At 59.6% G+C, this 115,343-nt stretch carries 106 protein-coding genes and 2 tRNA genes (2 of these 108 running past the window's edge); 56 read left to right on the top strand and 52 right to left on the bottom strand.

All coding sequences use genetic code 11. The features are described 5' to 3' along the window. From VOI22_RS12570 to VOI22_RS12660, 19 genes are all read left to right on the top strand, one after another. Positions 1-372 carry the 3' portion of a peptidoglycan-binding domain-containing protein gene (locus tag VOI22_RS12570; RefSeq protein ID WP_323796812.1) on the top strand. Its footprint begins 330 nt before the window's first position, so only the last 372 of its 702 coding nucleotides appear in the window; its start codon lies off the left edge, out of view; it ends in the stop codon at positions 370-372. A gap of 23 nt (positions 373-395) precedes the next feature. Further along, positions 396-1,601, top strand: a complete 1,206-nt coding sequence (locus VOI22_RS12575; RefSeq protein ID WP_323796813.1) for a DUF4055 domain-containing protein — start codon at positions 396-398, stop codon at positions 1,599-1,601. A gap of 115 nt (positions 1,602-1,716) precedes the next feature. Further along, entirely contained in the window at positions 1,717-2,520 is an 804-nt protein-coding gene (locus VOI22_RS12580) for a protein phosphatase CheZ (RefSeq protein ID WP_323796814.1), read from the top strand. A gap of 88 nt (positions 2,521-2,608) precedes the next feature. Further along, entirely contained in the window at positions 2,609-3,238 is a 630-nt protein-coding gene (locus tag VOI22_RS12585; protein ID WP_323796815.1) for a hypothetical protein, read from the top strand. Positions 3,239-3,365: 127 nt separating this feature from the next. Then, positions 3,366-4,517 (top strand): P22 phage major capsid protein family protein, encoded by a 1,152-nt coding sequence (locus VOI22_RS12590; RefSeq protein ID WP_323796816.1) that lies wholly within the window; start codon positions 3,366-3,368, stop codon positions 4,515-4,517. Between the two features lie 120 nt (positions 4,518-4,637). Beyond that, positions 4,638-4,913, top strand: a complete 276-nt coding sequence (locus tag VOI22_RS12595) for a hypothetical protein (protein WP_323796817.1) — start codon at positions 4,638-4,640, stop codon at positions 4,911-4,913. After that, positions 4,910-5,380, top strand: coding sequence for a DnaT-like ssDNA-binding protein (locus VOI22_RS12600; RefSeq protein WP_323796818.1), 471 nt, complete (start codon positions 4,910-4,912; stop codon positions 5,378-5,380). Before VOI22_RS12595 ends, VOI22_RS12600 begins: the two co-directional genes overlap by 4 nt. Beyond that, a complete protein-coding gene (locus VOI22_RS12605; RefSeq protein ID WP_323796819.1) occupies positions 5,377-5,739 on the top strand; it encodes a hypothetical protein in 363 nt (120 codons plus the stop codon). The genes VOI22_RS12600 and VOI22_RS12605 overlap by 4 nt, the downstream gene beginning before the upstream one ends. Positions 5,740-5,750: 11 nt before the next feature. Further along, positions 5,751-6,143 (top strand): phage tail terminator-like protein, encoded by a 393-nt coding sequence (locus VOI22_RS12610; protein ID WP_323796820.1) that lies wholly within the window; start codon positions 5,751-5,753, stop codon positions 6,141-6,143. Between the two features lie 44 nt (positions 6,144-6,187). Next, positions 6,188-7,357 (top strand): phage tail tube protein, encoded by a 1,170-nt coding sequence (locus VOI22_RS12615; protein ID WP_323796821.1) that lies wholly within the window; start codon positions 6,188-6,190, stop codon positions 7,355-7,357. A gap of 48 nt (positions 7,358-7,405) precedes the next feature. Next, positions 7,406-7,864 (top strand): hypothetical protein, encoded by a 459-nt coding sequence (locus VOI22_RS12620; RefSeq protein ID WP_323796822.1) that lies wholly within the window; start codon positions 7,406-7,408, stop codon positions 7,862-7,864. Positions 7,865-7,941: 77 nt separating this feature from the next. Continuing rightward, positions 7,942-8,160 carry a hypothetical protein gene (locus VOI22_RS12625; RefSeq protein ID WP_323796823.1) on the top strand — a complete coding sequence of 73 codons (219 nt, stop codon included), beginning with the start codon at positions 7,942-7,944 and terminating at the stop codon, positions 8,158-8,160. A 6-nt stretch (positions 8,161-8,166) separates the two neighbouring features. Next, the gene (locus VOI22_RS12630) at positions 8,167-11,148 is read left to right on the top strand and encodes a hypothetical protein (RefSeq protein ID WP_323796824.1); all 2,982 of its coding nucleotides are present in this window, start codon (positions 8,167-8,169) and stop codon (positions 11,146-11,148) included. Between the two features lie 10 nt (positions 11,149-11,158). Further along, the gene (locus VOI22_RS12635; protein WP_323796825.1) at positions 11,159-12,667 is read left to right on the top strand and encodes a hypothetical protein; all 1,509 of its coding nucleotides are present in this window, start codon (positions 11,159-11,161) and stop codon (positions 12,665-12,667) included. A gap of 6 nt (positions 12,668-12,673) precedes the next feature. Beyond that, a complete protein-coding gene (locus VOI22_RS12640; protein WP_323796826.1) occupies positions 12,674-13,525 on the top strand; it encodes a hypothetical protein in 852 nt (283 codons plus the stop codon). Further along, complete coding sequence (locus tag VOI22_RS12645; RefSeq protein ID WP_323796827.1) at positions 13,525-14,559, top strand: hypothetical protein; 1,035 nt, start codon at positions 13,525-13,527, stop codon at positions 14,557-14,559. The genes VOI22_RS12640 and VOI22_RS12645 overlap by 1 nt, the downstream gene beginning before the upstream one ends. Positions 14,560-14,608: 49 nt before the next feature. After that, positions 14,609-14,857, top strand: a complete 249-nt coding sequence (locus VOI22_RS12650) for a hypothetical protein (RefSeq protein WP_323796828.1) — start codon at positions 14,609-14,611, stop codon at positions 14,855-14,857. Continuing rightward, entirely contained in the window at positions 14,857-15,033 is a 177-nt protein-coding gene (locus VOI22_RS12655) for a hypothetical protein (RefSeq protein ID WP_323796829.1), read from the top strand. The genes VOI22_RS12650 and VOI22_RS12655 overlap by 1 nt, the downstream gene beginning before the upstream one ends. 20 nt (positions 15,034-15,053) lie before the next feature. Next, positions 15,054-15,290, top strand: a complete 237-nt coding sequence (locus tag VOI22_RS12660; RefSeq protein ID WP_323796830.1) for a hypothetical protein — start codon at positions 15,054-15,056, stop codon at positions 15,288-15,290. A 30-nt stretch (positions 15,291-15,320) separates the two neighbouring features. On the opposite strand, the gene VOI22_RS12665 is transcribed toward VOI22_RS12660, so the two are convergent. Together VOI22_RS12665 and ahcY are read right to left on the bottom strand one after the other, a co-directional pair. Further along, the gene (locus VOI22_RS12665; RefSeq protein ID WP_323796831.1) at positions 15,321-16,124 is read right to left on the bottom strand and encodes a DUF3108 domain-containing protein; all 804 of its coding nucleotides are present in this window, start codon (positions 16,122-16,124) and stop codon (positions 15,321-15,323) included. Positions 16,125-16,214: 90 nt separating this feature from the next. Then, a complete protein-coding gene (gene ahcY / locus VOI22_RS12670; RefSeq protein WP_323796832.1) occupies positions 16,215-17,516 on the bottom strand; it encodes an adenosylhomocysteinase in 1,302 nt (433 codons plus the stop codon). A gap of 174 nt (positions 17,517-17,690) precedes the next feature. On the opposite strand from ahcY, the gene VOI22_RS12675 reads away from it, so the two are divergent. Beyond that, positions 17,691-18,872, top strand: coding sequence for a pyridoxal phosphate-dependent aminotransferase (locus VOI22_RS12675; protein WP_323796833.1), 1,182 nt, complete (start codon positions 17,691-17,693; stop codon positions 18,870-18,872). 6 nt (positions 18,873-18,878) lie between these two features. Here the strand turns inward: VOI22_RS12675 and VOI22_RS12680 are convergent, their stop codons facing one another. The 10 genes from VOI22_RS12680 to VOI22_RS12725 form a co-directional block, all read right to left on the bottom strand. After that, positions 18,879-19,349 carry a GNAT family N-acetyltransferase gene (locus VOI22_RS12680; RefSeq protein ID WP_323796834.1) on the bottom strand — a complete coding sequence of 157 codons (471 nt, stop codon included), beginning with the start codon at positions 19,347-19,349 and terminating at the stop codon, positions 18,879-18,881. After that, complete coding sequence (locus VOI22_RS12685; RefSeq protein WP_323796835.1) at positions 19,346-20,527, bottom strand: aminotransferase; 1,182 nt, start codon at positions 20,525-20,527, stop codon at positions 19,346-19,348. Before VOI22_RS12685 ends, VOI22_RS12680 begins: the two co-directional genes overlap by 4 nt. Positions 20,528-20,566: 39 nt before the next feature. Beyond that, positions 20,567-22,339, bottom strand: coding sequence for a phosphoenolpyruvate--protein phosphotransferase (gene ptsP, locus VOI22_RS12690; protein ID WP_323796836.1), 1,773 nt, complete (start codon positions 22,337-22,339; stop codon positions 20,567-20,569). Positions 22,340-22,352: 13 nt separating this feature from the next. Continuing rightward, positions 22,353-22,646 (bottom strand): HPr family phosphocarrier protein, encoded by a 294-nt coding sequence (locus VOI22_RS12695; protein WP_323796837.1) that lies wholly within the window; start codon positions 22,644-22,646, stop codon positions 22,353-22,355. Positions 22,647-22,650: 4 nt separating this feature from the next. Next, a complete protein-coding gene (locus tag VOI22_RS12700; protein WP_028467603.1) occupies positions 22,651-23,076 on the bottom strand; it encodes a PTS sugar transporter subunit IIA in 426 nt (141 codons plus the stop codon). Positions 23,077-23,142: 66 nt separating this feature from the next. Continuing rightward, complete coding sequence (rapZ, locus tag VOI22_RS12705) at positions 23,143-24,042, bottom strand: RNase adapter RapZ (protein WP_323796838.1); 900 nt, start codon at positions 24,040-24,042, stop codon at positions 23,143-23,145. Between the two features lie 38 nt (positions 24,043-24,080). After that, positions 24,081-24,500: an HPr kinase/phosphorylase gene (locus VOI22_RS12710; protein ID WP_028467601.1), complete on the bottom strand. Its 420-nt coding sequence runs from the start codon at positions 24,498-24,500 to the stop codon at positions 24,081-24,083. 26 nt (positions 24,501-24,526) lie between these two features. Then, positions 24,527-26,206 (bottom strand): stimulus-sensing domain-containing protein, encoded by a 1,680-nt coding sequence (locus VOI22_RS12715; RefSeq protein WP_323796839.1) that lies wholly within the window; start codon positions 26,204-26,206, stop codon positions 24,527-24,529. Positions 26,207-26,262: 56 nt separating this feature from the next. Further along, positions 26,263-26,982: a response regulator transcription factor gene (locus tag VOI22_RS12720; protein ID WP_028467599.1), complete on the bottom strand. Its 720-nt coding sequence runs from the start codon at positions 26,980-26,982 to the stop codon at positions 26,263-26,265. A 192-nt stretch (positions 26,983-27,174) separates the two neighbouring features. After that, on the bottom strand, positions 27,175-27,864 hold the full coding sequence (locus VOI22_RS12725) for a hypothetical protein (protein ID WP_323796840.1): 690 nt from the start codon (positions 27,862-27,864) through the stop codon (positions 27,175-27,177). 202 nt (positions 27,865-28,066) lie between these two features. On the opposite strand from VOI22_RS12725, the gene VOI22_RS12730 reads away from it, so the two are divergent. Next, entirely contained in the window at positions 28,067-28,804 is a 738-nt protein-coding gene (locus VOI22_RS12730; protein ID WP_323796841.1) for a HugZ family protein, read from the top strand. A 151-nt stretch (positions 28,805-28,955) separates the two neighbouring features. Next, positions 28,956-30,560 (top strand): phosphoenolpyruvate carboxykinase, encoded by a 1,605-nt coding sequence (locus VOI22_RS12735; protein ID WP_323796842.1) that lies wholly within the window; start codon positions 28,956-28,958, stop codon positions 30,558-30,560. Positions 30,561-30,743: 183 nt separating this feature from the next. Here the strand turns inward: VOI22_RS12735 and VOI22_RS12740 are convergent, their stop codons facing one another. Continuing rightward, positions 30,744-31,160: a hypothetical protein gene (locus VOI22_RS12740; protein WP_323796843.1), complete on the bottom strand. Its 417-nt coding sequence runs from the start codon at positions 31,158-31,160 to the stop codon at positions 30,744-30,746. Positions 31,161-31,492: 332 nt separating this feature from the next. Between VOI22_RS12740 and VOI22_RS12745 the strand changes: the two genes are divergently transcribed. Beyond that, positions 31,493-31,867 carry an STAS/SEC14 domain-containing protein gene (locus VOI22_RS12745; protein WP_323796844.1) on the top strand — a complete coding sequence of 125 codons (375 nt, stop codon included), beginning with the start codon at positions 31,493-31,495 and terminating at the stop codon, positions 31,865-31,867. Between the two features lie 58 nt (positions 31,868-31,925). On the opposite strand, the gene VOI22_RS12750 is transcribed toward VOI22_RS12745, so the two are convergent. Continuing rightward, positions 31,926-32,447 carry a GNAT family N-acetyltransferase gene (locus tag VOI22_RS12750; RefSeq protein WP_323796845.1) on the bottom strand — a complete coding sequence of 174 codons (522 nt, stop codon included), beginning with the start codon at positions 32,445-32,447 and terminating at the stop codon, positions 31,926-31,928. A gap of 36 nt (positions 32,448-32,483) precedes the next feature. Continuing rightward, positions 32,484-35,330 carry a DNA polymerase I gene (gene polA, locus VOI22_RS12755; RefSeq protein WP_323796846.1) on the bottom strand — a complete coding sequence of 949 codons (2,847 nt, stop codon included), beginning with the start codon at positions 35,328-35,330 and terminating at the stop codon, positions 32,484-32,486. A 196-nt stretch (positions 35,331-35,526) separates the two neighbouring features. On the opposite strand from polA, the gene VOI22_RS12760 reads away from it, so the two are divergent. Further along, positions 35,527-36,132 (top strand): SAM-dependent methyltransferase, encoded by a 606-nt coding sequence (locus tag VOI22_RS12760; protein ID WP_323796847.1) that lies wholly within the window; start codon positions 35,527-35,529, stop codon positions 36,130-36,132. Between the two features lie 20 nt (positions 36,133-36,152). On the opposite strand, the gene VOI22_RS12765 is transcribed toward VOI22_RS12760, so the two are convergent. Continuing rightward, positions 36,153-36,335: a zinc-finger domain-containing protein gene (locus VOI22_RS12765; RefSeq protein WP_323796848.1), complete on the bottom strand. Its 183-nt coding sequence runs from the start codon at positions 36,333-36,335 to the stop codon at positions 36,153-36,155. A gap of 117 nt (positions 36,336-36,452) precedes the next feature. Between VOI22_RS12765 and VOI22_RS12770 the strand changes: the two genes are divergently transcribed. The 11 genes from VOI22_RS12770 to VOI22_RS12820 all read left to right on the top strand — a co-directional run bounded on the left by VOI22_RS12770 (position 36,453) and on the right by VOI22_RS12820 (position 54,988). Continuing rightward, positions 36,453-37,454, top strand: coding sequence for an ABC transporter ATP-binding protein (locus VOI22_RS12770; protein ID WP_323796849.1), 1,002 nt, complete (start codon positions 36,453-36,455; stop codon positions 37,452-37,454). Beyond that, positions 37,444-38,481: an alpha/beta hydrolase gene (locus tag VOI22_RS12775; protein WP_323796850.1), complete on the top strand. Its 1,038-nt coding sequence runs from the start codon at positions 37,444-37,446 to the stop codon at positions 38,479-38,481. The genes VOI22_RS12770 and VOI22_RS12775 overlap by 11 nt, the downstream gene beginning before the upstream one ends. A gap of 91 nt (positions 38,482-38,572) precedes the next feature. Further along, positions 38,573-38,649: transfer RNA gene (locus tag VOI22_RS12780), tRNA-Arg, on the top strand. An 838-nt stretch (positions 38,650-39,487) separates the two neighbouring features. Beyond that, a complete protein-coding gene (locus tag VOI22_RS12785) occupies positions 39,488-40,075 on the top strand; it encodes a hypothetical protein (RefSeq protein WP_323796851.1) in 588 nt (195 codons plus the stop codon). After that, positions 40,059-40,733 carry a hypothetical protein gene (locus tag VOI22_RS12790; RefSeq protein ID WP_323796852.1) on the top strand — a complete coding sequence of 225 codons (675 nt, stop codon included), beginning with the start codon at positions 40,059-40,061 and terminating at the stop codon, positions 40,731-40,733. The genes VOI22_RS12785 and VOI22_RS12790 overlap by 17 nt, the downstream gene beginning before the upstream one ends. 206 nt (positions 40,734-40,939) lie before the next feature. Further along, positions 40,940-43,345 (top strand): type I restriction-modification system subunit M, encoded by a 2,406-nt coding sequence (locus VOI22_RS12795; protein WP_323796853.1) that lies wholly within the window; start codon positions 40,940-40,942, stop codon positions 43,343-43,345. Continuing rightward, positions 43,342-44,490, top strand: coding sequence for a restriction endonuclease subunit S (locus VOI22_RS12800; protein WP_323796854.1), 1,149 nt, complete (start codon positions 43,342-43,344; stop codon positions 44,488-44,490). Before VOI22_RS12795 ends, VOI22_RS12800 begins: the two co-directional genes overlap by 4 nt. Next, positions 44,487-47,540: an HsdR family type I site-specific deoxyribonuclease gene (locus VOI22_RS12805; RefSeq protein WP_323796855.1), complete on the top strand. Its 3,054-nt coding sequence runs from the start codon at positions 44,487-44,489 to the stop codon at positions 47,538-47,540. The genes VOI22_RS12800 and VOI22_RS12805 overlap by 4 nt, the downstream gene beginning before the upstream one ends. After that, entirely contained in the window at positions 47,540-48,256 is a 717-nt protein-coding gene (locus VOI22_RS12810) for a SprT family zinc-dependent metalloprotease (protein WP_323796856.1), read from the top strand. The genes VOI22_RS12805 and VOI22_RS12810 overlap by 1 nt, the downstream gene beginning before the upstream one ends. Before the next feature lie 334 nt (positions 48,257-48,590). Continuing rightward, positions 48,591-53,261, top strand: coding sequence for a protein NO VEIN domain-containing protein (locus VOI22_RS12815; protein WP_323796857.1), 4,671 nt, complete (start codon positions 48,591-48,593; stop codon positions 53,259-53,261). Positions 53,262-53,269: 8 nt separating this feature from the next. Then, positions 53,270-54,988, top strand: a complete 1,719-nt coding sequence (locus tag VOI22_RS12820; RefSeq protein ID WP_323796858.1) for an NERD domain-containing protein — start codon at positions 53,270-53,272, stop codon at positions 54,986-54,988. Positions 54,989-55,222: 234 nt separating this feature from the next. Here VOI22_RS12820 and VOI22_RS12825 read toward each other — a convergent pair whose 3' ends face one another. The 4 genes from VOI22_RS12825 to VOI22_RS12840 all read right to left on the bottom strand — a co-directional run bounded on the left by VOI22_RS12825 (position 55,223) and on the right by VOI22_RS12840 (position 58,081). After that, positions 55,223-56,506 carry a DnaB-like helicase C-terminal domain-containing protein gene (locus VOI22_RS12825; protein ID WP_323796859.1) on the bottom strand — a complete coding sequence of 428 codons (1,284 nt, stop codon included), beginning with the start codon at positions 56,504-56,506 and terminating at the stop codon, positions 55,223-55,225. Further along, positions 56,506-57,012, bottom strand: a complete 507-nt coding sequence (locus VOI22_RS12830) for a helix-turn-helix domain-containing protein (protein ID WP_323796860.1) — start codon at positions 57,010-57,012, stop codon at positions 56,506-56,508. The genes VOI22_RS12825 and VOI22_RS12830 overlap by 1 nt, the downstream gene beginning before the upstream one ends. Before the next feature lie 209 nt (positions 57,013-57,221). Next, positions 57,222-57,437: a hypothetical protein gene (locus VOI22_RS12835; RefSeq protein WP_323796861.1), complete on the bottom strand. Its 216-nt coding sequence runs from the start codon at positions 57,435-57,437 to the stop codon at positions 57,222-57,224. Positions 57,438-57,907: 470 nt separating this feature from the next. Next, positions 57,908-58,081 carry a hypothetical protein gene (locus VOI22_RS12840; RefSeq protein ID WP_323796862.1) on the bottom strand — a complete coding sequence of 58 codons (174 nt, stop codon included), beginning with the start codon at positions 58,079-58,081 and terminating at the stop codon, positions 57,908-57,910. A 139-nt stretch (positions 58,082-58,220) separates the two neighbouring features. Between VOI22_RS12840 and VOI22_RS12845 the strand changes: the two genes are divergently transcribed. Next, positions 58,221-58,724 carry a hypothetical protein gene (locus tag VOI22_RS12845; protein WP_323796863.1) on the top strand — a complete coding sequence of 168 codons (504 nt, stop codon included), beginning with the start codon at positions 58,221-58,223 and terminating at the stop codon, positions 58,722-58,724. A 45-nt stretch (positions 58,725-58,769) separates the two neighbouring features. Here VOI22_RS12845 and VOI22_RS12850 read toward each other — a convergent pair whose 3' ends face one another. Both VOI22_RS12850 and VOI22_RS12855 read right to left on the bottom strand, forming a co-directional pair. Further along, positions 58,770-59,651: a hypothetical protein gene (locus tag VOI22_RS12850; protein ID WP_323796864.1), complete on the bottom strand. Its 882-nt coding sequence runs from the start codon at positions 59,649-59,651 to the stop codon at positions 58,770-58,772. Continuing rightward, complete coding sequence (locus VOI22_RS12855; RefSeq protein ID WP_323796865.1) at positions 59,652-60,962, bottom strand: tyrosine-type recombinase/integrase; 1,311 nt, start codon at positions 60,960-60,962, stop codon at positions 59,652-59,654. It lies immediately after the preceding gene. A 127-nt stretch (positions 60,963-61,089) separates the two neighbouring features. Here VOI22_RS12855 and VOI22_RS12860 point away from each other — a divergent pair. Next, a tRNA-Ser gene (locus VOI22_RS12860) sits at positions 61,090-61,174 on the top strand. Positions 61,175-61,340: 166 nt separating this feature from the next. Then, positions 61,341-62,969 (top strand): FMN-binding glutamate synthase family protein, encoded by a 1,629-nt coding sequence (locus VOI22_RS12865; RefSeq protein WP_323796866.1) that lies wholly within the window; start codon positions 61,341-61,343, stop codon positions 62,967-62,969. Between the two features lie 39 nt (positions 62,970-63,008). Here the strand turns inward: VOI22_RS12865 and VOI22_RS12870 are convergent, their stop codons facing one another. Continuing rightward, entirely contained in the window at positions 63,009-63,416 is a 408-nt protein-coding gene (locus VOI22_RS12870) for a DCC1-like thiol-disulfide oxidoreductase family protein (RefSeq protein ID WP_323796867.1), read from the bottom strand. Positions 63,417-63,727: 311 nt separating this feature from the next. Here VOI22_RS12870 and dctP point away from each other — a divergent pair, with 311 nt between their 5' ends. From dctP to VOI22_RS12885, 3 genes are all read left to right on the top strand, one after another. Continuing rightward, positions 63,728-64,726 (top strand): TRAP transporter substrate-binding protein DctP, encoded by a 999-nt coding sequence (gene dctP, locus VOI22_RS12875; protein ID WP_323796868.1) that lies wholly within the window; start codon positions 63,728-63,730, stop codon positions 64,724-64,726. Positions 64,727-64,804: 78 nt separating this feature from the next. Beyond that, entirely contained in the window at positions 64,805-65,314 is a 510-nt protein-coding gene (locus tag VOI22_RS12880; protein ID WP_323796869.1) for a TRAP transporter small permease, read from the top strand. Continuing rightward, entirely contained in the window at positions 65,314-66,591 is a 1,278-nt protein-coding gene (locus VOI22_RS12885) for a TRAP transporter large permease (RefSeq protein ID WP_028467587.1), read from the top strand. The genes VOI22_RS12880 and VOI22_RS12885 overlap by 1 nt, the downstream gene beginning before the upstream one ends. Positions 66,592-66,667: 76 nt before the next feature. On the opposite strand, the gene VOI22_RS12890 is transcribed toward VOI22_RS12885, so the two are convergent. The 7 genes from VOI22_RS12890 to VOI22_RS12920 form a co-directional block, all read right to left on the bottom strand. After that, positions 66,668-67,213, bottom strand: a complete 546-nt coding sequence (locus VOI22_RS12890) for a PAS domain-containing protein (protein ID WP_323796870.1) — start codon at positions 67,211-67,213, stop codon at positions 66,668-66,670. A gap of 94 nt (positions 67,214-67,307) precedes the next feature. Beyond that, complete coding sequence (locus VOI22_RS12895) at positions 67,308-67,706, bottom strand: hypothetical protein (RefSeq protein WP_323796871.1); 399 nt, start codon at positions 67,704-67,706, stop codon at positions 67,308-67,310. Positions 67,707-67,882: 176 nt separating this feature from the next. After that, a complete protein-coding gene (locus tag VOI22_RS12900; RefSeq protein ID WP_323796872.1) occupies positions 67,883-70,444 on the bottom strand; it encodes a PAS domain-containing protein in 2,562 nt (853 codons plus the stop codon). A 105-nt stretch (positions 70,445-70,549) separates the two neighbouring features. Next, positions 70,550-71,437, bottom strand: a complete 888-nt coding sequence (locus VOI22_RS12905) for a glycosyltransferase family 2 protein (RefSeq protein WP_323796873.1) — start codon at positions 71,435-71,437, stop codon at positions 70,550-70,552. Between the two features lie 36 nt (positions 71,438-71,473). Beyond that, positions 71,474-72,538 carry a 2OG-Fe(II) oxygenase gene (locus tag VOI22_RS12910; protein ID WP_323796874.1) on the bottom strand — a complete coding sequence of 355 codons (1,065 nt, stop codon included), beginning with the start codon at positions 72,536-72,538 and terminating at the stop codon, positions 71,474-71,476. Positions 72,539-72,684: 146 nt separating this feature from the next. Then, entirely contained in the window at positions 72,685-75,255 is a 2,571-nt protein-coding gene (locus VOI22_RS12915) for a PAS domain-containing protein (RefSeq protein ID WP_323796875.1), read from the bottom strand. Positions 75,256-75,596: 341 nt separating this feature from the next. Further along, positions 75,597-76,199 carry a superoxide dismutase gene (locus VOI22_RS12920; protein ID WP_193173324.1) on the bottom strand — a complete coding sequence of 201 codons (603 nt, stop codon included), beginning with the start codon at positions 76,197-76,199 and terminating at the stop codon, positions 75,597-75,599. 196 nt (positions 76,200-76,395) lie between these two features. Here VOI22_RS12920 and VOI22_RS12925 point away from each other — a divergent pair, with 196 nt between their 5' ends. The 4 genes from VOI22_RS12925 (at position 76,396) to VOI22_RS12940 (ending at position 84,678) form a co-directional block, all read left to right on the top strand. Beyond that, on the top strand, positions 76,396-77,187 hold the full coding sequence (locus VOI22_RS12925; RefSeq protein WP_323796876.1) for a phosphodiesterase: 792 nt from the start codon (positions 76,396-76,398) through the stop codon (positions 77,185-77,187). A gap of 149 nt (positions 77,188-77,336) precedes the next feature. Then, a complete protein-coding gene (gene nudC / locus VOI22_RS12930) occupies positions 77,337-78,293 on the top strand; it encodes an NAD(+) diphosphatase (RefSeq protein WP_323796877.1) in 957 nt (318 codons plus the stop codon). 159 nt (positions 78,294-78,452) lie between these two features. Next, positions 78,453-79,571 (top strand): calcium-binding protein, encoded by a 1,119-nt coding sequence (locus VOI22_RS12935; RefSeq protein WP_323796878.1) that lies wholly within the window; start codon positions 78,453-78,455, stop codon positions 79,569-79,571. A gap of 109 nt (positions 79,572-79,680) precedes the next feature. Beyond that, positions 79,681-84,678: a sulfotransferase gene (locus tag VOI22_RS12940; protein ID WP_323796879.1), complete on the top strand. Its 4,998-nt coding sequence runs from the start codon at positions 79,681-79,683 to the stop codon at positions 84,676-84,678. A 34-nt stretch (positions 84,679-84,712) separates the two neighbouring features. Here VOI22_RS12940 and VOI22_RS12945 read toward each other — a convergent pair whose 3' ends face one another. Next, entirely contained in the window at positions 84,713-85,042 is a 330-nt protein-coding gene (locus VOI22_RS12945; RefSeq protein ID WP_416366232.1) for a 4a-hydroxytetrahydrobiopterin dehydratase, read from the bottom strand. Positions 85,043-85,083: 41 nt separating this feature from the next. On the opposite strand from VOI22_RS12945, the gene VOI22_RS12950 reads away from it, so the two are divergent. The 3 genes from VOI22_RS12950 to VOI22_RS12960 all read left to right on the top strand — a co-directional run bounded on the left by VOI22_RS12950 (position 85,084) and on the right by VOI22_RS12960 (position 86,514). Continuing rightward, entirely contained in the window at positions 85,084-85,482 is a 399-nt protein-coding gene (locus VOI22_RS12950) for a metallopeptidase family protein (RefSeq protein ID WP_323796881.1), read from the top strand. 114 nt (positions 85,483-85,596) lie between these two features. After that, the gene (locus VOI22_RS12955) at positions 85,597-86,055 is read left to right on the top strand and encodes a group III truncated hemoglobin (protein ID WP_323796882.1); all 459 of its coding nucleotides are present in this window, start codon (positions 85,597-85,599) and stop codon (positions 86,053-86,055) included. Between the two features lie 30 nt (positions 86,056-86,085). Beyond that, positions 86,086-86,514: an Rrf2 family transcriptional regulator gene (locus tag VOI22_RS12960; protein WP_323796883.1), complete on the top strand. Its 429-nt coding sequence runs from the start codon at positions 86,086-86,088 to the stop codon at positions 86,512-86,514. Positions 86,515-86,523: 9 nt separating this feature from the next. Here VOI22_RS12960 and VOI22_RS12965 read toward each other — a convergent pair whose 3' ends face one another. The 11 genes from VOI22_RS12965 to VOI22_RS13015 all read right to left on the bottom strand — a co-directional run bounded on the left by VOI22_RS12965 (position 86,524) and on the right by VOI22_RS13015 (position 100,245). After that, positions 86,524-87,882 (bottom strand): S8 family serine peptidase, encoded by a 1,359-nt coding sequence (locus VOI22_RS12965; protein WP_323796884.1) that lies wholly within the window; start codon positions 87,880-87,882, stop codon positions 86,524-86,526. 76 nt (positions 87,883-87,958) lie between these two features. After that, on the bottom strand, positions 87,959-88,606 hold the full coding sequence (locus VOI22_RS12970; RefSeq protein WP_323796885.1) for a GNAT family N-acetyltransferase: 648 nt from the start codon (positions 88,604-88,606) through the stop codon (positions 87,959-87,961). Between the two features lie 10 nt (positions 88,607-88,616). Continuing rightward, positions 88,617-90,473, bottom strand: coding sequence for a DNA mismatch repair endonuclease MutL (mutL, locus tag VOI22_RS12975; protein WP_323797023.1), 1,857 nt, complete (start codon positions 90,471-90,473; stop codon positions 88,617-88,619). 38 nt (positions 90,474-90,511) lie between these two features. Then, a complete protein-coding gene (locus tag VOI22_RS12980) occupies positions 90,512-91,840 on the bottom strand; it encodes a glucose-6-phosphate isomerase (RefSeq protein WP_323796886.1) in 1,329 nt (442 codons plus the stop codon). A 109-nt stretch (positions 91,841-91,949) separates the two neighbouring features. Further along, positions 91,950-93,308, bottom strand: coding sequence for a pitrilysin family protein (locus VOI22_RS12985; RefSeq protein ID WP_323796887.1), 1,359 nt, complete (start codon positions 93,306-93,308; stop codon positions 91,950-91,952). A gap of 7 nt (positions 93,309-93,315) precedes the next feature. Next, positions 93,316-94,668, bottom strand: coding sequence for a pitrilysin family protein (locus VOI22_RS12990; RefSeq protein WP_323796888.1), 1,353 nt, complete (start codon positions 94,666-94,668; stop codon positions 93,316-93,318). 183 nt (positions 94,669-94,851) lie between these two features. After that, the gene (locus VOI22_RS12995; protein WP_323796889.1) at positions 94,852-95,442 is read right to left on the bottom strand and encodes a DUF3035 domain-containing protein; all 591 of its coding nucleotides are present in this window, start codon (positions 95,440-95,442) and stop codon (positions 94,852-94,854) included. Positions 95,443-95,473: 31 nt separating this feature from the next. Continuing rightward, entirely contained in the window at positions 95,474-95,992 is a 519-nt protein-coding gene (lspA, locus tag VOI22_RS13000) for a signal peptidase II (RefSeq protein WP_323796890.1), read from the bottom strand. A 4-nt stretch (positions 95,993-95,996) separates the two neighbouring features. After that, positions 95,997-98,804 carry an isoleucine--tRNA ligase gene (gene ileS / locus VOI22_RS13005; RefSeq protein ID WP_323796891.1) on the bottom strand — a complete coding sequence of 936 codons (2,808 nt, stop codon included), beginning with the start codon at positions 98,802-98,804 and terminating at the stop codon, positions 95,997-95,999. A 40-nt stretch (positions 98,805-98,844) separates the two neighbouring features. Further along, positions 98,845-99,777, bottom strand: a complete 933-nt coding sequence (locus tag VOI22_RS13010) for a bifunctional riboflavin kinase/FAD synthetase (protein WP_323796892.1) — start codon at positions 99,775-99,777, stop codon at positions 98,845-98,847. A 12-nt stretch (positions 99,778-99,789) separates the two neighbouring features. Continuing rightward, positions 99,790-100,245, bottom strand: a complete 456-nt coding sequence (locus tag VOI22_RS13015) for a MaoC family dehydratase (RefSeq protein ID WP_323796893.1) — start codon at positions 100,243-100,245, stop codon at positions 99,790-99,792. 108 nt (positions 100,246-100,353) lie between these two features. Between VOI22_RS13015 and VOI22_RS13020 the strand changes: the two genes are divergently transcribed. Continuing rightward, complete coding sequence (locus VOI22_RS13020; protein WP_323796894.1) at positions 100,354-101,127, top strand: 2-keto-4-pentenoate hydratase; 774 nt, start codon at positions 100,354-100,356, stop codon at positions 101,125-101,127. Between the two features lie 15 nt (positions 101,128-101,142). Here VOI22_RS13020 and VOI22_RS13025 read toward each other — a convergent pair whose 3' ends face one another. Further along, a complete protein-coding gene (locus VOI22_RS13025) occupies positions 101,143-101,697 on the bottom strand; it encodes a hypothetical protein (protein ID WP_323796895.1) in 555 nt (184 codons plus the stop codon). Positions 101,698-101,778: 81 nt separating this feature from the next. Beyond that, positions 101,779-103,191, bottom strand: a complete 1,413-nt coding sequence (locus tag VOI22_RS13030) for an amidase (RefSeq protein WP_323796896.1) — start codon at positions 103,189-103,191, stop codon at positions 101,779-101,781. 212 nt (positions 103,192-103,403) lie between these two features. Between VOI22_RS13030 and VOI22_RS13035 the strand changes: the two genes are divergently transcribed. The 4 genes from VOI22_RS13035 (at position 103,404) to VOI22_RS13050 (ending at position 106,335) form a co-directional block, all read left to right on the top strand. Further along, a complete protein-coding gene (locus VOI22_RS13035) occupies positions 103,404-104,414 on the top strand; it encodes an Ldh family oxidoreductase (protein WP_323796897.1) in 1,011 nt (336 codons plus the stop codon). A 27-nt stretch (positions 104,415-104,441) separates the two neighbouring features. Beyond that, positions 104,442-104,933, top strand: coding sequence for a GNAT family N-acetyltransferase (locus tag VOI22_RS13040; RefSeq protein WP_323796898.1), 492 nt, complete (start codon positions 104,442-104,444; stop codon positions 104,931-104,933). A gap of 82 nt (positions 104,934-105,015) precedes the next feature. After that, on the top strand, positions 105,016-105,852 hold the full coding sequence (locus tag VOI22_RS13045) for a mechanosensitive ion channel family protein (RefSeq protein WP_323796899.1): 837 nt from the start codon (positions 105,016-105,018) through the stop codon (positions 105,850-105,852). A 96-nt stretch (positions 105,853-105,948) separates the two neighbouring features. Next, the gene (locus VOI22_RS13050; protein ID WP_323796900.1) at positions 105,949-106,335 is read left to right on the top strand and encodes a hypothetical protein; all 387 of its coding nucleotides are present in this window, start codon (positions 105,949-105,951) and stop codon (positions 106,333-106,335) included. Positions 106,336-106,381: 46 nt separating this feature from the next. On the opposite strand, the gene VOI22_RS13055 is transcribed toward VOI22_RS13050, so the two are convergent. The 4 genes from VOI22_RS13055 to VOI22_RS13070 form a co-directional block, all read right to left on the bottom strand. Further along, complete coding sequence (locus VOI22_RS13055; protein ID WP_323796901.1) at positions 106,382-107,029, bottom strand: hypothetical protein; 648 nt, start codon at positions 107,027-107,029, stop codon at positions 106,382-106,384. Between the two features lie 200 nt (positions 107,030-107,229). Continuing rightward, positions 107,230-107,607 (bottom strand): hypothetical protein, encoded by a 378-nt coding sequence (locus VOI22_RS13060; RefSeq protein ID WP_323796902.1) that lies wholly within the window; start codon positions 107,605-107,607, stop codon positions 107,230-107,232. 67 nt (positions 107,608-107,674) lie between these two features. Further along, entirely contained in the window at positions 107,675-108,160 is a 486-nt protein-coding gene (locus VOI22_RS13065) for a hypothetical protein (protein ID WP_323796903.1), read from the bottom strand. Between the two features lie 22 nt (positions 108,161-108,182). Continuing rightward, positions 108,183-108,668, bottom strand: a complete 486-nt coding sequence (locus VOI22_RS13070; RefSeq protein WP_028467560.1) for a response regulator — start codon at positions 108,666-108,668, stop codon at positions 108,183-108,185. A gap of 354 nt (positions 108,669-109,022) precedes the next feature. On the opposite strand from VOI22_RS13070, the gene VOI22_RS13075 reads away from it, so the two are divergent. Then, positions 109,023-109,709, top strand: coding sequence for a gamma-glutamylcyclotransferase (locus VOI22_RS13075; RefSeq protein ID WP_323796904.1), 687 nt, complete (start codon positions 109,023-109,025; stop codon positions 109,707-109,709). Positions 109,710-109,793: 84 nt separating this feature from the next. Continuing rightward, entirely contained in the window at positions 109,794-112,205 is a 2,412-nt protein-coding gene (locus VOI22_RS13080; protein WP_323796905.1) for an ATP-binding protein, read from the top strand. Positions 112,206-112,208: 3 nt separating this feature from the next. On the opposite strand, the gene VOI22_RS13085 is transcribed toward VOI22_RS13080, so the two are convergent. After that, complete coding sequence (locus VOI22_RS13085; RefSeq protein ID WP_323796906.1) at positions 112,209-113,228, bottom strand: lipid II:glycine glycyltransferase FemX; 1,020 nt, start codon at positions 113,226-113,228, stop codon at positions 112,209-112,211. A 41-nt stretch (positions 113,229-113,269) separates the two neighbouring features. Between VOI22_RS13085 and VOI22_RS13090 the strand changes: the two genes are divergently transcribed. Further along, positions 113,270-113,479, top strand: a complete 210-nt coding sequence (locus VOI22_RS13090; protein ID WP_323796907.1) for a hypothetical protein — start codon at positions 113,270-113,272, stop codon at positions 113,477-113,479. Here VOI22_RS13090 and ltnD read toward each other — a convergent pair whose 3' ends face one another. From ltnD to VOI22_RS13105, 3 genes are all read right to left on the bottom strand, one after another. Further along, a complete protein-coding gene (gene ltnD / locus VOI22_RS13095) occupies positions 113,480-114,391 on the bottom strand; it encodes an L-threonate dehydrogenase (protein WP_323796908.1) in 912 nt (303 codons plus the stop codon). A gap of 9 nt (positions 114,392-114,400) precedes the next feature. Continuing rightward, positions 114,401-115,150 carry an SDR family NAD(P)-dependent oxidoreductase gene (locus tag VOI22_RS13100; RefSeq protein ID WP_323796909.1) on the bottom strand — a complete coding sequence of 250 codons (750 nt, stop codon included), beginning with the start codon at positions 115,148-115,150 and terminating at the stop codon, positions 114,401-114,403. 94 nt (positions 115,151-115,244) lie between these two features. Continuing rightward, positions 115,245-115,343: the end of an isoprenylcysteine carboxylmethyltransferase family protein gene (locus VOI22_RS13105; RefSeq protein ID WP_323796910.1), read on the bottom strand. It continues 387 nt past the right edge of the window; the window shows 99 of its 486 coding nt (coding positions 388-486); the start codon falls outside the window, past its right edge — the gene reads right to left on this strand; its stop codon occupies positions 115,245-115,247.

Below are 115,343 nucleotides of genomic sequence, written 5' to 3' on the forward strand. Positions count from 1 at the left end.
CCCCGCTGCGGCGAGCAGGTCCTCGGGGTGATGACCACGAAATTGCGCAGCCTGGGCTACCAGGGCAATGCCGTCCTGGGGCGGCGGCTGGCAGCCCTGGCCGAACGGGTTTTCGACAGGCACCGCTTCCTGATCAGGTTTCCGGCACCGGAAGACCGCAGTACCGGAACACAGCGTGTCCGGGTCCATTTTCACGGCCTGAAATGGCTGACCGAACAAGGACGGCTGACGTCCTCGGAGCAGCCGCACAGCCCGGTTCCAGACGCCATCTGGTCCCTCGTCGCAGCGGAAACCCGACCTGTCGGGGGGCTGACGCCGGAACAGCTAAACTATGCCGGCTGCCGGGAACTCTGGCTCAGGCATGACGGATAAGTATACCGCAGAAAGGCCAAAAAATGAGTTCCGACGTCGCAACACCGAATGCCGCCTATCAGGATATGGCCACCGATTGGGAGCTGATCCACGACCTGCTCGGCGGCACCCGCATCATGCGGCAGCGCGGAGAGAAATGGCTGCCCCGGGAGCCCGGAGAGACACGAGAAGCCTATACAATCCGGCTGAACCGGAGCGTGCTGTTCAACGGATTACAGCGCACGATCCAGACCCTGCTCGGAAAACCGTTCCACCGGCCTGCCAGTCTGACCGGCACGCCGCCGGACGCCCTGACGGCGCTGGCGGACAATGTCGATCTGGGCGGCCGCAACCTCACAGTGTTCGCCCGCGATGTGATGCAGGCTGCATTGACCGATGGCCTCACGCATATTCTGGTCGACCATCCCCGGATCGGAGAGGGAGGAAAGGATACCGCCCGGCCCTATCTCGTTCATATACAGGCGCCGGACCTGATCGGCTGGCGCGGCCAGGAGAGCGGCATCGGCAGCGCCCTGACGCGGGTCCGCATTCGGGAGACCGTGAACCGGACATCCGGCACATGGGAAGACAAGACCGAACGCCAGATCCGGGTGCTCTATCCCGGCCACTTTGAAATCTGGCAGCGCGATGCCGACGGTCTCGGCCCGTGGCATCGTGACGATGCCGGGGACAGCAGCCTCGACTGCATCCCGCTTGTCACCATCTATGCCAACCGGGCAGGCTTCATGACGGCGCACCCGCCACTGATGGATCTGGCCTGGCTCAATCTGGCGCACTGGCAATCGGCAAGCGATCAGCGCCACATCCTGCATGTGGCCCGGGTGCCGATCCTGTTCGGGCGCAATCTGACCCTGCCCGAGGACGGCCTGGCGCTTGGGCCCAACCGGATCGTCACCGGCGAAGGAGAAAGCGCGGATCTGCGGTTCGTCGAGCATAGCGGCGCCGCCATCGCCGCCGGCCGGCAGGACCTGATCGATCTGGAGGATCGTATGGCGGTCATGGGTCTCGATCTCATGACCCGGCGCGGCGGGGCCGGATCGACAACGGCGACGGCGCGGGCCATCGACGCGGCGGAAAACACCACATCCCTGCTCGGCCTGATTCATGCCGTCGAGGACGGGTTGACCACCGCATTCGGCTTTATGGCGGACTGGCTCGGCGTTCCAAGGAGCGAGGCGGGACGGGTCGCACTGCATGGCAAGGAATCGTCCGATCTCCCGACCAGTTGATCAGGAAACCCGTTGCAACCCAATGATTGCAGTGGCATTGCCCTGCAATGAAATCGTCTTTACCGATTGATAACCTCATTCGGGTATTACTTGGGCGAGTTAGAGGAGTAGCGCTTTGCCTAGGTATATGAAAACGCCGTACAGCATCGAATCGCGCCGCGCACCCAATGCGGGTGCGAAGAATGGTGCCAAAAGCAATCTCAGCGGCAAAAACGCCAATGGCGCCAGGAATGCTCTGGTTGCCGAGAGTGTCGTCACCGCCGCCGAGGTCGATCTGTCCGAAGTCATGGAGGCGATCCGCGCTCTGGAACGCAAAATCGACGGGCACCCAGCTGAACCGGGAGCCGCCGAAGCAACGGCAGCAGCCGCAGCAGCAGAAAACGTCGGCAAACAGGATCAAAAAATCGAGGAGATCCGGACCGAAATCTCCGAGATCGCCGGCCGTATCCAGGCAACAAAGGTCGAGATTGCCGCCCTGCGCCACCCGTTGTCGAACGAGGACAAGTTCGAGTCCGCGACGGAGGAGCTCAGCGAGATCGTGCGCCAGACCGAGACCGCGACCGACGGGATCATGAACTCCGCCGAGAAAATCGAGGAAGTCATCGCCGACCTCCTGACCGTCACCACAGACGAGTATGCAAATTCGCGCCTTGGCGACATCGCGGATCTGATCACGGGGATATACGAAGCCTGTAACTTCCAGGATCTGACCGGCCAGCGCATCAACAAGGTGATCAAGGTTCTCAATTATATCGAGGAACGGGTCGACGCGATGATGGCGACCTGGGATATCCGCGAATTCCAGACCATGCCGCTGCCGAAGGACATCACCCGCAAGGACGAGGACTTGACCCTGAGCGGCCCGATGGCGGAAGGCCAGGCGATCTCGCAGGACGAAATCGACGCCCTGTTCGACTGACGCTTTTCCTTCCAGGACTTTTCCAAAACGCCCCGCTCAGCGGGGCGTTTTTCGTTTCCGCCTTTATTTTCGTCACTGGAGCACAGCCATGCCCTTGCCCGCCGAAACTGACTCTCTCGACGCCGTCCCGGAAGCGGTTCGCGCCTTCTATGTCGAAACGGACGATGGCCGTTACCGCCTTGATGCCGACGGCGTGGAAGACGTCTCCGGCCTGAAATCCGCGCTGGAAAAGGAACGCGCCGCACGGCGTGAGCTGAAAGCTGAACTCGACCGTCTGGGGAGCGAACAGCGCGCGGGACAGGAAGGCGAAGCGTCCCTGACCCAGGTAAAACTGGAAGCCGCCCTGATCGCCGCCGAGGCCCGTGCCGCAATCCATGCAGAGCACGGTATCGCCGAGTTGCTTCTGCCGGTCATCGTACCCCGGCTGATCCTGGCCGAGAGCGAGGCCGGCATCTCGGTAACGATCCGCGGCGAGGGCGATGCCCCGGCGGAAAACCCGGAAGACGGCACACCGCTCACCCCCCGCGACCTGGTGCGGGAGTTGCAGGCCAGCCCGGTCTATGGTCGGGCCTTCGAGCTGCCCGCTCGCGGCGGCAGCGGCGCCCCCAGCCTTGGCCAGGCAGGCGGCAGCGAGAATGTCATCGCGATGAGCGACCAGAACGCGCTCGACCGCAATATCGCCGCCATCGCCAGCGGCCGGGTGCGGGTCTCCCGCTAACCCAACTAATTCGAATTACCTGATCTGACACAACCGGCGGCTGGGATGGCCGGCGGCGCTTTGTGCTGCGCGCGGGCCGGGCAGCACGGCACGAACACGCCTTTTCACACATCGAGGAGCCTTCGAAATGGCAAATGCCATGACCGAAATCATGCCTAAAATCCTGGCCCGTGGACTGCTGGCCCTGCGCGAGCAGGCAATCATGCCGCGGCTGGTGAACGCGGACTATTCGAACGACGCCGCCCGCAAGGGCGACACGGTGGACGTACCTCTGCCAAGCGCCATCACGGCGAGCGACGTCACTCCGTCGAACGCCGCCCCGCAGCCGGACGACATCACCATCTCCAAGGTCCAGGTGCCTCTCGACAAGTGGAAGAAGGCGGGCTTCTACTTGACGGACAAGGAAGTCATGGAGATCGACCGGAACGAAAACTTCGTGCCGATGCAGATGAGCGAAGCGATCCGGGCGCTGGCCAATGCGGTCAACGCCTCCGTTCATGCCGAGTACAAGGGCGTCTTCGGCCTTGTCGGCGCGGCAGGCGTGACGCCTTTCGGCTCCGACGTGTCCGACGCAACCTCCGCCCGGAAGCTGCTGAACAAGCAGCTCGCCCCGCGCGGCGACCGGCGGGCCGTGCTGGATTTCGATGCCGAGGCCAACGCGCTAGCCTTGGCACCCTTCTCCGACGCGGAGAAAGTCGGCTCCGCCTCGGTGAAGATCGACGGTGAGATCGGCCGCAAGTTCGGGATTGAGTGGTATGCCGATGACGGCGTGCTGACCCATTCCGCCGGCACGGCCAGCGACAGCGGCAGCTTCACCATCACCGCCAATGTGGCGAGCACCGGGGCAACAAGTATCGCCCTGAAATCCGATGTAGGCAGCCCGACCCTGAAAGCAGGCGATATCGTCAGCTTCGCCGGACACGCCCAGAGCTACGCGGTGACAGCGGACGCGGTGCTCGATGGCATCGGCGTCTCCGTTGCGATCAATCCCGCTCTGAAAGCGGACGTCGCCGCCGATGCGGCGGTGACCGTCACGCCGAGCCATGTGGTCAATCTGGCCTTTCACCGGGACGCCTTCGCGCTGGCCATGCGGCCGCTCACCGCCGGCACCCAGGACCTCTCCCTCGGCAACCAGATCCTCTCGATGACCGATGCCGAGACGGGCATCTCGCTGCGGCTCGAAATTTCGCGCCAGTACAAGCAGACCGTCTGGGAATTCGATGTGTTGTGGGGCGTGAAACTGGTGCGCCCGGAACTTGCCGTCCGCATCGCCGGCTAGCGCCTGCACGCGCCGCCTGCACGCCGCCTCCCCTGCCTCCCCTGCCTGGCCCGGGTCTCCGTCCGCCGGAGCCCGGGCCGCATTTTTATTCAGCATCCGCCAGACCGAAGGGGCCGTTCCATGTCCGAGCCTGAAGCCGACTTGTTGCCGACCGTCACGCTGCAGCACCGCTACGGCGAGCAGCGCCTGCTCGCGAACCGGGCGGATTACATCCACGAGAAAGACGGCCGGTTCAGCAACTGGCTGCTGACGAACGATGATCCGGAAGTGCAGCCCCCGCCCTGCCAATCCGCAACCTGCCAGTCCACCCCCGCGCCAGCACTGCCGCCTGCCCCGACCATCCCTTCGGGAACACAGCGGCCCGGCAAACGGCACCGCCGGGGGAGGCGGAAATGAGCCTCGCGGTCGGCGAAGACACCTATCTCGCGGTCGCGGACGCGGATGCCTATTTCGCCGCCCGCAATGCGGCGGGATGGGCGGCAGCGCCGTCGGTCGCCCGGGAGGCGGCATTATTGCAGGCCACCGCCTATATCGACGGTAGCTACGCCTTCCGGGGCCGCATCGCCGATCCGGGTCAGCCGCTGTCCTGGCCTAGGCGGGATGCGGTGGACAGCGAGGGCCGGTCCCTTTCCGGCATTCCGCGCCGCATCGAGCACGCCACCGCCGAGCTGGCGCTGATCGCGCTAGCCGGCGATCTGGCACCGCCACTGGAGCGGGGCGGGAAGGTACTGCGGGAAAAGGTCGGGCCGGTCGAGGTCGACTACATGCCCGACGCCGTGTCCGGCCGTTCCTATCCATTGATCGATCTGCTGCTGAAGCCGCTACTGCGATCAGCCGCCAGCCATGAGGTGATACGCGCATGACCCCGCTCGGCTCATCCCTTTCGGGCGTCGCAGCCCGGCTGATCACCCGCTACGGCGCCCCGATGGTTCTCAGCAAGACCGAGGCCGCCAGTTACGACCCGGCCTCCGGCAGCGTCACCGGGACGCCGTCCGATCATCCATTGCTGGGCATCGTCGAAAGCATCTCGGCGGCCTTTGTCGGCGGGCTGGTGCAGAACGGCGACCTGCTGGTCACCGTCGCCGGGGAGGACCTTTCCGGTACCCGCCCCACACCGGGCGACCTGCTCCGGATCGACGGTACGGCGCACGACGTCGTCAATGTCACCACCATCGCCACCGGCACCGAACCCCTGCTGTTCCGCCTGCTCGTCAGGCGCTGAGGAGATTAGAGATGTCCTTCACCAGTGCCCGGCGCGCGGTCGAGAGCTTTTTCGGCGCCAACTGGCTGCTCACCCCGACCGCCTTCGAGAATGTCGCCTTCACCCCGCCCGGGGACGGACGCTGGGTGAAGCTGATGATCCTGCACGAACAGACGGAACAAGCCGCGCTCGGCAGCCCGGCGCTGCACCGTTACCGGGGCCGCATCCTGATCTACTGCTTCACCCCGCTCGGTGGCGGTGCCCAGCAAGCGAGCATTCTCGCCGATGCCGCCGCCACCCTGTTCGACGGTGCGCTGATCGCCGGTCACGTTCTGCTCCCGCCGGAAATAACCGAGGACGAGGATATCGACGGCTCCTACCGGGCAGCCGTGGCCATCCCGTTCTGGCGCGACGAAATCCACTGAAGTTTCAACCCTGCCCCCCAAACCACACGCCCAAGGAGACCGCCATGGCGGATTCAAGCCGCACGGAACTCGCCTATGCAAAGGAATCGCTCTGGGGAACAACCCCGGCCTCGGCCCTGACAAAGCTCCGCTTCACTGGAGAAAGTCTCGGCTACACGATCGCCACCACCAGCTCGTCCGAAGTTCGGGCCGACCGTCAGGTTCCCGATCTGATCCAGACCGGTGCTTCCGCCTCTGGCGCGGTCAATCTGGAACTCTCTTACGGCGCCTACGACACGCTGATCGAGAGCGCTTTGTTCTCCGTCTGGTCCGCTCCGCTCGCTATCTCTGTCGCGGACGATATCGCGGCGGATGCCAGCGGCAGCGCCTTCACCAGCAGTTCAACGGATTTCGTCGCGGCCGGGATCAAGGCGGGACAATGGGTCCGGGTCGGCGGCTTCGCAGCGAATAGCGGAGAGAATAACGGTCTCTACCAGGTCAGCGCCGTGACCGCGAACACCCTCACCGTGGCATCCGCCCCGGCAAGCGACGAAGCGGCAGCCGGCCTGACCGTCGGCATGGACGGCTCGATGATCCGCAACGGCGTCTCGGAAACCGCGCTGACGCTGGAAAAGGCCTTCACCGATATCGACCAGTACATCGCCTTCACCGGCATGGTCGCCGACACCATGGATCTGCAGATCCAGACTGGCCGGGTATTGACCGGCAGCTTCGGCTTCATGGGCGCTTCCGCCTCGATCGGCAGCGCCACAATCGGCACCGGTTCAGCCGTTCCGGCCATGACGAACCCGGTGCTGAACGCGGTCAACAATATCGGCCAGGTAATGGAGGGCGGCGCGCCACTCGACGGCATCTTCCTGCAATCGCTCTCGATCTCGCTTGCCAACGGACTGCGCGGGATCGGCGCGGTCGGCAGTCTCGGCAATGTCGATATCGGCACCGGCCGGTGCCAGGTGACGGGCCGGGCCAGCTTCTATTTCGCCGATGGTGCGCTGTACGAAAAATACCTGAACGGCACCCCGACCAGCCTGTCTTTCCGGGTCACCGACGCGGACGGCAACGCTTACGTCTTCACCCTGCCGCGCGTCCGGCTGACCCGGGGCAGCATCGCTGCGGGCGGGCCGGACCAGGACGTTATGGCCGACTTCCAGTTCCAGGCCGTGCGCGATCCGGCCACCGGCGCGACCGTCCAGATCGACCGCATCGCCGCCTGATCCCCAACACATCCATTCCCATTCCCCCTAACTCCCGAAGGACATCTCATGGATCTCTCGAAATTCAAGGCCGACCGCACCGCTGAGGATGAAGGCGTCTGGGTCGCACTGGACGGCGACGACAGCGGCGCCCGGGTCAAGCTCGCCCGGATCGGCAACCGGCGTTACCGCGAGGCGATGCAGCGCCGGATGAAGCCTTTCCGCCGGGCCCTGCGTGCAGGCACGCTGGAGGAAGCGACAGCGGAACGGGTCACCGCCGAGGTGTTGGCGGAAACTGTGCTGCTCGACTGGCAGGACCTCGCGCTGGACGGCGAGACGCTGGCTTATTCGCCTGACCGGGCGCGCGAGCTGCTGCTCGACCCGGCATTGCGTGATTTCCGCGATCTCATCGTCGAGATGGCGACCGATATCGAGCTCTACCGGCAGCAAGATCAGGAGCAGGCGGAAAAAAACTCGCCGCCTTCGTCCGTTGGCAAGTCGCCTGGGGAGGGCGGCAGGACTTCCTGACCCTTCTCGCCGAGCAAAGCGGCACATCACCATCGGCCCTTAGCGAGAAACCGGAGCTGTTTCCCGATCTCGAACGAGTGGCCCACGCTTTCGCCCTGCTGACACGCGGGCGGCCGCTGGTCTCCACCCCGTTCGGCACAGCGGAAGGGGCCATCCCGCTGGCCGAGATCGCCGCCTATTGCGGGCTGTTCGGCATCACGGACCCGGACGAGTTCGTGCCCCTGCTCCGCACCATGGACGAGGCCTATCTCCGCACCCGCGCTGAGCAGGACCCTCCACAAAAAAAGAAGGACTGATCCGCCATGCCGATCCGCCGCCTGCCCGAGGACGGTGCCGCCGCCGGAATCTACACCCTGCTGGAGGCCATCGACACCATGCCGCCGGTCCTGTCCCGCGCGGAATCCGCCTTCGACCGCCTTGCCGGCAGCATCACCGGCGCACTCGACCGGGTCGGGGCGGCACTCGACACTCTGGATCGGCTGCGCCCGACAGTGCCGACGCCCGGCACTGAGATCCCCCGGCTTCAGGATGCGGCCTTCACCTCGAATGGCTCGGACCTTCTCGCCCTCGGCGAAGACCGGTTGCATCTGGAAGATCTGATTAAAGAATCCATGGTGGAGCAGTTAACCGCATCAGAGAACGTCGCCTCCGCTCAGGAAGATACAGCCCGGCGCAGCGATGCGGCATGGGGCACACTCTCCGACGATATCGTGGGTGATTTCGACCGGGCCTTTGCCGGTATTTCAGAGAACGGTGCCGAGGCCTTCTCCTCCATCTGGCAAAACATGGCATCCGGCCTCGATCAGAGCCTCTCCGCAATCGACTGGGACGGTATCCTCGGCGACGGCGCGGGAAGTCTGGTATCCGCAGCCTCCAGCATTCTCGGCTCTCTCGGAGGCAGCGGCGGCGGTTTTTCCGGCCTGTTTGAGGCCGGCGGCTCTCTGCTGTCCAGCTTTCTGCCTGGAATGGGAGGCGCGGGTGCGGGCGGCTCCCTCCTGTCCGGCAGTGCAGGCTCGCTTGGCAGCATGGCTTCACTTGGCAGTGCAGGCACGATCGGTGCCATCGCCGCCGTTGCAGCCCTGGGCCTGAACGAGCTTTTCAAGGACAAGGACTATCCCTTCGCCAAGGCCGTGATCGGCATCGAAGGTGGCACACCAACTGCCGAAAGTTCCTTTGAGCTTGATGACGGGCCGCTGGACGAACTGCTGCAATTGCAGGACCGGGTACTGACAGCGCTGGACTCCATGACCGACCGGCTCGGTGTCGCCTTTTCAGGCAACGCCGCCAACTTCCTGCAAATCGGCTATTCCAGCGGCCGGAAATCCAACCTGCCGACCGGCTATTTCGTCGGCGGTCTGGAAACCACCGGCGATTTTGCCACCGGCGCCGACCTCAGCGGCATCGAGGATGAAGAGGAGCTGATCGCCCGCGCTATTGAGCTGTCCTTCGCCAAAGCAGTGCGGGACGGCAATCTGACCGGGCTGTCGGACGATCCCGGGGGGGACTCTCGCAGCCAGAAGACTTTCGAAGCCGGTATCGAAAAACTGCTTGCGGCACCGTTCGAAAGCCTCGAGACATCGCTGCGCCGGATCGATTTCCTCGCCAGCTTCGAGGAGACCGTCGCGCTCTTCAGGGATGGTACCAAAAGTGTCGATGCCTATACCCGCTCTCTGCAGGCCCAACGTGCCGCAATTGAGGCAGTCGGTCGGGCCGCTGCGGGCGATGCGTTCGAGCCTATCCGGTTGTTCATGGAAGATGCGGCCCTGCTGTTCGGCGGCGACGAAGAGCCGGACGCAGCGGCGGATCTCCGCCTTGACCAGGCAGGCAGCGCTGTCCGGGGCATGGCCCGTGATCTGCTCGACACGCTCTCGCTAAATGGCACTGCGGCGCCGCTCGAAGGCTTTGCCTTGCTGTACGAACAGCAGGCCGCCCAGATCACCGCCTTGGTCCCGGCGCTGGAAGCCCTCAATCTGGAACTCGATGCGCTGGGGCTCGAGACCATCGATGTTGCCGCCGAGATCAATGCTGCCAATGACGCACTGAGCTCGGAAGTCCGAACACTTTTCCTGCGGGAACTCGATTCCGGGCTCTCCCCCGAACGAGCGGCCGCGCAACAGGTCCTGGATGAAAGGGACAGCCTGCTGCAGCAGGCCGAACAGCTCGGCTATAGCGAGGACCAGGAGATCCTCGGCAAAATCGAGGCAAACTTCACCGCGCAACTCGATCGGATCGGATTTACGTTCAGCGAAAGCGGAGATCTGGTCCAGACCTTTGCCGATAGTATCGAGGCGGCGACCGCCGGTCTCGACCGGCAGATTTCAGCGCAGGAAAACTCTGTCGGAGAGTTCGTCCGCCTGGCCGAAAACCTTTCCGCCGCCCGGCAGGATTTCGCCCTCGACAGCTCGCTCTCGCCACAATCGCCTCTGGACCGGTTGGCACAGTCGAGGACCGGGTTCGAAGAGCTCGCCGCCGCCTCCGCCGATGGCGATCTGGAGGCGCGGGAGGATCTCGCGGCCAGCGCCCGCACCTATCTCACCCTGGCGCGGGAGGTCCATGCTTCCAGCGAGGCCTATACCGACATCTTCTACCAGGTCGATGCGGTTCTCGCCTCCGCACTGCATGACACAAAAGCCCAGGTTACGGCGGCAGAGCGCCAACTGGATGTCCTGATCGAAATCCGTGACCGCCTTGGCCCGCCAAGCGCCACGGGCGGCGCCCTGGAATTCCGCGCGGATGGCGGCGGGCAATATCTATCGGAAAGTGGCGGCCCGGTCGGAGCCGGGTACGACCTCGGCTACAACCCGGAGCGCGCCGTCGCCATCCTGACGGCGCTGGATGCCGCCGGACTTCCTCTGCCGAGCGGGTTCGGCGAAGGCCAGCTCTCCCGGCTCAGGGCGGACAATCAGGCCGTGAACGCAGTGGTCACCGCCATGGGCTTCGCCACCGGCGGGATCATGACCGCGAACGGCCCGGCCCAGACCGCTCCATACGATGGCGGCATTACCAGCGACGTATCCGTCGCCCTGTTCGGTGAAGGCAGCCAGCCGGAAGCCTATGTACCCCTGCCGGACGGACGCTCCATTCCCGTCACCCTCAGTCTGCCCGCCAACGACGATAGCGGCGGCAACGGCGAGACGCGGGACGCCCTGCGCCTGCAACGGGCGGACAGTCGCGCGCTTGTTCAGGAATTGAGGAGCCTCAACCGCGAGGTCGCCGCGCTTCGGGACGACAACGAACGGCTCAGTCGCGTGCTCGGCCGGGCCTTCTCCCGCCAAACCGCCTGAAGGAGCAAAGATGTCTCTTTATGACGAGCTGATCGCCGATCCTTTTTCGATCCGGCGCTATCTGGCGATCCTGGAGCCGTACGATCCATTGCTGGAAACGACGGTTCCGCTCTACCTGAGCGACCATGGCTTCACCACGGAGCCGGACGAGGTGCCGGGCAACCAGTATTTCGACTCCCGGCTGCTCTCCGCTCTCAGTTTCGAGCGCCATCTCTATCGCAGCGGGCAGTTGGAAGGCCGTTCGGTGCCCGGCTTCGGCACGCTCGACATCAACAATGCGGACGGCGCACTCGATGATTGGCGCAGCTTCGCGTTCGATGGCCGCCGGGTCAGGCTTCTGCTCGGCGGCGACCGGTTCCGCCTCGCCGACTACCGCACCGTGTTCGACGGCACGGCGGAGCGTATCGAGTTTGATGACGACCGGATCCGCCTGCATCTCCGCGACCTGCAGGTGCTGTTCGAGCGCCCCTTGCAACAGACCCTCTATCTGGGCACGGGCGGCAGCGAAGGCGATGCCGGACTGAAGGGCCGACCAAAGCCACTTTGTTACGGGCGCTGCTTCCATGTCCCGGCGGTGCTGTTGGATGCCGCGACCCTGACCTATCAGGTGCATGACGGCCAGATCTCCGGGGTCGACGCGGTATTCGACAGCGGTCTGGCCTTGATCGCCGGGACTGAACCTCCGGCACCGTCGCACTATGCCGTGGACCTCGCCGCCGGCACCTTCCGGCTCGGCAGCGCACCAAACGGTCCGGTTACCGCCCATGTTCATGGCGATGCAACGGGCGGCGCCTATGCGGAAGACGCGGCCAGCCTGATGCTGCGCATTGCCATGCGGGCCTCCGGGCTCACGCTCATCGACTGGAGCGCTTTCGCCGACCTTACCCTCGCCGGCCCTATGGCGACCGGTTTCTTCGCCGGACAGGAAACCGGCATGCTATCCGCTCTCGACAGTCTTGCGGACAGTATCGGCGCCCATTTCGGTTTCGACCGGCAGGGGCAGTTCACCGTCGGCAGGTTGACGGAACCGGCGGAAATCGCGACGGAAAGTTTCGACGACAGCGCCATCGTCAGCCTCGAACGCGAACCGTCCGCCTTGCCCCTCTGGCGCCAGAAACTCGGTTACGCCCGCTACTGGCGCCCGCTTTCGGACGGGGAAAGCGCCGCCGCGCTCGGCGCGGAAGCACGGAGCGATCTGGCCGCGCCCCATCGCTATGCGGACGCATCGGACCCGACGATTCAAGTCCGCCACAAGCTCGCCGGCGATGCCCAGAAGGATGGGCTGCTGGCAACAGAGACGGATGCGGCAACGGAAGCGGCGCGGCGTCTCGCTCTTTTCGGGATTGCGCGGGATCTTTTCAGGGTCCGGGTAAAAACCCGGCCCTACAGCCTCACCCTCGGCAGCACCATCCGGATCACCTATCCGCGCCACGGGCTCGCCGAGGGACGCAATCTGGTCTTGGCCGGTCTGTCCGAAGACAGCGCATTTGACGAAGCCGAACTCACCCTTTGGGGATAGCACCCGATGAGCAACATGCTGATCGTCTACCGGAACTATCTGGACAATGCGGCCCTCGACGGCGGGGACTGGAGCAGCGGTCTGCCGCTGGACAATCTCGCCCATCCCCATCCGAGCCGGGTCGCCCGGTCCACCGACACCGATCCGGCGTCTTCCTGGTTCGAGGTGGATTTCGGCGCCCAGCGTCCCGTCAGTTTCGCCGGTATTCTGAACCACAATCTGAGCCAGCGCGGCACCTGGCGGGTACGGCTGTTCAATACCTCGCTGGAGCAGCCGGAACTCGACACCGGCGCCGTGCCGATCTGGCCCCGTGTGGTTCCGTTCGGCACCGGGCACTGGGGCGAGTTCCAGTGGGGCGGCCATCTCGATACCGAGACGGCGGAGACCTACGGCATCGGATCCTACGCCATCCTGCCGGCGGCGCGGCGCGTACGCTATGTCCGCGTGGATCTCGAGGACCCGGAGAATCCCGCCGGTTATCTGCAGGCGGGACGCGCCCTGCTGGCACCGGCATGGACGCCCAGCGTGAACCTGCAATACGGCTGGAGCATCGAGCAGGTGGATGAAAGCCGGATCGTGAAGTCGCGGGGCGGTCAGGCCTATTTCGACGGTAAACCGAAATACCGCCGCCTGCGCTTTCGGATCGAGCATCTCGATATCGATGAGATGCTGGCCAATGCCTACGAGCTGGAGCGGCTGAAGGGTACCGGCGGGGACATCCTGGCGATGGTCGATCCGGACGATACCGCACACCTGCACCGGCGCACGGTCTATGGCCGGATCGCTGAGACCACCCCGATCGTGAACGATTTCAACGCGCGCTATTCCAAGGAATTCGTCATAGAGGAGCTGTACTGATGACCTGGTCCGTGACCATCGGCGACCGCACTTTCACCGACGCCAATCTGGACGGCAACGCCTACGCCGAAGAAGAGACCGGCTTCCCTGCCATCGTCCGCGCGGTGGCCGAGGAAACCGCCGCCCTGAAAGGCTCGGCCGGGCTTTCCGCCTCCCCGCTCACTCCGGCGACCGGCCCTGTCGCCTTCACCCTTCTCTCCACGCCGCCGCCGGGCTGGAAGGCCGGGCAGGTATTGCGCATAACCAGTGCGGGCGACGCGACGCATTTCATGGTCGGCACGGTCTCAACGCTTGTTGGCACGGCCCTGACCATAGAGGCCAGCTTTGCGCAGGGCGCCACCGAACGGGACGACTGGGTGCTGACCTATCCGCTTTTCACCGCTTTCCTCGAACGCGCCGGCGGGACAATAACGGGAGCCCTGAAAATCGACGGCCATTCCCCGGCCCTGAACGCGCCGCCCGGCCAATACCTCAATCTCCGGATGATGCGGGATGATCTGCCGCATCTGGATTTTGGTCTCGACGACGCTCCCCTGACGGACACCGCTGGCGGCAGCCTGATCTTCCTGCACACATTCGATAACTCCGGCGCCTGGACCGGCCGGCCGCTTGAAATCAACCGGGCAACCGGCGAGATCAAGACAATGGGTCTTAACCTTCAGGGCTACGCGCTGGCTGACGGAAACCTGCGCGGCACCCGGATGAGTATCGAAGACCTTGGAGAAATCGGCGCCGGAACTGTGTACATCGATGCGGCTCGCTGGAATGCCCTTGCCGTGACCCTGACCGGAAATGTCGCCTTCGATTTCGCGGCACTCGGCCTCGGCTTCGAATATACGCGACGGTTCCTCATCACCCAAGGCGGCGCCGGAGGCTTCGCGCCGTCATGGACCCTCGGCGGCAGCGCAGGTGGAGTCAAACGCATCGGCGGAATCCCGAACTATGCAGGTCAGGCGCCGGGCGTTGTGACCCGTGTCACCGCCGAGGCCTGGGGCAACCAGCTCCGGCTCTGGGAGGCGGAAGAGAGTCCGTAATTCCCTAAGCGTCGCCTATTCGATTTTCCCACAAGATGAGGAGTTGCCCATGCATAAGAGACCTTTGCTGGTTGTCTTGAGCCTGCTGGCGGCATTACCGGCATGTGCCGATCCCAATGCCGCCGCGGAGATCGAAATCCGCAGGACCAATGCGCTCGCCGCCATCAGCGCCGTGCGCGACGGATATTGCGCCCTGTCCCCCGCAGTCCGGGCACGGTTGCGGGATGCCGGGGAGATCGATCCCGCGCTGGATAACTGTACCACCCCACCCGAAACCAATCCTCAGGAGACAAAGTGATGAACTTCAACACAACCTGGCTACTCGACCGTCTGGGTGAACGAAGCACCTGGATCGGCCTGACAGGATTTCTCACGGCCACCGGAGTGTCTCTGGAGCCGGAGATCGGCGAGGCGATCGGAGCCCTCGGCATCGCCCTCGCCAGCCTGATCGCCATGCTTACGAGAGACCGCTAGGTCGGTAAAGGGAGTGCCCCATGGACCAGGACGATGCCCGCCGCTTGGTGCGGGCGACGCTGACTGAACTCGGCCTCGACGTAACGTCCCCGGAGCGGGTGATCCAGGCTCAGCACGATTTTGCCTACCTGCGCCATCAGCGAAATCTATCGGAGAAAATCGGCGTCGGTGTCCGGCTGATGGTGCTGACCAGTATCATCAGCGCCGGGCTCGCCACCATCTGGCTTGGTATCCGGCACTCCCTGCTCCTGAAGTAGGCGGGCAGGCTCATACCGTGTGAGGTCTTGCTAGGGTTTCAGCAAGACCCGCTCGGCCAGATCGAGGCGCTCCGACGCTCCGGTGATATGCCCGACGATCATACCGAAAGGCCCTTCCGATTCCAGGCGCACCGGTATCCAGGACCCGCCTTCCGTCAGCCGCGCCACCCAGAGTCTGGTCTCGGCATCTGTCTTGTCCTCGCCGAACCAGGGTTTCTTGTAGCCGCCCGCAAGGGTCTCGTACGCCACCCGGCAAAGCTCCGCCGGTCCGCTGAACGCGCTGTAATCCGTCTTCTCCAGAATATCGGAGCCAGCGTGGGACAGGCGGAAATCCGTTCGGGTGCGGCCGTTGAAAACCCGCAGTTCTTCCTCGCAGGGGTTGGCTTTGCTCGTCAGTGCGAGCGACACAACCGCCGCGTATGGATCAATTGTCCCCAACTGAAGATCTTCCGGTACCGCGTCCCGTTTTTCCGGGTCACGCGGCGGATGCATGACAACAGACGGCGCGAAGCCATCCCGGCTCGTGAGCGTGATCCGGCGAGGCTGGCCGTTGAAAGTTCCGTTGCTGCGATACGTTTCGGGTTTGATGCCGACGCCAGTCAACTGGCCGATGCCTTCGCTGCTTACATCAATCGGGAAGAAAAAATCGAGGATGCCAAGAGAGCGGGCGTTGGTCGTGACCCTGTAGGCCGAGCGGTCGACTGCGATTTTCGAGTCGAACGCGGCGACGGAGAAGCCGCCAAAATAGATCGTATAGGAGAGATCAAGCTCCCGCGCATCAGCTCTGGGGGCCAGCAGAATGCCGCCGATCAGTCCTAAAAAAAGCCACCGCATGCCCCGCCCTCATGTGCGTGTTTGCGTATGGCTTTAAAATAGAAGAGCGCGGCGGCAGATCAAGCGCCGCCGCCGCACCCGTTATATTTTTTAGTAGCGGTAGGTCTCGGACTTGAACGGACCTTCCTGCGTGACGCCGATATAGGAGGCCTGCTCCTTGGAGAGCTGGGAAAGCATGGCGCCGACCTTCTTCAGGTGCAGAGCGGCGACCTTCTCGTCCAGATGCTTCGGCAGGACATAGACCTGCTTTTCGTATTCGCCGGCATTGTTCCAGAGTTCCATCTGGGCCAGCGTCTGGTTGGTGAAGGAGGCGCTCATCACGAAGCTCGGGTGACCGGTGGCGCAACCCAGATTCACCAGGCGGCCTTCGGCCAGCAGGATGATCCGCTTGCCGTCCGGGAATTCGACCTCATCGACCTGCGGCTTCACATTGTGCCAGGTCAGGTTCCGCAGCGGCTCGACCTGAATCTCATTGTCGAAATGGCCGATATTGCAGACGATGGCGCGGTCCTTCATGGCCCGCATGTGGTCCATCGTGAGGATGTCCTTGTTGCCGGTCGCGGTGACGAAGATGTCGCCGCGCGGCGCGGCATCTTCCATCGTGACGACTTCGTAGCCTTCCATCGCCGCCTGCAGGGCGCAGATCGGATCGATCTCGGTGACGAGCACACGGGCACCGCCGTTGCGCAGGCTGGCTGCGGAACCTTTGCCGACATCGCCGTAACCGGCGACGACTGCGACCTTGCCGGACAGCATGACGTCGGTGGCGCGACGGATGCCGTCGGTCAGGCTCTCGCGGCAGCCATAGAGGTTGTCGAACTTGGACTTGGTCACGCTGTCATTTACGTTGATCGCCGGGACCTTGAGCGTGCCAGCCTTCGCCATCTCATAAAGACGATGAACGCCGGTCGTGGTCTCTTCCGAAACGCCGCGGACATCGTCCATCAGCTCCGGATAGTCCTCGTGCATCATGATCGTCAGATCGCCGCCATCATCCAGCAGCATGTTCGGGGTCCATCCGCCCGGCCCCTTGATGGTCTGGCGCAGGCACCACTCGTACTCTTCCTCGGTCTCACCCTTCCAGGCGAAAACCGGGATGCCGGCTGCCGCAATGGCGGCGGCTGCCTGGTCCTGGGTCGAGAAGATGTTGCAGGAGCTCCAGCGGATATCGGCGCCGAGATCGACAAGAGTCTCGATCAGCACTGCGGTCTGGATGGTCATGTGCAGGCAACCGGTGATACGCGCGCCAGCCAGCGGCTTCTTGCCGGCATTTTCCTCGCGCAGTGCCATCAGGCCCGGCATTTCGGTTTCGGCAATCGCAATTTCGCGACGGCCCCATTCGGCGAGGGAAATATCGGCAACTTTGTAGTCGGTGAAAGTGGCGTCGGCCATGCGGCAGCTCCTTGCAGTATTTCTATCCGGCGTCACTGCCGGTACCCGGTCGCACTGGGCTATATCAGTCCGGGAAAATAGGGGCAAGCAGGCAAAGGGCAAGTGCACTTGATTGACAGCGGCATCAGCCGCGCATTATCTGGCCCACCCTTCGCCTGCCGAAAGACTGACCCGATGCCACACCATTCTTCCTATATCGCCGCCATGGGCGGAAGTGACGCCGACGACGCCTGGGCAATTCATACCGAGGCCCGCAAGCGCTACCGGGCCGGTGAGACGGACGTCATCGTGCTGTCGGTCGGCGACCACGACTTCACCACGGACGACCGGATCGTCGAGACAGCGGTCACAGCGCTGCGGGACGGCAAGCATCATTACACGGCAAGCATCGGCTTCCTGCAATTGCGGGAAAAACTCGCCGCCTTTCACAGCGCGCGCATGGGCGAGCAGGTCAAAGCGGAGAATGTCGCAGTCATTCCAGGCGCCCAGTGCGGTGTCTTCACCTCCGGGCTGGTGACTCTCAATCCGGGCGATCACGTCATCGCCTTCGATCCGATGTATGTCACCTATCAAGGTGCGCTGATCGCCCGCGGGGCAACGCTGAGCCAGGTTCCGCTGCACCCCGAGAACAGCTTTGTTCCGGACCCGGCCGACATCCGCGCCGCCCTGCGCCCGGAAACAAAGGCGATGGTGATCAATTCGCCGAATAACCCGACCGGCGCGGTCTGGCCGCGCGAGACCATGGAGGAGATTGCCCGGATCTGCATCGAACACGATCTCTGGCTGATTTCCGATGAGGTCTATTGCTCGATGACCTACGAGCAGCCGCATTTCTGCCCGCGCCTGATCGACGGCATGAAGGATCGCACGCTTTCCGTCTACAGCTTCTCCAAAGGCCATGCGATGACCGGCTGGCGGCTGGGCTGGATCGTCGCCGATCCGGACAGTATCAACGCGGTCGAACAGGTCATGGGTTCCATGCTGTTCGGCTCACCGCCCTTTATCCAGGAAGCGGCCATGACCGCGCTGGACCAAGCCGTCGACACAGTGGACAGGATTCGCGACCTCTACCGGCGCCGCCGCGACCGGGTCTGCGAGGCGCTGGCTGCGGTGCCGAAGGTGAAGGTCCGGAAGCCGGATGCCGGCATGTTCCTCATGCTGGATATCCGCGAGACCGGCATGGACACCACAGATTTCGCCTGGAAGCTGCTGGAGGAACAGAAGCTCGCCCTGCTTCCCGGTGAAGGCTTCGGCAAAATGCTGGCCGGGCACCTGCGGCTCAGCTTCGGCGCCTCGGACGAGACGCTGGATGAAGCGGCGCGGCGTCTGTCTGCGTTTATCCAGAAGCACGGGTGATAATAGCTAGAGCCGTTTTTCCATATCCATCGAGGTCGGCGCGTCAAAACCTGCATGGGTCTGGCGGCCCGTCTCGACGAAGCCCCAGTGCTGGAAATAGTCGATATTCTGCTGCAGGGCGAGGCGGACGCCGAGGGTGATCCGGGCGGCGCCGGTGGCGCGCGCATGGGCCTCGACCGTCTCGATCAGGCGGCGGGCGATGCCACGGCAGCGGACGTCGGGATCGACGGCCAGCCGGTCGAGATAGACGGCGTCGCCTTTTTGCGTGGCAAAGACGGCACCGCTGATCCTGCCGTCATCTTCCGCAAGAAACAGCCGGTTCTTTTCCAGCCGTTTGCGCAGACTATCGACCGTTTCCGTCAGCGCACCGCTTTCCGGCTCCAGCTTTCCCCGGTACTGCGCGAAGGCACGATGAACAAGAGTGACGATCTCGGCGAGATCGTCCCGCGCCGGATCATAGGGCCGGGTTCCGGTCATGCGGCAAGGCTCGCCCGCAGACGTTTCGCCAACTCAGGCATATCCTCGGCTTTGGCGTTGGCGAAAGCCAGGCGCAGAAAGCGCTCCTGACCGGGCCCAAAGAAGCTGCCCGGCAAGCACAGAATATTCTGCTCGTCCGCCAGCTTGCGGGCCACCTGTTTCGCGCTCATGTCTTCGAAGGGATGCCGGACATAGGAGAAATAGGCCCCGGCGGAAACCAGCTCGTAGCCGAGATCGTTCGACCGGAAAGCCGCCTCCAACGCTTCCTTGCGCCCCTTCAGCATATCCCGCTTCTCAGCCACCCACGGCCAGACATGGCGCAGCCCGTAAAGCGCGGCATATTGCGAGATACGCGGCGTGCAGATCTGGATCGTGTCCATGATCTTGGTGACCGCATCGATGGTTTTCGCCCCGGCCATGACGGAGCCTGCACGGTAGCCTGTCAGGCTGAAGGTCTTCGAGAAGCTGTAGAGCTGGATCAGCGTCTCGCCCCATTTCTCGTCCTTGAACAAGTCATGCGGCGGGCCGTTCTCGTCTTCCAGAAAATCCCGGTAGGTCTCGTCCAGGATCAGCGCGATGCCCTTTTCCGCCGCGAGATCGCGGAACTGTGCAATCACCTCAGGCGGGTAAACGGCGCCGGTCGGATTATTTGGCGAGACCAGAACGATGGCCTTGGTCTTGTCTGTCAGCAGCTTGCGGGCCTCTTCCGGATCCGGCACCCCGGCCCGGTCGAAACGGAACGGCAAATGGATCGGATCGATCCCCTGCATTTCCAGCCACATCTGGTGATTGAAGTAATAGGGCACCGGCAGCATCACGGCGTCGCCGGCACGGGCGATGGCCAGGATAGCCATGCAGAAAGCCTGGTTGCAGCCGGCCGAGATCAGCACGTTATCCGGCCCGATCACTCCGCCATAGCGGGTCGCGACGTGGTCCGCCAGTTCCTGACGAAGCTCCACCACGCCGCGGATCATGGAGTATTGAGCAGTCTTGAAATCAGCCGCGCGGGCGGCCACATGATCCGTCAGCTCTTTCGCGGGCGGATAGCTCGGCACGGCCTGCGACAGGTCCAGCAATGGCTTTTCCGCCGGAAAGGTCCGGCCGGCAATCCAGGTCTGGGACTCGGCAATCGGCGGTTCGATTGCGCTGAGCACATCGGCATTCAAGGCAAAACTCATGGGGCTCACCGGAAGGAGCGGGAAGGGAATTGGCGCAGACTAGAGACTGTCGTTGAAATCGTCCAGCAGCGCCGAAATCCGGCCCTCGTCGCCCTGATCCATGATCGCCAGCGCCCGTCGCGTCGCCGCGCCGGTATCGAGCGCGCGCACTCGCTGCTTCACGCGCGGAATGCTGTGCGAGGACATCGACAGCTCCCGAACACCAAGCCCTGTCAGCAGCGGTGTGTAGCGCGGATCGCCCGCGATCTCGCCGCAGATACTGACCGGAATACCGGCACGGTGCCCGGCATCGACGGTGAACTGGATCAGCCGCAACACTGCCGGATGCAAGGGGTTGTAGAGCCCCGCCACCGCATCATCGCTGCGATCGATGGCAAGCGCATAGCTGGTCAGGTCGTTCGTCCCGATGGCGAAATAATCGACCTCCCGCGCCAGACTGTCGGCCATCAGGGCAGCGCACGGCACCTCGATCATCGCACCCAGCGGCGGTACCGGATCGGCGATACGGACGCCCTTACGCTTCAAGCGTTTGACCACGCGTGTCAGAATCCGCCTGGATTGACGGATCTGCTCAGCCGAGGAGATCAGCGGCAGCAGTAGACGGACCGGGCCGTGCGCGCCTGCCCGCAGGATCGCGGCAAGCTGGGTTTCGAACAGTTTCGGCTCCGCAAGGGACAGCCGGACCCCGCGCAGACCGAGCGCGGGGTTGGGCGAAATACCGATCTTGCCGCCGAGCGCAGAGGAAATCTTGTCGCCACCGACATCAAGCGTGCGGATCGTTACCGGAAGCCCGCCCATACCTTCGACAATGCCGCGCAACACGGCATATTGCTCGTCCTCGCTCGGCAGAGTGTCCCGGTTCATGAACAGGAACTCGGTGCGCAACAGTCCAACGCCCTCCGCCCCCGACCTCATCGCCCCCTCGACGTCCCGCGGCAGCTCAAGGTTCGCCAGCAGGGAAATGCGCTCTCCGTCACGGCTTTCCGCCGGCAGAGAGCGCAACCGGTCGAGCTGACGCTCCAGCCGCTTGCGGGCCTCCGCTTTCCGCTCGAACTCCGCCAGGGTCGCATCACTCGGCGCGACGACGACCCGGCCACGCTCGCCATCAACCAGCACCCGTTCGCCGGACCTGACCTTCCCGAGCAATCCCTGCACACCGAGAACCGCCGGCAGCCCCATCGACCGGGCCATGATCGCCGAATGACCCTCCGGGCCGCCCGCCGTCGTCACCAAAGCCGCCACTCTTTTCGGGTCCAGCAGCGCGGTGTCCGCGGGACTGAGCTCGTCCGCGATAATCACCGCGTCTTTCGGCAGGACGGAGAAGGCCTGATAAGGCTTGTCTGCGAGGTTGCGCAAAATCCGTCCCGCCACATCCCGCACATCCGTAATCCGGGCTGCGAGATAGGGGTCCTTCATTGCCGCAAAGGCTTCGCTGATTTCATGCACGACCGACTGAACGGCGGCTTCCGCGTTGATCTTGCGTTTGCGGATCAGCGCCTCGGTGCCCGCCCCCACCCGGCCGGAGCCGAGCATTGCGGCATGCGCGTCGAGCAGCGGGGCTAATTCCTCCGCGACCGATTCCGGCATGTTCGCCGTTTTTTGCCGCAGCTTGCCGACCTGCTTTTGCGCCTTGACCAGAGCAGCGCGAAACCGCTCGGCTTCGGCCTCGACATGCGCGTCTTCCAGTTCGTATTCCGGCAGCTGACCGAGTCCGGTCTCGACGACATGGGCAACGCCAATGGCGATCCCGGCGGAAACGCCGACCCCGTCAATGATCCGTTCCCCGCCTTTTTCGGATACCCGTTTTATCATGGCGGTCAGATCCTCAATCTTCGTCGAATTTGTCGTCCACAAGTTTGGCGATGGCGTCGAGCGCGTCTTTTGCGTCCGCCCCCTCGGCAGCGACATGGATGGAACAGCCCGGCGCGGCAGCCAGCATCATCAGCCCCATTATCGAACGCCCCGAGACGGTCATATCGCCCTTGGTCACGGAAATTTCCGCCGCAAAGGTATCCGCCAGCTTTACGAATTTCGCCGCCGCCCGCGCATGCAGGCCGCGCTGGTTCACGATGGTCAAATCCCGTTCCACTGCGGACGAAGCCGCCGGCCGGTTTCCCATTACGTCATTCACCAGCAAGAACCTGGGATGCGATACGGATATATTTCCGTCCCGCCTCCTGCGCCTCGTTCGCCGCCGCCGCAAGATCCATGCTGTTCCGAACGCTCGCCAGCTTGATCAGCATCGGCAGATTAGCGCCCGCGAGCACTTCCACATGCGCCTTTTCCATGATCGAGATGGCCAGGTTCGACGGCGTACCGCCGAACATGTCGGTCAGCACGATGACCCCCCTGCCCTGATCCACCGCCCCGACACTTTCCAAAATCTCGGCCCGGCGCTGTTCCATATCGTCCTCGGGACCGATACAGACCGTCGCCAGATGCTCTTGTGGTCCAACAACATGTTCCACCGCTGAACGGAACTCATCCGCGAGTTTTCCGTGCGTTACCAATACGATGCCAATCGGCAATTCGGTCGCCTCCGCGTCCATCTGGTTAGCCCCTTGCCTTCAGTGTTCTATGCACTGTTCCGTCCCGCCGACACTTTAACCGGCAGATCATTCCTGCCCGGCGCGATCGACATCGCGGTGCAACAAAGTGACAGCTAGACCGTCCGCCTTCAACTCTCTCGCCAGCTTTTCCGCCACGAATACGGATCGGTGCCGGCCGCCGGTGCATCCCACCGCGATGGTAAGATAACTTTTCCCCTCGGCCTGAAAGCGCGGCATCAGCGGCTTCAGAAACCCTTCAAGACGCTCATAGAAGGCCGGAAAATCAGGATCTTCGGCGATGTAATCCGCGACCTCTCGGTTCCGGCCGTCGAGCGGCCGCAGGCCCTCGTCGTAATGCGGATTCCGGAGGAAACGCACATCGAACACCATGTCCGCCTCGCGCGGCACGCCGCGCCGAAAGCTGAAAGAAGTGACCGTGATCGTAAGTCCACCCTCGCCTGCGATACCAAGCTGCTCGGCAAAGACCCGCTTGAAATCGGCGGTGGAGAGACGGGAGGTATCGATGGTCACATCGGCCTGTTCGCGCAGTGGCGCCAACATCTCAAGCTCGGTACGAATACCGTCCGCCACCGGCCTGTCGACGGCCAGCGGATGGCGGCGGCGGGTTTCGGTGAATCGGCGGATCAACACGTCCGTATCGCAGTCGAGGAAGACCACGGTCAGCGTGATGTCTCTGCGCTGCCGCAAGGCGCCGATCTCAGCGGTCAAACGTTGCGGTGTGAAATCGCGGGTTCGTGTATCGATGCCGACGGCAATCCGGTGATCGCCATCCGGCTCGGCGCGCGGCGCCAGCAATGCCGGCAGCAGCGACAAGGGCAAATTGTCGACCGCCTCGAACTCGGCATCTTCCAACGCTTTCAGGCTCGTCGTCCGGCCGGCACCCGAAAGGCCCGTCACCAGCACAATCCTCAGCGGTTGTCCCGTTGCATCAGCGGATGCCTGCACGTCTATCTCCCCCTCAACGCGCATTTCCGATAGCGTCATTATTTCGCCGGATAATGAGTGAGTGCAAGGCGGACTTTTGCCGGGGCGGATGCCTCGAACGGAGCAAGCGAGAGCAGAGGAACCGTGAGCTCTAGATAGGTACAGGCCCCGGCCTCCGGGAAGCGCTCAACCTGCTCGGGCGGCACCAGGTCGATGACGAGATCGAGTGGCGCCCGCCGCGTATTTGCCACGGGCACGATACCCACACCGCGGACCTCCAGCTGTCCGGCAATCGCATCCGGTGCGCTGGCCACCAGCCGGTCCGATTCCCGGATCAGCCGGGTTTGATCGTCTGACACCAGCATGGCCCCGCCCTCGATCAGACGCAGCGCCAGATCGGACTTTCCGCTACCGCTCGGACCGCGCAGCAGTACCGCGCGGCCGTCGATTGCGACCGTCGTGCCATATACCAGTTCCATTGAACCCCGCCGCGGATCGTCCCGCCTCAGTTCACCACGCGGGGCAACCGTATGACGAACCGCGCGCCAATAACAGAGCCATCAACGCCCGTGCGATTCTCTGCCCAGAGACGCCCGGAGGACGCATCGACAATCTGCCGGGATATGCTGAGCCCGAGACCCGAATGGGTGCCGAACTTCTCGCCCGTCGGTCGCTCCGAATAGAACCGGTCGAAGATAGCGTCGAGCTTGTTCTCGGGAATTCCCGGCCCGTCATCCTCGACCGTGATGATCACCTCGCGGCCATCCACCGGGTCCGCCCCCGCCGTCAGACGTACCGATCCACCTTCCGGCGAAAAGGTAATCGCATTGGCGACCAGATTGCGGATCACCTGCACCAGACGGCTTTCGCTGCCCCGGACGCGAAGGTCCGTCGAGCCGTTCACGGCCGTCTCGACCCGCACTCCCTGGCTATTGTCCGCAGCGTCATAGACTTCGGATAGGATCGCCAGGATCGCCGCCAGATCGACGGTCTCCGCGCCGGAGCGGGACAGCTCCGCATCGAGTCTGGACGCTTCGGAGATATCGCTGATCAGCCGGTCGAGGCGCTGCACATCGTCGAGAATGATCCCCATCAGCTTCTTCTGTTTTTCCGGATCCTGCACACGCGCCGCCGTCTCGACAGCACTGCGTACGGAGGTCAGCGGGTTCTTGATCTCGTGCGCGACATCGGCGGCAAACCGGTCGATGGCATCCATCCGTTGCCAGAGCGCCTCTGTCATTTCCCGCATTGCCCGGGCCAGATCACCGATCTCGTCGTCTCGCCCCTCGAACGCGGGGATCTCGGTCTCTCTGGTACGGTCTTGGCGAATGCGCTCGGCCGCGGCGGCAAGCCGCTGTACCGGCCGGGTGATGGTCCCCGCGAGATAGAGCGACAACAGAATGGTGATGGCGAAGACGAAAGCGAACACGCTCAGAATTTCGAACCGCACGTCCCGCATGGCCTTGTCGACCTCGTGTCCGTCCACACTCAGCATCAAGGCGCCGAGCACCTGCTTGTAGCGGCGAACCGGCACGGCAGAGGTCAGAATCAGACTGCCATCGGGAGCGGTCCGGACGGCCTGCGCCGCGCGTCCCCGCAGAGCATCGATCGCTTCCGGATAATCTCCCGCCCGCTGGGCCGTTGTCTCCTTGTAGCGCGGAAAATCGCCGCGCCTGGGCAGCCAGTTCACCAGCAGATCATAGGCCGTGTCGGCCCAGCGGCCCGGGTCGAAACCGGGTTCTCGGGGCGGCGCCAGCGGCCGGATCTGCACCACACCGCCCGAGCGCCCGAAACTGTTGCTGTCGGCCATCAGATGGCCGTCCGGCGCAAACAGACGCAGGCGGGTGCCGAACTGGTCTGAGGCATGCCGCACCATGCGGCGCACCAGTTCCTTGGACAATTGCGTTGCTTCGGAAAATTCAGGCTCGACGGCAAGCGCGGCGACACCCTTGGCGAAAATGCTGCCCTGGCGCGTCAGGGCCTCCAGTTCGGCCTCGATCAGGCTGTCCTGGTATCGATCCATATAAAGGAGGCCAAAGAGCGGAATCGCCACCGCGAACAAATTGATCGCGAGGATGCGCAGTGTCAGCCCGGAGATTCTGGATCTGCGGCGCGGGCTCTCTCCCGTCGACCGATCCATGACGGAACGGTCCGCGGCCTCCGCCTTCTTGGTACTGTCAGTCATACCTTCCGGGCTGCGTCGTCCGAACACTGCGCGAAGCCCATCCCCCCAGGAAAGGCTCATGCCGGGCCGGCGGCCACCAAGGCCGGGTCTCGGTACCGGTAGCCGACCCCGTACAGCGTTTCGATCTGCTCGAAATCGTCATCCACGCTTTTGAATTTCTTGCGAATGCGCTTGATGTGGCTGTCGATGGTCCGGTCATCCACATAGACCGCATCGCCATAAGCGGCATCCATCAACTGATCCCGGTTCTTGACGTGCCCTGGCCGGGTGGCGAGTGAGCGCAGGATCAGGAACTCGGTCACGGTCAGCGGCACCGGACGACCTTTCCAGGCGCTGAGGTGGCGTGAGCCATCCATCATCAGATCGCCGCGCGCGAGTACGGAATCGCTGGCCGGGTTAGCCTCGTCCTGGGCCAGTTCCTGACGCCGTAGCAGAGCCCGGATACGCTCGATCAGCAAACGCTGGGAGAACGGCTTGGTGATGTAGTCATCGGCGCCCATCTTCAGGCCGAGCATCTCGTCCAGCTCGTCGTCCTTCGAGGTCAGGAAGATCACCGGCAGCGCGCTCTGGCGGCGCAGGCGTGACAACAGCTCCATGCCATCCATACGCGGCATCTTGATATCGAGAATGGCGAGATCCACCGGTCGCTGGGTCAACCCGCGCAGTGCCTCCTCACCGTCCTTGAAGGTGCGCACCTCGAAACCCTCGGCCTCAAGCGCGATGGAAACAGAGGTGAGAATATTCTGGTCGTCATCGACCAGCGCAATCGTATTCATGTCTGCAACCCTTTCCGCCGGAATACGGCGTCCCCGATTTTGCACACTTCTGCTCTCCGGGACCAGCCGGACCGGTGCGTGCGATCTTCTCCAGCTGCTTCAATGATGCCGGATTACGGCAGAGCTGTGACATACTTGCGGCAATATCTCGGCGGCACGCCAATTTAAGCAAATACGCTCTGCTGCCGAGCCTCAATCACCGCAAGTAGCCTGAAATTCGGCTTCCGGCACAGACGACTCACCGGCTGATCTGGCCCGCCGGGCCCATTCGCATCCAAGCGCACGCTCACCGAGCGAAAGATAGGCGGCCGCCATCTGATTTCGGGCGTTATAAACATTGCCATCCATAGCAAGGGCCCTCTCAGCCTGGGTGATCGCCTGACGAGAACGACCCGAGAGGTTCAGGAAACGAGCGTAATCGGACAACGTCCCGGCACTGAGGTCTTTCTTGCTCAGTGCCATTTCGAACAGTTGATCGATTTCCGAAAGTGAGGCCTGCTGCACCACCCGGACCAAAGCGAAACCGTGATAAGCACCCGATTTCTCCGGCATTAATAACCAAGCTTGATTGAAGCGCTTGATCGCAGTGCGAACCTTACCGGAATGGAAATACTTCCAGCCAAGCTTGATACTTGCCGCATAGGCCTGTTCATCCGTGAAGCCCATCTCCAGAACTCTCTTACGGAAGGCATTATCTGCGGCCAGCATGTCAGCAGTCTTTTTGACGCCGCCATACATTGGCCGCTCGTTTGCGGGATTGTAGATATTGGCCGCCTTGCTCTCCGTAGGGGCCTCCCCAGCGAACAACGTCCCGACGCTGCACAAAAACAGCACACCCGTAATCATGAGAATATTTTTCTTAATCAAAAACTTAAACTTCATCCTTCATCAGACACTAAATTACACCGTGCCTCAGTTTGACTGTTTATATGCTCATAGTGACCAGCGCGCCTGGCACATCCGGTTGACCAGAGCCCCTCGTAGCCAAGGGTAATACATCGGAGACTGGACTGAAGACAGCAATTTGATGCAGATATTCCCTCTATGTTTGCAGATTAACGACTATCCTGCGGAGTTACTATTAATGAGCGAAGCAGAAACCCGCGAGCTCTCCCCCGGAGCGCAAATCCGCGCCCTGATGCGCTCTCTCGACCGCGCGACGCTCTCCACCGGAATGGCGGAGAAGGACGGCTGGCCCTATGGCTCTCTCGTCATGGCTGCGGTCGATCAAGACGGCAGCCCGCTGCTGCTGCTGTCCGACCTCGCCGAACACACGACGAACCTGAAAGCCGATCCCCGTGTCTGCCTGCTTTTCGACGGCACCGGCGGCCTTGAAGAGCCGCTGACCGGCGCCCGCGCCTCCGTGCTCGGACGCATCGAGAAGATCGACGACGACCGCATGGCGGAACGCTATCTGCGTCACCATCCGAGCGCCCGCATGTTTGCCGAATTCAAGGATTTCAATTTCTATCGGGTGAGTGTCGAGCGGGCGCATATCGTCGCCGGGTTCGGCAAGATCCACTGGGTCGAGGCGGTGGACATCCTGTCCGAGCGGGCGCCGGAACTGGAAGAAGCGGAAGCCGGGATCGTCGCCCACATGAACGAGGATCATGCCGACGCGAACCAGCTCTATGCCTCTGTCCTGCTTGGCCGCGATGGCGACGGCTGGGAAATGACGGGCTGCGATGCTGAAGGCTGCGATCTGCGATCGGGCGGAGATGTTGCCCGGCTCGATTACGATGCACCGGTCCGCGATGCGGACGAGACTCGCAAGGCTCTCGTCGCTCTGGTGAAGCGCGCGCGGCAGAGTGACGCGGACTAATCGGCACTTTTTCGTGAAAACCGCCGCCCGGGCGGTTGCAATCACTGAAACAGACCCGTAACAATTTCCGACCCAAGCGGAGCGGGACCGCATAGAAGAGTTAAAAATTCCGCGCCGAGTTAGAAGAAGCTAGATCGAGGAAACGAGTCACATGGGCCAGGAACGATCCGCGCAGGATCTGGAGCAGCACGGGCTGTTCAATCTCGGAACCGCTTACTGGAACCTCTCCGAGGCGGAACTGTACGAACATGCAATCCGCAATGACGAGGGCCAGATCGTCCCCGGCGGCGCACTTGCGGTCGAGACAGGCAAGCATACCGGCCGCTCTCCCAAGGACAAATTCATCGTCGACACACCGTCGGTCCATGACCAGATCAACTGGGGCGGGGTGAATCGGCCCTGCACGCCGGAGCTGTTCGACGAAATGCACCGGCGCCTCGCCGGATACATGCAGAGCCGCGACTGCTACGTGCTCGATTGCTATGCCGGCGCCGACGAGGATTACCGCCTGCCGGTGCGCGTGGTGACCGAGACCGCCTGGCACAATCTCTTCGCCAAGAACATGTTCCGGCGCCCCGAGCGCAAGGAGTTGAACGGCTTCGAGCCGCAGTTCACCGTGCTCCAGGCTCCCGGCCTGCAGGCGGCGGGCGAGGCGGACGGGCTGAATTCCGAGACCTTCATCCTGGTCAATTTCGACAAACGCCTCGTCGTCATCGGCGGCAGCTGGTACGCGGGCGAGATCAAGAAGTCGATCTTCGGCATCCTGAATCACCTGCTGCCGGACAGCGGCGTCATGCCGATGCATTGCTCGGCGAATGTTTCGGAGAACGGCGACAGCGCGATCTTCTTTGGCCTCTCCGGCACCGGCAAGACGACGCTGTCCTCCGATGGCACCCGTATCCTGCTCGGCGATGACGAGCATGGCTGGTCCGACAAGGGCATCTTCAATTTCGAGGGCGGCTGCTACGCCAAGGTGATCCGGCTGTCCGAAGAAGCAGAGCCGGAAATCTACGCCGCCTCGCAGCGATTCGGCACGGTGCTGGAAAACGTGGTCTACGACCCGGAAACCCGGGAAATCGACTTCGACGACGGCAGCCTGACCGAGAACAGCCGGTCCTGCTATCCAATCCACTTCATTCCGAACACGGACCTGTCCGGCACGGCCGCCCACCCGAAGCACATCATGATGCTGACAGCGGACGCATTCGGAGTGCTGCCGCCGATCTCGAAGCTGACCCCGGAACAGGCTATGTACCACTTCCTCTCGGGGTACACGGCCCGTGTGGCCGGGACGGAAAAAGGCCTCGGCAACGATCCGCAGGCAACCTTCTCCACCTGCTTCGGCGCCCCTTTCATGCCGCGCCATCCGAGCGTCTATGGTGAGATGCTACGCGAACGGATCGCCCAGCACGGCGCGACCTGCTGGCTGGTCAACACGGGCTGGCAGGGTGGCCGCGCCGGCAGCGGCGCCAACCGCATGGAGATCGCCTTCACCCGCGCCATGGTTCGGGCCGCGCTCGCCGGCAAACTGGATGACGTGCCGGTGAAACAGGAGCCGCATTTCGGCCTCTTCATACCGGAAAGCTGCCCAGGCGTGCCGTCGGACGTGCTCGACCCACGCAACAGCTGGTCCGACAAGGCAGGCTACGACGCCACCGCTTCGGACCTCCGCGCCCGCTTCCAGGAGAACTTCAAGCAGTTCGAGAAATACGTCGAAGCTGCCGTGATCGAAGCCGGGGTCAAGGCCGCCGCGTAAGCGCGACGGTTCACAAAATTATCGAAAGGCCGCCCATTGGGCGGCCTTTTCTATTTTCGTTCTCCACCAAGTCGCATCGCCGGTTGAATGGCAGTTTAAACAGCTGGAACGCGGCCAGCGGCCGCCTGTAGTATTCAATCTGTGTTAGGCTTTGGCTCGCTTCTCATAAGCGAAGCTCTTCAATCACATGGACCGGGAATGACATGGACCGGGGGCATTAGGAACCGGACCGGTATGAAGCTCTAATTCAACGGTTGCGAGGCCCGATCCATTGGTTCGCGCGCCATAACAATAATACTCCCCGTCGAGATGTAACTGCCGTAGCTCGTTGTTTGTCAGGTCAATCAGGCAGGAGGATTGACCTTGTTGAACGTTGAAAAAACCACGGTTGTCCACTCTTACGGTGGCCAGGGAATCAATCGGACCACCGGTGCTGAGTTCCAGCCATGTGTGTTCGTCTCCGATCTGGATGGTCACGCGATCATTAACAGCGCAGCTTGAGCTATAATTGAGAACCACGGCATCAGCTTCCCCACTTACGGCTCCAAGCAGAAAGATGGAAAACAGCGGTGCAGATATCCATTTCAGAATTTGTTTCACGGCGACAAGCCTCCATTTGCAGTTCTTCAGTAGTCACCAAACGCATACGCCGCCTCTTTGTGAAATTTGTCCTACCTGGACCCGCTCATTGCTGGGTCAGTCATAGCGTCGAGATTGAAGCAGGCGAGCCACGCTCCAAGCGGCGCCTGATCGTAAGAACTTCCAGCACTAAGCGGGCTGTTTGACCAAACCGTCATTCCGACGAAAGTCGGAAGCCATAGCGCTGCCGGAGAAATGGATCCCGATTTTCATCGGGATGACGTCCGGGTGGATACCATTCCGCCCCCACCGTCCCCATATGCAGTTCAGACCAGACGGACCGGAGGCCCCTGATGATCAAGATCACGAAAACCGCACCGAACCGGATAGACATGGAATTCGATGGCACCTCCATCGACGAAGACACCATGCGCAGCGCTATCGAAGAGCTGATCGAGAAATCAGAAGGTATCGAGCATGGCCAACTGCTCTACCGCCTGCACCACTTCCCCTGGCCCTCTCTCAGCGCCATCGCAGTGAAACTCGGACATCTGCCGAAGCTCTTCGGCATGCTCGGCAAGTTCGACCGCTGCGCCGTGCTCAGCGACGAAACCTGGCTCCGCAAAGCAGCCGATATCGAAGGCGCACTCATTCCTGGGCTGGAGATGAAGGGGTTCTCACTGGATGAGACGGAAGCGGCGGAAGCGTGGCTGAATACGCCTCTCTAGCGCCAGTTTTAAGCACGGCTGCGCGCCTCTTTTGATGAGATGCCGGGCGTCTCTAACGCTACGAGCCTAAATCTTTCCGGAACACATGCGTTGCAACCTTGTAGCCAAGGATATCGTTGTCGATCCGGCCGGTCTCTTCGTAGCCCATGGCATGGTAAAACACTGCCGCGCGCGCGTTGAAGACATCGGCTTCGACATGCACGTGGTCATGTCCGGCCTTGGCGATGCAGGCCTCGGCATCCTGTAGCAGCGCCAGGCCGATGCCGCGGCGTTGCAGGTCAGGCAGCACCTGCAGGGTTTTCATCTCATTGCCAAGCAGGAAGCAGAAGCCGACCACGCCTTGCTTGCCGTCTTCCGCTTCGGCCACCCGGCAGGTGTGCCAGGCGTTTTCGACAAAGGCCCGGCCGAGATTTTCGTTCCGGTAACGCGCTGGCACGGCGGGCGGCATGAAGGGCATCCAGGTCGCTTCCCAGCAGGCGTCCATGATCTCGACCAGACGGTCCTTGTCCCGCTCCTCCGCCTGACGAACCCGAACGGGGATTGGACTTGCCGTGCGTTTCGGTTTCGCGGCCTCGCTCATGTGCCCTCCGGTATCCAACGTCACTCGACCACAATATTAATGCGCGTCCGACCAGCTGTCGCCCACACCGGCGTCGGCCACCAGCGGGACGGAAAACTCCACCACCGGTTCGGCGGCACCTTCCATCACCTTGCGGACCAGGGCCGTTGTCTCCTCGACTTCCGACTCCGGCACCTCGAACAGCAATTCATCGTGCACCTGCAGCAGCATCGTCGCCTTCAGCCCGGCTTCTTTCATCGCCGGACCGATGCGCACCATCGCCCGCTTGATCACGTCGGCAGCCGAGCCCTGGATCGGCGCGTTGATCGCCGCCCGCTCGGAGAAGGCTCGGCGGGCCGGATTGTTGTCCTTGATGCCCGGGATATGGATACGCCGGCCGAACAGGGTGGTGACATAGCCGTCTTCCCGCGCCGCCGCCTTGGTCTTGTCCATGTAATCGCGGATGCCCGGGAAACGCTCGAAATAGGCGTCGATATACTTCTTCGCCACACCTGGCTCGGTGCCGATCTGACGGGCGAGACCGAAAGCCGAAATGCCGTAGATGATGCCGAAATTGATCGCCTTGGCATTGCGCCGGGTGGTCGGGTCCATGTCCTTTAGCGGCACGCCGAAGACTTCCGACGCCGTCTGGGCGTGAATATCGATGCCATCGCGGAAAGCCTGTTTCAGGCTTTCGATATCCGCGATATCGGCAACCAGCCGCAGCTCGATCTGGGAATAATCCACCGCCAGCAGCTTGTGCCCCGGCTCGGCCACGAAGGCGGTGCGGATCTTCCGGCCCTCTTCCGAGCGGATCGGAATGTTCTGCAGGTTCGGGTCGTTTGAACTCAAACGCCCGGTACTGGCTCCGGTCATGGAGTAGGAGGTGTGGATACGCCCCGTCTCCGGATTGATCGCCTCGACCAGCGCGTCCGTGTAGGTCGATTTCAGCTTGGCAAGCTGGCGCCAGTCGAGCACCCGGGCCGGCAGATCGTGTCCCTGTGCAGCAAGATCGTCCAGGATATCGGCACCGGTCGCATAGGCGCCGGTCTTGCCTTTCTTGCCGCCGGGCAGGCTCATCTTGTCGAACAGGATCTCGCCAAGCTGTTTGGGCGAGCCGATCTTGAACTCCTCCCCCGCCAGCTCGTGGATCTGCACCGCCAGCTCTTCCAGCCGCTTCTCGAAATCCTTCGACATGGCGCGCAGGATCTGCGGATCGACCTTGATGCCCGCCTTCTCCATGCCGACCAGCACCGGGATCAGCGGCCGCTCAAGAGTTTCATAAACCGTCAGCAGGCCCGCTTTCGGCAATTCCGGGCGCAGTTTGCGGTGCAGCCGGATCGTCATGTCCGCATCTTCAGCCGCGTAATCCAGCGCCTTTTCGAGGGAGACTTCGGAGAACGGGATCTGTGCCTTCCCCTTGCCGCAGACATCCGCGAACTTGATGTTGGTATGGCCGAAATGCAGCTCCGACAGGTCGTCCAGACCATGCCCGTGCAACCCGCCTTCAAGCACATAGGACATGCACATGGTGTCGTCCACCGGACCCAGCGCGATGCTTCCATTGGCCTCCCGCGCCAGCACCAGCGCATCGTATTTCGTGTTGTGCAGCACCTTCAGGACCGACGGGTCTTCCAGCAGAGGCTTCAATAGAGCCAACGCCTCATCGCGGGGGATCTGTTTCGGGCCGTCCTCGCCACCATCCGAGCCCCCGAGCAGATTGCCCTGTGCCTCTCCCTCTGTGTGCCCCAACGGAATGTAGCAGGCCTTACCCGGAACAATGCTCATCGAGACGCCGACCAGATCCGCCCGCATAGCGTTGAGCGAGGTCGTTTCGGTATCGACGGCAACAACGCCATCAGCATGGGCAGCCGCTATCCAGCGCTCCAGATCGGCGACCTCCTGCACAAGGTCATAGCTGACATCGCCTACCGGATTGGGAGAGCCGACCGAGCCTTCCGCCGGTGCCGCGCCCGGCGCGGACGAGGCGGCGGCGCCGTCCGCCAGCTCCGACTCGAACCGGGTTATCAGTCGCTTGAATTCCATCTCCTTCAGGAAGGCGAGGACGGTGGCGTCGTCCGGATCTTCCACCGTAAGCCGCTCGAGCGGTTCGATCACTTCTACATCGTCCTTCAGTCGGACGAGATCCCGGGAAATCCGTGCCTGATCCGCGAACTCGATCAGGTTCTGTCGCCGCTTCGGCTGCTTGATCTCCTCCGCCCGCGCCAGCAGCGTGTCGAGATCGCCATATTCATTGATCAGCTGCGCCGCCGTCTTGATGCCGATCCCCGGAACGCCCGGCACATTGTCGACCGAATCACCGGCCAAAGACTGCACGTCGACCACCCGCTCGGGACCAACGCCGAATTTCTCGATCACCTCAGCCCGGCCGATCGCCCGGTTCTTCATCGGATCGAACATGTCGACACCATTATCGACCAGCTGCATCAGATCCTTGTCGGATGAGACGACGGTGACCCGCATGCCCTTTTTCTTCGCCTGCAAGGCATAGGTCGCGATCAGGTCGTCCGCCTCATAGCCTTCCATTTCCAGGCAGGGTACATTGAAGGCCCGAACGGCATCGCGGATCAGCGCAAACTGCGGGCGCAGATCCTCTGGCGGCTCGTCCCGGTTGGCCTTGTATGCGGGATAGATATCGTTCCGGAAGGTCAGCCGTTTTGTATCGAAGATCACCGCCACATGATCCGCCTCAAGATCCTCGACCAGCTTCATCAGCATGTTGGTGAAGCCGAACACCGCGTTAGTCGGCGTACCGTCGGATCGGTTCATTGGTGGCAGGGCATGAAACGCGCGGAAAATATAACCAGAGCCGTCCACCAGATAGAGATGGTTTTCTGTGTCGGAAATGGCACTGGGGATATCGGACGCGGCTATGTCGGTCATCAAGGGATCCAGGGACGAGCTTCGGGAGGCGGCTGCGGAGAGAGTCTAGCGACGGCGGTGCCCATGACAAGCGAATTGGCGGGACTGCGGCAAAGCGATGTAAAGAACGGCGATTGAAAGGCAACGCCAGCGGCTGTATTCATCATTCGTTCCAGAATCAGCAAAGAGACAGCATTCAATCATGGGATCGACTGAATTGAAGACATTGCTTCATGTTGGATGCGGCCGTCAGAGCAAGGAAGCCCTGCCGCCGCTCGATTTCGAGAATGAGTGGCGTGAGGTCAGAGTGGATATCGATCCTGGTGTGAATCCGGATGTAATCGACGATATCCGCACTCTCTCTACCATTCCGGACGGCTCCACCCATTACCTGTTCTCCAAGCACAATCTGGAACATCTCGAGCTCCACGAAGTACCGGGCTGTCTTTCGAATTTTTACCGGGTACTGGACGATACAGGTTTTGCCGTGATCCGGACACCGGACCTGGACGCCATTTGCCGCGCGATCCTGGAACATGGCCCTGAGAAAAAGCTCTATTCCACGAACACCCAAGACGGAATGACGGATATCATGGGGCTCGACATGCTGTTCGGCGCCTCTTGGGAAATTGCGCGCGGCAACAGCTTCATGGCGCACCGCACGGCTTTCACCGCCAAGACGCTCACCGCCAAACTCGAAGCCGCCGGCTTCGAGAAAGTCGCGGCGTCCTCCGCTCGCGGAGAACTACGTTGCTACGCCCTCAAGAAAATCGAAAATAACACTTACTGGAAGGTTACCGGAAAAACCCCGGAAGCGGCATAAAGGCTGCCGCCCTCCATTAGTCAGGCCGCGCTTTCGCCCTGCACCGGCGCGCTGTAGACGAACTCACGCGAACAATAGGGGCAGGTCACCTTGCCCTCGTCGCCGATGGTGAGGAAAACCTTCGGGTGGCCGAGCGCGCCCTTGCCGCCGTCACAGGCAACACGCTTCTCCGAAACAGTGATCACTTCGAACGGTTTTGCCATCTGACTGGTCCTTCTCCGCACCGGTACCTATATTGAGCGTAGCCTCCGTTCCCGGAATGCCGGGAGATAATAGCCGCTCACCGCGTATTTTCAATCGCCTGTATAAGGTCTGCTCCCGTGTCGACACGTTCACAGCCGTCCCAGTCTGCTCCCGAGCTCGCGCTAGAGATCAAAGGCCTTGAAAAGGTCTATGGCAAAGCCGGTGGATCGCGGCAAAAACATGCCCTGAAAGGCATCGACCTTGCCGTCCCGCGCGGCTCGATCTTCGCCTTGCTCGGCCCGAACGGCGCCGGCAAATCGACCATGATCAATATCCTCGCCGGCATGGTGAACAAGACAGCCGGAACGGCGAAAGTCTGGGGCATCGATATCGACGAGGATCCGCGTCAGGCCCGGGCTGCGATCGGCATCGTGCCGCAGGAGCTGAATATCGACGCCTTCTTCAGCCCGCGCGAACTGCTCGACCTCCAGGCCGGGCTGTACGGCGTTCCAAAGGCGGAGCGGCGGACCCAGGAGATTCTCGACCTGGTCGAGCTCGGCGACAAGGCCGATGCCTATACCCGCTCGCTGTCTGGCGGCATGCGGCGGCGTCTGCTGGTTGCCAAGGCAATGGTGCACAACCCGCCGATCCTGGTGCTGGACGAACCCACGGCAGGCGTCGATATCGAGCTTCGCCGCAAGCTCTGGGACAATGTCCGCGAGCTGAACCGGCGTGGCGTCACCATCCTGCTGACCACGCATTATCTGGAAGAGGCCGAAGAGCTCTGCGACCGCATCGCCATCATCAATCACGGTGAGGTCATTGCCTGCGACACCAAGGAAAACCTGATGCAGCGGATCGATGTCAAATCGGTCACGGTCACTGTTGCCGAAACGCTCCCGGAGGACTCCGACAAGCTGCCGCAGCCGCTCCAGCCTTTCTCCGTATCCATCACCGGGCAAAACCAGCTGACGTTTACGTTCCGCAAGAGCGACGGCCCGATTGCCCGCATTCTCGGCGCGCTGGCAGCCGCGAATTTCCACATCCAGGACATCAGCACCGACGAGAGCGACCTCGAAGACATTTTCCTCGCCCTCACCAGCAACGATCCGGAGACTGACCGCTTTCATGCGGCGTAGCGGATCAGGGGCGGCGTGGCGCGCCGTTTTCGCCGTCATTCTTTTCGCGCTCGGCGGCTGTGCGCCCGGCATCGCCCCTCGACTTGAAGCTCACCAACCGGCCGCTGTCCTTGACGATGCGTTCGTCATGCAGGATGGAGCGGAACTGCCCTACCAGCGCTGGGCACCGGAAGAAGCACCCCGCGCCGCCGTCGTCGCCTTGCACGGTTTCAACGATTATTCCGGCGCCTATCGCGATCTCGGCCCTCTGCTCGCACAACACGGCCTGCTGGTCTACGCCTACGATCAGCGCGGCTTCGGCGGCACGTCCATGCGCGGGGACTGGCCCGGAACCGAAGCGATGACAGGCGATCTCTACACGGTCACCGAACTGCTGCGCGCGCGCTATCCGAAGCTCCCGATCTACGCTCTCGGCGAAAGCATGGGCGGGGCCGTGATCATGGCGGCCCTCGCCGGCGAGAGCCCGCCACGGCTGGATGGCGCCATACTCTCCGCGCCCGCCGTCTGGGGCCGCAGCACCATGGCGCCCTGGAAGCGCTTCACCCTGACACTGGCCGCTCACATTGCGCCGCGCATCCGTGTCCGGCCGCAAAGCCTGCCGAGCCCGCCTTCCGATAATATCGAGATGCTGCGCCGGCTCTCCCGCGATCCGATGATGATCAAGGAAACTCGGATCGAAGCCGCCTGGGGACTAAGCGGCTTGATGGACGAAGCCTTGGCGTCAGCACCCGGCCTCTCCGTCCCGCTGCTGGTGCTCTATGGCGAGCAGGACGGCATCATCCCGCGCGGCCCTACCTGCCGCATGCTGGAGACCCTTCCCAATGGCGGCACGGATGGGCGGCACTGGCGCCTCGCCCTGTATGAGGACGGCTATCATATGCTGTTCCGGGACCTGCAAGGCGACCGGGTCAGCGCCGACATCGCCGCTTGGCTCGGCGATCCGACGGCGGCATTGCCGAGCGGGGCGGAAATTCCGCACGCGAACGACGCGCGCCCGCTCCCCGTATTCTGCCATCAGGAGGATTGAAACAGACCCGCGCTTTCCCCCTTGCGCCCAAATGCGCCCGAGGGTAGTTTCCGGTCGCTCAGCCGTGCGGCTTCCGCCCGGCACACGGTATGCACCCGTAGCTCAGCTGGATAGAGCGCTGCCCTCCGAAGGCAGAGGTCAGAGGTTCGAATCCTCTCGGGTGCGCCAAACTTTTCAATAACTTATCATACTAAACGCGTTCTGATTATCGGCTGCGGAAGCATGGCGGAAGCAGCAGCTCGAATTTCGGTGGCTGTTGGGCTGCTGGCTAATCGCTCCAGCAACAACACTCAAAGTCCGACAGAGAACATCAGACCAAGGAGACCCAAGCTCCTCCCGGGCATACATCACCAATAAGCGTTTGAGGAAAATAATGTCCGATGCCACGAGCGAGCGTGTAAGGGACTCGCATCAGGCTACGCAACAGACCCATTACCCTGCTCCCCGAACTCCCCTAAGTGTGGGGCGGCGATAGTCTCGGATCCGCTGGGAGCGGACGCTCCGAACGAGCACATAAATTCAGGGTAAACCCGCATCTTTGATGCCCGCCAAAGCGCCTTCAGATTAATCGAAGAACATACAAACCGGCAACATCGCGTCCTGTAGGGCCTAATAATGGCCGGGCGTCCACCAATTCATCCTAAAATCAAACTGATTTTCTCCTGCGAAACTCGCCTCTGGAACTGAACGACAGAACGCTTCTCAGAGCCAAACTCACAAGGCTTCGGTGCGGCCGAACCAGGCTTCCAGAATTGCCCTTGCAACGTGAAGAAAGAGCGCTGGCAAAATCCATGGGCATCGCCGCCGTGCTCAAACCCTAAAAGGCAGCCCACAGCTCCTTCTGGCGCCAACGAGATGACGCTTCGATCCAACATTAGCCGCCTAAAATGCTATCCGAAATCGCCCTAAAAACGTGCAAAAGCTTAGTTAACTTCATCCCTTGCTACTTTAGACGTATGTATTTAATGGATATTGGGGACGGGAAAGCTTGGGCGGAGACTGGCGGATGGCAGCAAGTGAAGAGGAAGCGGAGCGTCAGCTCGGCGCACTAACGCAAACTATTCGGGATCATAGAAACGAGCCTGCATGGCAACGGGTGAATGAGGTTTTGGATCTCATTCAATCCGAGATCGACGAAGGCCGCCCCATAATGCGAAGCGTGAAGGTAAAGGAGAGCGACGGCCAAGACCGTATTACCGGTCAGGATCGGTCTCGCACACAATCCAGCGCCTCTCTTGTGGGCAGCGAACCATACAGCTCGTCCGAAGCACTTGATATGACGGCGGAAGCCTTGGCATTGGCATTTGTCTCACCGGTGAAAATGGCTTCCAGACTTCTGGATACCGTTGCTCGTTTCGGCAGCATCGATGGAGAGCGAGAAGCAGAAATAGTCATCAAAATTGCAGGCCGAGGCGATCAGGAAAAAAGGGAGCCCAAAATAGAACTGACCAGAAACAATATCGCTCGGGCCCGTCAGTCTTTGCGCCCGCTTGCAGGCAACCTGAATAGCCTCCTAAAGGAGCTTGACTTGAAAAGACGCCCGCTCTTGATCGCGTTCGAAAATGAGGAGGATGCCGATGGCGATCGAGGATGATTTGTGGGATCAGATTGCAACGTCTTTGGGCGCAGTACCGAGCACCAATTTATCTTCAGCATCTGCTGGCAATGATCTCTATGAAAACTATGTCTGGTCGCTAGTCCTCGAGGCTGCAGAACATGAGGGCGCGACTGTTTCGCTCCGAGGGCCCGACGGCAATCCAGCAACTCAATTCTGGTTTAGAACCCAACCCTCCGGCATCGCCTCTAACGCAAATCCATATTGCTACGCCCTTATTCAATTCCCGCGCTGCCCGGATCTGGAAGCGCATGTCGGGATTTACGTCTCCGGACGGTCCAAAGTTAAGCACGAATGTGACGTTGCGGTCTTGTACAAGAGCGAAGCTGACACTTGCCGCGCCAACAATGTCCACCCTCGCTGTACAAAGGTCGTACTGACGGCTGAATGCAAATTTTATATTCAATCCACAGTGGGAATTCCTTTGGGGCGATCATTTCTGGGCCTTATCCATGACATCCAGAATGGCGAACGCTATTTCATCGCGACCCGCGCATCGCAGTCGGTCGCTCGCCTGTTTTCCAAGCACAACAAAGAATATGAAATCGGACTATCGCCGATGGACCGCGACATGGAGATTCGCCTTCGTGGGTCGTTCGAAAAAGCCTTTCGGGATTATCGGTCTCAGTATGTCTGAAATTTATCGCTGCCATGTTGGACAGCTATAGGCTCTGATCCATTTGAAGGAGCTTTATCGCACTAGACGGCCTTCAGACGGAGTACCGGATTAGGCAAGTTCTTAAAGCGGTTGACGTCTGGATATTGATACAGTGGCACAGAGATTCCGGGCCCATTGACCTGGTGGAAGCCCCGATCAGAAGAAACGATGGGAATGACTGGCGTATGGCAATCAAGAAATCTGAACTCTACAGCTCACTTTGGTCCAGCTGCGATGAATTGCGCGGCGGCATGGATGCCAGTCAGTATAAGGACTATGTGCTCTCGCTTCTGTTCATCAAATATATTAGCGACAAATATGCCGGTGTTCCCTATGCCCCTATCACCATTCCCCAAGGGGCTGGCTTCGCCGACATGGTGGCGCTCAAAGGCACATCCGACATTGGCGACCAGATCAATAAGAAGATCGTGGCTCCCCTGGCCGAAAAGAACCAACAGCTTTCGCAGTCGGATTTTCCTGATTTCAACGATTCCGTAAAGCTCGGCGACGGCAAGGAGAAGGTTGATCGCCTCACCAACCTGATCGGCATATTCCAGCGCCCGGCTCTCGACTTTTCAAAAAATCGTTCCGACGGCGACGATATACTAGGCGATGCCTATGAATATCTGATGCGGCACTTCGCTACCGAAAGCGGCAAGAGCAAGGGGCAATTCTATACCCCTGCCGAAGTCAGCCGCATCATGGCGCAGGTCATTGGCATCAAGACCGCCCAAACGTCAGCCGACACGACCGTTTATGACCCTACCTGTGGCTCAGGCTCGTTGCTTTTGAAAGTGGGCGACGAAGCAGGTACCGCACTCACGCTCTATGGGCAGGAGAAAGACGCCGCCACCAGCGGTCTCGCCCGCATGAACATGATCCTGCACAACAACCCGACGGCGCTTATCGAACAGGGCAATACGCTCGCCGATCCAAAGTACAAGAATGGGGAGGCGCTCAAGCAGTTCGATTTTGTCATCGCCAACCCGCCCTTCAGTGACAAGCGCTGGAGCACGGGGCTCGACCCGCTCAAAGACCCATATGACCGCTTCGATTCCTTTGGTGTGCCACCCGGCAAACAGGGCGATTATGCCTACCTGCTGCATATCATCCGCTCACTCAAAAGCACCGGCTGCGGCGCGTGCATTCTGCCGCATGGCGTCCTGTTCCGCGGTAATGCCGAGGCGGACATCCGCCGCAACCTGATCCGCAAGGGCTACATCAAGGGCATCATCGGCCTGCCTGCCAATCTGTTTTACGGTACAGGTATCCCCGCCTGCATCGTCATCATCGACAAGAAGGACGCCGCCGCCCGCAAGGGCATCTTCATGGTTGACGCCGCTCAGGGCTTCATGAAGGACGGCCCCAAGAACCGCCTGCGCAGCCAGGACATTCACAAGATCGTCGATGCGTTCAACAAGCAGATCGCCATCCCCGGCTTCTCTCGCATAGTGCCTTACGAGAAGATTGAGGAGAACGACTACAATCTCAATCTCCCGCGCTACATCGACAGCCAGAAGACGGAAGACAAGCAGGATATCGAGGCCCATCTGAAAGGCGGCATCCCGACTGCAGACATCGATGCGCTTGATGCCTATTGGGATGTCTGCCCCGGCCTGAAGGCGGCACTCTTTGCCAATAACCGCCCCGGCTACATGGACCTGACGGTCGATAAGGCTGCAATCAAACAGACCATCTACAATCACCCGGAATTCACCACCTTCATCGCCAGCATGAACGACCTGTTCAACACCTGGCGCAACCGGTCATCGGCAACGCTGAAAAGCCTGACGACGGGATGCAATCCGAAGGAGGTGATCTTTGACCTGTCCGAAGATCTGCTGGCGCACTACACCGGCAAACCGCTGATCGACAAATACGACGTCTATCAGCACTTGATGAACTATTGGTCCGATGTGATGCAGGATGATTGTTACCTCATCGCCGCCGATGACTGGAAGGCCGAGACCTACCGCATCATCGAGAAGGACAAGAAGGGCAAGGAAAAGGATAAGGGCTGGACCTGCGACCTGATCCCCAAGGGCTTAATCGTCTCCCGTTACTTCGCCACCGAACAGGCCAAGATCGAAGAACTGACGGCGGAGCTTGAAGCCGCCAGCGCAGCCATGACGGAACTGGAAGAGGAGCACGGGGGCGAGGACGGTGCCTTTGCCGAACTTGATAAGGTCAACAAAGGTGCGGTGACGGCACGGTTAAAGGAACTCAAGGGCGACAAGGAAGCCGCGGAGGAAGCTGGAATCCTGAACCAGTGGCTCACCCTCTCCAAACAAGAGGCTGACCTGAAGAAGCAGTTGAAAGAGGCCGAGGCCGCCCTCGATGCCAGGGCCTATGCCCAATATCCCAAACTGACTGAGGCAGATATCAAGACGCTGGTAGTGGACGACAAATGGCTGGCAACGGTTGACGGATTGATCCATGGGGAGATGGACCGCATCAGCCAAGCCTTGACCGGGCGGGTGCGCACACTCGCCGAACGCTATGAAACCCGAATGCCTGATCTCGTGGCCGAGGTTGCGGCATTGGAGGCGAAGGTCAATCGCCACCTAGAGAAGATGGGGTTTATAGCGTGAAACCAGAGAAGCATCTTCCGAGTGGCTGGCAGTCGGTACGACTCGCGGACATCGGTTCATTTAAAAGCGGATCAGGTTTCCCGTTAACCGTTCAAGGGAGTGCTTCGGGGGATTACCCCTTTTTCAAGGTGTCAGACTTTAATAGGGAGGGGAACTCGTATGTCTTAAAAACCGCGAACCATTATATTAACAAGGATGTTCGTAGAAAAATTGGTGCACGTTTATTTCCTGACGGCACGATTGTGTTTGCCAAGATTGGCGCAGCAATTTTTCTGGAGAGGAAACGTTTAGTTTCTCAAGAGAGCTGCCTTGACAACAATATGGCGGGCTTCATTCTTTCAGATGAAAATTTTTCCCGAGAGCTTATACTTTCAAATTTTCAAAATTTTAAGCTTGGCGACATTGTTTCATCAACTGCCCTGCCAGCTATTAGTAGCTCTGACTTAAAGGCTATTTGCTTTGACCTTCCGTCGGACCGGAAGGAGCAAAATGCCATTGCCGAGGCTTTGAGCGATGCGGATGCACTGATTGAGGGACTGGAAAAGCTGATCGCCAAGAAGCGCCTCATCAAACAAGGCGCAATGCAGGAACTCCTCACCGGCAAACGCCGCCTGCCAGGCTTCAGTGGGGATTGGAAAAATAAGGCGATTGGATCATGTCTGTGCATACGTCATGGTAAAAGTCAGCACGAGGTTGCAGTCGCAGATGGTCCCTATCCAATCTTGGCAACTGGAGGACAGATCGGGACTGCCCAAAAACCATTATATGACAAGCCGTCCGTCTTAATAGGGCGGAAGGGAACTATTGATCGTCCACAATATGTCGAAAAACCTTTTTGGACTGTTGATACACTCTTTTACTCAGAGCTTATTAAAGGAAATATAGCAAAATTTTTCTTTTATAGATTTTTACTTATCGATTGGTACAAATTTAACGAGGCTTCCGGCGTTCCTAGCCTAAACGCTAGAACTATTGAGAGCATTGAATTGTCCGTCCCGGAACCCAATGAACAGCGTGCGATTGCTTCAATACTTTCAGATATGGATTCGGAGATATTCTCTTACGAAGCCAAACTCTCCAAAGCCCGCCAGATCAAACAAGGCATGATGCAGGAACTGCTGACAGGGAGGATACGGCTGGTATGAGCAAGGTTGGACAGGCCGAACGGGTCACGCAAAACCGCGTCATCAAGCTGTTTCAGGATCAGCTTGGCTATGCCTACCTTGGTGAATGGTCTGACCGCGCCAGCAACAGCAATCTCGAAGAGGGCTTGCTGACTCGATACCTGACCGGGCGGGGCTACTCATCAGCACAAATCAGCGCCACCCTTTATCAACTGCGCCTTGCCGCCAACGATACCAAGCAAAGCCTGTATGGCCGCAACAAGGCGGTTTACTCGTTGCTGCGTTATGGTGTGGACGTGAAGGTTGAGGCAGGAAAGCCGACAGAGAAGGTTCACCTGATCGACTGGCATAACCCACAGAAGAACGACTTCGCCGTTGCCGAGGAAGTGACGTTGAAGGGTGGGCTGGAACGCCGCCCGGACATCGTGCTCTACGTCAATGGTATCGCCCTGGGCATTCTGGAGCTGAAGAATAGCCGGGTCTCCATTGGCGATGGCATTCGGCAGAATCTGTCGAACCAAAAGCCAGAATTCAACGAGTGGTTCTTCAGCACCATCCAGTTTGTCTTCGCGGGGAACGATTCCGAAGGGCTGCAATATGGCTCTATCGGCACGGAGGAAAAATTCTTCCTGAAATGGAAGGAAGATGAAGCCGATAACGCGGGCTACAAGCTCGACAAGTACCTGGAAAAGATGTGCGCCAAGGATCGGCTGATCGAGTTGTTGCACGACTTCGTGCTGTTCGATGGAGGGGTGAAGAAGCTGCCCCGTGTGCACCAGTATTTTGGCATCAAGGCCGCGCAGGAGCATATTCGCCAGCGTAAGGGCGGGATCATCTGGCACACCCAGGGCTCCGGCAAGAGCATCGTCATGGTGCTCTTGGCCAAATGGATATTGGAGAACAACCCGAACGCTCGTGTTGCCATCATCACCGACCGCGATGAGCTGGATAAGCAGATCGAGCGCGTCTTTACCGATGCCGGTGAACCCATAAAGCGGACAAGTAGCGGGCGGAATTTGATGGGGCAACTGGCCCAGCCGACGCCCCGCCTGTTGTGCTCTCTTGTGCACAAGTTTGGCCGTCAGGGCGTGGATGATTTTGACGCCTTCATCAAGGAGCTGGAATCCCAGCCGAGCAAGACGGTGGGGGAGCTGTATGTCTTTGTTGATGAATGCCACCGCACGCAAAGCGGCAAACTGCACCGCGCCATGAAGGCGATGATGCCGAATGCCATATTCGTCGGCTTTACCGGCACGCCCCTGCTGAAAAAAGACAAGCAGACCAGCATGGAGATTTTCGGCGGGTACATCCACACCTATAAATTCAGCGAAGCGGTTGAAGACGAGGTGGTGCTCGACCTGATCTATGAGGCGCGGGATATCGACCAGAGGCTCGGGTCAGAGGACAAGATTGACCAATGGTTTGAGGCAAAGACCAAGGGCCTGAACGACTGGCAACGGGATGAGTTGAAGAAAAAATGGGGCACAATGCAGAGCGTGCTCAGTTCCCGCTCACGCATGGACCGTGTGGTCAGTGACGTCATTTTTGACTTCAGCGTTAAGCCGCGCCTCTCCAGCGAACGGGGCAACGCCATCCTTGTCGCGTCCAGCATCTTTGAGGCGTGCAAGTATTTTGCCCTGTTCCAGAAAACCCCGTTCAAGGGCAAGTGCGCGCTGATTACGTCCTACAATCCGAATGCTCAGGATGTCACCAAGGAAGAAACGGGCGCGAATACCGAAACCGACAAGCAGGCCATCTACAGCATCTACACCGAGTTACTGAAAGATGTGGATGCCAAGCCGGGGATGACCAAGACCGAGACCTATGAGGAATGGGCCAAGGCCCTGTTTTCCAAGGAACCGGCGAACATGAAGCTGCTGATCGTGGTGGACAAGCTGCTGACCGGGTTCGACGCGCCGCCCTGCACCTATCTCTACATTGATAAATCCATGCAGGATCATGGCCTTTTCCAGGCCATTTGCCGGACCAATCGCCTCGATGGAGACGACAAGGATTTCGGCTACATCGTCGATTACAAAGACCTGTTCAAGAAGGTTGAAAACGCGATCGCTGTTTATTCATCCGATGATCTGGATGACACAGACGGTGGGTCCGATCCAAACGTGTTGCTGCAAGACCGTCTGAAAAAGGGCAGGGAGCGGCTGGACGTTGCGCTTGAGGCGCTGGCTCTGCTTTGCGAGCCGGTTGAGCCACCGAAAGGCGAGCTGGAACACATCCATTATTTTTGCGGCAACACGGAAGTACCCGAAGACCTTCAGGAACGCGAGCCGCAACGCTCGGCCCTCTACAAAGCGACGGCATCATTGATTCGCGCCTATGGCAATATCGCCGATGAGTTGGAAGGGGCCGGCTACTCGGCTGCGGATATTGTCAGGATCAAGGGGCAGGTCGAGCAGTACGTCAATGTGCGCGAGATCATCAAGAAGGCCAGTGGCGAGACCTTGGATCTGAAGGCCTATGAGGCCGATATGCGCCACCTCATCGACACGTACATCGAAGCAGACGAGCCCAGAAAAATTTCCCCCTTCGACAACATGAGCCTTGTCGAGCTGATCGTGAAAACCGGTATCGCAGATGCTATCGCGTCGCAGCTGGGTGGGTTGAAGGGCAACAAGGATGCGATTGCCGAGACAATTGAAAACAACGTTCGCAGCAAGATCATCAAGGAACACCTGAACGACCCGGCATATTACGAGAAAATTTCAGTGCTTCTTGATGAAATCATCGCTGACCGAAAGGCGAAAGCCATCGAGTATGAGGAGTATCTGAAGCGCATTGCGGATATCGCGCGGAAGGCTGAAGCGGGACAACCGGACGATACGTCTGAAAACCTGGATACGCCGGGCAAGCGTGCACTCTTCAATAATCTGGAGAATAATGAAGCGTTGGCCTTGCAGATTGATGCCAAGGTCAAAGATGTGCGCCCGCATGGCTGGCGAGGTGTTCAAGCCAAAGAGCGGGTAATCCAAGCTGCGCTTTTTGAGATTCTTGGGGATGAGGCTCAGGTGGACAAAGTGTTCTCAATTCTTAAGGCGAACCAGGAATACTGATGGTGAAGCGCCTGGAGCTTGGTGGCATATCGGTCGATGTCCAGTTCAAGGACATCAAGAACGTTCACCTAAGTGTCTACCCCCCTACCGGACGGGTGCGGATTTCTGCGCCAGAGCGCATGAGCTTGGATACGGTTCGCGTCTTTGCAATCTCGAAGTTGGATTGGATCAAGGCACAGCAGAAAAAACTGGTGGCGCAAGAGCGGGAAGCCCCTCGGGAATTTATGGAGCGTGAAAGTCACTATCTTTGGGGACAGCGATATCTGCTCGAATTGCGTGTCGCCAAAGGAAAATCAAAGGTCGACATAACTCATAAAAAAATCGTGATCTCATCGCCGAAGGCAGTCTCACAGGAAAGGTTGCGCGTGCTGATGGATGAGCAGTATCGAGCCGTCCTCCGTGAAAAGGCGTCAGACTTAGTCGCACAGTGGGAGAGTCGGTTGGAGGTTCGGGTCAGTCAGCTTTTTATACAAAGAATGAAGACAAAATGGGGGAGCTGTAACCCCTCGGCTCGAAACATTCGATTGAACCTCGACCTCGCGAAAAAAGCACCTGAATGTCTTGAATACATTGTGCTTCATGAAATGCTGCATTTCTTTGTTCCCAACCATGGGCCCAAGTTTGTTAAGTTGATGGACAGCCACATGCCGCATTGGCGACAAGTTCGGCAGAAGCTGAATGCAACGCCGCTATCGCATATGGATTGGACCTACTAGATCACTCAATCGAAGCAGGCCAGCTGATAGATCAGGGGACCACGGCTGAAGCCTAAATCGCCCCCAAATCCGTCCATCTTCCGGAGAGCAGCTCAAACAGCCCAATTTTAAGCACTGTTTTGGGGAATATTGTCTTCTAATAATATCTTAACGGTTTCAAAATGCGAAAGAGAAACCGTCCAATCAGCGGCCAGCCACGTCATCTCAGTCGCTCGTTCCGGAGTGCCGTTAAGGTATGACATATGACCAAACACCTATAGGCTATATCCCCTATGTAGCCCCCCTATTGGGCAACATTCGTCAAATTCTAACCGGGCTCCAAGGATTTGACTCTATGGCCCGGGAAATAATCCAAAATGCCGATGACGCCGGCGCTAGCAAAATTCGCTTCTCGTTAGAGCCCAATTGCCTGCGCGTTTGGAATAACGAGCGTTTTCAAAGCTGCGGTCGGACAGACGCTAAGTGCCCTTGGGAAGTTGATGGGGATCCTAGCGATGGCACCCGAAAAGCTTGCGACTTCCATGCAATAAGCACCGTCGGGAGCGGAAACAAATATCGTGACCCTTCGCTGATCGGACGGTTCGGAATCGGTTTTGTTTCCGTATATCAAATAACCGACACTCCTATCATCCGCTCCCAAGGGGTCCAAATTCAGCTCGACCCTTTAGAAGAACGAAACCACGTTTCTCCTATCGACGGTCTGCAGGGATCCGAGTTCGAGCTCCCGTGGGCATTTGATGCAAAAAGCCCTATCCGTGAGGCCCTAAGTGCGTCGGCAATAGTCCCCAGCGACTTGGATTCCGTTCAAACGGACCTGATTTCGGTCGCAAATGATTGCCTCTTATTCCTACGCAACCTCTCTTCTATTGAAATCATCCGAGGCGGCAAGGTCGTAAAACACGTCAAGCGCAAAGACGTAGGCGAAAACCAGATTCAGCTATCTGTTGTGCCTGAGAACCGTCTGGAAGATTGGTATGTGCTTCGCTCCTCGGCCGAAACAAAAGCCGCGCCCCTGCGCGAGAAATACCCGGCCATAGAGCAACTGGCTCGACAAACAGATCTGCAAATTGCATTCAACCTGTCCGAGGATGAAACCTGGTCTGGCCGGCTGTTTGCGTATTTGCCGACAGAACAAGAATCACCAGTTCCCTGCCACATAAATGCGGACTTCTTCCCGGAACAAAATAGAAAAGCCCTGGTCCTCTCAGGGGAACAGCACGAACGGCACTGGAACGAGATGCTTCTCGAAGTCTCTGCAAGAGAGATCGCGCAACACTTGCCTCAACTTTGCGGTGTTCTCGGCCCTGCCAAACTTTGGAAACTCATTGACCACGCGTTTGAGCATAGGGAGTCGGCCCATTTTGGGCGTTTCTGGAAAGCGATTAAGGAAGAGGCTAGTGGGTCCGATATCTTGTGGACCTCCGGAGAACTTTGGATCAGCTGCGACAAGGGACGGATCCCGCCTGGAGAAGCGACTGAAGACGAAGAACGCGCACTTACCCACATTTCCGTCGACTTGGTGCATCGGACTCTTCGTCCCTATCAGAACGCTTTACAAGCCCTTGGAGCAAGGCGCCTTACTCTTGGGTCTGTTGTAGACGCGCTGGAAATTTGGGACCAATCCCAACTTGATACCGATACTTCCGGTAGCGAGAAAGCAATCGAAGAAATTGTTCGTCCTCTTTGGGCCGTCACTAACTCTCTATTTCCCCAAGATTCCAAGACCATACAAGTAGGAGCGGGCATTGTCACTCGCCTACAAAAGGTGCGCTTCGTGCCAAAAGCTAATGCGGCTCTTGCACCAATTGATGGCCTCTACAGGCTTCCGCAGTCAGTCAAAAACACAGAAATCCAGAGACATGTCGGCGAACTCCCTCTCGTAGATCAATGGTTCAGCGAGTTTGATAACCTCTATGAACTCATCGATATGCTGTCTTTTGACAGGCTACTGATTGAACTCTCCGAAAGAGTGAAAGATCAAAATACTGCAGAAGCTTTTTTTGGCTCGGATCCCGAGCATATCAAACAGTTCTACAGGTTTCTTTCCTCTTACCCCATACCTGAGGGAATCACAGATATTTCATCGGTGGCCAGCTCTCCAATTCTCGTCGGACACGGTAGGTACCTGAAGCCCACTGAAGCAGTATTACCCGGCGGTTTCGAGGATCCTGTGGGTCGTTTCGATACACTGGACATCAGGTACTACGATGACCGATCGCAAGAATTTCTTCGCGATATACTAAAAGTCAAAACACTAACTCTAGAAGCATACGTAAAAGACCATCTTGCCGAGATACTGGTCGAAGGCCTTTCGGACGATCAGTACATAGCGTTGCTTCTCCAACTAACATCGCACTCTTCGCTCCTTGAGAACGATGAAACGAGAGCAGTTCTTAGAGAACTGCCGCTCGTCAAAACGCAGGATGGACAAATGCGCCGTCCGCGAGAGTGCTACTTCAAAACCCCAGAGTTGTCAGAGCTTCTCGGAAATCAGGATGCACTCTGGGTTGATAAATCTGTCTTTGATCCCTTCCAAAAGGATGTTGTTCAGGCGTTCCTAGCCCGATTGGGGATGCGTCATCGACCATCTCTAGAACACGCGCTCGATAGAATTGATGAGGTCGTGCAGCATGCCCCTTCGGAGAACACGCAAAGGGCCGTGTCGAACCTGCTGCAGTTCGTTTTCCAAGTATTCAATGAAGATAATATTGCGGATAGAGAGGACGAATTCGGAGACGAGATCCAACGCCTTCGTTACACAGAATGGCTACCGGCATTAAAAGATAGCGCCTTAGACACAGAGGCTTGGTATGCACCCCACGAGCTTTACCAACCTTTTCGTGCGGCCGGTTTTGATTCGCAGGTTCCGGTACTTGCCGTCCGACAGACCCGAAATGCACCGCTAACAGGCCCTTTCCTTGATTTCCTTGGAGTGCCGGCGGTACCGGGCACGTCTGTGATCGTTGAGCACCTCGCGCATTGCGCCCAAAGCGGCAAGGAGGCAAGTGAACTTGCATATCAGATCCTTAATGAAAAACTTCTCGAAGAAGAAGACCCTCTTTCCGTAGAGAGGCTACGCGCGACAGATTGCATCTACAGCTCCGCTCTTAAGAAGTATGTGGCGCCCAATAGAGTATTTTGGAGCAGACCGCGTCTCAGCCGATATTGTTTCCAAGCTCCGGACTGGATGCACCGGCACAAAGACCTGTTCGATTTCCTGGGTGTCGCCGAGGAGCCACATGGCGACACCTACGCAGGCGTCCTTGTAGATATAGCCAACGAATTTGGCACCCGGTCCGACCCCCTGCCAACGGACGTGCAATTAGTCCATGGAATATGCCTGGATGCCCTTGCGACTGAAGCGCGGGAAGCGCCTAGCAGGGCTCATAACCTCCTTGAAGAACTGCTGGAACACCCCTTCCTTCTGACACTCGCTGGGAGCCTTGCCTTTGCAGATGAGGTTGTCGTTAGAGACAGCCCTTGGCTGGCCGAACCCTTCGGGGATGAGTTGAATGGGCGTTTGGTCCATCCAGCCGCTGAGCATAGCGAGGTTTTTGATTGGCTTGGTCTAAAGCCACTTTCTTCGGTGACTCATTTAGAGGCCATTCGCCTCGGAGAGGAAATTGCCGACGAAGAAGCCACGGAGCGCATTGCTGAAAGGCGAGATCTGCTGCTCTGGCTTTTCTCTGGAATTCGGAAGGAAGCCCGTCAGAGAATTTTTGACGCTCTCAACTCGATCAAGGTATCGCGTACTGATCACATTCAGGTCCGATCCGTATTCGACCTTACAGACCCGCCAATCGTATCTACCCCGAAGAGCGAGACAGTGCTTTTTGACAGTGCTGCCCACAAGCTCTTCCTCCACCTTGACCTTGGCGACACGTTCTGGATCCCTGCGCTACGCGCGATTTTCTCGACATTGATACCAGGCGACCAGAACATTGATGTCAGGCAGTACGCACTCAGCGCCAATCATGTGTTGCTTGCTCCGTCCGCAGAAGAAGCGCGCAAGCAATTGCAACAAGCCGGCTTTACCCCGCCATCCGACGAAAAACCGAGAGCCCCCGAATTCGAAGAGACTGACCTCGGCGAAATTTCCGCAGACCACGCTTTTGCAGTAACGGAAAGCGAACCTGAGCCGGCAGGTGAAGAAAAGGCCGAAGAAGATCAGCAAGATACAGGCCCCGGCGTCTCGGGGGGAACGGACGCCCCGCCTCCTTCTGAGACTGATGACGATAGCCATGTTGGAGAAGGCACCGGGCGGAGCGAAGCCGAAACAGAGCGACGCTCAAGCAACGAGAAGACGGGCGAGAGCAAACACAGGCCTTTGGACGGTGACGGCTCTGATTCAGGGGAACGTAAGACAGGTAGCAGACGTACAGAATGGATGCGGTCTTATGTCGTTCCGCAGTCCGACGAAACTGCCGACCAATCTCATGGGTCTAGGGGGCAACAAGAAAGAAACATGGCGATCGACGAAGCCGCCATGAATACTGCAATAGAGTACGAAGTGACCCGTCAATGTTCAGTAGAGCGAATGCCCCACTTCAACCCTGGATACGACATCATATCCCGGTCCAAAACTTCTGGAGAGAAACGCCTTATTGAAGTGAAAGGGCTCGATGGGGAATGGACTGAACGGGGAGTGAAACTGACGCGTACCCAGATAATGAACGCGGAGGAATATGGCGACGAATACTGGCTGTATGTCGTAGAGCACGCGCTGGATCCCAAGATCCGAAAAATCCACGCCATCCAGAACCCCTTCTTTAAAGCGGCAGAATTTTGGTTTGATTATGTCTGGCGGAATGTCGCCGACGAGGAAGGTGGAGACCTTAAGTCGCGCTTCATCCCCGGTCGAAGAGTCAGGGTCGAGGATTGGGGAGAAGGTACAATCATTGAAGTTCAACATTTCGGGATCGCGTCGAGAATCACAATCGACTTCACGATCCACGGTAAAAAATACCTACCTTTCAACATGAACCGCATGGAATTGGTTGAGTAGTGATTCCGATGGCCACCTGCTACCCCGACTACGGCAATGACGAGAGCGCCTTCAAATCAAGGGGAGAGTTGGTCTTCTATCGGGCGTGTCAGAGATCCCTTCCTCCAGAGTACAGCGTTTTTCATTCAGTGAGCTGGATCGCTCGTTCAGATGGCGAAGCTCATGACGGCGAAGCTGACTTTCTGATTTGCCACCCAGACCGAGGTTTTCTAGTTGTTGAAGTCAAGGGCGGCCGAATTCGCGCGGATTTAGGTACTGGAAAATGGACATCTACCGACCAGGACGGACGCGTTCACGACATCTCAAACCCTTTTCGGCAGGCGTCTACTGGAAAATACAACATCATTCGGAAACTGAGGGAGCACAGAGATTGGCCGAAATTGCGTTTACGTCGCGTAATCGCTGGCCACTCTGCATTCTTCCCGAACGTCGATGACGGCAGAGTCCTTCAAGGTCCAGAAGCCCCGCCAGAGATTATTGGTGATCGCTCGGATTTGCCCCAATTGGAGCAATGGGTCGAGCGGGCTTTCGATTATTGGGTAGATCAGGAAGAAAGTGACCGCTCGCAACCATTGGGCTTGTCTGGCGTCCAATTGATGCGGCGCATTTTCGCTCGCGTCGTGGAGGCTCGTCCTCTGCTGTCCACAAAGATCGCGACCGAGGAAGAAGAGCGCCTTCGCCTGACACAACAACAAATCCAAATCCTGGATTTGCTCTCTCGGCAGCGAAGAGTCGCCATTAGCGGCGGAGCAGGCACCGGAAAAACAGTACTTGCTACAGAAAAAGCCAGGCGGTTAGCTGGCGAAGGATTCAAGACGTTGCTGACTTGCTACAATGTTCCTTTGTCTGAACATCTAAGACGAGTCTGTGAAGGTGATGAAAACCTGGAGGTGATCGGGTTCCATAAGCTGTGCAAAAATCTGGTTGATCGGGCGCAAGCTGAGAGCGGAATAGACCTAATTGCTGAAGCAAAGGAATCCTACCCAGGAAAAGACCTCTGGGACCACTACTACCCAATTGCACTCGCCTATGCGCTTGAGATCCTGGCTGATCGATACGATGCCATCGTTATCGACGAAGGGCAGGATTTTGGTGAAGAGTTTTGGCTTCCAATCGAAATGCTTCTCGCTGACGGCGAGACCTCACCCCTCTACATTTTCTATGATGAGAATCAGAACGTTTACACGCGAGCCAGTACATTTCCTGCCGATGCGGCGCCAATAACCCTGACGATCAATTGTCGAAATACGAAGCAAATTCATGAAGCTGCATACACTTATTACTCTGGAACGCCGGTCGAGACCCCCTCTTTAGCTGGTGATGACATACACATCCTCGATGCGCCAAATGTAGAACGTCAGGCAAAGCGCATTTATGACCTCGTTACCCGGCTCCTAACGACAGAAAAAGTCCCGGCCTCTTCTATCGCCATCTTGATCGCTGACCGAACTCGACGGAGGCAATACCAAAAGGTTTTGGACAAATTTAAACTACCTAGCGGTCATATCTGGGACAGCGTAGACAGCAATTCGAATAAATCCGTCACGGTTGAGACAGTGGCCCGCTTCAAAGGACTTGAAACCGGAATACTGATTATTTGGGGCTTAGATTTATTGGCAAAAACAGAGCGAAAGGAAACGCTTTACGTTGGTTTATCGAGAGCAAAATCCATCCTCTATTTGTGTGGATCACGAGAGACCTGTGAGTTAATCATAACCGCATCATAGTATTTTTTGGTCCAATAAGCTCTCTAATGAAATACCTCTGAAGAACATTAATGTATTTACTAACCCCTAGGCTCAGGGCTTATTAAATCGCTTTAACCTGAGTCCCGCAAATTTCTCAATTTTTGAGTCGAGGCCGTCACCTTAGAGCGGGCGGACTTCATGAAGCGCAGTTAGTTCGGTGAAGAGTAAATCACTGCGAATAAGGTTCGCCTTCGGTTGGCAAAAGTAGGCAATTCAGCGGAGCGGCAGCTCTCTGAAATACGGTCCCACTTCTATCTCGAGCTCATACGCCGGTGCGGTCTTCCCGCCAACATCACGGATGTTCGTATAGCGACTGTCGAGCATTTGGATCCATGCCCGCTTGGACTGGCTGGCTTCCTGATCGATGGTCGACAGCTTCATATTGATGTCGCATGCGCGCCCCAAACCATCGCCACCATAAACCGTGTCCTGCCTGCCAAGCTGGGCGGCGACAACGACCCACACCTGATGGCGCTTGGCCGCCTCCGCCAGCGCCTGAGCGACCGTGTCCAGCCAGTAGGTCTCGCTCGTTGCTTTTGGCCTTCCGCCAATGAGCTGCAGATAATCGACAAAGACCCCTTTGAACTGCCTCTTGAGTGCAATCTGGGCAAAGAACGCGATCAGTTCATCGAGCGGCATTCCGGGTCTTGGGCGAAAAACGGAAGTGCTCTGTTCAAACCATTTAGTGGCTGTCTCAAGCTGGCTCTTGACGTGCTGCTGATTGCGTATGTCCGGGCTCAAAAAATCCGACGCGTTAATTCCCATGCGTCTCGCCAGCATCCTCTCGAAGATCTCGTCAGCCCCCATTTCCAGCGCGATGTAGGCCCACGGCTCTGCATTCTCGACCAAGTTGTAGGCAATGCTTGAGAGGAACGTTGTCTTCCCCGCCTTCTTCGGTGCGCATATGCCATAAACACGGCCGGGATAGAACCCACCGCCCAAAGCCTTGTCCAGACGAGGGAAACCGGTACTGCTCGCAGCCGGCGGCGCTTCTAGGCGGCTTCGCAGTCGGTCTCCCAGTTCGGTAAACCCGATCGGTTGCGCTGTCGATGACCCTATCTCCAGGGCCGTTTGGATAGTGGAAGCCGTGATCTGGTCCACCTCGCCAGTCCCGAGACCGGATTGAGCGACATCCCTGCAAATTCGATTTCCGAGATCCGCCAGGCGCCGCAGGCGTGCCGCCTCCCTGATCTGCTTTGCATAGTTCGGAATCCCGCTTGTTGTAATAACACAGCGCCCGAGGCGGGCGAGTACAACAGCAGGATCAAAGGAAGGCTCTCTGAAACTCATCAACCGTCCGTGCAACGCGACCGCCGAAATATTGCCATCCTGCTGCATGCAGACACCCATCTGATGCCAGATTTCCGAATACAACGGATCCGAAAAATCTTCCGCAGCAACTGAGCCCAGGACCTCGAAATAGGCCTCTGGTTTCTCCAGAAGAGCCGCGAGAAACGCCGTCTCCAGTTCGGATGTATCGAGGATAGGAGGTTTCACTAAAACACCCTCTGAAGAGCCGCCACGTGCCTTTCCCTGTCTCGATTATCGGACTCTTCAGCATTAGCCTTCAGAGATTCATTTTCTTTAACTAACGTATTGGCGGAACCGTGTTCAGGGTATCGAGGAACAGTGTTCCGGGAGGGCGGAACGTCGTTCCCCTGTTCCTCCACATCGACCAAAAGGCTGCGAGATTCGGTTTCCGCGCCATTTCTCGCTGCTGAAAGCCGCCCCAGCTGACGCAGGTCGATCTCATAGAGGTTCGTCCTTCGCGCGCTGTTGGTGCTCCTTTCTAACAAATGCAAAAGTCCCGACTCTTCGAGACGCCTCAGCGATTTGCGAAGGCCTCTCGCAGTCAATGCACAATCAGCCGAGAGCCTGGATGCAGAGGGAAAAATACTGCCACCCCGATCATCGGCGTAGGAGGCCATCATCATCAAGACAAGCTTGTCTGTAGAGGACGGCATAACAGCCGTCCTCACCAGGTTCATCACTTTGATGCTCATTGCTCAGGTCCGCTTGACTGGCCTGAAGGACAGCAAACCGGCCGGTCGCGAAAGCCAATGGGGAAGTCGAAGCAACCAGGCTCGTATCAATTGAACTATTGATCGGCAAAAGGTAATCTGCTGATCGATTGGGTTCTGCTTTGCTGGGGATCTTTTCATGGCCCCGCTCGGATTTGCAGATCCGGCGGGGCATTCCTTTTGCACCATGGTCAGCTCCCCTCACTTGTCGAGTGACGAATTTGACCAAGCAGCTCCTGCGCCCAATCTTCCAGCGCATCCTTCGGATAAAGAATGTAGCGGCCAGCCTTAAAGTACTGAGGCGAACCACCCATGCATCGGAGCTTCGCCAGAGTTGCCGGCGTCCGCTTGATGCCGTGCTGCTCCAGAAGATATTTACAGGCTAGGGAAGGTGTAAGATTTCGCACTTTGGTTTCTCCCGTAATTGATGTCGATGCCTAGCGATCGACCGGGAGCCAGCGTGCTTCTCCTAAAGGGCCACGATAAATGCCATTAAATTAGCCATGAAATTATATTTTAATGGCATCGGGCAGCACGACACTTGAACACGACGCGAAGTATGTTTTCTTCGACGATGCGGTGGCCAAGGGCGGCACGTTGTTAAAAATCGTGCGCTAAACCTGAGTCAGGGCGGTAAGATTGCCGGCACGAAAACCGTGTTCTTGCCGATGCTTGTCGCACGGACCATCTTGGAGCGACAAAGCTCGATGCAAAACTGATCAAAGGCAGGTGCGGCAATGAAGAATGTGAACAAATCGGAATCGACTCGTCACCCCGCACAGCAGACGAAGCCCATTACATTGTTAGTTTCCGCAACGTTGTCTCGCTCTGAGCAAGAATCGCTAAGGCGCGAGATGCGCGAGTCGGGCGCCTCGATTCAAAAGGCATTGAGCTCCAAGAACCCAGCCCGGTAAGAAACCCCGAAGACAGGCTTGCTATCGAAGATAAACTCTTGGAACTTCCGGGCGAGGATCTTTCTTTTGAGCATGCGGGCAACCGCTAATACCGGAAGCCGGAATTCCGGCAGCAGGCGGACCAGTTGCGCAGCCATCTTCTCAGTGTCGCCCGCAAACTGAACCCCAATACCAATATACTGGTGGTCGATCGCATCGTCGACGCCAAGAAAAACCGCCCTGCCTCATGTGTTTCGATTGCGGATATGCCCTGTTGGCCGTGCAATCATCATTGCCATGCGCTATATGGATCAGAGGAGAGAGGTTCCGGAACACCCCGAACCCGCCCGCACACTGACCCACGAGATACCCCATGACCTCAGACGGCAAGTTCTGTTCGTTGCCAAAGAGGAAAGCTTGCTCTTCGATGGGCCAGATAATGGTCGCTGGCAACGTCAATTTGATATTGATGCCCGGTATGGCAACGACAGCGCCGCAACCCGTGCCGAGGAAGCCGCAGCGCACGCCTACGCATCCTATTGGGCGGGCGATCTCAAGGCTCTCGGTCCTGTTCGGCGTGCGTTCGAGAAGATCACTCAGTATTTCGAACGGTTGGTAAGCTTTATCAAATTACGAATCAGTAGGCCCTGGACGGTCAGGGTTACCTTATGCGCGGTGAAGGGTGAAGGCAGCATAGCCGACCGCCCCACTGGAAAAAAAATCGCGCTAACTGGCTCAACTGAGAAATCGAGAATGAGCCTTCAGTCAAAACGGAAAAATAGAAATAATCACTGTGTATAAACCTAAATAACTTAAATACAATATAGATACAAAACTCATTTCCCCTCAATCTATCTCGGCTTTTTTTCTTTTATTTTTATTAAACATAATTCTTATAATATTCTCCATAGATTTTGGACCATTTGGAGTATACTTGCTTAGAGGCATCTCCTTTTCACACCAGCCAAATTGATAGCGAGCTTCACTCGCTAAAGTCTCGCAAACGTCATCATTCTCGATACGCTTTTTGAGATTTTGCAATATTTTCTGCTTGTCGGTTGGGCGTCCCGGCGATCGCATCTCACTGGCATTTGGACGGAGGCCGTCCTCCAGATATTGAACTAGTTCCTCCAAATCACGCACGAGAAACGTAACTCGCTCGAAGCGTTCAATAGCATCTACCCCGACATCGAACGCGTTATTCGGGTCTACCGACAAAGCATCCGCTTTTGTGAAACTCGGGAAAATAGGGTCCTCGAAATATGACTGACGGATAATATCCTTCGGCTCGCGTCCATACCTTGAACCTTTCGCTTGGATATCCTCGAGCAACAGTGCGTCTCTTAGAATGTCCCAAGCCCATTCAATCGCAACCTCAGTTCGAGCCGAGGCTTCCCAATCAGCTGTTGCCTTGTAATCTTTAAATTCCTCAGGATTCAGTTTTTTTCCCAAACCAAGCCACGAAACAGTCTCGCAAAGACCAACGACCGTTTGAGAAATCGCTTCGCGAGTTTCTGGGGGTTTCCAATTCGCTTCTATCTCAGTCCTTCGTAAGTCGTCTCGACTAAGCTGTCCCTCTGATTCTTCTAATAGTTGGCTAAGCTCGTACCGCGATAAGGCTGGGTACGCGGCTTCAATGTCCTTTACCTTACCGATACTTTTTAATTGGGCGATCCGCCGAAGACGCGCGGCGCGAGTTTCATCACTAACATCTTTAAAAACCGTCATTCACCCCTCCTTTGGGACGAGTTGAAAAACCCTGTTCCTGTTCTCTGAGCCCGTCATTGCCCATTCGATGTATCCTGCAACCCGGTCAGCAACCGCGATCAATGCGCTGTCGATATGGTGGATGTATCCGCTGGTGGTCGAATTCGAAGCATGTCCCAGCAGAGCTGCAATAGTGATCTCCGTGAGACCAAGCTCACTGCCAGCGACACTCGCAAATGCATGTCGCAATCCGTGAGGCGTTAGGGATTTTAGCCCCTCTGCTTCAGATGGGTCGGCCGGTATCGCGGCACATACCGCGCGCTTTATTATCCGAGGCCAAACCTTGGGCAGCCCGGAAAACGGTTTATCATCCCCTCTGCGAGGGAAGACATAGCGGCCACCGCGCGGCACCCCGGAAAGAAGGGTTACCGCAGCGGAGCCAAGCGGGCGGACGCTGTCGCCGGTTTTGGAATCCGACAGTCGGAAACATTGCGCTGCAAGATCAACCTCATCCCAACGCAGATTCTCGATTTCACCTCGCCGGCACCCGGTTAATGCGAGCAGGTGCACCGCAGTGATTGCCTGCCATGGCTCTCCTCCGGCTTCCGCAGCGGCAAGCGCATTCCCCAAGGCGCGGTACTGCCCCTGCGACATGCGAACCACTCTTTTCCCGTCTGATGGCCGCTTAACTCCTCGTGCCGGATTTGACGGGATGACACCCTCGGAAACCGCGTAACTGAGAATACCGCCCAACAATCCAACAGTTCGAGCCGCCGTGCCCTTTCCTCCGCGAACTATCGCTCTGCCTCTCAGACCCGTCTTTACGCTGATGGCTGTTTTTCCCGCGATTATGTCTCGCATGAAGCGGTTGATATCCGGTGCCGTGAGATCTCGTGCTTTTCTGTTTCCGAGCAATGGCACAATGTGACGGGTGATCCGCCCCCGGTCCGTCGCCAACGTAGACGGCTTCTTCGGCAACCCCTTCTTGCCGAAAATCAGCCCCTTCTCTGCGGCTTCCAAATAGACGTCGCAAAGCTGTTTAACAGTCATTGCCTTGCGTTGGAGAGATCGCTCTTCTGCTGGGTTTCCTCCACCAGCGACATTCCCGAGAAGTTCCCTGGCCCGCTTTCTCGCCACATCACAGGTAACGGGGCCGTGCAATCCGATCGTGACCCGTCGAGTCCGACCCTCCGACCGATACTGGACCAGATAGCTACGCTTCCCTGAACTGAAAACACGAATCCCAAATCCGGGTAACTCGTCATCCCAGATGAAAGCATCGCGGCCTTTTGGAACGGCCGCTTCCACCACTCGTTTCGTCAATTTTGGCATCTGCTGCAATTATCCCACGGAAGCACTGCGGAAGCACGCGGAAGCAAACTCGGGTAATTCTAGGAAATCACGACCATCCACGAGGCATGCAACTTACCTATATATAATATGTACTTAGCAAACAAACGCAAAGACCGGGAAACTTGAAAAAACACGCCGCACCTGCCCTCCGAAGGCAGAGGTCAGAGGTTCGAATCCTCTCGGGTGCGCCAATCTTTTCAAAATCTTGAATTCGCCTCTCAAGGGGCGTCTGGCGTCCGCGCCAAGAGCAGGAACTGGCGCAAGTGAACCGTCGCGGTTCGATGAGCCCCTTCCCGACAGTCTAAACCGCGTCTACCCTTGGCGGCCGGATCTGTATCAGTGCGGGGAGAGACCGTAGTGCGTTTCGCATTCTTTGTTGCCATCATCATAGCAGCCCTCGCCTCACTTGGTCTTGGACTAGCCGGTATCGGATGGGGATGGATCGTTCTCGCCATTGCCGGACCGCTGACACTTCTCGGCATATGGGACCTGATCCAGAGTCGGCACAGCCTGTTGCGCAACTACCCAGTGATCGCCCATATGCGCTGGCTGTTCGAGGGCATTCGTCCGGAGATCCGGCAGTATCTGATTGAAAGCGACGGCGACGCCTTCCCCTTCAACCGGGAGCAGCGCTCGCTCGTCTACCAGCGCGCCAAGCAGGAGCAGGAAACGGTTCCCTTCGGCACACAGATGGACGTCTACAAGGCGGGATACGGTTATTTCACGCACTCCCTGGCCCCATTGCATCCCAAGAACAACAACTTCCGCCGCCAAGTCGGCGGGCCGGACTGCACGCAGCCCTATGACATTTCCCTGCTCAACATCTCGGGAATGAGCTTCGGGGCAATCAGCGCCAACGCAATTGCGGCACTTAACCGGGGGGCGGCAACCGGCGGCTTCGCGCACGACACGGGTGAGGGTTCGATCTCGCCGCATCACCGGCGCTTTGGCGGCGATCTGATCTGGCAGATCGGGTCGGGCTATTTCGGCTGCCGCACCGGGGGCGGCATGTTCGATGCGGAGAAATTCGCCGCGATCGCCGCCGACCCTCAGGTCAAGATGGTGGAGCTCAAGCTTTCCCAGGGTGCGAAACCCGGCCATGGCGGCGTTCTGCCGGCCTCCAAGATCACACCCGAAATCGCCGAGACACGCGGCATCCCGATGGAACAGGATTGTGTTTCCCCGGCCGCACATCCCGCTTTCTCGACCCCGACCGGGCTTGTCGCCTTCCTCGGCGAGCTGCGCCGGCTGTCCGGCGGCAAGCCGGTCGGCTTCAAGCTCTGCGTCGGCCATCCACACGAGTTCATGGCGATCTGCAAGGCGATGATCGCGGCCGGAACCTATCCCGATTTCATTGTCGTTGACGGCAAGGAGGGCGGCACCGGCGCGGCTCCCGTGGAATTCACCAACAGTCTCGGCATGCCGTTGCGCGAAGGGCTGCATCTCGTCCATATGACGCTCATCGGCGCCGGGATCCGCGAGCATATCCGCATCGGAGCCAGCGGAAAGATCATCTCCGGCGCGGACATCGCCACCGCCATCGCCCTCGGTGCCGACTGGTGCAACGCAGCCCGCGGCTTCATGTTCTCGATCGGCTGCATCCAGGCCCGCGCCTGCCATACCAACCGCTGCCCGACCGGCGTGGCGACCCAGGACCCGACACGCCAGCGCGGCCTCGCCGTCGAAGACAAGTACAAGAGGGTCTCGAACTTCCACCGCAACACGCTGCGCGGCTTCGCCGAAATGCTTGGTGCGATGGGTCTGGACGACCCGAGCCAGATACGGCCCGAAACGCTGCACATTCGCGCAACCGACCCGGACAGCATCCTGCACCACCGGCTGGCACCGGGGCAGCTCTTCGAGGAGGATTGCCCGGAAGCCTTCGCCACCCCGTGGAACCTCGCCCGGGCCGACAATTTCCGTCCGGCTGACGCGATGGAGTTCAGAGAGTCCGGCGCCCATGCGGCGACCGAGAAACAACCGTGAGCACTCTTCGGCCTGCGTCGCACAGATGATCCTTCTGATTCAATCAGAACGATGCAGGTTATCGATCGGCCTGATGCGCCTTAGCCGAAGCAGGATATTCCGAAGACCGCGCAGCGCTCGATAAACGCAAGCCGAAAGCCCGGGTGAGCGGTGCAGCATCAAGCCAGCCCTTGTCAGCAGACTTGCAGGTTCGCCAAAAGCCGCCAGAAAGGATACAGCCCCCGCACCGTGATAAATCTCACCGTCGGCAAAAATCACCATCCCCTCATCAAGATCAAGTCCCTCTACCCGCGCTCTCTTGCACGCCTGATGATCCGGCGCGGCGCGGGCATTCACGAGGTTCAAAACCCCATATTCTTTCCTGATGGCGAAAGCATGGGCGGTCGAGCGGCATACAGGACAGTCGCCGTCATAGATCAACCAGAAGCCTTCAAGATCGGAACTCATTCTGACTGTGCGGCCATCAGTGTAAAACTAACTGGAAAGCCGACTATAGGTCGGCCGACGGAAAACAGCGTCAGGTGAATTGTCGCAACATCGCAACGGAACTGCGAGAAATGCCTGCGCCAAGCTCAACCCGCTCCATACATTGCACCGTTCAGCCTTCGCTTTCCGGATCACACCTGTTGACCCGTGCGCAAATTCGGATATGAAACGTGCCGAATTCCTTTCTACAGAATGCGACCGTTGCCCTGACGGGATGCAAATTGAACGAACCTTTCGATAAGTCACAGAAAATGTATTTCCAGGAGGAAACCATGAAGCGTTGGATTTTGGGTGCCGTTGCCGCGGCTGCTCTGGTTGCCGCGCCGGTTCAGGCCTTTGCCGAGACCACCATCCGGGTCACGCTGCAGCTTCCGGAGAAGCACTCCCTCGGCCAGAACTGGCTCGCTTTCAAGAAGATCGTCGAAGAGAAATCCGGCGGCGATCTGCAAATCCAGCTGTTCCCGTCGGCTCAGCTTTTCAAGGACAAGGAAGTACCCGGCGCCGTCGGGTCCGGTGCGGTCGAGGCCGGCTCCGCCTTCATCGGCCGGTTCGCCGGCTCCGTGCCGACGGTCGACGTGGTCTCCATTCCCTTCATCTTCGAAAGCGAGGCGCATGTTCGCGCCGCCGTCGCACCGGGTTCCGCGATGCGCAAGGAACTCGATGCCTCGATCCTGAAGGAAACCAACAACAAGATCCTCTGGTGGCAGGCATTCGGCCTGAACATCTATCTTGGCAAGGATGCGCCGATCGTCGAGCCGTCCGACTTGAAAGGCAAGAAAGTCCGGACCTATGGCAAGATCCAGGGCTGGACCGTCGAGGCCCTCGGTGGCGCGCCAACCCTGATGTCCGGCTCCAAGCAGTTCCTGGCCTACCAGCAGGGCGCGGTCGATGTCGGCATGACCGGCGCCTCTGCCGTGAAGTCGCGCAAGCTCTATGAAGTCATGGATCACATGACCCTGACCTATGACACCGCAATCGAGTTCGTCGCCGTGATGAACAAGGACTTCTACGAAGGCCTGACCGACGCTCAGAAGAAGATCATCGACGATGCCGCCCGCGAGGTTGAACAGAAGCTGCGCGACGAAATCTTCGCTCAACAGGCCGCCGCCGTCGACGAAGCCCGCAGCAAGATGAATGTCGTCGAGCTGACAGACGCACAACGCGCCGCCTGGGTGAAAGCGACCGCCGGCATCGTCGATCGCTTCGTCAAGGAAACCGGCGACAAGGGTGCCGCCGCCGTAAAGGCCGTCAAGGCCGCTGCAGGCAACTAAACCGAGCGACACCGGGGGCTGGACCGTCCAGCCCCCGGTGTCCTCATTCCGCAACACGACCCGAAGAAAGAAGCCGGTATGTTTGTGCGCTGGGTAGACGCCCTTTCCGAGTTCGTCGGCAAGCTCTGCGCCTGGAGCCTGGTCGCCGTCGGCTTCTTCATCACCTTCGAGATCGTCATGCGCTACGTTTTTAATGCGCCGACCATCTGGGTCGACGAGGTCAGCCGCATCCTGCAGATCTGGGTGGTCTATCTCGCCGCGGCCTTCGTGCTGAAGCACCGCGAGATGGTCACCATCGAGCTGATCCTGCGCAATCCGAACACGCTCTGGCGCCGGCTTGCCGAAACCCTCGCCATCCTGGTGATGTTCCTGTTTGCTGGCACCGCGATCTATTACGGCTTCTCGCTCTGGCTGCACGACACGTTGGCCGGACACACCACCGATACCTATCTCGCCCCGCCGAAATGGTTCACCCAGGCCCCGGTGTGGCTCGGAAATGCACTGCTTGTGCTGCAGGGCCTCGCCCAGCTCGTCCGGGTCTGGACCGAGGACCTGCCTGAGGACGATGTGCTGGAAGGCGCGCACTGATGGAAGCCTTCCTGATCCTGACGGCACTGGTCGCCCTGCTGCTGCTGCGCACACCCGTTGCCTTCGCCCTCGGCGGACTCGGCGTCATCCTGCTCGCCCTCAAGGGCTTGCCCATGGTGGCGGTCCCGCAGCGCCTGCACGGCTCCATGGACAGTTTCGAGCTGCTGGCCGTGCCGATGTTCCTCTTGATGTCGAACGTGCTGCTGAAAGGCGGCGTCGGGCGCGATCTCTATGCCGCCGTGCAAAGCTGGGTGGGGCACTGGCCCGGCGGCCTCGGCGTCGCGACCATTCTGTCCTGCACTTTGTTCTCCGCCATCTCCGGCTCGTCGGTGGCGACTGCGGCGACCATCGGCACCGTCGCCATCCCGGAGATGGTCGCGCGCGGCTATGACCGGCGTTTTGTTTTCGGCATGCTGGCTGCCGGCGGCACGCTCGGCATCCTGATTCCACCCTCGATCCCGCTGATCATCTATGGCGTGATCTCGGAATCCTCCATTCCCACCCTGTTCCTGGCCGGAATCGGCCCCGGCCTCTTCCTGGCTGGCGTCTTCACGCTTTACGGCATGGCCTATGCACGCTTCTCAGGCTCTTACGAGCCGGTGGACCGGGCGAGCTGGAGCGAACGTGGCACGGCCACCCTGGGCGCCCTTCCGACCATCCTGCTGGCCGCCGCCGTGGTTGGATCGATCTATCTCGGTATTGCCACCCCGTCGGAAAGCGCCGGGCTCGGGTTCGTGGTCGCTCTCGGCATCACCTTCGCCATGGGTCGGATGGACTGGCCGAAGCTGAAGGAAGCGGTGGAAGCCTCGCTCCGCACCTCCGTGATGGTGCTGATCATCGTTGCAGGCGCCAAGGTGTTCTCCTACGCCATCACGCTCTACCTGATCCCGCAGTCGATCTCGGCGCTGCTGACCGAGAGCATCTCGACGCCGGGCCTCTTCATGCTGGCGGTCGGAGCTGTGCTGCTGATCATGGGGTTCTTCCTGGAAAGCCTGTCGATGCTGCTGATCATGGTGCCGGTCATGCTGCCCGCCGTGCTCAACATGAATATCGACCCGATCTGGTTCGGGATATTCTTCGTCGTGCTGATCGAGACCGCGCTGATCACGCCGCCGGTCGGCATGAACCTGTTTGTCATACAGGCTGTCGGCAAGGCGAGCCTGCAGGATGTCGCCCGTGGTGCGGTCCCGTTCGCCATCATCATGCTGGCAACGGCCGTGCTGCTCTGGTTCTGGCAGGATCTGGCGCTTTACATTCCCTATCAGCTGATGCGTTGAGCGGTTCCGAGATTACAAAGTTTCCCTCGTTTTACAGCGGCACCTCTAAAACGAACCTCCTGTCAGGAAACCGTGATCAGTCAAGTGACAGGACGTTTGTCCAGTGCACGATCCGATCATCCCAATTACGTTTTTCCGGCGGATCCTTGACTGTCGGAAGGTCGAATTTGGCCAAACCGATCAACCGGTCAACGCTATCGCCATCGTCAGAAAGCGGCAGCATGATGCGGCAGGACGTCCGCGGTACGTTTCCAGCGGTCAAATGCGTAGATACCGTGTAACAAATCAACTTGTCGCGCGCTGCCTTTTCCCAGCGCTGATCGGTGTGACGCGCATAAGCAGGCTCGAAGACATCAAACGCCGTCTTGCCTTTTAGCCTCGAGCCCAACATCTGATCCATTGCATCACCAACCAGATGGTAGGCAAAGCGCCCATCGCGTCCGCGAACAAGCACGAAAATACGGAGCAACGCCCATGGTATGTCCACCGGGTCTATATCGCGCATCCGTGGCATGAGCCGTCCCTGCCGCTGCTGGATCCAGTACTGCGCAAACTTCGCCAGATCGGCAGGTGCTGGTTCTGGAAATATTTTCGACAATATTTTTTCCAGGGCAGCATTCAAACGCTCTCTCCCGGTCGCATCAAATATCTATCGTAGCGAGTATTTTACAAATTCGTCACCCAAGCAAAAAATGTCCCTGACAAATGGGGCGTTTCTAGCTGCAGGAATCCGGGGCGAGCCACTCGAGTGCATCTTCGAGCTTCAGAAATGCTTCTCGCTGCAGCGGCACCTGATCTACGCCGTAGACCGACCAGAGACGTGCCAGAAGCATTGCTCCGCGGTCGGGCAACAGGCTTGCTGATTTTGCGTTCCTGCGTCCGGGATGGTTCTGGAGGAAACGGTTGGTAATTTCCATTTCTGCCGTTGTGTACTGCGACAGATCAGCCTCCTGAAGATCCCATAAGACTGGGATTCCAGCCGCATATTCTTCATATTCATCAAGCGCTTCCATGCCTGCCCCGACAACCGCCCCGGTCAGAACTCCCCGAACTCTGATTGTCAGGAAATGAAAGCCGTTTCGATAGATGAGATTCGTTTCTATCACGCGCTTCATTTATCCCTGTTTTTTTTACCAGAATAAATGCGTAGTATAATATGCGCAATGATATTCCCTCCAACGAACCTCAAATTTGATTGGAAAATCAAACCTCAACGGCCAAGGGGGCCGGAAAGGGAGTTTCTGTTTTCAGAAAAATTTATCCGGGCTACCGCGCGGCCTCGCCAATCCGGTCAGCTCTCGTCCGGAACGATCGGAAACCGGATCACAATCTCAATGCCCTCACCTGGTGCACTCTTGCAGCGAACAGTCCCGCGGAGAACTTGTGAGACCAGATTGAACAGAATGTGCATACCAAGACCGCTGCCGCCCTGTCCGCGCTTCGTTGTGAAGAATGGATCGAAGATCCTCTTCACCGTTTCCTCCTCCATGCCGATACCGTCATCCACATAGCGCATCTCGGCGAAGCCGTTCTCTTCGGAGACCACCATGGCAATTCCGCCCCCGTCACGATCGGCAAAACCGTGCAGCATGGAATTCATCACCAGATTGGTGACGATCTGGGCGAACGCACCGGGATAACTTTTCAGTTCGAGATCGCTCGGGCCCGAAATGTCTATCGAGATCTTCTTGGATTTCAGGTTTGGGCTGATGCTGTTTGCGATCTCCTGCAGATACGCGACGAGATGAAACGTTCTCTCGGCTTCACTGGCTTGATCGACGGCGATGCTCTTGAAGCTTGAGATCAGCTTGGCCGCTCGCGCCAGATTAGAGTCGACGAGAGTCATCCCCTCCATGATCTTTGTCAGCGCGGCATCGAATTCACTGCGCTTGAGGTCCCCTGCCGCAATCCCGTCCCGCAACGTATGAGCAGCCCCCAGTACGGTTGTTCCCGCAGTAACGCAGATCCCGACCGGCGTATTTATCTCGTGAGCAATCCCCGCGACCATTGAGCCCAGCGAGGCAAGACGCTCGGACTCAACGAGACTTTCCCGGGCCTGATATAATTCCGATATATCGGTCGTGGCCCCGGCATAGCCTTCGAACACACCATTCTTCCATAGCGGAGTGGCATTGAGGCGATAGCACCCGATCGTATCGGTTAATTTGTTGATGGCCTCGAAGTCCCGGATCTGTTCCCGTGCTTCATAAGCCGTCAGCAGCGCCCTGCTAATGTCGGAATTGTCCCATATGTCCTTGTGATATTCGGCGATACTAACCCCGATCAACGCCGAGCGTTGACGGCCTTGGGGAACCGGAAAATTCTCCGATAGATAAGTGAACCGCAAATTCTCATCGCATTCCCAGAACCAGTCTGCGGATGCGTGCGCCAATGTCCGGAACCGCCTTTCGCTTATGCGCAGCTCCTCAGTGCGCTCGAGAATCGCTTTCTCGAGGCTATTTTTGGCTTTCTCCAGCGCTTTCTGCGTCTCGATCAGCTCGGACACATCGTAGCGTAGAACGCCTAATCCCTGGACCTCGTCATTTCTGTCGATCAAGGGAAACCTGCTGAGCAGCAGGTATTGCCGTGCGCCGTCTACCCCGTCCCGCACGACAAGATGCTCATCTGTCTCCCGCCGAGCCATCATCCCACGTTCTTGCTCGGTGATGCCGCCGGAGACCTCCGTGAGGCCCAATATTGCGAACATTTCCGAGGTGGTTTTGCCGACGACCTGATCGGCGGAAAGCCCGATTTGCTCGAGTGCCGCCTTGTTCGCCCGGATCAAGCAAGTATCGCGATCCCGGATCATGATCCCGTGACCGAAATTATCGAACAGATTGCGCAGCAGATCTTCGGCATCCTGATGCTTCTGTTCAAGCCTCCGCTGTTCCGTGATGTCCTGACGAAGCACAATGATGCCGCCATGCGGCATTCTGCTCTCAATCGTCTGACAAATCCGATTACCCAGCCGTTGCTCGAACGGCACCCCTGTCGCCTCCCTGTGCCGCTTCATCCGGCCTTCTGAAACTGACTCGTACTGGTCAGGCGTAACACCGGCGACCAGTCCGCAATCAAGAGTCTCGGAGATGATCTGGCGGAAGGTCAATCCGGCCGCGAGCTCCGGATCGTTACGAAAGGATGGATTGAACTGGGCATATTCCTTATTGCAGATGACCAGACGGTCTGACTGGTCAAAGACGGCGAAGCCGGCAGGCATCGCCATGATCGCTTCCCTCAGAGTTGCTTCAAGCAGGGATGCCCGGTCGCGCTCCGCGGAGAGTGCGGCTTCAGCAGCCTTTTGATCCGTCCTGTCAAAGGCAATCGTTCCCAGACCGACAATCTTGCCTTCATCGTCAATCGCAGGAAACTTCACCAAAAAGCGCTGGTGTGCTTTTCCGGCGCGGACAACCTGAAGCTCCCGCGTCGCGACTTGGCCCGTTTCAACGACGAGGGTCTCCAGGGACTGGATATCCGATGAAACCCTTTCAGAGCTCTGCAGGACTGACGCCCCGCTCTTGCCGACAATTTCCCCGGCCGATTTGCCGAACCAATCGCAATAAGCCTGATTCACCATCAGATACCGGCCGTCCTGATCTTTCAGATTCATGCAGATGGGAGAATGCTCGAAGAGAGCGCTGAGCTGAAATGTTGAATTGCTCAGATCTCGCAGGATGTTTTCGGCATGTCCTGCTTTGAGGAAAAGAATAAACGCGCAGCCAAATGCCGCGACCGCCAGTCCGATCGAGACCGTCAGAAAACCCGCGCTCTGATGACCTGCCTCCACCCACGCAAATGCGAGGGCGATCACCAGCGCAAAATTGAGGCCTCCAACCAAGATCGACAATCTGTGCATCGGATTTGTCCTCGTTGATAGCCGGAAACAAGTCATCCGGACAGTCGCGGCGGTGAACCTGGAGGCAACAGCGCCGCACCCTCCAGCTTAGGTTGCCACAGCATATTACCGTGAAGCTAAAGACTTGCAGTCTCTATAGTTTTTTATGTGCTGCCTGATCTGCAGTCGGGGCAGAACCGCCGTAAAATAGAGCGCGACAAGAAGTCCTTCCCAGCGCTTATGCCGGAAATCCCAGACGAGGTCATGACACCAAAGCTGCTTCAGAAGCCTCCAGGTCTGACGTGCAGTCCGGCTAAGCTTTCGCGGCTCCGATCGAGCCCAACTCACATAAGTTTGGTACCGCCAATAAGTGTTCACGAGAGATCGGAACGTGTCCCGTCGCAGATGATGGACAAAGGCTTTCGGCTGGTAGCGAAGCTTGGCGTTCGACACTCTCATATAGATCCGTTTGCAGATCTCCAGGTCTTCCCCATTCGTCCGAAGACTCGCCGGATAGGCACCCGCAGCCTCTAGGGCGTCTCGCCGGAAGACTGTGTTCGCGCCGAACAAAAAACGCGGGTTCTCGGCGACCCTCTTTCCATAATGCTGCTCCATATGGAATGTACGCCAGCGGTCGGGTATCGTTCCCCGCTCGGACTCGTTGACCGCACCGGCCGCGCCAGAGAGTTCCGGATCGCGTTCCATTTCCGCTTCCAGAATCTGCAGCCATAACGGGTCGGCGGCGCAATCGGAATCGATCGACGCGACAAGATCGCCCTTGCTGAACCGGATGCCGGAATTCCGCGCCGTCGCCAACCCCTTGTTCACCGCATGCTGGATGATTTTAACACCCGGGAAACGCTTCGCTATATCAAGCGAACGATCCGTACTGCCGTCATCCACCAGCAGTATCTCGTCAGGCTTGCGGCGTTGCGCAATCAAGGATGCGAGACAGGCCCCGATAGTCCGCTCGGCATTATAGCAGGGTACGTAGACGGAAATTTTGAGAGACACGGTCAGTCCTGTGACGATGAGAAATGGTGATGGCGATCAGCTCTGGCCGAAGAGGAAGCCGAGAAGCGCGAAACGGCGCCCCTGGCGCATGTGCAGAACCTCATGCAGCAGTGAGCATGAGAACACGATAGCAGCCCCCGCCGGCGGCTTGTAGGACTGCTGGCTGAATTCCGGAAACCAGATCTCGCCACCCTCGTATTGATCGGAATTCAGATTGATGGTTACCGCGAATCGCCGATAGGCAACCGCTGCATCCGTATTGTCCCGGTGACCGTGCAGATGACCACCCCGCTCGCCTTCATAACAGGCGATACGATAGCGTTCATGACGGCTGACCTTGTAGTGGAACGATTTCTGGATTTCCGGCAACAGCCGACCGGCGATCCGCTCGTCGATGTAGTTCTGCGTCTCGGGGCTGATGACCCAGTGATCAATCCGGTCGCCACGGCCATATTCCGGGATCCGCATCTTGCAGTCCGTAGTCCGGTTCTGCAGCGTGTTGTGCCCCGGCTCGACATACTCCTGACCCTGCATGGCATAGACACTCATCAGGTGCGCGCAGTCTGCCGGGCTGAACACATCCGGCACCAGCAACACCGGCGGATGCATGCGGTAGGGCTGCTCGGCCCGAAGGGCGGACTGGGCTTCAAGCACACTGCCGACGATCGCCGGATGATCGGGCTTGCCCGCGTCAAGCAACCTCAAGATATGCCGGTTCGGTGCGATCAGCACCGTGGTCGACCCTGCATTCAGCGGCCGCCCGAATGGCGCCTGCTGCCCGAAGGCCGCGAAAGCCGTGCCATCGGCATCCATCAGAACCGAGGCATCAGTAACCGGCTTCGGAAGATCAGGTTTCTTCTTGCCAGGCGCCACATAGTAGATCTGCGCGCCGTGTCCGGCGAACCGCTCCCGCGCGGCTTCGTAAGCCTCGGCCGCAGCCTTGTTCGCCGCAGCATCGTGCCCGAGCAGGACCAGTATGTTGAAATCTCCGGAGACCTCGTCCGCAATCAGACTGAATTCTTCCCCGGCGCAGCGTGGAAGCTTCACGGGGGCCGCGATATCGCCCTGTTCGACTTTGCGGATCGCATTTCCGGCCTGCATGGACATTGTCCAACCCCATGGTCATTTCCCAGCCGGAAGTGTGCCGATTCAGACTCGGAAAGCAAGCGCCTAGGCGCGATATTCCGGAACGCAAACGGGCCCGCCGATGGCGGACCCGTCGCATTTGCATCCATGCTCCAGTCAGATCAACCCGGCGCCCGGATCGGGAACTGGATCTCGAACTCAACGCCTTTTCCAGGCTCGCTGCGGCACTGCACGGCCCCAAGCAATACCTGTGAGACCAGATTGAAGACAATATGCATTCCAAGGCCGCTACCGCCATGGCCGAGGCGGGTCGTGAAGAAGGGATCGAAGACCCGGCGCACTGTTTCAGCGGACATTCCGCAGCCGTCGTCCCTGTAGGTCAACTTAGCCGCGGCGCCCTCACACGCGATCTCTATCTCGATGTTCCCCGAAGCCCTATCCTCGAACCCGTGGATGATGGAATTCATGGCCAGATTTGTCAGAATCTGCGCGATTGCGCCGGGGTAGCTCTTAAGTTCGACATCTTCATCCCCGTAAACCCTGACCGCAATATTATCGCGGCCGAGCTGCGGGCTCAGGCTCTCAATGACCTCGCGCGTGTAGCCAATCAGATTAAAATCGCGTTCGGCCTCGCTTGTCCGATCGACCGCAACGCTCTTGAAGCTCGACACCAGACGGGCCGCACGCTCGAGGTTTGATTCGACCAGCACTGCTCCTTCGGCGATGTTTGAAATGCCGTTCTCTAAATCACTGCGCTTGAGACTGCCTTCCCTTAACCGCGAATACAGCTTTCCTGCATCTGCTGAAACAGTGGATATCGCCGTAACGCAAACCCCGATGGGCGTATTTATCTCGTGCGCAACGCCGGCGACCAGCGCGCCGAGGGATGCCATACGCTCCGCCTCGACGAGACTCTGGCGCGCCTGATAGAGTTCGGCGATATCGGCCGTCGAACCTGTATAACCGGTGAAGACTCCATCCTCGTAAACCGGCATCGCCGTTATGCGATACATTTGAATTTCGCTGCCAACCGGGCGTGTGATTTCAAAATCCCTCAACGGCTCACGTTTCAGCAATGCATCGATAAGTTTTTGGCAGATATCTGAATCGAAATCGCTGGCTGCGAAATAGTCCGAAAGCGCCATACCGATCAGATCATTGCCGGACAAACCATCAGGAACCGGAAAGCTCTCCGAAAGATGGGTAAACCGGTAATCCGTATCGCATTCCCAAAACCAATCGGCCGAAGCCTGAGCCAAATTGCGAAACCGTTTCTCGCTGGCTCTTAGCTCGCCAGTCCGCTCCAAGACGGTGGCTTCCAAATGCTCCTTGGCCGCCTGAAGCGCTTCCTGCGTTTCGATCAACTCCGTCACGTCGTAGCCCAAAGCCCCAAGGCCCTGAACCTCGCCGGCGCTGCCGATAATCGGAAAACGGCTGAGGCGTATATGCCGGGTCGATCCGTCCGGCTTGACGCGCTTGCGCATCGACACATCGCGCCGGCGCTCTGCCATCAAGGCACGCTCCTCGTCGATGATCCCTTCAGCCTCCTGGTGATGACCGCTCAGCCGCAGCAATTCTTCCGTCGTCTTGCCGATGATTTCCGCTACAGGCAATCCACTCCAGTCGGAGGCGGCCTTGTTCAGTCGCACAACCCGACACCCCAGGTCGCGGATCGTGACTCCCTGATCGAGATGTTCAAAAAGACTGCGGAGCAGGTCTTCCGCGTCCTGACGCTCTTTCTCCAACGTCCTTTGCTCGGTTATATCCTGACGCAAAAGGATGGTCCCGCCCTGAGGCATACGTGTCTCGGTATTGACCAGCACACGGTCCTTGACGCGCGTTTCGAATGGCGTCCCGTCAGCGTCACGATGCTGTTTCATTCTGAGAGAGACGAACTCTGCGATGTCCTCGGGTGCCGAAGCCGTTATGTGTTCGGCTGCGATGAGTTCATCAATCAACCCTTGGAATGTGCGGCCTGCGCCCAGTTCCGGATCGCTCTGGAATGACGGGTAATATTGCGCAAATTCCGAATTGCAGATCACCAGCCGGTCTTCCGCGTCGAAAATCGCAAATGCCGCAGGCATCGCCATGATCGCCTCCCGAAGAACGCCTTCAAGGTGCAAGGCGCGCTCCCGCTCGCGCGCGAGCGCATCCTCGGTCTCTTTCTGCACCGTGAGATCGACCACACAGGTTCCAACGGCGACAACATCGCCCTGCTCGTCCCGTAGCGGAAACTTGACCAGCAACCGCTCGTGAACCTTGTCCCCGCGCCGCACTTTAACTTGCTGTCTCAAGAGTTGGCCGGTGTCGACAACCGTGCGTTCGAGCTTGTCTACTTTTGCGCGCCGAGCCGGATCCGAGGCGTATACCTCCGCATTGCTTCGCCCCAGAATCTCGTCAGTTGATTTGTTGAGCCAGTCGCAAGCGGCCGCGTTTACCAGCAGATAGCGCCCGTCAATATCCTTTAGATCCATGCAGATCGGCGAATGTTCGAAGAGCGCGCCGAGCCGGGATTCCGAAACCTTGAGACGCTCGAGATCACTTTCGACGACGCGGGCCCTGACCCGAAGGAACACCAAAACGAGCGACGCGGCGAAAAGAAGGCCGAGAGCGAAAGTCGAAAAGGACGCACTGACTGGCACAAGCCCGCTCCAGTCCGCGCCGAACACGGCCAGCACTGCCAAATTGCAGCATATGGCCAAAGTCAGCAGTCTCGAGTATCGCTCTGTCAAAACAAGACTCCCCCGCTCGCACAGCATTGCGGCGATTATGCGTCCCTCGAGTAAATCACTTAAATGCTGAACAAATTTTTAATTATTCCATTAGTTTCCCTCGACTGCATTTCTGGGAGCTACTTTGCTCCAGGAGCCGCTTCAATGCTCCCGCGCCAACCGAAACTCATGAATTGAAGGCTGGCTTGCCTCATACCCGGTGGAAATGAGGTCAGCGAGTTCGTGTCAGGCTCGACCCTCTCAATTCCAGAAATACCCGACCATTCGCATTACCCGTAACAAAACGAAAACGGGCCCGCCAATGGCGGGCCCGTCGCGATTCAGTGGCTGGTTCTGCCGGATCAGCTCGCCTTGGCGAACAGCTCCCCGACATAGTCCCAGTTCACCATGTTCTCGATGAAGGCCTTCACGTAGTCGGGACGACGGTTGCGGTAATCGATGTAGTAGGAATGCTCCCACACGTCGCAACCGAGCAGAACGGTCTCGCCATAGGCCATCGGGCTTTCGCCGTTCGGGGTCTTGGTGACCTTCAGCTTGCCGTCGCTGCCCATGGCCAGCCAGCACCAGCCGGAGCCGAACTGGGTGACACCGGCCTCGATGAAGGCAGCCTGGAAATCGGCGACCGAGCCGAGGTCCTCGATGATCTTCTTTTCCAGCGCGCCGGGGATCGCACCGCCGCCGTTCTTTTTCATCATCTGCCAGAACTGCAGGTGATTCCAATGCTGGCTCGCATTGTTGAGCAGGCCGGCCATCTTTTCCTTGTAGGCGGTCTGCACGATCTCCTCGAGGGACTTGTCCTCAAGACCGGTGCCTTCCAGCAGCTTGTTGCCGTTGGTGACATACGCCTGATGGTGCTTGTCGTGGTGAAACTCGAGGGTTTCCTTCGACATGTACGGCTGAAGCGCTTCGTAATCGTAGGGAAGGGCTGGCAGTTCGAGGGCCATTTCGCTCTCCTGTTCTCGCTTGTTAATCTCGCCGGAACCCGACAGCAGGACGTGTGGATGGCGCGCCATCCACCTATAAACACCGGATCCCTTGATAACGTGACTTAAGTCACATTTAACGAAATGCAAAGGGAAAGAAGCTGGACAAGCGGGGAATAGACCCGTGCAATTGCTTCAGAAATGAGAGGGGACGGGCATGCTTCTGGCCGAGATTACCGATACGCATTTAATGGATGGCGGAGTCCCGGCCTACGGCAGCATAGACACTAAGGCTTATCTTGAAGCAGCCATCGCCAAGATTGCAGCCCTCACACCGAAGCCGGATGCCCTGCTCGTCGCCGGTGATGTATCGGAAGACGGCACGCCGGGCTCATACACGTTGTTCCGCGAGATGGTCGCGCCCCTTGGTATGCCGGTCTATGTGGTTCCCGGAAACCATGATGCGCGCGAGCGCATGCGCGCCGCCTTCGCCCCGGACGGGTACATGGCCGCCACCGGCCCGCTCGACTATGCGGTCGATCTTGGCCCCCTCACGCTCCTCGCACTGGACACACTCGAAGAGGGGGAGGTGTACGGCACATTCGGCGCGGAACGATGCAACTGGCTGGGCGACACGCTTGCCGCTCTTTCCGGAAAGCCTGCAATTGTCATGCTGCACCACCCGCCTTTTCCGACCGGCATGAAGATGGACGAAATCGGCTGCCGGGACGGCGATGCCATCGGTGCGGTCATCGAGCAATTCAGCAACGTCGAAATTGTCCTGTCCGGCCATTTCCATCGCTCGATACACCGCAACTGGGCCGGAACGACAGCCAATATCTGCTCATCGACAGCTCATCAAATGGGACTCGATCTGGTTCATCAACCGGGCTTCAAGGTTTTTATGGAACCACCGCAAATCCAGCTCCTGCACTGGCAGGAAGAGATAGGACTTTCCGTTCATCAAGTCCCGGTCGGCACCTTCGATTGCGTGCATGAGAGCGCGTAATCGAATTACGCGGGCAAAGTTTCCGGCACGGGGAATGAACGATTGGCGACCGGAAAGGCTGTCACAAAGAACCGCTCGCACAATAACCTTGTGAAATGGTGGCGAACCCGTGATTGCCGCGCCCGCCGGAGTGTGTAAACTCCGGCGCCATGTCCGATCAATATCCTCTCGACCTCACCCGCCGCCAGCCGAACATCTACGGCTTCAGTGGCCTTGACCGCAGCGCTCACCTCCGCGAGGAGGAGGGCTGGCTTGAACGGCTTGTCGGTGATGCCACGACCCGGCTGGTGCCGGTCTGGCGCAGCCGTTCGCTCGTCATCGGCGCGGAAAGCGAAACCCCGACCGCCTCGCTTTTGAGCGCGCGGGAGTTCGCTGTCCTGGTCGAACATTCCGAGACCGTCATCTTCCTCGGCAACCGGAACGGGGAGGCGCATGTCGCGGTCGATCTCTCCCATCTGGAAGAGGAAGCAGCAGCGACGGCCGTGAGCGGTGCCGGTGAATTCATGGACCTGCGGCAGGTCGGCCCGGTGCTGGAGCGGTTCGAGGGCTCCGTCCTCGCCTATGCACGGGGACTGATGCACTGGCATCAGCGCCACCGCTTCTGCGGCGTCTGCGGATCAGCCACCCGGATCGCGAAAGGCGGACATCAGCGCAGCTGTACGAACGAGTCATGCAATACGCCGGCATTCCCGCGTACCGACCCTGCCGTCATCATGTTGGTGCATGATTCAGCGGGCGAGAAGGCCCTGCTCGGACGCCAGGCTGTCTGGCCGGAAGGGCGCTATTCCACCTTGGCCGGTTTCGTCGAGCCGGGCGAAACACTGGAAGAGGCCGTTGCCCGCGAGGTCCTTGAAGAGACCGGCGTGGAAGTGTGCGATGTGCGCTACCACTCGTCCCAGCCCTGGCCGTTCCCGGCCTCGATCATGCTCGGATTCCACGCCGAGGCGAAAACCACCGAAATCATCCGCCGCGATGACGAGTTGGAAGACGCCCAGTGGTTCAGCCGCGACGAGCTGATGAACTTCCGCGCCTTGGGCAAGGGCCTGCCAAGCAAGGATTCCATCGCCCGCCGCCTGATCGAGGACTGGCTCGCCGGAGACGCCTGAGTGAGCCTGATATCAGTCAACCGGGATTTACTTCAAAACACACATACTTTGATGTGTCCAAAAAAATCGTGATGATTTACATATTATAATGACCGGCAACCGATGAGATACCAATCCCGCCAGCAATACATTTATATCTAAGATTATTTGGGGCATTTAATGGAAGATTTTCTGATTTCAAATCCAGTTGCGGATGCTGGATTTACTGATTTTTCAGTCGACGTTGTAAGCCTCCATGCACAGACAACAATCGCCGGATCTGGCGGCGATGACAGCATCATAGGCTCTGGCAACGACGATGCCGTGAGCGGAGGCGATGGCAACGACCAGGTCAATGGCGGCACTGGAAATGATGTTGTCGATGGCGGTAGCGGCAACGACATCGTCAGTGGCGGCGTCGGCAATGATTCACTGGGTGGCGGTAGTGGAGATGACATTGTCAGTGGCGGCGTCGGAAACGATATTCTCAGTGGTGGCATCGGAAATGACACATTGGGCGGCGGCAGCGGCGATGATGTGATCAGCGGCGAGACCGGGAACGACCTTGTTAGCGGCGGCGCCGGAAACGATGTTCTTGACGGCGGCAGCGGATTTGACAGTATCGGTGGCGGCTTCGGTCGCGATACGATTCGAGGAGGCACTGGCGGCGATACAATTACCGGTGGCGACGGTGCTGACCGTATTTACGGAAACCAGGACAACGACGTCATCTATGGTAACGCAGACGATGATTTTGTGTTCGGGGGCCAGGGAGACGATCAGCAGTTCGGCGGCCAGGGCAATGATGCCGCATACGGAAATGCCGGTAACGACGCTGTCTATGGAAATCTGGCTAATGATTCGATCTTTGGCGGCCAAGGCAACGACAGCCTGTTCGGTGGCCAAGGAAATGACCGAATTGACGGGAATCTGGATAACGATCTGATTGCCGGAAACAAGGGAGAAGATTTCCTGATCGGCGGCAACGGCGACGATACTTTGGATGGCGGCGCTGGTAACGACACCATGCTCGGAGGAGCCGGGAACGATATCTTCACATTCTCGGCGGACACCGCTCCGGCTGTGGATGTCATCACAGGCTTCAAGCCCGGCGAGGATACGGTTTCAATCAATGCCAATATCAATGGCAGCGGTATAGGCTCCGGCGCTGACGCCTTGGCACGCACGGCCGACGATGCATCTGGCAATGCGACAATCGATCTTGGAGCTGGCCAATCCGTGGTTCTGATCGGTGTGTCAAAAAGCTCCCTTTCCGAGCTGGACTTCATCATCGCCTAAACGTCAGACTTTCTGACACGAGCAGCAATTGTCCCAGTCTCTCCTATCTCCTGCCGGTCTGACCTCGCCAATTATTGTCGGAGCGTCAGACGGATCGGGAACAGGAGCTTTGGTTGAAATACTGGAAGAACTCGGCGTCTATATGGGCGCCGAGCAGAATCTCGCAGGCGCCTCCGTGCCCTTTGAAAAGACCCTGAATACTTTCCTCAACAACGTCCTGATTCAGCAACGGTCCATCCAGACACAGCCTTCCCGGCTACCGTCAAACCTCTACAAGCGCATGGGCGTCGCCCTCTTGCAGGCCGCAAGTGCCCATTTACGGGCAAAATCGGGCAATAGCCCCAGATGGGGAATCAAGAATTCCCGGCACATATTTATCCTGCCTATTCTGCTCGACCTCTTTCCCGGCATGAAGTTCGTGCAAATCGTGCGCGATGGGCGCGACGTTGCGATTTCGGCCAATCGGATACAGGTGAACAATCATTTTGAAAGCCTCTTTGCCGAAAAGCTCGGCGATGATGTTGAGATTGCCGCCATCCGGCTCTGGTCGAAGGTAAATGTCGATGCGGCTAACTGGTGTCGCTACGTGCTCGGAGACAGATACATTGAGATCCGATACGAGGATCTCTGCGCAAATCCAGTAGAGACGGTCCGAAAGCTCACAGATTTCGTCGATCTGTCGGATATATGCACAGCGCAGGACATCCAGCGCGCTGCGTCACGTATCCATCCACCTGAGTCTCTCGAAGGTTGGAAACACCTTCCGCCGGAGCGCCTGAAGTTATTCGAAGACCAAGGAGCGCGAGGACTCGCCTATTTCGGATACGCTCCACCAAAGCAAACGACTCTCCGGAGAGACCCGCTGAAGAGCGATTGTGTCGCAATTTTTGGCATGCATCGAGGTGGCACCTCCGCCACGGCCAGCCTCCTTAAAGCTGCAGGATATGAGTTCGGATCGGCATTGATGCCGCCATCAGCGGACAATTCAGCGGGATATTGGGAGAACGAAAAACTCGTCGCGATCAGCGAACGACTGCAGGATCTCCGAGGCCGCCACTGGTCCGACTGCCGACCGGCAGACGTGGGAGAGATTCCCGCCGCAAAACAGGACGCGCTTGCCGTGGAAGCCGTCGCTTTGCTGCGATCAGAGTTCAACGGCAGCCCGCGCTTTGCGATGAAAGACCCTCGCATGTCGATCCTTGCGGATTTCTGGATCGATAGCTTGAAGAAAGCCAATGGCCGCTCGCCTCGGATTGTTCTGATCGTCCGCAATCCTGGTGCCGTTGCAGCATCTCTCGCGTCCAGGGACAACCTGCCACACGACACAGCGCTTTGGTGTTGGATCAACCATATGCAAGAGGCCGAAAGGGCAACACGCCGCCTGGAGCGGATCGTCATCGACTATGACGCCCTCGTGGAGCACGATCCGCCAACCCTTGAAAAACTGCGTGAATTTCTAGGGGCTGCTGAACGGCTTGATGCCGTCGGCTTACAACAGGACCTGCGCCATCATCGTCCCCCGAAGGCAAAGGGCGGTTCCCGTCCGTACGCGCTCGCCTTTGAGTTCTACGATCTCCTGCGTGCCCTTACCGAAACGGATGCAGGTCCCGCAAGAACTCGGATATCATACTTCAACAAGAAGCTGAGCAAGGCTTTTGAGGTCACTGCCCCCATGCTCCGCCAGCAAGAGAACTTGTATCGCCTTGCCGCCGACAGTAACGACACATACAGGGGGATCTCGGCAATGAACCTGCTGCATATTTTCCGGCAGAGAGATGCCTTGAAGCACCTCGGTGACAAGGTCGGCCGTCTGCGGTCCGCTTGGCAACAGGATTATGAACACCACACCCAGCACAAGTCGAAATCTCCCGCCTATCTGGGCTATCAGAGCTGGCTGGATCTATACGAAAACAGCGACACCGAACTGGACAAGATCAGGTCCCACATTGCGACGCTCGATCGCGTGCCTCAGTTCGACCTGGTGATCATTGAGAACCATCAGACGGATAAGGAACCCACCGACGTCAGTGTCGGCAAACAACAGATGGTTTATCCGGATCGGTCGCTGACCCTGAAGGCCGGGGACGTTTCATTCGACCAAGAGATTGCAGGATTCGTCCAGGCAGGCAAATCGGACTATATAGCGTTCCACGACAAACGCTTCCGATTGCAAACGGAAGCCCTCACGCGGCTTCTGGCGGAAGCCGCTGCATTTCCGGATGCTGCCCTGCTTTACGGTGATCAGGATGAACTGGGCCCCGACGAGGCCCGAACCAAACCCTGGTTCAAGGGCTCCGCTTGGGACCAAGATGAACATCTTGCACGAAACCTCGTCGGCGGAGTGATCCTCGTGCGAAGGGCGGATCTGGCCGCTCTTCCGAAACTCAGCCCAGAGGAAGCGGCCGAACCGCTCTTCTCAATTGCCGCCAAGATCACCGCCGCCGACGTAGATGGACACGCTCACCATGTACCCTGTGTGCTTGCAAGCAGGCGTGCGAGCCAGGATAGCAACGCAAACATAGAAACCCACCGCCGCGCGGCTGAAACACTGCTTCCTTCATCAGTGTCCATCGAACAGGGGCTTGGCACTGGAGCGCTGAGAGTTCGCTACCCACTGCCCGGCCTGCCCCCGAAAGTCTCCATCATCATCCCCACTCGAGACGGTGGCAAACATCTGGCCAGGTGCCTGAATGGATTGCGAAAACAAACTGCCTATCCTGACGTTGAGGTCATCATCGTCGACAATGGCAGCCAGCAACCGGAGACGCTGAAAACCCTTTCCAAATTCGCTGACAGTGGATATGGCCGCGTCGTCCGGCACGATGCACCGTTCAATTATCCGCAGCTCAACAATATCGGGCGCGAGCACGCGACAGGCGATATCCTATGTTTGCTCAACGACGATATTGAGCCAATGCAATCCGACTGGCTCACCGAGTTGGTCTCTCAAGCCCTGCGTCCGGAAATCGGCGCCACCGGGGCTCTCTTGTTCCACGAGAACGGCACCGTGCAGCACGCTGGCGTTGTCGTCGGTATGGGTGGCGGGCCCGGCGCCCATTTCATGCGCGCCTACCGGGATACCGATCTCAATAGGGAAGGATTTTGCCTCAGTACCCGGCAGTATTCTGCTGTGACCGCAGCGTGTCTGGTTGTTCGAACCGAAGTTTATGACGAGCTACAAGGAATGGACCCGACACATCTGCCGGTGAGCTATAACGACGTGGATTTCTGCCTACGGCTGCGCCAGAAAGGCTACCGTGTCCTTTTCACACCGCATGCTCGTCTCTGGCATCTGGAATCAGCGACCCGGGGTAATGACAAGAGGAAGCGGATCGAACGTCAGTGGCGACGCGATGTCGACATCATGCGGGCAAGATGGGGGGATGTGATCGACGAAGACCCATTCCTCAGCCCAAACCTATCTGATCACCATTCCAAACCGACCCTTGCTTTTCCACCGCGCAGAAGCTGCGCGTGGCGGCCAAAAGCGGATTGGGATGCGCAAGCCATTCGTGACAGTATTCCCGAGATGGCCAAATATTCCGGAACGCCAGTCGGGTTGCTCGAATACCAAGCTTCCGAACTGGCGGTAAAATGCGGCGACCTGCCTCTTGCCAACACCCTGATAAAATCAGCCCGACGTAAACTGCCGCGTGACCCCAGAATACTCCTTGCCGCCGCTGTCATCGCCAAACAGACAGGCGCCACAGAAGACGCTCTCAATACACTGCGCCATCTGGTGAAATTGCATCCAAACACGGTCAGCGGACTCTACAACCTTGGCAACATCCTGCTTGAAAGCGGCCGTCTGGAAGAGGCCGTAAAAGCATATAAAACCGCCATTGAGCTACGCCCATCGCACCTCGGCGTCGCAGTTAATCTCTCGATTGCGCTTTGCAAAAACGACAGGGCCGCCGACTCGATCGGGTATCTGGAAACTTCCCTGGCGCACTACCCGGATAACCCCACTTTGGTCTGTCAACTCGGCCAAGCCTATCTGCAGATGGGCGAGCTGGAAAAGGCTATAGAATACCTCCGCAAGAGCGCACAGGCAGATCCAGGAAACATGGCTGCGGTGTTCAATCTCGGTATTTCGCTGAAACGGAGTGGCGACCTGGATGGTGCCCTGCGTGCCTATCAGGATGGAATCAACCGGTTCGGCGCCACAGAGGAAGTCATCCTAAACTTCGGCTCCATCCTGAGTGAACAGGGCCGACATGACGTAGCTCACGCTACACTCGCACGATTCGCGGTCACGTCGGAAGTATCTGCCGATTTTCTGGAGCGGCTGGCCATCTCGGCATTCAGAAACCAAGACTCTGTGGCAGGTTTCACTGCGCTCGCGAACATCCGCAAGCGCGGTTTCAGTGATGCTTCGACAATCTGGGCACCAGGGCAGGAGCTCTCCGGGAAATATCTCAGCATCGTATCCGGACCGGACAGACTTCTGTTTCTGGCCCTACTGCCTGCTCTTGCCGAGCTGCACTCTCGTCTGAACAATCTTGCCCGCGGCTGGCAGATCAGTGTCGCTGCCGATTTGTCTCGTCTTACGGAACAATGCATCGAAGGCATCCCGGTAAATTCCGGCGGCGACGGCAAACGATCGGACATAACGATCCTGGTCGAGCAGATCCCGGAAATACTAGCATCTCTTTCGGCCATGCCAGGCTCAACCAGGTCAATAGACCTTTTCAAGGCGTTCTCAACCTCTGAGACCAACCGCTGCCATATCGAATTCGAAAATGGAACGGTCGTAGATGCTAAACAGGCCGCTGTTCTGCAAACATTTCTGGGCGGTCATCACCGCAGCTTTCAGTCTCCCGATCCTAAAGGTGCCTTGTCTATCTTGCGAACAGTTCTTGGAAACAGGACGACCGTCATGAAAAAGCTCATCCGGCGGTGGGACGGGCTCGACCGGATCGAACAAATTGCCACGGCGGGATCTGTGGTGACAGACGATCCGGTGCTGGCAATGCTCGCCTGTTCGACCGGACGCCGGGCGCTGCTGATCCGAAAGGAGAGGACGGAAAAGCAATGGTCTGATGCCTTGCTGGCCGAAACAGGTGTTGAAATCGCCGGACCGGAGCGGTCTGACAAAACATCCTAGAGATATCGTCTTGAGTGATGGCTCAATACCCCCTTCAGCCGCCGAATTCCGTCGCCGCCGCATCCATACGCGTCGCGAGATCGATATCGAGACGGGTCAGGCCGCCCGCATCGTGGGTGGTGAGAGTGACGTCCAGCCGGTTATAGACGTTGAACCATTCGGGATGGTGATCCATCTCCTCGGCGATCTCCGCTACCGCGCTCATGAAGCCGAATGCGGCTTTGAAGTCCGGAAACCGGTATTTCCGCTGGATGGCATCGCGGTCGTCAAGCAGGCGCCAGTCCGCAAGACCGGCCAATGCCTGTTCCCGTTCCGGGCCTGTGAGCTTTTTCGCCATTGCCGCCTCCTCACTTGTTTTCAGCACCCAGACTAGCGAAAAATCCGGCCGCCGGTTATAGCGATACCATGAGCCAGCCCATCGAGCCGCCCAGCCTCGACGATATCGAGGCCCTCGCCCGCAAAGCGTTTCAGACGATCCCGGACGCGTTCCGTGCGCAGACCGGGGACGTCATGTTCCTTGTTACCGACTTTGCCGAAAAGGACGTGCTGGACGAACTTGGCGCCGAAAGCCCGTTCGAGATCCTCGGCCTCTATGCCGGCATTCCGTTCGGAGAGGCCGGGACACTTGCCAGTCCGTCCGACCTCAACCGGATCTTCCTCTACCGCCGGCCGATCCTCGACTATTGGTGCGAGACCGGCGAAGACCTGAGTGACATCGTCCGGCATGTGCTGATCCACGAGATCGGGCACCATTACGGCTTCTCCGACGACGATATGGAAATTATCGAGGCCAACGCCGACTGACTCACCAGCCACTCCATTCCGCCTGAGCTGAGGGGGTCGTATCAGACATGACGTCTTGCGCTTTGCCATTTAAGATGCATATTAAATACATCTTTTAGCATCAGAGTTCGGACCATGACCTCCATTCCGATCCGCAGCAGACCGGCCTCACGGGAAGATCTTCGCGCCGACGCGGAGGCGATCGGCATTACCGAGGCCTATATCTCGACACTCGTCGACAGCTTCTACGGCCATATCCGCGCGGATGAGGTGCTCGGTCCGATCTTCGAGAGGCGGATCGGCGATGGCTGGGACCCGCATCTCGCCCGGATGAAAGCCTTCTGGGGATCGGTCGCGCTTTATACCGGGCAATATTCCGGCAAACCGGTTCCCGTGCATTACGCCATAACGGAAATCGAGGCCGGGCATTTCGATCACTGGCTCACGCTGTTCGAAAAGACACTGGAGGAGACGGCGCCGACACCCGGCGTGGTGCCCTATTTCATGGAACGCGCCCGGCGCATCGCCGAGAGCCTGAAGCTGGCGATCTTCGGTGTGCCGGAGCTGCAACGTGCCCGGAGCCCGAAGCCGTGACCGCGCCGATCCACACGGAGTAGCATCGACATGCGGCTCAATACCCAGACTGACTATGCCCTGCGCCTGCTGATGCATCTGGCGGTGAACTCCTCCCGGCTGGTGACCATCCAGGAGGTCGCGGACCGTTTCTCCATCTCCAAAAATCACCTGATGAAACTGGCCAGCACCCTCGCCCGTGAAGGGTTCGTCATTTCCGTCCGCGGACGCTCCGGCGGCCTGAAGCTGGCGAGACCATCGGAGCGGATCACTGTCGGTGCAATTGTCCGCTGCATGGAGAACGATTTCGCATTGGTCGAATGCTTTCAGGCGGAGCGGGGTGAATGCCTCATCACCCCCGCCTGCCGGCTGAAGGGCGTGCTGAACGGCGCCGCCGCGGCTTTCCTTGCGGAACTCGACCGCTGCACCCTCTCCGATCTTGTTCAGAACAACGCGCCACTGGAGCTGATGCTGGCCTGATCCGCCGCCTCAGGTCACCGCATCTACAGCCCGCGCGGCATCAGCGAGCCCATAGCCGACCGCCCCGTCCGGACCCGGTCGCGCTTTGCGGCCATTGGCATTCATGCCCGAAGTGATATCCCTGGCCGTGTATTTAAGCAGGTTCTTGATCTCCTGCGGCGAGAGGCCTGGTTTGACTTCCTTCAGCAGAGCGCAGATTCCGGCCACCATCGGCGTCGCGGAGGAGGAACCGCTGAAGGCGAACCAGCCGTCCCGTGCCGCGCTGCCGCCATGAGCGGCCTGGGGCACCGGCAGGGTGATGTAGTCCTCTTCCGCCTTGCTGCCGCAGAGTCCGCAGAGATCCGGGGTCTGCCGACCGGGGAACCAAGTGGAATCAAACCCGCTGGTGTGATCCGAGGCCCGATAGTTCAGATCCCGGTCTACATACACCCCGCCGACACTGATCACCTCGGGTATGCTGCCGGGAAAGCCTTTCACTCCCCCATTACCGGCCGCGACGCAGACCACGATCCCCCGTGCAATCGCATCCAGGACCGTGAGATGGAACGGCTTCAGATTGTTGGGCAGTGTCGGACTATTCTCCTCCAGTTCGGCTGCCCAACTGCAGGAAATCACATCGGGCCCCATCTCGACGGCGGTCTTGAAACCCAGCGTCTTGTTCACCTGTTTGATACCAATGAAATTCACACCCGGAGCAACCGCGAGCAAGTTGGCCGAGATCCCCGTTCCGTGCCCCGATAGATCCGTCTCGTAGTCGATTGCATCCGGAGCCGCGATGGCGAGATAATTGTAGCCGTGCGCGTCGAAATAGGGATGTTTGAAAAAGCCGTTATCCGGCATGGCCACAGTCACGCCACGCCCGAAGATCCCCCTTTGATGCACAGTCCTGGCCTGCATCAGCAGGGCGACATCATCTGGAACGCGTAGCCGAAACTTGTCATCCCCGAATGGCGGGACGCTCTCCGGCGGCAAAATTCGCTCGCCCGCGAAATAATGTGGCGGCCGCTGCACATAAGCCCGCTCGATAATCGTCTCCAGCCCGTCGATTTCCGGAACTCGGAACGCAGCGCCGGGCGGCGGGGCAAGAGAGCGCACGTCATCCGCTCGCTCCTCCTCGACCAATTCGGTTTCGAAGAATTCTTTGAATTTCTCCGCCTCGATAGAGGCTGAGATGCTGAACCGGCCGATCTTGTCGATGGTAAAATCGCGCACTCCAAGCTTTCGGGCGCATTCGATCTGCCGCGATGGATTGGCGGCAAAATCATTCACGGTCGCGACACTTGGATAGACACCGTCGGCGAACATGGACGGGCGTCCCGCATCCGGGAACACAACAATTTCAAGGCGAAGAATCTGATCGTCAGACATGACGTTTCCTCCCGCAATGAGCGTGCAGATTTATTTTTATATAACTTTTTGCGTGAATTTATGAATGGAATTGTTTTTACGCCTGCCGGCAATCTCCGGCGGACGGAACCACCCGGCCAAGCCAGACGGCCCGCGCGGTCTCTTCATTCTGCGAAAGCGGGATCTGCCGAAAGCCGGCCCGCTTCCAAAAGGCCAGGCCACCCGCATTGCCGGGATTGACGCCAACATGAACCCGGACGGCTCCAGCCTCGCGTGCAGCCGCGAACCAGCGCTCAAGCAGCCTGGTTCCGATGCCCTGACGTTGCAGGCGTGGCAACAGGTTCATATGAAGGTGGCCCGGGCACTCCGCGAAAACAGCATCGGGGATCACCGCCGTATGGTGCATCCGGTGCGCCCGCTTCGTGTCCGCATCACAGTCCGGCGGCAATACTGCTCCCGGATCGGGGTAGCGAGCACGCAAGGCCGGCCACCATTCGCACTCAAGCTGCGCTTCGAACGAACGGGTGTCGGCGGTCCCGACAACATAACCGGCAGGACCGAGATCGTCTTCCGCGACAAAACAGAGGTCAGGCGCCAGCGCCGCGTAGGGCCCGACATAGATATGTCCCATAAGATCAGGGTCCCGATAGAGATGCCGCGCATCTCCCCCGACGTCTCCCGTCATCACCGAAATCTTGTAGAGCGCCGGAAGGTCCGCTTTGCGGTATTCCCTGATGCGGATCACGGAGGCTCCCTCAGCGCCGGCCGAACAGCTTCTCGATATCGTTGAGGCCGAGTGCCACATAGGTCGGGCGGCCGTGGTTGCACTGGCCGGAATGAGGGGTGACTTCCATCTCGCGCAGCAGCGCATTCATTTCCTCGACGGTCAGCCGGCGTCCGGAACGGACCGAGCCATGGCAGGCGATGGTGCCGCAGATATGCGCCAGCTTGTCCTTCAGGGCCATGGCCTCGCCGAACTCGGTCAACTCTTCGGCCAAATCGCGGACCAGCCCGGCCACATCCGCCTCACCCATCAGCGCCGGCACTTCGCGAACCACAACCGCACCGCCGCCAAACGGCTCCAGCACAAGGCCCAGTTCGGCAAACTCCTCCGCCCGCGCGGCCAGTCGCTCGACCGAGGCTTCGTCCAGATCCACCACTTCGGGGATCAGCAGCATCTGTCGCTTGATACCATCCGCCTCCAGCGCCTTTTTCATCCGCTCATAGACCAGCCGCTCATGGGCCGCATGCTGGTCGACAATCACCATGCCCTCGCTGGTCTGGGCCACGATGTAATTCTCGTGCAACTGGGCACGGGCCGCACCGAGCGGATGAGCCTCAAGCGCCGCGCTTTCCGGCGTGGGAGCCTCGGCGCGGGCTTGCGGTGCCTCGCCCTGCCACATTCCCCCGCCCCCCTGGTCTGCGGGCGGCTGGCCAATCGGCGCCTGATACGCCATCCCCGCTTCAGCCATGCCGCGCGATACAGTGGTCCCGTACCCACCCGACCGGTTCTGCGGCTGCCAGGCATAACTTGTCTGGGGCATCTGGTTTTCAACGGACCGGCCGAGCGCGCCGAGCGTGGCATTGGCGACCGTGGTCGATGCTCGATGACCCGCCGCGACAAGCGCATGTTTCAGCGCGCCGACGATCAGCCCGCGCACCAGTCCCGGCTCCCGGAACCGGACTTCGGTCTTGGCCGGATGCACGTTCACGTCGACCACTTCCGGCGGCACATCAAGGAACAGGGCTAGCAGCGGATGCCGGTCGTGCGAGATGAAATCCATATAGGCGCCACGCACCGCGCCATAGAGCAGCTTGTCCCGCACCGGCCGGCCGTTCACGAACAGGAACTGGTGGCTGGTGGTGCGCTTGTTGATGGTCGGCAGGCCCGCATAGCCGGACAACCGGATGCCCTCACGCTCCGCCTCGATGGGCAGGGCGTTATCCTCGAAATCCCGCCCCATGACGGCGCCGAGCCGAACCAACCGGGCCTGGAACAGATCGCCTTCCGCTTCGTTAAGCCGGATCGTCGTCCGGCTGCCGTCGCCGAGCGAGAAGGCGACATGGGGATGCGCCATGGCAAGCCGTTCGATGACATCGACGGCGTGGCTGTATTCCGTGCGCGGCGCTTTCAGAAACTTGAGGCGGGCGGGCGTAGCATAGAACAGGTCCCGGACCTCGATGCGCGTGCCTTGGCCGAGCGCGGCAGGCTCCGGCGGGGACACCCTGCCACCTTCGACAGAGAGGCTCCAGGCGCTCTCCTCCGGACCCGCGGAGGCCGCCCGGGTGGTGATGGTCATACGGCTGACAGCACCGATGGACGGCAGCGCCTCGCCCCTGAAACCGAGGCTGGTGATATGAGTGAGATCCTCGCCCTTCAACTTGGAGGTTGCGTGCCGCTCGACCGCGACTTCCAGCTCCTCCCGGCTCATTCCCATGCCATTATCGGTCACCGTGATCGCCGTCCGGCCACCGTCGCGCATGACCACATCGACGCGCGTTGCCCCGGCATCCAGCGCGTTCTCGATCAGCTCCTTGGCGGCACTGGCGGGGCGTTCGACCACCTCGCCCGCGGCGATCCGGTTGACCAGCCCGTCCGGCAGCCGCCGGATACGACCGACGGTTTCCTCAATTCTGGAGGCGTTTCCGCTCAACCGGCCATCTCCGCCAGATAGCGCCGCGCCAGAACCTTGCCGTCCTCGACGGCTGGCTGGTCGAATGCATCGACGCCGATCAGATCGGCCGCCACCATGGTCTCCAGGAAGAGATGCATCATCAAGGCGCCGACAGTCTCCTCGTCGACGGCATCGGTTTGAATGATCCGGGTCGGCCGCTTGTTTTCGATCAGGGTCGCCGCTGTCGCCCTCTGTTCCGCATCGAACAGGTCGCCCATGGTACGCCCGGCCAGATAGGACAGCCCGTCGCCCATCAGTGCCGTCGCGTTCGCACCGACTGTGGCACCTGTGCCCGCAACTGCGCTCTGCACCAGCGTCACCAGCTTGTCGCGCGGACCGTCGAGGAAGAGCTGCAGGCTGCTGTGCTGATCGACCGCGCCAAGTGCACCGATCGGCGTCGTGCCGTTGCCGTGCTTGCCAAGGCTCTCTGCCCAGAGCTGCGTGAACCAGTCACCCATCCGGTCCAGCCGGTCGCTGTAGGGCATCAGAACGGTCTGGGTAACGCCGCGCTCCCGACCGAGGCCGATATTGACCATCGCACCGAGGGCCGGAGCGCTTTCCAGTGGGTCCGCCGGAGCAAGAGCAGCATCGGTCACAGCCGCCGCACCGCGCCGGATTGCCTCCGCATCGAGCCCGACGATCATGGCCGGCAGCAACCCGTTCAGGGTCAGGCCGGAATAGCGCCCACCGATATCGGGGTCATGCTCAAGGCAGCGGCACCCTGTTGTCTCCGCAAACTGGCGTAGCGGGCGCGAACCGGGCTCGGTGACCGTGATGAAATGTTTCGCCGGATCGAGTCCGGCCGCGACGAACGCATCATGACAGATCAGGGTCTGGCACAACGTCTCCGCCGTTCCGCCGGATTTGGAGATGGCGATAACAGCCGTCTCCTCCAGCGCGATGCGTTTGAAGATCGAGGTGAAGGTGGCCGGGTCGATATTATCGAGAAAATGCAGCTTCGGCGTATCCGGAGAGAAGGTCCCTCCCTTCTCCGCCAGACGGCAGATCGTCGCTCCGCCGAGGCTGGAGCCGCCGATGCCAAGCACCAGCACATGCTGGGCCCAGCCGCGCAACTCAGCGGCGAGGACCGCACCCTCTTCCAGATCGTCCTGCCGCCAGGGAAGAGAGAGCAGTGGCAGCGCGCCGCTCGCCTTCTTCTCCCGCAGCCCTTCAAGCGACCGGCCAGCAGCCGGAATCAGCGCCTCAAGAGCGGCAACAGAGAGACCAGCCTCGCCGATCCGATCCTCGAATATCGCGGAAAAATCATGCCGGAGCGGGCCGGCCACCAGGGGACACGTCTTCATGACGCAGGAATCTAGCAGATGCCCCGGGCCGGAACCACCACCGGAACGACGCTAACAAGCATATAATCGCAACACTTATTCCGCTGGCAGATCCACCGGCATTCCGACATCAGGAACGCGGTTCGGGCGCAGGCGCAGTGGCGGTCAGGCCTTGCGGTTGTCCAACCACTGAGAATGTCAGCTCGTCCGCCAGGAACAGCCGCTTCGCAACCCGCTTCAGATCCGCCATGGTGACCGCATTGATCCGGTCTTCCCGGCCGTCGAGATAATCGATGGCCCGTCCATCCCGCTGTAGCGAAACCAGCAATCCGGCGATCGGTCGGGAACTGGTCAGACGCATCGGGAAGGAGCCGTTGATGTAGGTCTTGGCATCCCGCACCTCTTCCTCGGTCGGACCGTTCAATGCCATCTCCGCCCAAATCTCGCGGACCAGGCCCACCGTCTCGGCAACCTTGTCGTTCCTGGTCGAGACCCCGCCCATGATCATCTGCGCATCCTCAAGCGGCAGCGTGTAGGCATAGATGCCATAGGTCAGGCCGCGTTTCTCGCGAATCTCCTCGGTCAGGCGCGAGCCGAATCCGCCAGCCATGATCTCCATCAGGATGGAGGCCGCAAACCGGTCCGGATCGTTCCGGGGAATGCCCCGGTGACCAAACACGACGACCGATTGCGGTACCGGATTCTGGACCACGAAGGTCTCACCAATGGCCGCAGGTTTCGCCGGCACGGGTGGTGTCGAGGGGCCACTTTCAGGCAGCGTGCCGAAGGTTTTGTCCAGCAACGTCCCCAATCTTTCGGGCGCAATATCGCCGACGACGCCGATCTTCAAACTGCCCCGTGTCAGCACCCTGCCAGCAAAGGCTTTCATATCCGCCGTCGTGACGTGTCCGACACTTTCCACCGTGCCGCCGGACGGACGGCCGTATGGATGGTGCGGGAAGGCCGCCCGCCACCAGATCCGGCTGGCGATGGCCTGCGGCCGGTTCTCGCTACGCTTCAGCCCGGCGACAATCTGCGCGCGGATGCGTTCCACCGGCTCAGTATCGAACCGTGGCTCGGTCATGGCCAGACGGAGCAGATCGAAGGCCTCGTCCGAATTCTCCGTCAGGGTCTGCAGACTGGCGCCGAAACTGTCATTGCGGGCACTGAAACCGAGACCGATGACCATGTCTTCCAACTTGCGGCGGAAGGCATCGCTGTCGTAGGGACCGGCCCCTTCATCCAGCAGGCTCGCGGTCAAGACGGCCAAGCCTTCCTTGCCGTCCGGATCGGCCGCCGCCCCGCCCTCGAAACTGGCGGAGAGAGTAATGATCGGGTTCTTGTGATCCTCGACCAGCCAGGCCTCGATACCGCCGGGGCTGACGATACGCTGGATCTCTATGGCCTCCGCAATGCCCGGCCGTACCAGCAGAAGGGCGGCGAAAATCAGAAACGGGACAGAAGCCCGCGCGATAACGCTTCGCATCATTCTCTCCTCAGCTTGCCGGTTTCGGGCGCAGAATGCTGGTGACATGCGCTGGCGTATTCAAAATGGCCCGCGCAGCCTGCATGACCTGCTCCTGTGTTACAGCACCGACCTGGTCCGGCCAGCTCTCGATCTCTTCGATAGTCCGTCCGATGGCGAGCGCCTGACCGACCGCATGGGCCGGGGCCGTCACGCTGTCCCGGGCATAGACTGCGCTGGCCTTCATCGACTTGACCGCGCGCGCGACTTCACGTGCGTCGACACCGTCGCGCAGGATGGCCGCGAGTTCCGCCTCGAAGGCTGCTTCAAGCGCCTCGACACTCGTACCTTCCGTCGGCACGGCATAGAAGGAGAACGTACCGGGGCCTATGCTGCTGCCGCTGTAGGATGTGCCGGCCGAGAGCGCGATCTTCCGGTCGATCACCAGTGACCTGTAGAGCCGGCTGGTGGCGCCACCGCCGATCACCTCCGCCAACACGTCGAGCGGCATGACCTGATCGCTCTCACCGTAAAACCGGCTCGGTGCCTGATAGCGACGGCTCCAGCTGACCTGGCCTACCTGCGGATGCGAAAACTCGATCCGGCGGGCGCTGATCTGTTCAGGCTCCAGCGGCCGCTTGCGGTCCGGTACGGCACGTGCCGGGATGACCCCGTAATATTTCTCCGCCAGCGGCTTCAGCTCATCCATGGTGATGTCACCGGCCACCACCAGCACGGCGTTATTCGGCGCATACCATTTGCGATAGAAAGCCAGCGCATTTTCCCGGGTCAGCGCCTTGATCTCATGCGCCCAGCCGATCAGCGGACGGCGATAGGGATAATTGAGGTACAGCGCCGCGTTGGTCCGCTCGCTCAACAACGAGCCGGGATTGTTATCGATCCGGGAACGACGCTCTTCCAGCACCACCTCGCGTTCCGACGCGACCTCGTCCGGGTCGAGCGTCAGGTTCACCATGCGGTCGGCCTCCATTTCCATCACCAGCGGCAACTTGTCCGAAGCGATGGTCTGGAAATAGGCCGTGTAGTCGTATCCGGTAAAGGCGTTACCGTCCCCGCCATTGCGGGAAACGGTGCGGGAAAACTGGCCGGACGGCACCTTCTCGGTACCCTTGAAGAGAAGATGCTCAAGGAAGTGCGCCAGCCCGGTCTCGCCCGGCGCCTCGTCAGCGCCGCCGACCTTGTACCAGACCATATGGGTCACCACGGGCACCCGACGATCGGTGATGGCGACCACCTGCATTCCGTTCGCCAGCGTGACGCTCTCGGGCTCGTAGACTTTCGCGTCAACCGTCCCGCCGGTCATGACGACGCATAGCACCGCCAGTGCCAGCATCATGCGTTCCGGGATCATCCTTGATCTCACTGTTAGCCTCCTGCCTCCGGTAACGGTCTGTCCCGGGTATCCGGCAATACGAGATATGGAAAAATTTACGGCAGGAACAAGGCGGCCACGCCGGATCACGGTCAAACGTGGAAACAAAACAGAAAAGGCGCGGTTCACTGCACCGCGCCTTTTTATCCCAATTCGACCCGTCCGCCGTTCCGCCTAGAACAGCCCCTTACGCTTGCGCTGGATAGTCGGCGTATTGCCTGCTGTCGGTGCGTTGCCAAGCGCCGCATTTTCCTGCAAGCGCTTCTGCTCGGCCTGCGCGTCGACAACAACGCCGCGCGGCGTCTTTTCGCGCCAGAAGAGCAGGTTGTCGATCAGGTATTCTTCTTCATAGACGAAAGTACCGGTTTCCTGATTGACCGTCTGACGGATGCCCGGCTCGGCACTCGCGGTATTCAGCAACTGCCGCATCTTGGACTCGCCCGGCGTTTGCCTGGAAACAGCCGTGCTCGCCGCGGAAGACGGGACCTTCCCGGCAGTTCCGGAAACCGTGCTCTGGGTGCCGCTTCCCAGCACGAGCCGTTCGGCCCCCTTCGTCACGTCGCGTTCCTGCGGCCGTGGCTCTCCCGGGGTCGGCGGGCGCAGGGCAAAGTTCGGCGGCACGCTGAGCGGCGGCCGCGCAACCACCGCGAACTCGTCCGGTGCCTGTTTCGTATTGCCGATCGCTTTCTGAATATCGCTGCATCCCTGCAGGCCGATCACCACGGCGCAGAGGGCGAGGCCAAATGTCCGACTGACCCTGATCATTCCATGCTACTCCGGTCGATGGCTGTCCCGCTCATTCTCCATTCCCCTTTGATATCTGGGGATCGGAGCCCTGCGAGTCACCAAGAAAGCTGTCAAACAACAGAAATACTACGCCAACAGATATCGCGCTATCGGCAAGATTAAAAGCCGGCCAGTGATAGCCGAACGCATGCCAGTCGATGAAATCGACGACCGCATTATAACGCAACCGGTCGATCACATTCCCGATCGCCCCGCCGATGATCAGGCCGAGCGAGATCCGCAGCAACTGACTGGGTGCCCGCGCCAACCAGACCAGAAGCCCGATCACAACGGCGATCGCGAAACCGGACAGATAGTAAGGCGTCATCGGATCGTCGCTCGCCAAGAGGCCGAAGCTGACCCCTCGGTTCCAGACCGCGACCAGATTGAAGAATGGCGTCACCTCGACCACGGCTCCGTCATGGAACAGGGTCGCCAGCGCCCACTCCTTGGTCACCTGATCGGCGAGCACGACGACAAGGGCCAACAAGCCGCCAACCGTGAGGTTACGTTTCGGACTAAAAATCACCTGACTATTCAGCCGCGGTTTCGAGAGAGCCCACCGCATCAGCACAGCGCTTGCAGACCGGCGGCTCGACAACCTCGGGCAGGACTTTCCAGCAGCGCTCGCACTTGCCGCCATCAGCAAGAGCCGGAACCGCCGCGATACCCTCAACGTCTTCGAGACGGAAAGCCTCTTCCGGGCCCTCACCGGCAATCAGCTCGGCATCCGACGTGATGAAAATCTCGGCCGGGTCCAGTCCCTCGAACGCCTTCAATGCGGCGGCGCTGACATAGACCTGCGGCGCGGCCTGCAGCGAGGAGCCGATACGCTTGGCGTTGCGTTCCAGCTCCAGAGCACCAGTAACGACGCGACGGACGTTCCGGATTTCGGCCCAGCGTGCCGCAACCGCATCGTCGCGCCAGCTTTCCGGGGTTTCCGGGAAGGTCCGCAGATGCACGGATTCCTCCGCCCCCAACCCACGCGTCGTCCAGGCCTCTTCCGCCGTGAAGCAGAGTACCGGAGCGAGCCAGGCGGTCAGCCGGTTGAAGATCTCGTCCAGCACGGTGCGCGCGGCCCGGCGGCGGATCGAGTCCGGCTGGTCGCAATAGAAGCTGTCCTTGCGGATATCGAAGTAGAAAGCCGAAAGGTCGATGGCGCAGAAATTATGCAGCTGGGTGAACAGCGCGTGGAAGTCGAATGCCTCGATCTTCTCGCGGATCATGGCATCCAGCTCCCAGAGCCGGTGCAATACCCAGCGCTCCAGCTCCGGCATCTCGGCGACCGGCAGCCGTTCGGCCTCGGTGAAACCGTCGAGATTGCCGAGCAGATAGCGCAGCGTGTTCCGCAGCCGGCGATACTGGTCCGCCTGGTGCTTCAGGATTTCCTTGCCGACGCGCAGATCCTCGGAATAGTCCGAATTCACCACCCAGAGGCGCAGAATATCCGCACCGCTCTGGCCGATAACGTCCTGCGGGGCAGTGATGTTGCCGAGAGACTTGGACATCTTGCGCCCGTTCTCGTCCAGCACGAAGCCGTGGGTCAGAACCGCGTTGTACGGTGCCCGGCCACGCGTCCCGCAGCTTTCCAGCAGCGAGGAATGGAACCAGCCGCGATGCTGGTCGGAGCCTTCGAGATAGAGATCCGCCGGCCATTGCAGGTCCGGGCGCTGCTCCAGCACGAAGGAGTGGGTCGAGCCGCTCTCGAACCAGACCTCGACGATATCCTTGTTCTGCTCGTAATCGTCCGCGTTGTAATCGTTGCCAAGGAAACGCGACGGCTCGCTGGTGAACCAGGCGTCAGAGCCTTCTTCTTCGAAAACAGCCCCGATGCGGTCGATCACAGCCTGGTCGCGCAGCATCTCACCGGTCTTCTTCTCGACGAAAACCGGGATCGGCACGCCCCAGGTCCGTTGACGGCTGATGCACCAGTCCGGCCGCTGCTCGATCATGGAGCGCAGACGGGTCTGCCCCGCCTTCGGCACGAAACGGGTCTCGTCAATCGCCTTCAGCGCCGTGTCTCGCAGATCGTTCGACTCCATGGAGATGAACCATTGCGGCGTGTTGCGGAAGATCAGCGGCGCTTTAGAGCGCCAGGAATGCGGATAGGAGTGGGTGATGCTGCCCCGCGCCAGAAGACCGCCCGCATCGCGCAGGATGGCAGAGATCTTCAGGTTGTCTTCCAGCACATGCATGCCGGCGAAGACCGGAACGTGACCGTAGAAATAGCCATCATCGGCAACCGTCTGCGGAATTTCCAGGCCGTTCGCCTGACCGAGCACGAAATCATCCGCGCCGTGACCGGGAGCGACATGCACGAAGCCCGTACCGGCCTCGGTGGTCACGAAATCGGCAAGCAGCAGCGGCACGTCGTAATCGTAGCCCTGGCCGCGCAACGGGTGCGCCAGGATGGAGCCTGCGATTTCCGCTCCGGTGACGCGCGCCAATTCTTTCACTGCCTCGATCTTGCCAGCCTTCTTCACCGAGTCGAGCAGATCCAGGCCGACCACGAGTTTCTCGCCGACTTTGGCGAGGCTGTTCTCGGCGACCTCGGTCACCTCGATCACGACATAGGTAAATTCCTCGCCCGCAGCGACGGCACGGTTGCCGGCCATGGTCCAGGGGGTGGTGGTCCAGATGACGACCGCTGCCCCTTCGAGGGCCGGGTGCTTTGCCTCGACCACCGGGAAGCGGACATGGATCGTGGTCGATTTATGATCGTGATACTCGACCTCGGCATCGGCCAGCGCTGTCTTCTCAACCACCGACCACATGACCGGCTTGGCGCCCTTGTAGAGGCCGCCATTCATGATGAACTTGCCGATCTCGCGGGCGATCTGCGCTTCCGCCGGGAAGGTCATCGTCAGGTACGGCTTCTCCCAGTCTCCGGAGACGCCGAGCCGCTTGAATTCCTCGGTCTGGATATCGACCCATTTCTGGGCGAACTCACGGCACTCCTTGCGGAACTCGATGACCGGCACAGTGTCCTTGTCGAGACCCTTCTCGCGATACTGTTCCTCGATCTTCCACTCGATCGGCAGACCGTGACAGTCCCAGCCCGGCACGTAGTTCGCGTCCTTGCCGAGCATCTGCTGCGAGCGATTGATGACGTCCTTCAGCACCTTATTGAGCGCGTGGCCCATATGCAGGTTGCCGTTCGCGTAGGGCGGGCCGTCATGCAGGATGAACTTCTCGGCGCCGGCGCGGCTCTCGCGCAGTTTCTTCCGAAGGCCGATCTCTTCCCAGTGCGCCAGAATTTCCGGCTCGCGGGTCGGCAGATTGCCGCGCATCGGGAAGTCGGTCTTCGGCAGAAAGACGGTCGTCTTATAGTCCACGCTCATCGGTTTTCTCTCTTGGCGGGCACTCTTCGGCCCGCGCCTTTTATTCGGACAGTGTCTGGCGCGCGGCATCCGCGTCGCGCGCGATCTGCGCCTTCAGCTCGTCAAGGCCGCTAAATTTCATTTCCGGGCGGATAAAGTCAATGAATTGCACACGGAGTTTTCGCCCATAGAGATCGGGTGAGACGTCAAACAGGTTCACTTCCAGCAATGGCCCCCGGTCATTCACGGTCGGCCGTCGCCCGAAATTTGCCACACCAGACCACCAGAGATCGCTCTCCTCGTCCCGTGCCCGAACGGCGTAAACGCCATGCGCCGGATGCATGATGTCCTCCAGCTGCAGGTTCGCCGTCGGAAACCCGATCGTGCGACCGCGCTGGTCACCCCGGATCACTGTCGCCGTCACTTCCCACGGCCGGCCAAGCAGGGCCGCTGCTCCGCGCGGATCGCCTTCCTTGAGGCACTGGCGGATCCGGCTGGAAGAATAGACCGCGCCGTCCTGCTCCGTCACCGGATCGATGACGCTGACCCCGAAACCGAGCCGGATACCATATTCCTGCAGCATCTCCGGCGTGCCGCGGCGGCGGTGGCCAAAAAAGAAGTCGTGACCGATCACCACATGTCGCAGCCCGAGGCCGCGATGCAGGATGGCGGTGATGAAATCCTCTGCCGAAACATGGGAGAATTCCGTGTCGAAGCCCAGTTCGAACAGAATATTGGTGCCGAGCGCGGCTATAGCCTCCGCGCGCGCGGAGGCGGACGTCAGTCGAAAGGCAGGGGCGTCCGGCTGGAACAGCATGCGGGGATGAGGCTCGAAGGTCAGGACGGCCGCAGGCGCACCGGCGAGTTGCGCCGCATGCTGGGCTTGTCCGATGACCGCCTTGTGCCCGAGATGGACACCATCGAAATTGCCGACCGCCGCTATTGCGCCCCGGTCATCGGTTGTTACGTCCGCAAGGCTACGTATGATCCGCATGATCCCGCCATCCTAGAGAGGACGGCTGGGTACCATGATCAGCGCATCCCCGTCGATCACCAACTGCTCATCCACCGAGCAACGCGTGGCGAACAGAACCCGGCTTTTCTCGGGCTCGATCTTCACCACCTCGATGACGGCCTTCACCAAATCGCCATAGCGAACGGGGGCCGTGAATTTCAGATTCTGCTTCAGGTAAATGCTGCCTTGCCCCGGCATAACAGTGCCAAACAGCGTGGAAAAGAACCCGGCCGAGATCATCCCGTGCGCGATGCGGTCCTTAAAAATGGTGCCGCGCGCATAATCCTTGTCGAAATGCAAAGGGTTCCGATCCCCCGTGATTTCCGCGAATTCCTCGCCCATCGGCTCGGTCACCTGGCGCTCGAACTCGGCGCGCATGCCGATCTCCAGATCTTCCAGAAAATAGCGTCCGATCTTCTCCGGAGCATGGGAAACAACAGGTGACATTAGACCCCCCGACAGATTTTTTTGCACTGCAGCAACGGGAATATATCCATGGAGTACTCCCCCCTCAACTGCTTAGATGTCCGCAAGAAACGGGAGGAAACCAAATACATGATGGATATGGATAAATTGGGGGAGTGCATTCTGGCCGCACGGCTGGATGGAAAAATGCCCGCGCAGACCGAACACTGGTTCGGCAGCACCGATATCGACGATGCCTACAACGTTCAGAATATTGTGCTCGGCGAGATCGGGCGCCGCCGGAACACCAAGGTCATCGGACGTAAAGTCGGCTGCACCAATCAATCCGCGCGCGACCTGCTTGGTCTCGATGGGCCGTTTCATGGCGCGCTGTTATCGGACACCGCGATGGCAAGCCCGGCTCGGATCGCACGCAGCGACTATCCCTTCATTGTGCTGGAGCCTGAATTCGCGCTGCGGCTCGGCAAACCGCTCGGACCGGAAAGCGCACCGCACACGGCCGAAAGCGTCGCCGGTGCCGTGGACGCGGTGCTGCCGGCACTTGAGATCGTCTCCTCCTGTCATACGGACTGGACCCGCACCGGCCCGGCCCTCGTGATCGCCGACAACGGGTCGTCCTACGGCTGGGTGCATGGCGCACCGGTCACGGATTGGGATGTCGATAGCCTGATGAATGCCGAAGTCACGTTGCATGTCGATGGCGAGCAGATCGCGACAGGCAACGCCGGTAACGTCGATGGCGGACCACTCGGCGTACTGGCGTGGCTCGCCGACCGGGTGCTCCTGCCTGCCGGAGCCATCGTCAGCACCGGAACAACAACAAGTGTCCATTTCGGCGACAGGGGAGAGCGGGTGGAAGCACGGTTCGGGAAATTCGGGGAGGTCTCGGTCGAGATCGTCTGACCGGCGCGCGCCGTCCTAATCCGAACGCCCTTCCAGGACATCCTCCGGCTGGAAGACGAGCGCCGTGCCCTGCATGCTGCAGGACAGGATGACATCCGGCTCGGCGCCATATCCCGGACAGGGAAGCTTGATCACACTCCATTCGGATGCCCGGCCGTAGCTGGTAACGAACCCGGAGTTGGTGCCAATGGCCGGAATCGAAAGGATATCCTGATAGAAAGGGATCAGATTTCGCTCGACCATTGCCGGCGATTTACTCAGCAACTTGCCGGTCTCGTCGATCCCGAGGCGGTCGACAAGCTCCGAGCCCCAGAGACGGCAGCGCATTTCGAACGGAGAGTCCGAAACGGTCTCGTCGATATGGATCCAGCCGTGCCAGCCGCCGAAATCATAGAAATCGAAATCCGACCAGGACGGCAGCTTGCCGTCACGCCACTTGCCTCGCCAGACCTGAACGAACGACCCCAGAGCACCGAAGCGCTCCACCGGCACATCGATGTCGTGCAGGCAAAACTGACGGCCCGGCGACGGCAGTGGAGAGATGTAGGATTTCCAGGGCTTCGGCGTCACGATCATCCTGCACGCTGAACTGGGACCTTTATACCCTACTCCAGCCGCCGCCTTCCGAACAGGACTCACCTCGAAGTGGCGTCAGATCGGATCAATCGGCACCGCTGCCGCGTGACCGAGAACCGTCTCAAGCAAAGCGGAGGCCGAGAGCAAAGCTGCTTCGCCGCGCGGACCTGACACGACCTGAAGGCCAACCGGGAGCCCCTCCGACGTGAACCCGGCCGGCATTGAAAGAGCCGGGAAAGTCGTCAGCGTGATCGCATAGGCCATGGTCAGCCATTCGACATAATTGTCGAATGTATGTCCGTCGCATTCCGCGACATAGCGCTGCTCGACCGGGTAAGGCGCGACGCAGGTCGCCGGTGACAGCAGCAGATCGTAGGTCTCGAAGAAGTCCACGGCCCGCTGGATATAAGCACCGCGTGCAAGCTGAACGCGGGTGAAATCCTCGATGCTGTAATCCAGCGCCTTCTCGATGTTCCAGACGACTTCCGGCTTCAACTTGTCGCGATGCTCTTCCAGGAGCTTCCGCTTCGTCATGTAAAAACCTTCCGCGCGCAAGGCCTGGAAGATGTCCTGGACGTCATGGAAGTCCGGGTGTGCTTCCTCGACTTTCACACCGAGGGATTCAAACCGGAGCGCGGCTTCCTCACAGATCTTCGCAACTTCCGGGTCCACCGGCGTGCACCCCAGATCCCGCGAGAAAGCGACCCGCTTCGGCAGCCGCTGAGCCTTGACCGCATCGCTGAAGCTCTCCAGCGGAGAAGCTAGCGAGATCGGGTCCCGTGGATGCTCGCCCGACATGGCGTCCAGCATCATGGCCACGTCGGTCACGTTCCGCGCCATAGGCCCTGCGACTGGCAGGTTTGAGAACGGCAGACCGTCCGGGCCGCGTGCAACCCGTCCCGGGCTCGGCCGCAGGCCAACGATGGAACAGAAACTGGCCGGATTGCGCAACGAACCTCCGGTATCCGAGCCTTGAGCCAGCCAGGCTGTGCCGGAGGCCAGTGCCGCAGCAGACCCGCCGGAAGATCCGGCAACGCTGCGCTTCTGGTTCCACGGGTTCAGCGTGGTACCCAACACTTCGTTAAAGGTGTTTCCCCCGGCGCCGAATTCCGGTGTGTTGGCTTTCGCGTAAACGACACCGCCATTCTTTTCCAGCGTCTGCACGACAAGGTCGGAGTGGTCGGGAATATGATTCGCGAAGATCGGCGAGCCGTAGGTCGTGCGGACCCCCTTCACCTCTTCCAGGTCCTTGATCGCAACCGGTATCCCCATCAGCGTGCCGCGCTCGTCCTTGGGCTTCTCCATCAGAGCCTTGGCCGCGTCGCGGGCTCGCTCGAAACAGAGGGTCGGCAACGCGTTGATCTTCGGCTCGACCTCCGAAACCCGGGTCTCGAGAGAGTCCAAAAGATCAAGCGGTGAAACCTCGTCCTTTGCCAGCATGTCTCGGATTTCGGTCGCGGTTTTCCAGATGAGGGTATTGTCGGACATAAGAACTCCAGTCACGGAAGACGCGGATTAGCGCATGGCGGGAGCGAAAGAGTACTCCAAACCAGTCCGCCTGCAAGCCAAAGCCAGCGTAGAGTCTGTTGCAAATCCGGATCGGCTGGGCATGAGGCAAGGTCGCGTTGACAAGAAACGAGGCCCGTCGCAAGTTCAGCCACGCCTTGCGCTTCCTTTAAGAACGTACCGGAGAATACCTTATGCAGATTTCGCTCGACGCGCTGCAGACCCTGATCGCGAAAGCTTTCGAGAACAGCAAGGTGGCTCCGGATACGGCGCAGATCGTGGCGAAAGCTCTGGTCCGGGCAGAGGCGGACGGCATTTCCTCGCACGGTGTCGCCCGCGTGCCGCCTTATGCGGAACAGGCCAAATGCGGAAAAGTCGACGGCTTCGCCAAACCGACGATCAACCGCACACGCCCGGGCGTCATCAATGTCGACAGCCATATCGGATTTGCTTTCCCGGCCATCGAACTCGGCCTCAGAGAAGGAATAAAAGCGGCGCATGAAGCTGGCATGGCGGCCATCGGGATCGCCCATTCCCATCATTTCGGCGCCGCCGGCCATCATGTCGAAGACGCGGCAAATGCCGGACTGGTCGCCCTGGCCTTTTCCAACACCCCATCCGCCATCGCGCCCTGGGGCGGGTCCCGCGCGCTTTACGGCACCAACCCGATTGCTTTCGCCTGGCCGCGCACCGACCAAGCGCCGATGGTGATCGACCTGTCCGTCTCCACCGTCGCCCGCGGCAAGGTCACACTTGCTGCGAAAGCAGGAGAGCCGATCCCGTCCGACTGGGCATTCGATGCGGCCGGCAATCCGACGACCGACGCAAAAGCGGCCCTTGCCGGCTCCATGGCGCCGCTCGGCGGTGCCGGGGCCGGCGCGAAAGGCGCGGCTCTCGCGCTCATGATCGAGCTGCTTTGTGGCGCGCTCACCGGCTCTAACTTCGGCTATCAGGGTACGTCTTTCTTCGAGCCGACCGGTGCCCCGCCCTCCATCGGTCACATGATCCTGCTCTTCGATCCCGCCGCGTTCGGCGGTGCCGACAGTTTTGGCGAGCGGGCCGAGGAGATGTTCGGCGAGATCCTGGCACAGGATGGTGCCCGGCTCCCCGGCGACCGCCGTCTGAAGCTCCGCGAGGCAGCGGCACAGGACGGCGTCGATATTCCCGACGATCTGCTTGCCGACATCAAATCCCGCGCATCCTGACCTCTTTTCTGCTCATCGGAACTGACCATGACCGACACGATCACCATTCGCCGCGCCACCCGCGAAGACGTTCACCAGATGTTCGAAATGGTGCGTGGGCTCGCGGACTATGTGAAGGAAACCCACCTGTTGCGCGCCTCCGAAGAAGACTTGCTGCGGGATGGATTTGGCCCCCAGCCGCGCTTCAAGGCTTTTGTCGCCGATGACGGCACGGGCACGCTGCTGGGCAGCGTGATCTATTCCGCCAACTACTCGACCTGGATCGGCCGGTCCGCCTGCTATATCGACGATCTCTTCGTCACCGAGGCAGCACGCGGCAAAGGAGTGGGCCGGCGGCTCGTCGCTGCAGTCGCCGCCGATGCGGTGGCCGAGGGACATGGCCGGATATCACTGACGGTGCTGGACTGGAACCCGGCCCGCGAGGCCTATCACAGCCTCGGCTTTGAGCATGAGGAGAGCTCGCTGCGCTATACGGTGTCGGGCGAAGCGTTGAACAAACTGGCGGCCTCCGCGGACTGATCCGCCCGCCCCGGTACTTGACAGCACCCCCGCTTTGAAGACCAATTCAACTGACAATTTCCAACGCCCAAAGGATTCTACCATGGATATTGATGTTGCCGGTGAAGTGAACGTTCTCTGGGATGAAACCCAGATCATGCTTACCACCTACGGCTTCGACGTTTTAGGTGCAATCCTGATCCTCCTATTCGGCTGGATCGTCGCGGGTTGGGCGGGACGCGCCACTCGCAATGCCGTCGAGCGGATTGCCTGGATGGACGGCACGATCAAACCGCTGATCTCCTCCACTGTCCGCTATCTTATCGTCATCATTACGGTCGTCGCGGTGCTGAACCGCTTCGGCGTCCAGACCACCAGCATCATCGCCGTGCTCGGCGCCGCCGGCCTCGCGGTTGGCCTCGCCCTGCAAGGCACGCTCAGCAATGTTGCGGCCGGCGTCATGATCCTGTTCCTGCGGCCCTTCAAGGTCGGCGATTACGTGACTGCAGGCGGCAATGGCGGCACCGTGGCCGAGGTCGGGCTCTTCACCACGGAGCTGACAACGCCTGACAATGTCTACATTTCTGTACCGAACAGCCAGATCATCAACAGTGCCGTCAGCAATTTCTCCCGGCACGCCACCCGGCGCATCGATATCGTCGTCGGCATCGGATACAGCAGCAATATCGACACTGCCTTCGGCGCCCTGATGAAACTGGCCGAGGATGACCCTCGGGTTCTGGCCGATCCGAAGCCGGAAGCCACCGTCCGCGCATTGGGCGACAGCTCGGTCAGTATCGGCCTCCGGTTCTGGGTGAATGCAGCGGATTACTGGGCGACCCTGTTCGCCTTCAACAAGGCCGTGAAGGAAACTCTCGACGCCAACGGAATCGAAATTCCGTTCCCGCAGCGCGTGATCGAGATGCGCAACGCAAAGTAAGACTGAAGGCTTCGACTCAGGAACGGGATACGCGAACCAACCCGATCTATGCTATTGTATAAGAACGGATTCGGTCCGCGAGCTGGCAGGTGACGAATGGCTAAAGACTACGCCCGAACAAAAGCCCTCGAAGCCTTGGAGGCAACAGGCAAAAATCGTCATGAGGCTGCCTTGCTGCTCAGGGTCTGGGCTGAGACCGACGACAAGTTGAAATCTGCGTTGATCGGACCGTTTTTTAACAATCTCTGCGCCCTTGCAGTGCAGCGGGCCATGTCCAGCAACGTCGCGCGCCGCAAGCCCGTGAGCAAACGCGCGCGCCCGAAGGATAATGCAGCAACGCTTCTGGAGGCGATCAGCAAGAGCGGGGCCCAGACCATGTCGAGCACCCGCAGCTCCGCGCCGCCACCGCCGGTCGGTAGTGCCCGCCACAAGCAAGCAGTGACGCTTCTTGCCGCCGCGTTCAAGCCGGGCGGCAAGTCCTAGAGTCGAAAATCCGAGAGATTGAAAACCCTAAGGCCGTAGGCGATCCCTATTTGGGCCGCGCCTCGACCATGTTTTCATAGAGATTGGCAAGGTAGGTCGGATCAGCGCCGATGCTGACCTGCTGGTTCGTTTTGCTACGAATTTCAGCTGTTTCGGCAACACCTGCCGCGACCATCTCGGGGGTCGGCTCGTCGGGAACGATAACCTGACCGTTCTTGATCAGCCCGGCCAACATATCCTGGGAATGCTTGCGGAAGCGCTGAAACGAGGAATCCATGCCGCCACTGTCGCGCCGCGCCCGTGGATTGGACGCCCGTGACAGAGCCATCGAAAAGATATCCAGGATCAGGTTCGGATTGTAGGTCTCGAGCCAACCGTCGACCATGGCGCCGAAGACCGCTTCAACATAGACCCGCGCACCGCGCTGCCCCATCAGGCCGCCGGCAAGTGTCTTGTCGGCCCCCGCGATCATTTCATCCGTCGGCTCCTTCGGGACAATCGCGAAACCGGCCAGTTCAAGCGACTGAACGACGCCCTCGCTGTCCTTCTTGTACTTTTCCCATTCGTTCTCGATGAGGAACGAGCCCAAGATATCGACCTGGTCATTCTGGACACGGTTCAGGAACCGCGCGAATTCTTTGGCAACATGTTCAGCGACAATGAACTGTTGCACCGGCTCCCTGCCGCGCATCATCAACTCCTCAACTGGACCGGCTCGCTCTAGCCGGTCAAAAACCAGCTCCACTACAAATGGATCGCGACCGCGTCCAGAAAACCAAAATTATATTCAAATTGCGCCAAACACTAGCCGATCCGGGCATCTAAAAACAATGCCGATCATTTCAAACAATGGACCTGAAGGATGCGCGTGTGACAAAACGCATGCCCTGCTCGCTAACGGGTTGTACGGGTAAGGAAGCGCGGAGGTGCCTGCATGTCCCCACCCGCGCCCGGTTTTCTTGCCGGGCCCGTCCGGCGTTGCGGCGCATCCATATCCCGCCAGTCGCGCTCGGTTCCGAACGGCGCCACCTCGCCGAGCTCTTCCCGAATGATCGCATGGGCCAGATTTTCGGCGGCCGAACCAATGTCGCTACGCTGCCAGTCCGGCAGGGCATCGAATGCGGCGCGGGCCATGAAACGGTCGATCTGCTTGCCTGATGTGTAGGCACGCCGGATTTCCCGCGTGACCTTATCGGAGGGCCCTAGTTTCTCGGAAATCGTATCCGAAAGGATGCCCAGTGCTTTGCGGTCCGTTCTGTCGAAGTCGGCCATCGGAGGCTCCAATTAAACACGTACTCCTAAGATAAGGGCACGACGTCCTTCTGTCACGAGTTTGCGCTCAGCTGAATTTCCGAACAGCCGTCCTGAGACCGCTAAGCACCTGATCTTCCAGGATCCCGCCATTATCCGTGATGCGGTCCGCGATCACGACATACATGGCATCGATATGCAGCTGCAGGATTTCAAACTGGATCCGGCCCAGCGTCTGACGTTCGGTCACGAAATCATTCAGAGTCGTGGCGATCAGACTGAGCACCTGATAGCCGATCGTGCCGCCCATACCCTTGATCTGCAGGCTTTCCTCGAACACCAGCTTCAGCAGATCAACATCGCTCATCTGGCCATCGGTCCGGGCTTGCGCACTTGCACGCAATTTGCGCAGACGCGCCGCAAGATCGACCACAAACCGTTCGCGGGACTTGTTGACCACTTCTTCCAGACGGCGCAGGACACCGGGACTGAGACGCAGGTCCATCCCGGTCGTGCTGTTGACGGCGCGCTGGGTCAAATCCTCCGCCGGAGGCAAAAGCTTTGATTTCGCCACAGTCAATTCGACACCCTAGCTGCTAATCTCGCCGGTCCGGCCCATTAAAAGGCACCTGCCGACGACGTCTGTCAGGACCAAAATACTCGTTACTGTCTACGAAAGCGCGCGGCCGCGCAACGATACCGACCATGCGCCGGTAAAAACCCTCAACCCCGTAAGGCTTTGCAATAAATTCCGTAACGCCTGCGTCACGGGCTTCGAAAACATGCTCCTTCGCCGACATCGCGGACATCACCAGGATCGGCATCTGCTTGTGCGCCCTGGTTTTACCGTCGCGCACCGTGCGGATCAGCTCGAGGCCGCTGCGTGGAGGCAGGTGGAGTTCGGTCAACAGGACGTCGACAGAGTCGGAGCCGAGAACGTCAATTCCATCATCGAAACTGTGCGCCACAAATACCGTCTCCGCGCCCATTGTCAGCAACAGGTCGCGCGCCAGATCAGCGGAAAGCGCGTTACCGTCAACGATCAAAAAATGGACACCACCAAAATCTACTTTTTCCGCCATGAACGGATATGCCTTCCCTCGAAAAGCTGACCTATACCTCAAATTCGGCGCGGTCGCCCGAACGGACTTTGAGAGATATCAAAGCCTTTCAGTAAAACCCGCACGCACAATCCATACCAGATGCGACGCCAGTCGCGGTTTTCGGTCGCTCGCACAGGCTTATTGATCATTATTTCACGCATATGGCGTGGAACGCACACGCATTTGTGACCGACTACCTCGCCCCCTATTGCCATAGGCGGCGACACGCATCGCCGAGCTGGCGTTTACCCCGCTCCATTCTGCCTGAAATCGCACAAGACCGATCCGACTGTCGGACTTGCCCGGCCCGCCAAGTCCGCTAGGCTCGTTTACATGGCTGACCAGCAACATATCCCTCTCACGCGCGATACGATCCGATCGGGTCACATCCGCGACCTGATCCGGAAAAACGCCGTTGCCTACAAGGTCCTCAGCGACGAGGAACTTCATGCATCGCTCGCCTCAATGTTCTCCGGCGGCGTTCCGGAGACGGATGTCTGGCTGTTCGGTTACGGATCGCTGATCTGGAACCCGTCCTTCCATTTCGCCGAGAAATGCTGCGCCACGGCCCGCGGATATCACCGGCGGTTCTGCCTGCAGACCCATCTCGGGCGCGGGTCGCCCGAAGTGCCGGGCCTGACGCTCGCCCTCGACCGCGGAGGGTGCTGCCGCGGCGTCGCCTTCCGCATCTCGAAGGAAAAAGCCGCCGAGGAACTCGAAATTGTCTGGCGTCGGGAAATGGTGAGCGACGCCTATATCCCGCGCTGGCTTTCCATGACCGGACCGAGCGGCCCCTTCAAGGCCCTCGGCTTTGTGATGAACCGCAGCCACGAACGCTATGTCGGCCAACTCCCCGAAGAGGAAATGGCCCAGACCATCGAACGGGCCAGCGGCTTTCTTGGCCCCTGCTCAGACTATCTTTTCAATACGGTAGAGCATCTCGACGAGCTGGGCATGCCGGACCGGGGCCTGACCCGGCTGCGCGACAGGGTTCTGGAAATTCGTGGCGGCGGAGACTAGCCGGAGCAGCCACGACGGGATTAAGGTTTTCACCAGTTTCGATCCGGCGACCCGCATCAGCATCGGTCTCGAAGGAATCCAGGAATGCCCGTGAAGCCTCTTGCCACCAAGGCCCTCTACACCAAGACGGATCTCCGGCCGCTTTCTATCAAGAGCACCGAAGACCTTGAGGATATCGAGGCCCTGATCGGCCAGGAGCGGGCTCTCGGCGCCGTGCGTTTCGCCACCCGGATGCGGCAGCGGGGCTACAATCTCTTCGTCATCGGACCGAAAGGCTCCGGCAAGCACATGGCGGTGAGCCGCTTCCTGGAGCAGCGCCGTGCCGAGCTCGAGGCGCCGAGCGACTGGGTTTATGTGCACAATTTCGAAAACGCCTATACGCCGACTGCGATCGCCCTGCCCCCCGGCCGGGCCGAGCCGTTCCGGCGCGCCATGCAAGAACTTGTCACCGATCTTGAAGCGGTGATCCCGGCGCTGTTCGAAAGCGAGGATTACCGACTGCGGATCGATGCCGTGAACAAGGAGGCGGCGGAAAAGCAGCAGAACGCCCTGGAAGCCGTGGACAAGGAGGCGCGGGAACAGAAACTGACCTTGATTAGAACACCTCAGGGCTTCGCTTTCGCGCCGCTTTCCGGCAAGACGACAATGGCTCCCGAGACCTTCCAGAAGCTCCCCGAAGCCGCCCGAAAGCGCTATCAGGACGCGACCCAGAGCATGATGGAGGTACTGCAGAAAACCCTCCGCTCGCTGCCGCATATCGAGCGCGACCGTTATCGCAGCCTGAGAAAAATCAACCGCGAGACCGCTCGCCGCGTCATCAAACAGGAAATTGCGGACGTCGAGAAGGAAATGACAGGGGCCGATGCGGCCCTCAAGCACCTGAAAGCCGTCGCCGACGATATGGTCGAGCAGATCGGCCTGTTCCTTAACACCGAGGAAGGCAGCCCGGACGCCATCCCGGGTGACGTCGGCGAAAGCGCGGTCGAGAGCGACCCGATGCATCGCTACCAAGTCAATGTTCTGGTCTCGAACCGTCCGGCGGGCGGAGCGCCTGTGATTGTCGAAGACCATCCGGCGCTGAGCAAACTGGTCGGCCGGATCGAGTACTACGCGCATATGGGCACGTTGACCGCGGACTTTTCGCTCATCCAGTCCGGCGCCCTGCACCGGGCCAATGGCGGTTTTCTGCTGATCAACGCGGACAAACTACTGCTCAATCCGATGAGCTGGGAAGCCCTGAAACGCGCGCTCTACGCTGAGCAGGTCACCATAGAAGCGCCCAACATGACCACGGCGACGGCAACCGTGGTGTCACTGCAGCCGGATCCTATTCCGCTCGATCTGAAGATCGTACTGTTCGGGGATTACCGGCTCTATCTCATGCTCTCCGCGCTCGACCCGGACTTCCAGGACCTGTTCAAGGTCGCCGCCGATTTCGAAGAGGCCATGGAACGGACGCCGGAGAACGACCAGCTTTTCGCCCGCCTCGTCACCACCATCACCCGCAACAACAAACTCCGCCCCTTCATACGCGCAGCCATTGAGCGGGTCATGGAGCATGCCGCACGGCTGGCCGGGGATTCCGAACGGTTGTCGACCCGCGTCGGCCAGATAGCGGATCTGATGCGCGAGGCCGATTACTGGGCCCGGGAAGAGAACAGGGACACGGTCGTGCGTGGCGATGTCGACCGTGCCATCGCCGCCCAGACCCACCGCGCAGACCGGCTCCGGCAGCGGACGGTGGAGGAGATTACCCGCGGCACGGTGCTGATCGATAGCGATGGCGCAAAGGTCGGCCAGGTCAACGGGCTCTCGGTCCTCTCGATCGGCAATTTCGCCTTCGGCAAGCCGAGCCGGATTTCCGCGACGGTCAGGGTCGGCGCCGGAAAGGTTATCGATATTGAGCGCGAGGTCGAACTTGGCGGCCCGCTGCATTCCAAAGGCGTGATGATCCTCTCCGGCTACCTCGCGCAGAATTACGCGGCGGACGCCCCTATGGCCCTCGCCGCGACACTGACTTTCGAGCAGTCCTATGGCGGCGTCGATGGCGACAGCGCCTCCTCAGCCGAGCTCTACGCCCTGTTGTCGGCACTCTCCGAGCTGCCGATCGACCAGTCCCTCGCCGTCACCGGCTCGGTGAACCAGATGGGCGAAGTACAGGCCATCGGTGGGGTGAACGAGAAGATCGAAGGCTTCTTCGACGTCTGCGTGGCGCGCGGACTGACCGGCAAACAGGGCGTCCTGATCCCTGCATCGAACGTGAAGCATCTGATGCTGCGCGAGGATGTGGTCGACGCCTGTCGGGAAAAGAAGTTCCGCATCCTGCCTATAACCACGATCGCGGAAGGCATCGAGACACTGACAGGCAAGAAAGCAGGCGAGCGTGGGGCCGGCGGGAAATATCCGTCAGCCAGTATCAATCGGCTGGTTGAAGACCGGCTGGTCGGCTTCGCGGCTCTGCGTGCCAAAGCAGCAGCGAGAGCGAAAGAAACCTGACCGCTAGAGATACGTCCCCGCCAGCGTCACCAGCTCCCCGCCAACGCCGAGCTTGAAGCGGGAAACGCCGGGCATGTGCAACCCGTCGACTCCGCCGAGATCGAGCCACTCTACGCCCATGCCCTTCAGCTTGGTGATGGCGCTCCAGAGCAGCAGGTTGTGGGCTTGCTTCTCGCGCCCCTCCACCCCGGTCCAGCCGACATAGTAGGTCGCGGAATTACCATGCCGAACGGTCAGGATCGCGGCGATCGGCTCGCTGCCGACATAGGCGGTGAAAACCTGCGTCGCGCGCTTGTCCCGGCTGCTATCCGCGATGGCGGCAACGAAGGCGCCTGCCGGTGCCCGGAACTTGCGCCGCTTTCGGTGCTGGTCGTGCCGGGTCAGCAGCCATTCCATCGGTGCACCGCCAAAACCGCTGCGCACGCGGATCGGCTCCGCTTCCGCAAGCTTGAGCTGGTTGCGCCATTTCATGTGCAACCCCGCCCGCAACGCCTCCAGTTCCGGACGCAGATCGAGCCAGACGGTGCTGTAGCCGGTCACCATCGGGCGCATGCCGATGCCGCGCAGAAGCGCATCGCTCTCTGTCCCGGCGGCGAGTTCCGGTGTCATGAAGAAGAGATTGAGCTTCGCCACCGGATAGCGTTGCTTGATGAGACCGAAGATCGCCGCGCGTTCCGTCTCTGAGACATCATCCGTCAGGAAGACCGGCCCCCGCGTCAGCTTGGCAATCCGGAAGCCGCCCGGAAAGCGCCATTCGAGCACCAGGGCAAGTGCCACCGGCTCCGGGCCGCGCATGAAAACGGCCGTGACAGGGGTATAGGCAGAGGCACGCGACATGGCCATACCATAGGCGGAGGACTGCTCAAGCGCCGAGCGGTCCGCCCTTGCGACCAACTCGTCCCAGCGCCGCTGATCGACCGCGTCCCAGAGCGCGACGATACCGTCCCGCTCCTCCCCGCGCCGGTCTTTCAGCGGCCGGTCTTTTTTCTCTTCGGCTTTCTGCGCTTTGGCGGCAGCCGCCATTGCAGGTTCCCCCGTACCCGTTCCGCGGCTAGTCTTAGCCCATGTCCGTGCTCGCACAATTCAAAAAGCCGCCCGTGATTCACGGCCACCGGATTCCCGGCCGCCGCTTCACACGCTGGGCCGCGCTTTATTTTATCGGCTTCGTTGCCCTGCCGATCCTCGGCGTCTCGCTGCTGTTTGACCTGATTGGCTATCTGCTGGCGGTGAAGCTGTTCGGCGCATCCTGCTACGGTCTTCTCTGCCTGCTCTGATTAGTCGTCCTTGGCTTCAGGCAAATCGATCCCGGCGAGCTTCTGAAACACCTTGATAACCGCGGAATCGTCCTCCGTTCCGAGGCCCGCCGCAGCCGCGCCGAGGAACTGCTGGTGTGCCGCCGCCGACAGCGGCAACGGAAAGGTCAGCTCCTTGCCGGTCTCCAGCACGATGCCGAGATCCTTCACGAAGATGTTCACGGCACTGAGCGGCGCGTAATCGCCGTCGAGAATATGCGGCACCCGGTTGTTGAACATCCAGGACGCACCGGCGGAATTTGAAATCACCTCGAACAGGTCTGTAGGCGCCACGCCAGCCCGGATACCGAGCGCCATGGCTTCCGCCGCCGCCGCGATATGCACACCCGCGAGCAACTGGTTGATGGTCTTCACGGTCGAGCCTGGCCCGGCCTGATCACCCAGTTGGTAGACCTTCATCGCGATGGCCTTCAGCAGAAAGTCCGCCGCCTCGAATGCCTCCGGCGTGCCGGAGCCCATCACCGTCATCTCGCCGGTCGCCGCCTTGGCGGCACCGCCGCTGACCGGCCCATCGACCATCAGCAGGCCGTGCTCCGCCAGCCGGCCTTCCAGCTCCCGCGCATAGGCCGCAGGTACCGTGCTGCTGGCAACGACGACGGCGCCTTTTTTCATGTGCTTGACCGCGCCGGTCTCGCCGAACAGCACGCTTTCGGTCTGGGCCGCATTGACCACCAGCACCAGCAGCGCATCCACCTTCGATGCCAATTCAGCCGGACTTGCCGCGCCCCTGCCGCCGTTCGCCACGAAATCCGCGACGGACTCGGCTCGAACGTCTGTGCCCCAGGTCTCGACCCCGGCCGCAACCAGAGAGCGGGCCGCGCCCATTCCCATCGAGCCAAGGCCGATGACCCCGGCGATACGTCCCTCACTCATCACATCCCCCTAAATCAAACCGCCATTCACATGAATGACTTGTCCTGTAATGTAGCTCGCTTCACAGGATGCGAGAAAACCGATCACGGCCGCCACCTCATACGACGTGCCCCGCCGCCCCATCGGAATGCGCGCGGAGAGTGCCGCCACACCTTCCGGCGTCATAGCCGAATGGGTGCCCGGGTCTTTCTCGATGAAGCCCGGCGCCACGACATTCACGGTCGCTCCGGACGGTGCGAGCTTGAGGGCGAGTGCGCGCGCCGTTGCCTCAAGAGAGGCTTTCGCCGCAGCGGTCGCCGGAAAGGCTGGCAAGTCGGTGCGCCAGACATGCGGCCCGAAAGCACCCACCGCGATAACCCGGCCCTCTGTCGAGGCTTCCAGCAGCGGCAGAGCCGTCTCCGCCATCTCAAAAAAGGAGCGCGAAATGGCGTTCTGCGCCTGCTCGAACTTCTCCGTCCCGGCCTCGCCAAGCGGCGCCTTGTCCGCGTAGCCCGCATTGGCAACGAGGATATCGAGCCCCCCGAAGCGTTCGGAACAGGCCTCGATCAGATATCGCCCCGCGCCGGGCTCAGCCAGATCCTTCAACAGGGTTTCGGCGGTTGCCCCTTTAGAACGCACCTGCTCGGCGACGGCGTTGAGACCATCCAGGTTCGCGCGCGTATGCAGCAGGAAACGGTCGCCAGTTTGCGCCAGCTTGCGAGCCGCTGCGGCGCCAATACCGCTGGCCGCGCCCGTTATCAGGATTATCCGTTCGCCCATGCGCGAATCCCCCGCAGAAGATGAGACCGGACTGTCGCACGCGGGCGGCTCATGAAAAAGAGAGAGCGATCGTTAAGCGTGGAAAGACAGCCTTCTAGATCCAGCGCCGGACCCGCGCCTTGTAGTCAGTATAGGCCGTGCCGAAGAGGCGCTCGAGATAGGCTTCCTCACGCAGAACCACGCCGTAATGCAT

The organism is Nisaea sp. (genome assembly GCF_034670185.1).
Taxonomy (GTDB): Bacteria; Pseudomonadota; Alphaproteobacteria; order Thalassobaculales; family Thalassobaculaceae; genus Nisaea.

Excerpts from the sequence above, each read along its gene's own strand:
- VOI22_RS12575 (WP_323796813.1), top strand. The coding sequence starts at position 396 with ATGAGTTCCGACGTCGCAACACCGAATGCCGCCTATCAGGATATGGCC.
- VOI22_RS12585 (WP_323796815.1), top strand. The coding sequence starts at position 2,609 with ATGCCCTTGCCCGCCGAAACTGACTCTCTCGACGCCGTCCCGGAAGCG.
- VOI22_RS12590 (WP_323796816.1), top strand. The coding sequence starts at position 3,366 with ATGGCAAATGCCATGACCGAAATCATGCCTAAAATCCTGGCCCGTGGA.
- VOI22_RS12595 (WP_323796817.1), top strand. The coding sequence starts at position 4,638 with ATGTCCGAGCCTGAAGCCGACTTGTTGCCGACCGTCACGCTGCAGCAC.
- VOI22_RS12600 (WP_323796818.1), top strand. The coding sequence starts at position 4,910 with ATGAGCCTCGCGGTCGGCGAAGACACCTATCTCGCGGTCGCGGACGCG.
- VOI22_RS12605 (WP_323796819.1), top strand. The coding sequence starts at position 5,377 with ATGACCCCGCTCGGCTCATCCCTTTCGGGCGTCGCAGCCCGGCTGATC.
- VOI22_RS12610 (WP_323796820.1), top strand. The coding sequence starts at position 5,751 with ATGTCCTTCACCAGTGCCCGGCGCGCGGTCGAGAGCTTTTTCGGCGCC.
- VOI22_RS12615 (WP_323796821.1), top strand. The coding sequence starts at position 6,188 with ATGGCGGATTCAAGCCGCACGGAACTCGCCTATGCAAAGGAATCGCTC.
- VOI22_RS12620 (WP_323796822.1), top strand. The coding sequence starts at position 7,406 with ATGGATCTCTCGAAATTCAAGGCCGACCGCACCGCTGAGGATGAAGGC.
- VOI22_RS12630 (WP_323796824.1), top strand. The coding sequence starts at position 8,167 with ATGCCGATCCGCCGCCTGCCCGAGGACGGTGCCGCCGCCGGAATCTAC.
- VOI22_RS12635 (WP_323796825.1), top strand. The coding sequence starts at position 11,159 with ATGTCTCTTTATGACGAGCTGATCGCCGATCCTTTTTCGATCCGGCGC.
- VOI22_RS12640 (WP_323796826.1), top strand. The coding sequence starts at position 12,674 with ATGAGCAACATGCTGATCGTCTACCGGAACTATCTGGACAATGCGGCC.
- VOI22_RS12645 (WP_323796827.1), top strand. The coding sequence starts at position 13,525 with ATGACCTGGTCCGTGACCATCGGCGACCGCACTTTCACCGACGCCAAT.
- VOI22_RS12650 (WP_323796828.1), top strand. The coding sequence starts at position 14,609 with ATGCATAAGAGACCTTTGCTGGTTGTCTTGAGCCTGCTGGCGGCATTA.
- VOI22_RS12655 (WP_323796829.1), top strand. The coding sequence starts at position 14,857 with ATGAACTTCAACACAACCTGGCTACTCGACCGTCTGGGTGAACGAAGC.
- VOI22_RS12660 (WP_323796830.1), top strand. The coding sequence starts at position 15,054 with ATGGACCAGGACGATGCCCGCCGCTTGGTGCGGGCGACGCTGACTGAA.
- VOI22_RS12665 (WP_323796831.1), bottom strand. The coding sequence starts at position 16,124 with ATGCGGTGGCTTTTTTTAGGACTGATCGGCGGCATTCTGCTGGCCCCC.
- ahcY (WP_323796832.1), bottom strand. The coding sequence starts at position 17,516 with ATGGCCGACGCCACTTTCACCGACTACAAAGTTGCCGATATTTCCCTC.
- VOI22_RS12675 (WP_323796833.1), top strand. The coding sequence starts at position 17,691 with ATGCCACACCATTCTTCCTATATCGCCGCCATGGGCGGAAGTGACGCC.
- VOI22_RS12680 (WP_323796834.1), bottom strand. The coding sequence starts at position 19,349 with ATGACCGGAACCCGGCCCTATGATCCGGCGCGGGACGATCTCGCCGAG.
- VOI22_RS12685 (WP_323796835.1), bottom strand. The coding sequence starts at position 20,527 with ATGAGTTTTGCCTTGAATGCCGATGTGCTCAGCGCAATCGAACCGCCG.
- ptsP (WP_323796836.1), bottom strand. The coding sequence starts at position 22,339 with ATGATAAAACGGGTATCCGAAAAAGGCGGGGAACGGATCATTGACGGG.
- VOI22_RS12695 (WP_323796837.1), bottom strand. The coding sequence starts at position 22,646 with ATGGGAAACCGGCCGGCGGCTTCGTCCGCAGTGGAACGGGATTTGACC.
- VOI22_RS12700 (WP_028467603.1), bottom strand. The coding sequence starts at position 23,076 with ATGGACGCGGAGGCGACCGAATTGCCGATTGGCATCGTATTGGTAACG.
- VOI22_RS12710 (WP_028467601.1), bottom strand. The coding sequence starts at position 24,500 with ATGGAACTGGTATATGGCACGACGGTCGCAATCGACGGCCGCGCGGTA.
- VOI22_RS12715 (WP_323796839.1), bottom strand. The coding sequence starts at position 26,206 with ATGACTGACAGTACCAAGAAGGCGGAGGCCGCGGACCGTTCCGTCATG.
- VOI22_RS12720 (WP_028467599.1), bottom strand. The coding sequence starts at position 26,982 with ATGAATACGATTGCGCTGGTCGATGACGACCAGAATATTCTCACCTCT.
- VOI22_RS12725 (WP_323796840.1), bottom strand. The coding sequence starts at position 27,864 with ATGAAGTTTAAGTTTTTGATTAAGAAAAATATTCTCATGATTACGGGT.
- VOI22_RS12730 (WP_323796841.1), top strand. The coding sequence starts at position 28,067 with ATGAGCGAAGCAGAAACCCGCGAGCTCTCCCCCGGAGCGCAAATCCGC.
- VOI22_RS12735 (WP_323796842.1), top strand. The coding sequence starts at position 28,956 with ATGGGCCAGGAACGATCCGCGCAGGATCTGGAGCAGCACGGGCTGTTC.
- VOI22_RS12745 (WP_323796844.1), top strand. The coding sequence starts at position 31,493 with ATGATCAAGATCACGAAAACCGCACCGAACCGGATAGACATGGAATTC.
- VOI22_RS12750 (WP_323796845.1), bottom strand. The coding sequence starts at position 32,447 with ATGAGCGAGGCCGCGAAACCGAAACGCACGGCAAGTCCAATCCCCGTT.
- polA (WP_323796846.1), bottom strand. The coding sequence starts at position 35,330 with ATGACCGACATAGCCGCGTCCGATATCCCCAGTGCCATTTCCGACACA.
- VOI22_RS12765 (WP_323796848.1), bottom strand. The coding sequence starts at position 36,335 with ATGGCAAAACCGTTCGAAGTGATCACTGTTTCGGAGAAGCGTGTTGCC.
- VOI22_RS12775 (WP_323796850.1), top strand. The coding sequence starts at position 37,444 with ATGCGGCGTAGCGGATCAGGGGCGGCGTGGCGCGCCGTTTTCGCCGTC.
- VOI22_RS12785 (WP_323796851.1), top strand. The coding sequence starts at position 39,488 with ATGGCAGCAAGTGAAGAGGAAGCGGAGCGTCAGCTCGGCGCACTAACG.
- VOI22_RS12790 (WP_323796852.1), top strand. The coding sequence starts at position 40,059 with ATGGCGATCGAGGATGATTTGTGGGATCAGATTGCAACGTCTTTGGGC.
- VOI22_RS12795 (WP_323796853.1), top strand. The coding sequence starts at position 40,940 with ATGGCAATCAAGAAATCTGAACTCTACAGCTCACTTTGGTCCAGCTGC.
- VOI22_RS12805 (WP_323796855.1), top strand. The coding sequence starts at position 44,487 with ATGAGCAAGGTTGGACAGGCCGAACGGGTCACGCAAAACCGCGTCATC.
- VOI22_RS12810 (WP_323796856.1), top strand. The coding sequence starts at position 47,540 with ATGGTGAAGCGCCTGGAGCTTGGTGGCATATCGGTCGATGTCCAGTTC.
- VOI22_RS12815 (WP_323796857.1), top strand. The coding sequence starts at position 48,591 with ATGGCCCGGGAAATAATCCAAAATGCCGATGACGCCGGCGCTAGCAAA.
- VOI22_RS12820 (WP_323796858.1), top strand. The coding sequence starts at position 53,270 with ATGGCCACCTGCTACCCCGACTACGGCAATGACGAGAGCGCCTTCAAA.
- VOI22_RS12830 (WP_323796860.1), bottom strand. The coding sequence starts at position 57,012 with ATGAGCATCAAAGTGATGAACCTGGTGAGGACGGCTGTTATGCCGTCC.
- VOI22_RS12840 (WP_323796862.1), bottom strand. The coding sequence starts at position 58,081 with ATGGCTGCGCAACTGGTCCGCCTGCTGCCGGAATTCCGGCTTCCGGTA.
- VOI22_RS12845 (WP_323796863.1), top strand. The coding sequence starts at position 58,221 with ATGCGCTATATGGATCAGAGGAGAGAGGTTCCGGAACACCCCGAACCC.
- VOI22_RS12850 (WP_323796864.1), bottom strand. The coding sequence starts at position 59,651 with ATGACGGTTTTTAAAGATGTTAGTGATGAAACTCGCGCCGCGCGTCTT.
- VOI22_RS12855 (WP_323796865.1), bottom strand. The coding sequence starts at position 60,962 with ATGCCAAAATTGACGAAACGAGTGGTGGAAGCGGCCGTTCCAAAAGGC.
- VOI22_RS12870 (WP_323796867.1), bottom strand. The coding sequence starts at position 63,416 with ATGAGTTCCGATCTTGAAGGCTTCTGGTTGATCTATGACGGCGACTGT.
- dctP (WP_323796868.1), top strand. The coding sequence starts at position 63,728 with ATGAAGCGTTGGATTTTGGGTGCCGTTGCCGCGGCTGCTCTGGTTGCC.
- VOI22_RS12880 (WP_323796869.1), top strand. The coding sequence starts at position 64,805 with ATGTTTGTGCGCTGGGTAGACGCCCTTTCCGAGTTCGTCGGCAAGCTC.
- VOI22_RS12885 (WP_028467587.1), top strand. The coding sequence starts at position 65,314 with ATGGAAGCCTTCCTGATCCTGACGGCACTGGTCGCCCTGCTGCTGCTG.
- VOI22_RS12895 (WP_323796871.1), bottom strand. The coding sequence starts at position 67,706 with ATGAAGCGCGTGATAGAAACGAATCTCATCTATCGAAACGGCTTTCAT.
- VOI22_RS12900 (WP_323796872.1), bottom strand. The coding sequence starts at position 70,444 with ATGCACAGATTGTCGATCTTGGTTGGAGGCCTCAATTTTGCGCTGGTG.
- VOI22_RS12910 (WP_323796874.1), bottom strand. The coding sequence starts at position 72,538 with ATGCAGGCCGGAAATGCGATCCGCAAAGTCGAACAGGGCGATATCGCG.
- VOI22_RS12920 (WP_193173324.1), bottom strand. The coding sequence starts at position 76,199 with ATGGCCCTCGAACTGCCAGCCCTTCCCTACGATTACGAAGCGCTTCAG.
- VOI22_RS12925 (WP_323796876.1), top strand. The coding sequence starts at position 76,396 with ATGCTTCTGGCCGAGATTACCGATACGCATTTAATGGATGGCGGAGTC.
- nudC (WP_323796877.1), top strand. The coding sequence starts at position 77,337 with ATGTCCGATCAATATCCTCTCGACCTCACCCGCCGCCAGCCGAACATC.
- VOI22_RS12935 (WP_323796878.1), top strand. The coding sequence starts at position 78,453 with ATGGAAGATTTTCTGATTTCAAATCCAGTTGCGGATGCTGGATTTACT.
- VOI22_RS12950 (WP_323796881.1), top strand. The coding sequence starts at position 85,084 with ATGAGCCAGCCCATCGAGCCGCCCAGCCTCGACGATATCGAGGCCCTC.
- VOI22_RS12955 (WP_323796882.1), top strand. The coding sequence starts at position 85,597 with ATGACCTCCATTCCGATCCGCAGCAGACCGGCCTCACGGGAAGATCTT.
- VOI22_RS12960 (WP_323796883.1), top strand. The coding sequence starts at position 86,086 with ATGCGGCTCAATACCCAGACTGACTATGCCCTGCGCCTGCTGATGCAT.
- VOI22_RS12965 (WP_323796884.1), bottom strand. The coding sequence starts at position 87,882 with ATGTCTGACGATCAGATTCTTCGCCTTGAAATTGTTGTGTTCCCGGAT.
- VOI22_RS12980 (WP_323796886.1), bottom strand. The coding sequence starts at position 91,840 with ATGAAGACGTGTCCCCTGGTGGCCGGCCCGCTCCGGCATGATTTTTCC.
- VOI22_RS12985 (WP_323796887.1), bottom strand. The coding sequence starts at position 93,308 with ATGATGCGAAGCGTTATCGCGCGGGCTTCTGTCCCGTTTCTGATTTTC.
- VOI22_RS12995 (WP_323796889.1), bottom strand. The coding sequence starts at position 95,442 with ATGATCAGGGTCAGTCGGACATTTGGCCTCGCCCTCTGCGCCGTGGTG.
- ileS (WP_323796891.1), bottom strand. The coding sequence starts at position 98,804 with ATGAGCGTGGACTATAAGACGACCGTCTTTCTGCCGAAGACCGACTTC.
- VOI22_RS13010 (WP_323796892.1), bottom strand. The coding sequence starts at position 99,777 with ATGCGGATCATACGTAGCCTTGCGGACGTAACAACCGATGACCGGGGC.
- VOI22_RS13015 (WP_323796893.1), bottom strand. The coding sequence starts at position 100,245 with ATGTCACCTGTTGTTTCCCATGCTCCGGAGAAGATCGGACGCTATTTT.
- VOI22_RS13020 (WP_323796894.1), top strand. The coding sequence starts at position 100,354 with ATGATGGATATGGATAAATTGGGGGAGTGCATTCTGGCCGCACGGCTG.
- VOI22_RS13030 (WP_323796896.1), bottom strand. The coding sequence starts at position 103,191 with ATGTCCGACAATACCCTCATCTGGAAAACCGCGACCGAAATCCGAGAC.
- VOI22_RS13035 (WP_323796897.1), top strand. The coding sequence starts at position 103,404 with ATGCAGATTTCGCTCGACGCGCTGCAGACCCTGATCGCGAAAGCTTTC.
- VOI22_RS13040 (WP_323796898.1), top strand. The coding sequence starts at position 104,442 with ATGACCGACACGATCACCATTCGCCGCGCCACCCGCGAAGACGTTCAC.
- VOI22_RS13045 (WP_323796899.1), top strand. The coding sequence starts at position 105,016 with ATGGATATTGATGTTGCCGGTGAAGTGAACGTTCTCTGGGATGAAACC.
- VOI22_RS13050 (WP_323796900.1), top strand. The coding sequence starts at position 105,949 with ATGGCTAAAGACTACGCCCGAACAAAAGCCCTCGAAGCCTTGGAGGCA.
- VOI22_RS13055 (WP_323796901.1), bottom strand. The coding sequence starts at position 107,029 with ATGATGCGCGGCAGGGAGCCGGTGCAACAGTTCATTGTCGCTGAACAT.
- VOI22_RS13060 (WP_323796902.1), bottom strand. The coding sequence starts at position 107,607 with ATGGCCGACTTCGACAGAACGGACCGCAAAGCACTGGGCATCCTTTCG.
- VOI22_RS13070 (WP_028467560.1), bottom strand. The coding sequence starts at position 108,668 with ATGGCGGAAAAAGTAGATTTTGGTGGTGTCCATTTTTTGATCGTTGAC.
- VOI22_RS13075 (WP_323796904.1), top strand. The coding sequence starts at position 109,023 with ATGGCTGACCAGCAACATATCCCTCTCACGCGCGATACGATCCGATCG.
- VOI22_RS13080 (WP_323796905.1), top strand. The coding sequence starts at position 109,794 with ATGCCCGTGAAGCCTCTTGCCACCAAGGCCCTCTACACCAAGACGGAT.
- VOI22_RS13085 (WP_323796906.1), bottom strand. The coding sequence starts at position 113,228 with ATGGCGGCTGCCGCCAAAGCGCAGAAAGCCGAAGAGAAAAAAGACCGG.
- VOI22_RS13090 (WP_323796907.1), top strand. The coding sequence starts at position 113,270 with ATGTCCGTGCTCGCACAATTCAAAAAGCCGCCCGTGATTCACGGCCAC.
- ltnD (WP_323796908.1), bottom strand. The coding sequence starts at position 114,391 with ATGAGTGAGGGACGTATCGCCGGGGTCATCGGCCTTGGCTCGATGGGA.
- VOI22_RS13100 (WP_323796909.1), bottom strand. The coding sequence starts at position 115,150 with ATGGGCGAACGGATAATCCTGATAACGGGCGCGGCCAGCGGTATTGGC.